This is a genomic window from Pseudarthrobacter raffinosi (assembly GCF_023913835.1).
GTDB lineage: Bacteria > Actinomycetota > Actinomycetes > Actinomycetales > Micrococcaceae > Arthrobacter > Arthrobacter raffinosi.
This window is the reverse complement of sequence record NZ_JAMXBG010000017.1, coordinates 1-106,676: the sequence shown is the minus strand read 5'-3', so window position 1 is coordinate 106,676 and position 106,676 is coordinate 1. Positions and strand designations below refer to the sequence as shown.

Annotated in this window: 96 protein-coding genes, 4 pseudogenes and 1 riboswitch; of the genes and pseudogenes, 44 read left to right on the top strand and 56 right to left on the bottom strand. The window is 63.4% G+C overall.

Going from position 1 to position 106,676, the window contains the following annotated elements; genetic code table 11:
• Positions 1-99 precede the first annotated feature (99 nt).
• Positions 100-1,272, bottom strand: coding sequence for an acyltransferase family protein (locus NG697_RS16030; RefSeq protein WP_252614653.1), 1,173 nt, complete (start codon positions 1,270-1,272; stop codon positions 100-102).
• 1,784 nt (positions 1,273-3,056) lie between these two features.
• Between NG697_RS16030 and NG697_RS16025 the strand changes: the two genes are divergently transcribed.
• Both NG697_RS16025 and NG697_RS16020 read left to right on the top strand, forming a co-directional pair.
• Positions 3,057-3,215, top strand: coding sequence for a hypothetical protein (locus NG697_RS16025; RefSeq protein ID WP_252614652.1), 159 nt, complete (start codon positions 3,057-3,059; stop codon positions 3,213-3,215).
• A gap of 795 nt (positions 3,216-4,010) precedes the next feature.
• Positions 4,011-5,528, top strand: coding sequence for a tyrosine-protein kinase domain-containing protein (locus NG697_RS16020; protein ID WP_252614651.1), 1,518 nt, complete (start codon positions 4,011-4,013; stop codon positions 5,526-5,528).
• A gap of 480 nt (positions 5,529-6,008) precedes the next feature.
• Here NG697_RS16020 and NG697_RS16015 read toward each other — a convergent pair whose 3' ends face one another.
• The 8 genes and pseudogenes from NG697_RS16015 to NG697_RS21395 all read right to left on the bottom strand — a co-directional run bounded on the left by NG697_RS16015 (position 6,009) and on the right by NG697_RS21395 (position 13,793).
• Positions 6,009-7,196, bottom strand: a complete 1,188-nt coding sequence (locus NG697_RS16015; RefSeq protein WP_252614650.1) for a glycosyltransferase family 4 protein — start codon at positions 7,194-7,196, stop codon at positions 6,009-6,011.
• Between the two features lie 10 nt (positions 7,197-7,206).
• On the bottom strand, positions 7,207-8,460 hold the full coding sequence (locus tag NG697_RS16010; RefSeq protein WP_252614649.1) for a lipopolysaccharide biosynthesis protein: 1,254 nt from the start codon (positions 8,458-8,460) through the stop codon (positions 7,207-7,209).
• Positions 8,461-8,485: 25 nt separating this feature from the next.
• Entirely contained in the window at positions 8,486-9,943 is a 1,458-nt protein-coding gene (locus NG697_RS16005) for an O-antigen ligase family protein (protein WP_252614648.1), read from the bottom strand.
• Positions 9,944-9,945: 2 nt separating this feature from the next.
• Positions 9,946-10,737, bottom strand: a complete 792-nt coding sequence (locus NG697_RS21405) for a glycosyltransferase (RefSeq protein ID WP_374209943.1) — start codon at positions 10,735-10,737, stop codon at positions 9,946-9,948.
• 23 nt (positions 10,738-10,760) lie between these two features.
• Complete coding sequence (locus tag NG697_RS16000; RefSeq protein WP_252614647.1) at positions 10,761-11,207, bottom strand: acyltransferase; 447 nt, start codon at positions 11,205-11,207, stop codon at positions 10,761-10,763.
• A 240-nt stretch (positions 11,208-11,447) separates the two neighbouring features.
• A pseudogene (locus NG697_RS21400) lies at positions 11,448-11,597 on the bottom strand (DapH/DapD/GlmU-related protein); the annotation flags it as partial.
• 313 nt (positions 11,598-11,910) lie between these two features.
• On the bottom strand, positions 11,911-13,035 hold the full coding sequence (locus NG697_RS15990; RefSeq protein WP_252614646.1) for a glycosyltransferase family 4 protein: 1,125 nt from the start codon (positions 13,033-13,035) through the stop codon (positions 11,911-11,913).
• A gap of 14 nt (positions 13,036-13,049) precedes the next feature.
• On the bottom strand, positions 13,050-13,793 hold the full coding sequence (locus tag NG697_RS21395; protein WP_509908558.1) for a WecB/TagA/CpsF family glycosyltransferase: 744 nt from the start codon (positions 13,791-13,793) through the stop codon (positions 13,050-13,052).
• Between the two features lie 350 nt (positions 13,794-14,143).
• Between NG697_RS21395 and gmd the strand changes: the two genes are divergently transcribed.
• The 7 genes from gmd to NG697_RS15955 all read left to right on the top strand — a co-directional run bounded on the left by gmd (position 14,144) and on the right by NG697_RS15955 (position 22,388).
• The gene (gene gmd, locus NG697_RS15985; RefSeq protein ID WP_252614645.1) at positions 14,144-15,172 is read left to right on the top strand and encodes a GDP-mannose 4,6-dehydratase; all 1,029 of its coding nucleotides are present in this window, start codon (positions 14,144-14,146) and stop codon (positions 15,170-15,172) included.
• Positions 15,172-16,146 (top strand): GDP-L-fucose synthase family protein, encoded by a 975-nt coding sequence (locus NG697_RS15980; RefSeq protein WP_252614655.1) that lies wholly within the window; start codon positions 15,172-15,174, stop codon positions 16,144-16,146. Before gmd ends, NG697_RS15980 begins: the two co-directional genes overlap by 1 nt.
• A gap of 54 nt (positions 16,147-16,200) precedes the next feature.
• Complete coding sequence (locus NG697_RS15975; RefSeq protein ID WP_252614644.1) at positions 16,201-17,637, top strand: sugar transferase; 1,437 nt, start codon at positions 16,201-16,203, stop codon at positions 17,635-17,637.
• Positions 17,638-17,687: 50 nt separating this feature from the next.
• A complete protein-coding gene (locus NG697_RS15970) occupies positions 17,688-19,001 on the top strand; it encodes a UDP-glucose dehydrogenase family protein (protein ID WP_252614643.1) in 1,314 nt (437 codons plus the stop codon).
• Between the two features lie 635 nt (positions 19,002-19,636).
• Positions 19,637-20,872, top strand: coding sequence for a DUF4012 domain-containing protein (locus NG697_RS15965; protein ID WP_252614642.1), 1,236 nt, complete (start codon positions 19,637-19,639; stop codon positions 20,870-20,872).
• A 179-nt stretch (positions 20,873-21,051) separates the two neighbouring features.
• Positions 21,052-21,645, top strand: coding sequence for an LPXTG cell wall anchor domain-containing protein (locus tag NG697_RS15960; protein WP_252614641.1), 594 nt, complete (start codon positions 21,052-21,054; stop codon positions 21,643-21,645).
• A 344-nt stretch (positions 21,646-21,989) separates the two neighbouring features.
• Complete coding sequence (locus NG697_RS15955; RefSeq protein WP_252614640.1) at positions 21,990-22,388, top strand: VanZ family protein; 399 nt, start codon at positions 21,990-21,992, stop codon at positions 22,386-22,388.
• Between the two features lie 22 nt (positions 22,389-22,410).
• Here the strand turns inward: NG697_RS15955 and galU are convergent, their stop codons facing one another.
• From galU to paaA, 7 genes are all read right to left on the bottom strand, one after another.
• Positions 22,411-23,301: a UTP--glucose-1-phosphate uridylyltransferase GalU gene (gene galU, locus NG697_RS15950; RefSeq protein WP_252614639.1), complete on the bottom strand. Its 891-nt coding sequence runs from the start codon at positions 23,299-23,301 to the stop codon at positions 22,411-22,413.
• An 86-nt stretch (positions 23,302-23,387) separates the two neighbouring features.
• Positions 23,388-24,170, bottom strand: a complete 783-nt coding sequence (locus NG697_RS15945) for an enoyl-CoA hydratase/isomerase family protein (protein WP_252614638.1) — start codon at positions 24,168-24,170, stop codon at positions 23,388-23,390.
• Positions 24,171-24,177: 7 nt separating this feature from the next.
• Entirely contained in the window at positions 24,178-25,419 is a 1,242-nt protein-coding gene (paaE, locus tag NG697_RS15940; protein WP_252614637.1) for a 1,2-phenylacetyl-CoA epoxidase subunit PaaE, read from the bottom strand.
• 9 nt (positions 25,420-25,428) lie between these two features.
• Positions 25,429-25,965, bottom strand: coding sequence for a 1,2-phenylacetyl-CoA epoxidase subunit PaaD (gene paaD, locus NG697_RS15935; protein WP_252614636.1), 537 nt, complete (start codon positions 25,963-25,965; stop codon positions 25,429-25,431).
• A complete protein-coding gene (paaC, locus tag NG697_RS15930) occupies positions 25,962-26,798 on the bottom strand; it encodes a 1,2-phenylacetyl-CoA epoxidase subunit PaaC (protein ID WP_252614635.1) in 837 nt (278 codons plus the stop codon). The genes paaD and paaC overlap by 4 nt, the downstream gene beginning before the upstream one ends.
• Entirely contained in the window at positions 26,795-27,160 is a 366-nt protein-coding gene (gene paaB, locus NG697_RS15925) for a 1,2-phenylacetyl-CoA epoxidase subunit PaaB (RefSeq protein WP_252614634.1), read from the bottom strand. Before paaB ends, paaC begins: the two co-directional genes overlap by 4 nt.
• Positions 27,157-28,149: a 1,2-phenylacetyl-CoA epoxidase subunit PaaA gene (gene paaA / locus NG697_RS15920; protein WP_252614633.1), complete on the bottom strand. Its 993-nt coding sequence runs from the start codon at positions 28,147-28,149 to the stop codon at positions 27,157-27,159. The genes paaB and paaA overlap by 4 nt, the downstream gene beginning before the upstream one ends.
• 324 nt (positions 28,150-28,473) lie before the next feature.
• On the opposite strand from paaA, the gene NG697_RS15915 reads away from it, so the two are divergent.
• Positions 28,474-29,448 (top strand): type IV toxin-antitoxin system AbiEi family antitoxin domain-containing protein, encoded by a 975-nt coding sequence (locus NG697_RS15915; protein WP_252614632.1) that lies wholly within the window; start codon positions 28,474-28,476, stop codon positions 29,446-29,448.
• Positions 29,449-29,629: 181 nt separating this feature from the next.
• On the opposite strand, the gene NG697_RS21205 is transcribed toward NG697_RS15915, so the two are convergent.
• The 5 genes from NG697_RS21205 to NG697_RS15890 form a co-directional block, all read right to left on the bottom strand.
• Positions 29,630-30,070 carry a HepT-like ribonuclease domain-containing protein gene (locus NG697_RS21205; RefSeq protein WP_252614631.1) on the bottom strand — a complete coding sequence of 147 codons (441 nt, stop codon included), beginning with the start codon at positions 30,068-30,070 and terminating at the stop codon, positions 29,630-29,632.
• Positions 30,067-30,513 carry a helix-turn-helix domain-containing protein gene (locus NG697_RS15905; protein WP_252614630.1) on the bottom strand — a complete coding sequence of 149 codons (447 nt, stop codon included), beginning with the start codon at positions 30,511-30,513 and terminating at the stop codon, positions 30,067-30,069. Before NG697_RS15905 ends, NG697_RS21205 begins: the two co-directional genes overlap by 4 nt.
• Positions 30,514-30,578: 65 nt before the next feature.
• The gene (locus tag NG697_RS15900) at positions 30,579-33,101 is read right to left on the bottom strand and encodes an AMP-binding protein (protein WP_252614629.1); all 2,523 of its coding nucleotides are present in this window, start codon (positions 33,099-33,101) and stop codon (positions 30,579-30,581) included.
• A 442-nt stretch (positions 33,102-33,543) separates the two neighbouring features.
• On the bottom strand, positions 33,544-34,734 hold the full coding sequence (locus NG697_RS15895; protein WP_252614628.1) for a type II toxin-antitoxin system HipA family toxin: 1,191 nt from the start codon (positions 34,732-34,734) through the stop codon (positions 33,544-33,546).
• A complete protein-coding gene (locus NG697_RS15890) occupies positions 34,727-34,930 on the bottom strand; it encodes a helix-turn-helix transcriptional regulator (protein ID WP_252614627.1) in 204 nt (67 codons plus the stop codon). The genes NG697_RS15895 and NG697_RS15890 overlap by 8 nt, the downstream gene beginning before the upstream one ends.
• 259 nt (positions 34,931-35,189) lie before the next feature.
• Between NG697_RS15890 and NG697_RS15885 the strand changes: the two genes are divergently transcribed.
• Both NG697_RS15885 and NG697_RS15880 read left to right on the top strand, forming a co-directional pair.
• On the top strand, positions 35,190-35,615 hold the full coding sequence (locus tag NG697_RS15885; protein ID WP_252598616.1) for a helix-turn-helix transcriptional regulator: 426 nt from the start codon (positions 35,190-35,192) through the stop codon (positions 35,613-35,615).
• Between the two features lie 22 nt (positions 35,616-35,637).
• Positions 35,638-36,039 (top strand): VOC family protein, encoded by a 402-nt coding sequence (locus tag NG697_RS15880; protein WP_252598617.1) that lies wholly within the window; start codon positions 35,638-35,640, stop codon positions 36,037-36,039.
• A 611-nt stretch (positions 36,040-36,650) separates the two neighbouring features.
• Here the strand turns inward: NG697_RS15880 and NG697_RS15875 are convergent.
• From NG697_RS15875 to NG697_RS15855, 5 genes are all read right to left on the bottom strand, one after another.
• Positions 36,651-37,079: a pyridoxamine 5'-phosphate oxidase family protein gene (locus NG697_RS15875; RefSeq protein ID WP_252598618.1), complete on the bottom strand. Its 429-nt coding sequence runs from the start codon at positions 37,077-37,079 to the stop codon at positions 36,651-36,653.
• Positions 37,080-37,327: 248 nt separating this feature from the next.
• On the bottom strand, positions 37,328-38,548 hold the full coding sequence (locus NG697_RS15870; protein ID WP_252611541.1) for an NADP-dependent isocitrate dehydrogenase: 1,221 nt from the start codon (positions 38,546-38,548) through the stop codon (positions 37,328-37,330).
• 123 nt (positions 38,549-38,671) lie between these two features.
• A complete protein-coding gene (locus tag NG697_RS15865; protein WP_252614626.1) occupies positions 38,672-40,531 on the bottom strand; it encodes a phosphoenolpyruvate carboxykinase (GTP) in 1,860 nt (619 codons plus the stop codon).
• Between the two features lie 330 nt (positions 40,532-40,861).
• Positions 40,862-41,293 (bottom strand): DUF6278 family protein, encoded by a 432-nt coding sequence (locus NG697_RS15860; protein WP_252614625.1) that lies wholly within the window; start codon positions 41,291-41,293, stop codon positions 40,862-40,864.
• Positions 41,290-41,748, bottom strand: a complete 459-nt coding sequence (locus tag NG697_RS15855; RefSeq protein WP_252598622.1) for a hypothetical protein — start codon at positions 41,746-41,748, stop codon at positions 41,290-41,292. Before NG697_RS15855 ends, NG697_RS15860 begins: the two co-directional genes overlap by 4 nt.
• 254 nt (positions 41,749-42,002) lie before the next feature.
• Between NG697_RS15855 and NG697_RS15850 the strand changes: the two genes are divergently transcribed.
• The 8 genes from NG697_RS15850 (at position 42,003) to NG697_RS15815 (ending at position 48,943) form a co-directional block, all read left to right on the top strand.
• The gene (locus tag NG697_RS15850; protein ID WP_252598623.1) at positions 42,003-42,380 is read left to right on the top strand and encodes an ArsR/SmtB family transcription factor; all 378 of its coding nucleotides are present in this window, start codon (positions 42,003-42,005) and stop codon (positions 42,378-42,380) included.
• On the top strand, positions 42,380-44,119 hold the full coding sequence (locus tag NG697_RS15845; protein ID WP_252598624.1) for a SulP family inorganic anion transporter: 1,740 nt from the start codon (positions 42,380-42,382) through the stop codon (positions 44,117-44,119). The genes NG697_RS15850 and NG697_RS15845 overlap by 1 nt, the downstream gene beginning before the upstream one ends.
• Before the next feature lie 17 nt (positions 44,120-44,136).
• Positions 44,137-44,403 (top strand): hypothetical protein, encoded by a 267-nt coding sequence (locus NG697_RS15840; protein ID WP_252598625.1) that lies wholly within the window; start codon positions 44,137-44,139, stop codon positions 44,401-44,403.
• Entirely contained in the window at positions 44,400-45,137 is a 738-nt protein-coding gene (locus tag NG697_RS15835; RefSeq protein ID WP_252614624.1) for a class I SAM-dependent methyltransferase, read from the top strand. The genes NG697_RS15840 and NG697_RS15835 overlap by 4 nt, the downstream gene beginning before the upstream one ends.
• Positions 45,134-46,873: an aa3-type cytochrome oxidase subunit I gene (gene ctaD, locus NG697_RS15830; RefSeq protein WP_252614623.1), complete on the top strand. Its 1,740-nt coding sequence runs from the start codon at positions 45,134-45,136 to the stop codon at positions 46,871-46,873. Before NG697_RS15835 ends, ctaD begins: the two co-directional genes overlap by 4 nt.
• Before the next feature lie 48 nt (positions 46,874-46,921).
• A complete protein-coding gene (locus tag NG697_RS15825) occupies positions 46,922-47,161 on the top strand; it encodes a hypothetical protein (protein ID WP_252598628.1) in 240 nt (79 codons plus the stop codon).
• Positions 47,162-47,400: 239 nt separating this feature from the next.
• Positions 47,401-48,420 (top strand): beta-ketoacyl-ACP synthase III, encoded by a 1,020-nt coding sequence (locus tag NG697_RS15820; RefSeq protein WP_252611527.1) that lies wholly within the window; start codon positions 47,401-47,403, stop codon positions 48,418-48,420.
• Positions 48,421-48,526: 106 nt separating this feature from the next.
• The gene (locus NG697_RS15815; protein WP_252611525.1) at positions 48,527-48,943 is read left to right on the top strand and encodes a hypothetical protein; all 417 of its coding nucleotides are present in this window, start codon (positions 48,527-48,529) and stop codon (positions 48,941-48,943) included.
• 29 nt (positions 48,944-48,972) lie between these two features.
• Here NG697_RS15815 and NG697_RS21200 read toward each other — a convergent pair whose 3' ends face one another.
• From NG697_RS21200 to NG697_RS15800, 3 genes are all read right to left on the bottom strand, one after another.
• Positions 48,973-49,131 carry a hypothetical protein gene (locus NG697_RS21200; protein ID WP_252611523.1) on the bottom strand — a complete coding sequence of 53 codons (159 nt, stop codon included), beginning with the start codon at positions 49,129-49,131 and terminating at the stop codon, positions 48,973-48,975.
• Between the two features lie 432 nt (positions 49,132-49,563).
• Positions 49,564-51,963 (bottom strand): phosphoenolpyruvate synthase, encoded by a 2,400-nt coding sequence (gene ppsA / locus NG697_RS15805; RefSeq protein WP_252611521.1) that lies wholly within the window; start codon positions 51,961-51,963, stop codon positions 49,564-49,566.
• Between the two features lie 153 nt (positions 51,964-52,116).
• Positions 52,117-52,935 (bottom strand): pyruvate, water dikinase regulatory protein, encoded by an 819-nt coding sequence (locus NG697_RS15800; RefSeq protein ID WP_252611519.1) that lies wholly within the window; start codon positions 52,933-52,935, stop codon positions 52,117-52,119.
• Positions 52,936-53,057: 122 nt separating this feature from the next.
• Between NG697_RS15800 and NG697_RS15795 the strand changes: the two genes are divergently transcribed.
• Positions 53,058-53,270 (top strand): hypothetical protein, encoded by a 213-nt coding sequence (locus NG697_RS15795; RefSeq protein ID WP_252614622.1) that lies wholly within the window; start codon positions 53,058-53,060, stop codon positions 53,268-53,270.
• Between the two features lie 28 nt (positions 53,271-53,298).
• Here NG697_RS15795 and NG697_RS15790 read toward each other — a convergent pair whose 3' ends face one another.
• Positions 53,299-54,489, bottom strand: a complete 1,191-nt coding sequence (locus NG697_RS15790) for a DUF8462 domain-containing protein (protein ID WP_308293054.1) — start codon at positions 54,487-54,489, stop codon at positions 53,299-53,301.
• Positions 54,490-54,624: 135 nt separating this feature from the next.
• On the opposite strand from NG697_RS15790, the gene NG697_RS15785 reads away from it, so the two are divergent.
• Both NG697_RS15785 and NG697_RS15780 read left to right on the top strand, forming a co-directional pair.
• The gene (locus tag NG697_RS15785; RefSeq protein ID WP_252614621.1) at positions 54,625-55,359 is read left to right on the top strand and encodes a GAF and ANTAR domain-containing protein; all 735 of its coding nucleotides are present in this window, start codon (positions 54,625-54,627) and stop codon (positions 55,357-55,359) included.
• A gap of 129 nt (positions 55,360-55,488) precedes the next feature.
• A complete protein-coding gene (locus NG697_RS15780) occupies positions 55,489-56,229 on the top strand; it encodes a GAF and ANTAR domain-containing protein (protein WP_252614620.1) in 741 nt (246 codons plus the stop codon).
• A gap of 146 nt (positions 56,230-56,375) precedes the next feature.
• On the opposite strand, the gene purU is transcribed toward NG697_RS15780, so the two are convergent.
• From purU to gcvP, 9 genes are all read right to left on the bottom strand, one after another.
• On the bottom strand, positions 56,376-57,230 hold the full coding sequence (gene purU, locus NG697_RS15775; RefSeq protein WP_252598636.1) for a formyltetrahydrofolate deformylase: 855 nt from the start codon (positions 57,228-57,230) through the stop codon (positions 56,376-56,378).
• Positions 57,231-58,724 carry a D-serine/D-alanine/glycine transporter gene (cycA, locus tag NG697_RS15770; protein WP_252598637.1) on the bottom strand — a complete coding sequence of 498 codons (1,494 nt, stop codon included), beginning with the start codon at positions 58,722-58,724 and terminating at the stop codon, positions 57,231-57,233. It lies immediately after the preceding gene.
• A complete protein-coding gene (locus NG697_RS15765) occupies positions 58,714-59,541 on the bottom strand; it encodes a methylenetetrahydrofolate reductase (protein ID WP_252614619.1) in 828 nt (275 codons plus the stop codon). Before NG697_RS15765 ends, cycA begins: the two co-directional genes overlap by 11 nt.
• Before the next feature lie 41 nt (positions 59,542-59,582).
• Positions 59,583-60,593: a lipoyl synthase gene (lipA, locus tag NG697_RS15760; protein WP_252614618.1), complete on the bottom strand. Its 1,011-nt coding sequence runs from the start codon at positions 60,591-60,593 to the stop codon at positions 59,583-59,585.
• Positions 60,594-60,606: 13 nt separating this feature from the next.
• The gene (locus NG697_RS15755) at positions 60,607-62,004 is read right to left on the bottom strand and encodes an L-serine ammonia-lyase (RefSeq protein ID WP_252614617.1); all 1,398 of its coding nucleotides are present in this window, start codon (positions 62,002-62,004) and stop codon (positions 60,607-60,609) included.
• 225 nt (positions 62,005-62,229) lie between these two features.
• On the bottom strand, positions 62,230-63,555 hold the full coding sequence (gene glyA / locus NG697_RS15750) for a serine hydroxymethyltransferase (RefSeq protein ID WP_308293098.1): 1,326 nt from the start codon (positions 63,553-63,555) through the stop codon (positions 62,230-62,232).
• Positions 63,552-63,935: a glycine cleavage system protein GcvH gene (gene gcvH / locus NG697_RS15745; protein WP_252598640.1), complete on the bottom strand. Its 384-nt coding sequence runs from the start codon at positions 63,933-63,935 to the stop codon at positions 63,552-63,554. The genes glyA and gcvH overlap by 4 nt, the downstream gene beginning before the upstream one ends.
• 214 nt (positions 63,936-64,149) lie before the next feature.
• Positions 64,150-65,262, bottom strand: a complete 1,113-nt coding sequence (gene gcvT / locus NG697_RS15740; RefSeq protein WP_252614616.1) for a glycine cleavage system aminomethyltransferase GcvT — start codon at positions 65,260-65,262, stop codon at positions 64,150-64,152.
• A gap of 22 nt (positions 65,263-65,284) precedes the next feature.
• On the bottom strand, positions 65,285-68,137 hold the full coding sequence (gene gcvP / locus NG697_RS15735; protein ID WP_252614615.1) for an aminomethyl-transferring glycine dehydrogenase: 2,853 nt from the start codon (positions 68,135-68,137) through the stop codon (positions 65,285-65,287).
• Positions 68,138-68,296: 159 nt separating this feature from the next.
• Positions 68,297-68,394, bottom strand: a riboswitch (glycine riboswitch).
• Positions 68,395-68,554: 160 nt separating this feature from the next.
• Here gcvP and NG697_RS15730 point away from each other — a divergent pair.
• Positions 68,555-69,500 (top strand): annotated as a pseudogene (locus NG697_RS15730) (helicase domain-containing protein); the annotation flags it as partial.
• A 92-nt stretch (positions 69,501-69,592) separates the two neighbouring features.
• Entirely contained in the window at positions 69,593-70,678 is a 1,086-nt protein-coding gene (locus tag NG697_RS15725; RefSeq protein ID WP_252599942.1) for a DUF8462 domain-containing protein, read from the top strand.
• A 99-nt stretch (positions 70,679-70,777) separates the two neighbouring features.
• On the opposite strand, the gene NG697_RS15720 is transcribed toward NG697_RS15725, so the two are convergent.
• Positions 70,778-72,568 carry an NAD(P)/FAD-dependent oxidoreductase gene (locus NG697_RS15720; RefSeq protein WP_252614614.1) on the bottom strand — a complete coding sequence of 597 codons (1,791 nt, stop codon included), beginning with the start codon at positions 72,566-72,568 and terminating at the stop codon, positions 70,778-70,780.
• 177 nt (positions 72,569-72,745) lie between these two features.
• Here NG697_RS15720 and NG697_RS15715 point away from each other — a divergent pair, with 177 nt between their 5' ends.
• On the top strand, positions 72,746-74,053 hold the full coding sequence (locus NG697_RS15715; RefSeq protein ID WP_252599940.1) for a helix-turn-helix domain-containing protein: 1,308 nt from the start codon (positions 72,746-72,748) through the stop codon (positions 74,051-74,053).
• A 43-nt stretch (positions 74,054-74,096) separates the two neighbouring features.
• On the opposite strand, the gene NG697_RS15710 is transcribed toward NG697_RS15715, so the two are convergent.
• The 7 genes and pseudogenes from NG697_RS15710 to NG697_RS15680 all read right to left on the bottom strand — a co-directional run bounded on the left by NG697_RS15710 (position 74,097) and on the right by NG697_RS15680 (position 80,352).
• Positions 74,097-74,765, bottom strand: coding sequence for a DsbA family protein (locus tag NG697_RS15710; RefSeq protein ID WP_252599939.1), 669 nt, complete (start codon positions 74,763-74,765; stop codon positions 74,097-74,099).
• Between the two features lie 82 nt (positions 74,766-74,847).
• Positions 74,848-75,279 carry a hypothetical protein gene (locus NG697_RS15705; protein WP_252599938.1) on the bottom strand — a complete coding sequence of 144 codons (432 nt, stop codon included), beginning with the start codon at positions 75,277-75,279 and terminating at the stop codon, positions 74,848-74,850.
• Positions 75,280-75,403: 124 nt separating this feature from the next.
• On the bottom strand, positions 75,404-76,171 hold the full coding sequence (locus NG697_RS15700; RefSeq protein ID WP_252599950.1) for an amino acid ABC transporter ATP-binding protein: 768 nt from the start codon (positions 76,169-76,171) through the stop codon (positions 75,404-75,406).
• A gap of 17 nt (positions 76,172-76,188) precedes the next feature.
• Positions 76,189-77,154: an amino acid ABC transporter permease gene (locus NG697_RS15695; RefSeq protein ID WP_374209942.1), complete on the bottom strand. Its 966-nt coding sequence runs from the start codon at positions 77,152-77,154 to the stop codon at positions 76,189-76,191.
• A complete protein-coding gene (locus NG697_RS15690) occupies positions 77,151-77,942 on the bottom strand; it encodes an ABC transporter substrate-binding protein (protein WP_252599937.1) in 792 nt (263 codons plus the stop codon). The genes NG697_RS15695 and NG697_RS15690 overlap by 4 nt, the downstream gene beginning before the upstream one ends.
• Before the next feature lie 276 nt (positions 77,943-78,218).
• Positions 78,219-78,950 (bottom strand): SDR family NAD(P)-dependent oxidoreductase, encoded by a 732-nt coding sequence (locus tag NG697_RS15685; protein WP_308216174.1) that lies wholly within the window; start codon positions 78,948-78,950, stop codon positions 78,219-78,221.
• A pseudogene (locus NG697_RS15680) lies at positions 78,947-80,352 on the bottom strand (DUF6421 family protein). Before NG697_RS15680 ends, NG697_RS15685 begins: the two are co-directional and overlap by 4 nt.
• 227 nt (positions 80,353-80,579) lie before the next feature.
• On the opposite strand from NG697_RS15680, the gene NG697_RS15675 reads away from it, so the two are divergent.
• From NG697_RS15675 to NG697_RS15645, 7 genes are all read left to right on the top strand, one after another.
• Positions 80,580-81,809, top strand: a complete 1,230-nt coding sequence (locus NG697_RS15675; protein ID WP_252599935.1) for an MFS transporter — start codon at positions 80,580-80,582, stop codon at positions 81,807-81,809.
• A 4-nt stretch (positions 81,810-81,813) separates the two neighbouring features.
• Positions 81,814-82,173, top strand: coding sequence for an ArsR/SmtB family transcription factor (locus NG697_RS15670; RefSeq protein WP_252599934.1), 360 nt, complete (start codon positions 81,814-81,816; stop codon positions 82,171-82,173).
• A 201-nt stretch (positions 82,174-82,374) separates the two neighbouring features.
• Positions 82,375-82,689 carry a heavy-metal-associated domain-containing protein gene (locus NG697_RS15665; protein ID WP_252614613.1) on the top strand — a complete coding sequence of 105 codons (315 nt, stop codon included), beginning with the start codon at positions 82,375-82,377 and terminating at the stop codon, positions 82,687-82,689.
• 70 nt (positions 82,690-82,759) lie between these two features.
• On the top strand, positions 82,760-84,913 hold the full coding sequence (locus NG697_RS15660) for a heavy metal translocating P-type ATPase (RefSeq protein WP_252614612.1): 2,154 nt from the start codon (positions 82,760-82,762) through the stop codon (positions 84,911-84,913).
• A 77-nt stretch (positions 84,914-84,990) separates the two neighbouring features.
• The gene (locus NG697_RS15655) at positions 84,991-85,476 is read left to right on the top strand and encodes a hypothetical protein (RefSeq protein WP_252599931.1); all 486 of its coding nucleotides are present in this window, start codon (positions 84,991-84,993) and stop codon (positions 85,474-85,476) included.
• Between the two features lie 156 nt (positions 85,477-85,632).
• The gene (locus tag NG697_RS15650) at positions 85,633-86,253 is read left to right on the top strand and encodes a DUF305 domain-containing protein (protein ID WP_252610557.1); all 621 of its coding nucleotides are present in this window, start codon (positions 85,633-85,635) and stop codon (positions 86,251-86,253) included.
• Positions 86,254-86,333: 80 nt separating this feature from the next.
• On the top strand, positions 86,334-87,218 hold the full coding sequence (locus NG697_RS15645; RefSeq protein ID WP_252599929.1) for a F510_1955 family glycosylhydrolase: 885 nt from the start codon (positions 86,334-86,336) through the stop codon (positions 87,216-87,218).
• Between the two features lie 141 nt (positions 87,219-87,359).
• Here NG697_RS15645 and NG697_RS15640 read toward each other — a convergent pair whose 3' ends face one another.
• Entirely contained in the window at positions 87,360-88,058 is a 699-nt protein-coding gene (locus NG697_RS15640; RefSeq protein ID WP_252614611.1) for a hypothetical protein, read from the bottom strand.
• A 202-nt stretch (positions 88,059-88,260) separates the two neighbouring features.
• Between NG697_RS15640 and NG697_RS15635 the strand changes: the two genes are divergently transcribed.
• Together NG697_RS15635 and NG697_RS15630 are read left to right on the top strand one after the other, a co-directional pair.
• Positions 88,261-88,902, top strand: a complete 642-nt coding sequence (locus tag NG697_RS15635; protein ID WP_252614610.1) for an arsenate reductase/protein-tyrosine-phosphatase family protein — start codon at positions 88,261-88,263, stop codon at positions 88,900-88,902.
• A gap of 389 nt (positions 88,903-89,291) precedes the next feature.
• Complete coding sequence (locus NG697_RS15630; RefSeq protein ID WP_252599926.1) at positions 89,292-90,401, top strand: LCP family protein; 1,110 nt, start codon at positions 89,292-89,294, stop codon at positions 90,399-90,401.
• A 420-nt stretch (positions 90,402-90,821) separates the two neighbouring features.
• On the opposite strand, the gene NG697_RS15625 is transcribed toward NG697_RS15630, so the two are convergent.
• Entirely contained in the window at positions 90,822-91,241 is a 420-nt protein-coding gene (locus NG697_RS15625; protein ID WP_252599925.1) for a hypothetical protein, read from the bottom strand.
• 400 nt (positions 91,242-91,641) lie between these two features.
• Here NG697_RS15625 and NG697_RS15620 point away from each other — a divergent pair, with 400 nt between their 5' ends.
• On the top strand, positions 91,642-93,882 hold the full coding sequence (locus NG697_RS15620; RefSeq protein ID WP_252599924.1) for a S9 family peptidase: 2,241 nt from the start codon (positions 91,642-91,644) through the stop codon (positions 93,880-93,882).
• A gap of 82 nt (positions 93,883-93,964) precedes the next feature.
• Here the strand turns inward: NG697_RS15620 and NG697_RS15615 are convergent, their stop codons facing one another.
• Entirely contained in the window at positions 93,965-94,432 is a 468-nt protein-coding gene (locus tag NG697_RS15615) for an SRPBCC family protein (protein ID WP_252599923.1), read from the bottom strand.
• Positions 94,433-94,633: 201 nt separating this feature from the next.
• Entirely contained in the window at positions 94,634-95,191 is a 558-nt protein-coding gene (locus NG697_RS15610) for a GNAT family N-acetyltransferase (RefSeq protein ID WP_252614609.1), read from the bottom strand.
• Between the two features lie 565 nt (positions 95,192-95,756).
• On the opposite strand from NG697_RS15610, the pseudogene NG697_RS15600 reads away from it, so the two are divergent.
• Positions 95,757-96,496, top strand: a pseudogene (locus NG697_RS15600) (NAD-dependent epimerase/dehydratase family protein).
• A 15-nt stretch (positions 96,497-96,511) separates the two neighbouring features.
• Positions 96,512-97,543, top strand: coding sequence for an aldo/keto reductase (locus NG697_RS15595; protein WP_252614608.1), 1,032 nt, complete (start codon positions 96,512-96,514; stop codon positions 97,541-97,543).
• Positions 97,544-97,624: 81 nt separating this feature from the next.
• On the opposite strand, the gene NG697_RS15590 is transcribed toward NG697_RS15595, so the two are convergent.
• From NG697_RS15590 to NG697_RS15580, 3 genes are all read right to left on the bottom strand, one after another.
• The gene (locus NG697_RS15590; RefSeq protein WP_252610567.1) at positions 97,625-98,791 is read right to left on the bottom strand and encodes an acetate kinase; all 1,167 of its coding nucleotides are present in this window, start codon (positions 98,789-98,791) and stop codon (positions 97,625-97,627) included.
• Between the two features lie 101 nt (positions 98,792-98,892).
• Positions 98,893-99,198, bottom strand: coding sequence for a winged helix-turn-helix domain-containing protein (locus NG697_RS15585; protein WP_252614607.1), 306 nt, complete (start codon positions 99,196-99,198; stop codon positions 98,893-98,895).
• The gene (locus tag NG697_RS15580) at positions 99,195-99,392 is read right to left on the bottom strand and encodes a hypothetical protein (protein ID WP_252610571.1); all 198 of its coding nucleotides are present in this window, start codon (positions 99,390-99,392) and stop codon (positions 99,195-99,197) included. The genes NG697_RS15585 and NG697_RS15580 overlap by 4 nt, the downstream gene beginning before the upstream one ends.
• A 62-nt stretch (positions 99,393-99,454) precedes the next feature.
• On the opposite strand from NG697_RS15580, the gene NG697_RS15575 reads away from it, so the two are divergent.
• The 3 genes from NG697_RS15575 to NG697_RS15565 all read left to right on the top strand — a co-directional run bounded on the left by NG697_RS15575 (position 99,455) and on the right by NG697_RS15565 (position 101,118).
• Positions 99,455-100,570 (top strand): GTP-binding protein, encoded by a 1,116-nt coding sequence (locus NG697_RS15575; RefSeq protein ID WP_252614606.1) that lies wholly within the window; start codon positions 99,455-99,457, stop codon positions 100,568-100,570.
• A 71-nt stretch (positions 100,571-100,641) separates the two neighbouring features.
• Positions 100,642-100,764, top strand: coding sequence for a type B 50S ribosomal protein L36 (ykgO, locus tag NG697_RS15570; RefSeq protein ID WP_058931424.1), 123 nt, complete (start codon positions 100,642-100,644; stop codon positions 100,762-100,764).
• Between the two features lie 96 nt (positions 100,765-100,860).
• Positions 100,861-101,118 carry a hypothetical protein gene (locus tag NG697_RS15565; protein WP_252614605.1) on the top strand — a complete coding sequence of 86 codons (258 nt, stop codon included), beginning with the start codon at positions 100,861-100,863 and terminating at the stop codon, positions 101,116-101,118.
• A 103-nt stretch (positions 101,119-101,221) separates the two neighbouring features.
• On the opposite strand, the gene pta is transcribed toward NG697_RS15565, so the two are convergent.
• Positions 101,222-103,300 carry a phosphate acetyltransferase gene (gene pta, locus NG697_RS15560; protein ID WP_252614604.1) on the bottom strand — a complete coding sequence of 693 codons (2,079 nt, stop codon included), beginning with the start codon at positions 103,298-103,300 and terminating at the stop codon, positions 101,222-101,224.
• Between the two features lie 165 nt (positions 103,301-103,465).
• On the opposite strand from pta, the gene NG697_RS15555 reads away from it, so the two are divergent.
• The 3 genes from NG697_RS15555 (at position 103,466) to NG697_RS15545 (ending at position 106,000) form a co-directional block, all read left to right on the top strand.
• Complete coding sequence (locus tag NG697_RS15555) at positions 103,466-103,951, top strand: hotdog fold thioesterase (protein WP_252610576.1); 486 nt, start codon at positions 103,466-103,468, stop codon at positions 103,949-103,951.
• A gap of 6 nt (positions 103,952-103,957) precedes the next feature.
• The gene (gene paaK, locus NG697_RS15550; RefSeq protein ID WP_252614603.1) at positions 103,958-105,322 is read left to right on the top strand and encodes a phenylacetate--CoA ligase PaaK; all 1,365 of its coding nucleotides are present in this window, start codon (positions 103,958-103,960) and stop codon (positions 105,320-105,322) included.
• 72 nt (positions 105,323-105,394) lie between these two features.
• Positions 105,395-106,000 (top strand): TetR/AcrR family transcriptional regulator, encoded by a 606-nt coding sequence (locus NG697_RS15545; protein WP_248758956.1) that lies wholly within the window; start codon positions 105,395-105,397, stop codon positions 105,998-106,000.
• Positions 106,001-106,039: 39 nt separating this feature from the next.
• Here the strand turns inward: NG697_RS15545 and NG697_RS15540 are convergent, their stop codons facing one another.
• Entirely contained in the window at positions 106,040-106,447 is a 408-nt protein-coding gene (locus NG697_RS15540) for a VOC family protein (protein ID WP_248758955.1), read from the bottom strand.
• Between the last annotated feature and the right edge of the window lie 229 nt (positions 106,448-106,676).

Genomic DNA, 106,676 nt, shown 5'->3' with positions numbered 1-106,676 from the left:
CCCTCGGTCCCCGTCGCGCAATTCCAATGCCCTTGCCAGATAAACCATGAATCAAGTCTGACAAACAATCAGACCCAAAGTAATCAACGACACGCTACACTAGGTCCGTGCGGCGAGCTCCAGTTCCCGGACGGGCTCCGGGGCGGGACGGACGACGGCGGGATCCAACCTTCTGGAGGCCCAGCGGCGGATGGGTGTTTCCACAAATCGAAATGACAGGTACGCCATCAGCACGGTCAGGATTGCCGTCAGCGGTACGCTCACGGCCAGTGAAGGAACAAGGGGAATCAGCAGGATAAAGACCGGCAGGTGCCAGAGGTAGATTCCGTAGGACAGGTCCCGGCCCGGGCGGGACAGCCAGCGGTGGCTCAGGACCTTGGAGATGAGGCCATCCGGCAGAAGAACAAGCCAGCCGATGACTAGCCCGGCCAGTATTGCCAAGGCAGTCGGGCCGACGGTCCAGAAGATATCGAACCAGGCTCCGGGCGCGGTCGGCTCTTTGAGCGTGAACAGGGCGATCACCAGGGCGAGGCCCGCGAGCGGACCACCCCGGCGTACACCGGCCTGCAGCGAGACATGGAGCCGGGAGCCCGGGTTGATGGACGTCAACACCAGAGCCGCGGCGCACCCCAGCAGCAACTCGTCAGCCCTGGTATCCGGCCCGTTGTACAGCCGGGCCAGCGATGCCCCGCCGGAAACCAGGAAGAACCGTGAAACCAGGAACCCCGTCGCCAGGACGGTCGTGATCCAGGCGACGGTGCGGACCTTCCAGAACCGCAGCATCAACAGCAGGAGCACCGGCCAGACCAGGTAGAACTGCTCCTCGACCGCGAGGGTCCAGGTTGGGCTCAGCGCGCCGCCGCCGGTCGAGGAACCGAAGGCTCCGAAGTTGGACAGGTTCATCACGTAGCCGGCCGCCGGTATGGCATCGGCTTCCTGACCGCCCCACCCCGACGACGGAAAGATCAGGCCGACCATAACCACAACAGCACAAAGAACCAGCAGCGCCGGCCAGAGCCGGGCGAGCCGTTTGGCGTAGAAAACTCCAAAGCGCAGCCGGCCCGTGGAGCGGTACTCCTTCATGACCAGGAGCGTGATGACAAAGCCGCTGAGCGTGAAGAAAACGTCCACGCCAATGGATCCGCCGGGGGCGAACCCGGTTAAGGTGTGGAAGAGAAAAACGCCGGCCACCGCGATGGTGCGCAGCCCATCGAGTGCGTGCTGCCGCCCGGACATCAGTCCGGTTTCGGGCGCGAGCGGGCGTTCCGTCATGGTCGGGGGTCCCGTACTTGGCTGAAAAATCACCCCTCGAGCATAGGTAAGGTTCCATATGCTCAGCTGACTGCCGGCTGGGCGCCAGCTGGACGTGGTGGAATCACGGCCAGCCAACGCGGCCCGTCGAAGAGACGACCGACCACGTGACGAGCCACCAAAGGGGACGAGGCGGATGGCCGCTGACTGCAGCCGTCCCGTGTTACGTCAGCGCCATTGGCACGCCCGCCCGACGCGCACCGCGTTACCTGCACGAAACTCGTTCCTCACTACAATCTCGGTATGGGGACAAAACAACACAGAACCTTCTGCCCGTCGTGCGGAAACCACCAACCACGTGACCCACTACCAGAACGACGACGGCGGCCCGATGACCGCGACCGTCAAGTGCGCGGAGCACTCCGAGAGCGCCGCCCTAAGCAGTTCCGCGGTTAACTAACGGATCTTTCCAGGGCCGTCAATCTCCTATCTGACTTGCGGGTCGGCTTGCCAGCGAAATGACAGTGCCTCGTCATCGGTTTCCCGACCGGCCCACCCCGACGACGGAAAGCTCAGCCCGACCATAACAACGACAGCACAAAGAACCAGCAGCGCCGGCCAGAGCCGGACCAGCCGTTTGGCGTAGAAACTCGAACGCGGAGCCGGTCCGTCGTGCGGTATTCCTTCACGATCCGGAACTTGATGATAAACCTGCTGAGCGTAACGACAGCGTCCGCACCAATGGATCCAAAGGGGGCGAACCTGTTTGGGTATGGAAAAAGCAAGACGCCGGCCACAGCGATGCTGCGCGGGCCATCGACTTGGTGCTGCCGCCCGGAAATCAGCCAGGTTCGGGCGCGGCCGGGAGTTTTCGTTCTGGTCGGTTGCCGCGTACTAGGCCTAAAACTGAGTCAGTCAGCGTAGTCATGAGTCCACAAGTCCAGCTGTCTGCCGGCTGGACGCCAACTGGATGCGGCCAACAACTGACGCGCTTTCCAGGGGACGACAGCGGCGGGCTGCTGACTGTGCCGGTCCCGTTTTGACCACGCGGCGATGCCCGCCCGGGAATAATGGGAGTTCCCTGCTCCGCCTCCCTCAGCGACTCAGGGCACGCACGCCTTTGAAGGTTCTGGTGAGGCCTTGCCGTTGAGACTGCGGATCGCCACCTCCGCACAGGTAGCGGTCACCCGCTCCACGATTGCCTCGTCCGGCTTCTGCGCCACCCCAGAACTCGGCAGCGTCAGCTGTTGCGCCCAGGTTAACACAAACGCCCAACCTGCTGAGCCGGCGCTCGTCGTGGAAGCACGCGCGGGTCGAAGCCACCACGCCGCAGATCCGAGTTGCCTCCTCCGGGGTATCGTCCGGAGGGTCAGCGTCCGGCACTTCAATGCTTGTGACGGGACGGGCCAAGTTCCACTTGGATCCGTTTCAGTCCCGTCCCAATGCAAGGGCGGACTAAATGTCGTCGCCGGCGTTCCGGGACGTCAGAGGCAGCCGGTTTGTGAAAGAAACGCTCAGGAGCTGTGCGTGATGAATTTGTGCATAGTCCCATGTCTCCCAGCATGCTCGGGAGCAGAACTCGGGCGGCCGATCAAGTCGGACCCGCTTACGACAGAACCGGCATTTGGGGCCGATTCCCGCCAACCAGAGAAACTGTTTTAGCATGACTGCAGGCTAGACATCGCGTTGACTCATCAAAGATGCCCGCGTAGCTGCTATCGAAGAATCTTTGGTTATGCCCGCGTAGCGGCGCGTCTGCTGGGGTGGTATCCGCTGGCCCGGCACTGTGAGCCATGGAGCTTTCGATGAGCGAACGCAAGGCCGTCACGAAGACCACTGCCCTCCGATATGCCCGGTCGGACCTTGCGGCCAAGAAGACCATCTTGGACGAGCTGTGCGCCCTGACGCTTTGGCACTGGGAGCCATCAGGAGCGGACTCAGGGTACTTCTTCAGGCCAAGCTGACAAAGCGGGCAATGAATGACAGCGAGCCTGGAGCATGAGCGCCGTCCTTCTTGAACACGGCGCGAAGCTCCACTAGACAGCGCGGCATCAACATCCAACCACTGTGACGTCCGGGATCTCAGACCTGCGGCGAGCCATGTTGGCAGCTACAGCTGTTCGCAGTCCCCCCCACAGCGGTGCACGAAACGACGCCCGGCCCGGGCCGCGCGTCATCCGGCTGATCGAATCTTGGCCAGCCACCCCGCAAACTCGCTTTCCTGGCGGTAGCAGGTAGGTGTGCCTCCGCGCAGAGCGGCGCGGAACACTTTCATGCGAGCTCAATGCCGGTCAAGCACAGCGAGGAGCGCCACAACGTCGTTGCAGTCCACCCGTTCGCGGGCCATGCCTTATCCCACAGCCTTAATAGTGACGAGGCTGCATACAGGATTTCCCTCGTATGGCAATCCTCTTGAGTTAGCCGTACTACGTCATGTGGCCGTGTTGCTCGCGTGTACTGTGCTGAGACGGCTCGGCTATTGCCAGACTCGGCCGTTGACTGTGACTACAGCGGTGAATTCATCAGGCTCCAAAAGCATTGGTATCTACCGCAAGATACCCTTGGTTACTACAGGCAATTCGTCACGTTCGAACCGCAATGCTACTGGCGATAGGCCGGATCAGTGTTGAGCGTGTGCGAACGTCGGACACAGTCACTACGGCGCAGCCCGGGTACAATAACGATGACCGCTTGAATACGGCCGTTCTGGTGGAGCGCCATCCGGCTGCCTCCAGCCATCGACACAGGGGGACCCCGGTTTGGACTTACGCGACTATCTGCGCATCTTACGCCGCAACTGGCTACTTATCGTCGCGACGGCTTTGGTTGGGCTCTTAGTGGGCGGGGCTGCTTCCGTGCTGACAAAGCCGACGTATACGGCTGAAACTCAACTCTTTGTGGCAATTCAGAGTTCAGGAACGGTTCAAGAGTTGCAACAAGGCAATACGTTCAGTCAGGCCCGAGTTCAGTCGTACGTCAAAACTGTTGTGTCCCCGGTTGTTCTCCAACCTGTCATCGATACTTTGGGATTGGACTTCACGGCCGAGGAACTCGCCGAAAATGTCAAAGCTAACACTGACCTCAACACAGTCTTAATCAATATCTCTGTCTCGGATCACTCGCCAGTGCAGGCTGCTGCTATTGCTGAGGCCGTGGCATCCAGCCTGATCAAGGCGGTGGATACTTTGGAGAAACCAAAGACAGGCGGAACATCACCAGTCAGCCTTTCAGTCATTAAGCCCGCAATTGCTCCGTCCGCCCCAGCGGCTCCAAGCACTCGGATAAATCTCCTGCTCGGCCTTGTTATCGGACTCACGTTGGGAATCGCGGCGGCCGTGCTTCGCATGACGTTAGACAACAGAATCCGAGGAGAATCCGACGTCCGCCGCGTTACTGATGCCCCGCTTCTCGGAGGCATCGCGTTTGACCAGGATGCCACGAGAAAGCCTCTCCTGACTCAAGCTCCGTTCCAAAGCCCGCGGGCTGAGTCCTTTCGCCAGCTCAGGACAAACCTGCAGTTCGCGAATGTATCTGGTCACGCCAAGTCGGTTCTCATCACGTCTTCGCTGCCCGGCGAGGGAAAGAGCACAACAGCCACAAATCTTGCTATTGCCTTAGCTCAGGCTGGTCAAACCGTATGCCTAATAGATGCGGATCTAAGACGGCCGATGGTGAGCGAGTACCTTGGCCTTGACCGTAACGTAGGCCTGACAACAGCCCTAGTCGGCGTGGCTAAGGCTGAGGATCTTTTGCAGCCATGGGGCGACGACAAGTTGTACGTACTTACGTCAGGCCAAATACCGCCAAATCCAAGTGAACTGCTTGGATCTCATGAAATGAAGCAACTCATAGGTCAGCTGGAAAAAACCTTTGATACTGTCGTGATCGATGCACCGCCTCTTTTGCCCGTGACCGACGCTGCTGTGCTGTCTCAGCATGTGGCCGGCGTGGTTGTTGTTGTCGGCTCCCAAAAACTCCGCTACCAAGACCTCGAAAAGTCGCTTGGCGCACTGGAAATGGTGGGTTCAAACGTACTCGGTGTTGTGCTCAACCGGGTACCCACTAAAGGCCCGGACGCGTATGCGTACAGCTACTATAGCCACGACGACGTTGATGCCTCCAAGGACTTCCATGGCGCCAGCTCTCGGCGCCAGTCAGTCGATGTTTCGAGGAGCCAGCCGTCAAGTGCTTCGACACCCGACATAGACGACACGCTGTTTGATTCCGGCCCTCGACAGGCGAGTAATTTCCCGTTTGAGCGTCTCGACCGCACATAAAGCACAGAGATGGAAGACTGACGCGTCCGATAAGGGGCCTCAAGAACCCAACCGTTCGTCTGACAGTTCAATCGTTAAGTCCTTAGGTCGCACGGGAGGTTGTTGCCTCGCCTATCGTGTGAAATTGGGTAGTGCGCCCGTCCGGGCGGCCGTGACGGGACCGCGAGTACCGGTGACACGGTAATCAGGCAGGTTGAAGATCAAGCTGGCAGCATCTTCGGCCGCCACAGTAGGCTCTAACAAGGCTCGTGGTTCCTGTTCAGGTTGAATGCGTAGATAACACTCATCCCAGCAGGACCGCGAGTCTTCTGCTAGCTACAACACGAACCTATTTCCCCGGGAACCTTGAAGAGCCGCTAACCCGGCATCAACGCAATAAGGGGACAGGAAAATCTCAAAAGGAGCCTTCAGAAGTTGACCGACTGCACCCGACATGGCCAACAAGATCGTCCGGAAGACTTTTAGACGGAGTCGAGATTCTCAGTTCCAAATAGACTCCAGTTGAAGGCTTAGCCGGGCAGCGGTTGTGGAAGCCGTAAAGTCGTCCACCCTTCGCCTGCCGTCTTCCAACAAGCGTGCCCGCAGAGTAGCATCGCTGACCACACGAATAATGGCCGCCGCGAGTGCCTCTGGGTTGCCTGGCTCAACGAGAAGACTGTCAACCATGTCGTCGCAGGACTCAGAGAAGCCGCTACCCGTTGTCGCTATCAGCACGCCACCGCTCGCACGCACCTCCAACGCTATGTTCCCAAATGCCTCCCAACGCGAAGGACACACAACTACTGTCGCTTCACGCATGCACGCATAGAGTGACTCCTCATCAATTTGCCCCAAGAACACTGTTCGATCCCGCAATGACGGATCCAATTCGGACTGCAGCTGTTCCAGAGAAGGATCGATAGTCGTATCCCCCTCCCCTCCAGCAATAACGAAGCGGGCGTCTTCAAATTGCGCCGCAACATCCCGGAAAGCAGACATGGCAACATCAATGCCCTTAATTAGCTGCACTCGCCCGGCAAACACAACAACCGGCCCAGGGCCAGTGGGCCACAAGTGCGGAACCTGCGCCGTCCGCGCAATACCACTGGCACGTTCGACATTGATGCAATTAGCAACCACACGCCCGTCGGGCAATTTTCCTGCGAACCGCTTGGAGTTCCAATCGAGTATTGCACTAGAGCATGCTATTACGGCCATCGATCGACGGATCTGACGATCCTCACACCATATTTGAAATCGATCAAGCCATGACTTGAGTGCCGACCGCCGCGCAACGGCGTCCGGCCCGGCAATCTCGGTTATTAGACCGAGACTCGCAACCAAGTTCGTCACAAGATTGACGTTCCGAGGGGCAAATGAGCAGCTCCCAAGCCATTCAGGAACATACACATTCTCCGCCTCGATCCTCGAAAGAATCCGACGAAACAGTAGTACTCGGGGCAATGAACGAAGCCGCCAGGGGAGCCTTACCAAATCGGTGTTTACAACAACCGTAACCCCATCTATTTCAGCCGGCGCTGAGACGATTGCACTGTCAGCGACGAGGACAACCGTGACATCGTGCCCTTGGCGTGCAAGTTCGGGGATAGTCGCAGCGTACCGCCTCCCCACACCCCCGGTATAAGAAGTAAATCCCGCCAACTCAGTTAGGCAAATCACAAACTTCATAGCACTCCAATCAAGAAACCGAGCCAGCAAAAAACCCAATCTGCGAACCTATTCCGAGAAGAATCGCTGCGGCAAGAAAGGCGACAACGGCGACGATGGACTTCCTGTCCAACGAATCCTTCACAATATATAATCGCAGAATCAACCCAATTACATCTCTAAATATGCACATTAGGGCGCCAGCCATCAACGAAACATTCAATAAGTAGCCACACAAGAGAGATAGTGCTATTCCGACCACCTGTGCGGTAATCAGCCGATTGGACTGTCCATCAGAGATTATGTAAGCACTAGTTACCCATATAACTGCGGCAAAAACTCCTGTGACAGCGAAAATTGGAGCAACATCTAACGCCTCTGACCAAGAAGAATCGAGAATTAGAGGCAAGACAAACAAGCAAGCAACCGTTATCCCAAATTGCATCAGGAGGGAAACTCGAACCCCAATACGAATTCCTCGTCGAAGTTGAAATTGTCTCAACTCAACAGACCGTTCAGTCGCAATTTGAGAACGTATAGCATTCACGAGACCACTCGTGATCGCATCACTTGCTGTTCGAGCCACCGCTATGGCCAGGCTATATATTCCTACGGTGCTAGGTGAGGAAAGTAGAACGAGAATCAACCGCTCCAACTGCGACTGGCTCCAGCCAAGCACACTACTGAGCGCAGTCGGTAAGTAATAATTTCTCCAGAGCGGGGCCGGGTTTTCAAGATCACCACCTAGTGAGGAGTGCTTACTGATCAAGAAGAGAAACAGCGTCTCGGCAATCAACAACTGCAACGATGCTGCACCTATGTCAATAACAGGTAGAAGCGGCACCGCCACAGCGAGTGAAACCACGGAGGCTATCCCTTGGGCCTTGGCGATAGCCTTCCAGCCGGTTGGGGTTCTCTGAGCCTTCGTTAGGATGGAAAGATAGTTCGCAGTGACGACGGGCACGAGTACGAGTGGAAGCACCTTCAGTAAGATCTCCCATGAAAAATCGGACGCGGCTACAAGCCCAGTCGCGGAGGCCACGATAACGACGCCAGAAATACCGCTGATGACAGCGCTTCTGCGCACGAATGCTGGACCATTACTATAGTTCCAAGCTTCAACCCCTACCTGCCTAATAACACTGTCAGTCAACGCCTGGTGAATCGTCATAGCCAAAATAACAGTCGCATATTTGCCGACGGTTTCAGGCCCCGTGAAGACAGCGAGTAAAAGCGTCAAAATTGCCGTGGCTCCGCGCGAAATTATCCGCTCAAATATTGACATTACAACTGGCATCCAGGCTTTGGGTCTAGGCGCGGGCTCCAAAGATAGCCTTTCCCTTATGACTTCGATCCAATTTTTGTTCGGTGTGGACGCACGCCTCGGCTACACAAGCGGAAAGAAGAACTCCAGAAAGGGCAACCAGTGTTGGGAAAGCCTCAAAGAGATTAAACCCTGAGGCTGCCACAAGATATGCCGCCAGCATTGCAGGTGCAATAAAAGCTCCCCGTCGGACGGACAGCACTAACACGCCCAAGATCGCTGCGACTAGGAAGACACTCCCCAATATCCCCATGCTCACAAGTATCTGCACGGCACTGCTCTCGATGGGAAAGCCCGCCGCGTAACCGCCGGCCTTTTGCAATGCAGAGTCTGAAAGACCCGGGCCTGTACCCCACATTGATGATGCCTGCATCAAATCAGGGAGATTGTCTAGGTATGCGAAACGGAGCTCGGACGATCCTTGGCCTTCTACACTCGAATTTCTTTGGGCAAGAGGGCTGTCGACCTGCATAAACACAACAACAGCCAAAGCCAAAAGGGAGAATGAAGCAAGAAAACGACCTTGGCTCCGTCCCCTCATGCTTCCAAGGAGAGCGAACCCAACACCAACAACGAGCGCGGCTATTCCCGTTCGCGACTGCGTGAGAATAGTAGCACTGGCGGTCAGTCCAAGAACTAAAAGAGCCGATCGATAATTCCACTTTAGATATACTGCCAACCCTGCGGTACCAGCAACTGCCAAAAGCGTGGCATTGACAAGTGGATGTCCGGCGATAGTCAATATTCGATAATCTCCCCACTTTTGAGTAAGAGCACTGGGCGCGGCGGCATAAAATTCAGATAAAACATTCGCCTTAAAAACATACTCAGTGATACCGAAAACCGACAACGTAGCGCCACAGACCAGTACCATAAGGGCTAATGGCCAAATCATCCTGGGATCCGATGAAACAATTGAAGGTAGAAGAACCACAAAAAATAGAAGCAGTATCCAGATCAGTTTTCGTGAGTTATTATCGCTTCCACCAAACGGTATCTGAAAGGCACAATATACAGCCAGCAACCCCATTAGAATTGCAACTCCGTGCCCCATCCATTCAGGTCGCTGACCGAGGTTCCCGAGCACATACAGGAACATGATCACGGTGCTTGGTACTAAATAGGAGAAAATCACTCCCCCTGATGCATATGCAAACGGGACGAGGAATAGCAGAGTCGCCGCGGCTGACGGCCACCAGTAACGCGGATAGAATGCGCAGACCAACAACGACGGGCCCAGTACGGCTAACACAACGCCGTTCGCCCCGCCAAAAACACATGCCAGCAGAGAGACCCCCGCAATAGCGAGCAAACCCGCTATGCGAGCGACTTTCGTCGCTTTGCTCTCCTTTTCTTCCTCATCTACGGTAGGCGAATCCACACGAAGCGAGGCAGCAGGTACTGCCACCAGGATTTTGCGAGTCGCAGTTTTTGGCAGCATCATTCTCAGGTGTTTCGGCCTGTGGACTCAGCGAAGTCGGATCTTAGCTTGAACTCGTCAATGGTCCGCGGGATACCCGAGACGAGTTCGTCATGAAACGCCAATCCATATTCCTTGTCTGCCAGTCGAGCCCAAGACTTTACGAGCAGTTCTTCGGCAAACCATTTTGAGCGAAGTTCGCTCCTGGCTTGTTTCGTCGCAGTGACTTGGTTCGCGTGCTGCCTGTACATAAGCACAGGCGTAGTGACCACAGAAAAAGGCACATTTACTGTCGCCAAACGGAGCCACAAGTCGTAATCTTCAGCCCCTACACCCTGGTAGCCACCGACGGACTCAATCACGCTCCGCTGAGCGATCATAGTTGGATGCACAAAGGGATTCCGATCAAGCAACTCGCGGTTCGGCGAGTAGGCGCGCTGCGGACGTCGGAATGTAGGGCGGAGTGGGACGCCTTTGCCCGTGCAGTAGATCACATTTCCGAAGGCGATTCCTCCGTGATCCTCCAAGACTCTGCTTTGGAGTGAAAAACGCCAGGGAAGACACACGTCGTCTGCGTCCATACGGGCAACGGAATCTGAGGAAGACTCCTCTAGCAGGCTATTCAACGCTGTCGCGACACCACGGCTGGTGTTCCGGAAAAACAGCCTTAACCGAGGGTCATTAATGGACGCCAAGGTTGCCCGCGTCGTGTCGGTACTACCGTCATCCATTACCAGCAATTCCGCGGAATCAGGCAGTGCCCGCAAAGTTGAAACGACAGCTCGCCTGACGAAGGTCCCGCCGTTCTTTACTGGCATGAGCACACTCACCGAGGCCATGGCTATTTTCGTCTCTGTTGAGGCTTGTATTTGTCTTGTGCACGAGGAACCCAATCCTCAACTGACGAAATGATTCGGGCAGGATTCCCTCCCACAATCACGCCGGGAGGAACATCTTTTGTCACCACGCTACCCGCTGCAACGATGCTTCCTGTGCCGATGGTTAGGCCGGGCAGAACTGTGGACCCTAATCCGATGAAGGCATAGTCCTGAATAGTAATTCCACTCTGTCGGACCATTTCGAAGTTCGGTGGTTGAAGTCCATTGGACACGAAGTAGCGATCGATGCTGAAGTCATGCGTGAGAAGGCTCACTCGTTGGCTAATGACAGTCTGTGACCCAATACTAATCGAACCCGGATAACTAACATCAAATAGAACGGAAGGCGCAATCCAACATGGATCTCCTTGGAAAGACACACCGCCTGCCTGCAGCAGTTTCTTAACCATCCGCATATAGGATTTTTGGTTGAATCTATTTATAGGTGATACCAACATAAGAGCTATTCCAATTGGAATCCTCATCGGAGCCTACTTCCATAAATAATCGGTTCAACAGAGCCAGCGAAGATAACTCGCACAACCGACCTACTGAGATGCGATGTTGATTTCCGGTTTGAATTCCTCAGTCACAAGCCTCGTAAGAGGCCAGTTGTCGCGCACGTTTTCTTCAAACGCAATATATTCGCCAATTACTCTTGCTGGATTGCCACCCACGACTGTGCCGGGAGGAATTGATTTCGTAACGACACTGCCAGCTGCAACTATGCATCGATCACCTATCCTGATACCTGGTAGAATCGTCGAACGGGCGCCAATGAAGACATTGTTCCCAATTTCGATACGCGCTAGTCGATACCGACGCATATTGCCGTCGTTTATTAGCCAACCAGTGCCGTCATGCGTGATAAAGAGCACCTCGGTACTTATCGTGACATGATCCCCTATGCTTAGAAGATCATATTCCGAACTCACGGAGCACGAGTATATTCGGCAGTCATTCCCTACCTTGACTCCCAGTGATCGCGCAGCCACACTTCCGCCGCGGAATAGCGCAAGTACTCGAAAATGCCACCTCGCAGGCAATTTAGCTAAAAGAGCCATAGCTTCTCCTCAAAACAGGCAGACAGATTAATTCAACAAATCACGAAAGTCACAAAGAATGCGTAATGAATTCCGAGTATAGTTTTTCAATTCGAGACGTCCAAATGGGTTCTGTAAAGTTTTCGTGATATCGATCGATAGCAGCACGCCGGATTTCTATGTGGCTGAGTCGAATAGAATCAATGAGCCCAGGAACCTCGTTCCACTCGTTGAAAACTAGACCTGCCCTCGAGATTAGGACATCATCAGCGGCGCTGTTTCCAGATTTGGCTAGGACAGGCACACCCGCGGCTAGCGCTTCTATGTAGATGGTGGGCATGCCTTCCGCCCAGCGGCTCGGAATGACGACTCCTTGAGCTGCTGACACAGCTTTCAGGACCGTGTCCCTGAACACTGCTCCATGCAAAACCACCGAAGGTCCAGCAAGTTCTTGGAGGCGGCGCATTTCGGGACCATCACCGTAGACATCAAGCCTGACATCACTGGGCCAGGCTTGGACCAAGGAGAGAATGCCCTTGTCGGACGTCAGCCGTCCTGCATAGAGCCAGGCCGTTGATGCCGAGTCCTCTCCCGCTTTTATTTCTGTAGGCCTAACGAAATTGGGGATAATAGTTGCCTTCGACGGGTCCAAACCATAGTCCGCATACGTCTTCAGCGCCCGGTCCGATAAGAAAATGATCCTGTCTGCCCTTTGCAGCAGGGAGTCTCCGTGGAGTCCTCGACGATTTCGAATCGCCAACGGAACGGTCGCTACGGTGGATCCTTTGTAGCATTTATGAATTACACCGTGGATCTGACCGCTCGTCGGACACAAAGTGCAAGATGCGCCGTCCCGAAATAGGTTTCCAGACGCACAAAGAGGTCGAAAATTGTGAACTGTAGTTGTAACCGGACCTGTCCACCCTGAAAGCCATCGAGTGGAAAAATTTGGAAATAGGTTATGAATATGAACTACATCGGGCTGAAAGGCTTTGAGCTCATCCGACGGATCGTATCCGTCACCTGTAGCAACGTTAATGGCGGTCCTCAGCTTATAGGTGACACCAAGGCTGAAGTCGTCGGTGTAAACCGCAAACAATCGAACTTCGTGCCCGGCCGACTCCAAGGCTTCCAACTGCATTTGTACAACAGCGTTCTCTCCGCTCGGTGTTTCGGAAGAGTAGAAGCCATGCACGATAGCAATTCTCACTAGCGGGCGACATTAACAACTAGAGCCCACATGAACCTCAGATTGCCAAACAAGTACCGACGCCACAGCCGTCGTGGTTCGGAGGCGAGTCTAAACACCCATTCAACTCCTACTTTTGTCATCCAGGCAGGGGCTTCGGGCTTCGTTCCAGCTGAAAAATCGAACGCCGCGCCAACAGCAACGGCCAGAAATCCGCTCTTAGCCAACCGCGCAACTTCGTAGTCTTGTTTAGGAGTTCCCAACCCTACCCAGACTATGTGCGGGTTCAGCCCCCGTATCCTGCTGTCTTGGTCAGTCAGCTCCTCTTCCGAAAGCGTCCTAAAGGGGGGACTTTCAGAACCAACTATTTGCACGCCGGCGTAACGGCTCTCAAGGGAGCTCTGGAGGGCCTCGAGAGTTTCGGGTGTCGAGCCGAGTAGAAAATGCCGAACACCGCGCGCCCGTCCCTGGCTCATGGCATCTTCAAATATCTTCGGACCACGAACTTGAGACAAAGGCGTTCTTGAAAGTGCCGTCGCCCAACTCAATGGTTTCCCATCTGGAAAGTTGCAGAAAGCGCCAGACAGGCTCTGCCGGTATTCGCTGTCCGAATCGGCTAGAGCAACGCTGTAAGCGTTGATTAGGTGAACGTCCCCGGGCTGACCCGCGATCGCCCAGTCACAGAGTCTTTCAGTCGCGTGACTCAGAGTTGCCACAGCAATGGGCAGCCCCGCGAGCTGCCGTCGTTCAATTCCTATCGCCAAGGTTGCCCCATTCCTTAGTTCTTACTCAGTAGCTAGCGAATATTTAGTTAGGGTTGTTCACCCAATTAACAGGTGATCGGCGGCACGAGAGACACTACGCCGTTGGCCCGCCACAGAGAGATAGTTCCGCATGAAGGCCAAGACTTGAGACCCGTCCTCAACTGCTGCGAAGCCATACGTCCGGAACCTAGATTTTCTCATGAAAGCACTGTTGTCGCGAATCTGTAACTAGACCGTGCAACAATGACGGCGACATCTCGTGGGACAGCTATGATGAGGTCCTACTCAGCCTGGCATCGTTGCGCCGCCGCTAGGCTTGCGCTGATGGTCACATACTCCTTGGGGGCATCTTGGTAAAGCGCGCATTGATCACCGGTATTACTGGACAGGACGGCTCATATTTGGCCGAACTCCTCCTGCAAAAAGGCTACGAAGTTCACGGCCTGATTCGGAGGGCGTCAACTTTCAACACCGCTCGGGTTGATCATCTTTACGTCGATTCTCACGACCCAGCGGCCAAGCTTTTCCTCCACTATGGTGATCTCTCGGACGGCGCCCGGCTTGTAACCCTCCTCGCTGAAATTAGCCCTGACGAGGTTTATAACCTTGCGGCCCAATCGCATGTTCGAGTCTCCTTCGACGAACCCGAGCACACCGCCGATACCACTGGTGTTGGAACCACAAGACTCCTTGAAGCCGTCCGGATGTCTGGTATCAAGACCAAGTTCTATCAGGCCTCGTCGTCGGAGATGTTCGGCGCTACTCCTCCGCCGCAAAATGAGGATACGCCGTTCTATCCTCGATCTCCTTACGGCGCTGCCAAGGTTTATAGCTATTGGATTACCAAGAACTATCGCGAGGCGTATGGGATGTTCGCGGTTAACGGCATCCTCTTCAACCACGAGTCACCCCGGCGCGGTGAGACGTTCGTGACACGCAAGATCACACGGGCAGTCGCTGCCATCAAGGCCGGCAAGCAGGACTTGCTCTATATGGGAAATCTCGACGCTGTTCGTGACTGGGGCTACGCCGCCGAGTACGTAGAAGGAATGTGGCGCATGCTGCAGGCCGACGAGCCCGACGATTTTGTCTTGGCAACAGGCGGGAACTACACCGTCCGCGACTTCCTTCAAATCTCTTTCGAGCATGCCGGCTTGAACTGGGAAGATCACGTTCGCTTTGACGAGCGCTATCTAAGGCCGACCGAGGTTGATGCTCTTGTCGGCGACGCCTCCAAGGCGCAGGAGAAACTTGGTTGGAAGGCTACCGTTCACACACCGGAGCTTGCACGAATCATGGTGGATGCTGACATTGAAGCTCTCAAGCATGCAGGAAACAACTGGATTGACAACGTAGATCTCGCGAGTTGGAAGAACTGATGTCAGAGTTCGTGGATTTCAGCCCCTCACGGCTGGATCGTTCCGCTGCGTTCTATATCGCCGGCCATCGAGGACTCGTGGGCTCTGCCATCTGGCGGAACCTGGAATCCGAAGGGTTCACGAATCTCGTAGGCCGCACGTCGTCAGATTTGGATCTGAAGGACCGAGACGCAGTGTTCGCATTCTTCGGGGATCTTAGGCCCCGATATTTGGTTCTTGCGGCTGCGAAGGTTGGCGGAATTCTCGCCAACAACACCTACCCAGTCGACTTCCTAAGCGACAATCTTAGAATCCAAGTGAACGTTCTGGACGCGGCCAGAGAATTCGGCGTTGAGCGACTCCTCTTTCTTGGATCTTCGTGCATATACCCCAAGTTTGCAGCCCAGCCAATCCGCGAAGATTCGCTGCTTACTGGACATCTGGAACCGACCAATGATGCATATGCGATTGCGAAAATCGCTGGGATCATGCATGTACAGGCAGTTCGCAGGCAGTATGGACTGCCATGGATTTCCGCGATGCCCACGAATCTGTACGGCCCGGGTGACAACTTCTCACCGGAGGGTTCGCACGTAATGCCAGCCTTGATCAGGCGCTACGATGAGGCGGCGAGGACAGGCACCTCATCGGTGACGAACTGGGGCACTGGATCACCGCGCAGGGAGTTCCTCCATGTTGACGACATGGCTGCAGCCTGTCTTCATTTATTGGAAAATTATGATGGGCCCTCGCAGGTTAATGTGGGCTCTGGAACCGACGTTACGATTCGGGAACTGGCCTCCTTGGTCGCCAACGCCGTTGGTTACACAGGCGGCATTGACTGGGACACAACCAAACCAGACGGCACACCGAGGAAACTTCTCGATGTCACCAAACTTTCCCAGGCAGGATGGTCCTCCTCCATCCCGCTGGACGAAGGAATTCGCAGCACAGTCGAGTGGTACCGCAATAACTTGCTATCCCTCCGAGGCTAGCGGGACCTTCATTTAGCTTGGAATTCATAATTGGCTTGGGAATGGGGGTATCCCGTGAGTGACGACGCGGACTGGCGGAGGCGTTCATCGCGCCTGTTGGGAATTGTTGATGCATTTGTCGTCGTTTGGGCAGTAATTGGGGCCTTCATAATACGGTTTGGCATCGAACCTGACTTTGTAGTGGCCGGACAAGAACTGACCTATGCCTGGTTGTCCGTCGTGTTGGCCATAATTTGGTGGTTCATGCTAGGTGCTTGGAATAGCAGGCAAAGCCACATTCTAGGATTGGGACCGGACGAATATAAAAGGGTAGCAGCTGCTTCTCTCTGGCTTTTTGGAATCATTGCAATCGTCTCTTATGTACTACGGATTGAGACAGCTAGAGGCTACGTAGGACTGGCGTTGCCCGTAGGGTTGCTCGGACTTCTGCTCGGGCGTTGGCTTATTCGGCAGCATCTCAGCATTAAACGTGGACAGGGACGCAGCATGTCCCGCCTACTGCTATTGGGGGGGCCTGGCGCCGTTTCACATTTAGCGTCGTCGTTGCACCGAGCAAAGCATGCAGGTTATCTCCCGGTGGCAGCCTATATGCCCGGCCTAGAGAGTGAAACGAAGGTGGAACCCGATTCCGGTCTTCAGATCGTGGGCACCAAACCAGACGCCCAATCCATCGTTGCAGCCATTGAGGCCTGCGGCGCCGATGCTGTCGCGGTTTCAGCCGGCGTGCAACTCCACCCTCAAACGCTGAGGCATCTGGGTTGGGAACTGGCCGCCCGGAATATTGGATTGATAATGGCTCCAGCGCTGACAGACATAGCTGGCCCTCGGATACACACTCAGCAAGTGGCCGGGTTGCCCCTGATCCACGTGACGACGCCAACACTTGAAGGTGGCCAGCGTGTCGCCAAGCGTCTGTTTGACGTTGTAGTGGCGGGTCTTCTGTTATTGCTGGCTTCACCTGCAATGGTTTTAGTTGCCGTCCTAATAAAGCTGGATAGCTCGGGACCAGTCTTCTTCCGCCAGGAACGAGTGGGAATAGAAGGGCACCATTTCAATATGCTGAAGTTCCGTTCAATGGTTATAGACGCTGAAGCCCGCCTTGCAGAATTGGCCCGGAAGAACGAGGGCAGTGGCCCTCTTTTCAAAATGAAGAATGACCCGCGCGTGACGCGCATTGGAGGATTCCTGCGACGGTTTAGCGTGGATGAATTGCCTCAGCTACTTAACGTTCTTAGTGGGTCCATGAGCCTTGTTGGCCCGCGCCCGCCTCTGCCCAGGGAGGTAGAGGCGTACGAAAGTGACGTCCGCCGTCGTCTGTTGGTCAAGCCCGGGCTTACGGGACTCTGGCAGGTCAGTGGACGCTCGAATTTGTCTTGGCAGGACTCCGTCCGCCTGGACTTGTACTACGTGGAGAACTGGTCGCTCGCCGGCGACTTCGTAATTATCCTCCGAACCGTCCGTGCTGTCTTTGGCAGCACGGGCGCCTACTGATCTCTCGCTTAGACGCGGACTACTGACCCCTTGGGGAAGGAATCATCACAATGCGCATTTCTGTAATCGGCTGCGGCTATTTGGGCGCTGTTCACGCGGCATGCATGGCGAAGTTGGGCCACGAGGTGGTTGGCATAGATGTGGACTCACGAAAGATTGAAGAGTTATCAGCAGCCCGTGCGCCGTTTTACGAGCCGGGACTAGAAGATCTCCTTCGGGAAGTTCAGCAGACGGGACGGTTGTCCTTCACCACTGACTCATCTGCTGCCGCTGGAAGCGCGGTGCACTTCATCTGTGTCGGCACTCCCCAAAAAATGGGAGAGAACGGGGCTGATCTGACATACGTAGATGCTGCAACAACAGACCTCCTCCCATATTTGGCTCCGGGAGACTTGGTCGTTGGCAAGTCGACAGTGCCGGTGGGGACTGCGGCGCGGCTTGCAGTGCTCGTTCAGGCGCAACAGGCAGACGCTCACTTAGTTTGGAATCCAGAGTTTCTCCGTGAGGGCCATGCGCTGGCGGACACGCTCCACCCTGATCGTTTCGTATACGGAGTCAATGACGGTTCTGAGGACCATCCAGCAGTGGCTATCCTCGATGAGATCTATTCTGCTCCGCTTTCGTCTGGCACTCCCCGTCTTGTGACCGATCATGCGACGGCAGAGCTTGTTAAGACGGCCGCAAACTCATTTCTCGCGACCAAAATTTCCTTCATCAATGCAATGGCCGAGTTGTGCGAAGCGGCTGGGGCGGACGTAACCCAACTGGCTGATGCTATAGGCATGGACGATCGCATCGGTCGAAAGTTCCTCAATGCCGGGATTGGATTCGGTGGTGGCTGTCTACCCAAGGACATCCGTGCCTTTATGGCAAGAGCTGGAGAACTAGGCGCCGACCAAGCACTGACATTCCTGCGTGAGGTGGACGCGATCAACATGCGTCGGAGGACGCGAGTCGTTGAGCTCACTAGGGAGTTGTGTGAAGGCTCATTGCTCGGAAAGCGAATTACCGTTCTGGGCGCAGCGTTCAAGCCGGAAAGCGACGACGTTCGAGATTCGCCGGCGCTAAGCATCGCTGCACAACTTCAGCTCCAGGGAGCAGTCGTGACGGTGACAGATCCCAAGGCTCTAGCCAATGCTGCGCGCCGTTTCCCTGAACTTCAGTATGAACCAGACACTGGCAAGGCAGTTCGTGGATCGGATGCCCTGCTGCTGCTCACTGAATGGCAGGAGTACCGCGAACTAGACCCGTACGAACTTGCCGCGACTCTTAGGAATCCTCACATTCTCGATGGTAGGAATGTCCTAGACGCCGCCAAATGGCGGGCGGCTGGGTGGAACTACCGTGGACTTGGTCGTCCATAACGATGGCATACGACTCCAAGACCTCAGCTATCGCGTCGCGCACAAATACCATTGCCAGCAAACGGCGCAAACAACGCCGCGGGCGTCGTTTGTTGTTCGGTAGCTTGTGGACAATCGCGGCCATTTGTAGTGCGGTAGCCGTTGCCTCATGGCTGGGGGCTAAGGCGTCAACTATCAGCAACGAACTGAATGCCGCAATGCAATTAGTACCGTCGCTTCGAGAGGAACTCACCAACAATAGGTCTAGCGAAGCTGCAGTTACGGCTGACCAACTTCGGTCACACACAGCTACGGCGAAGGAGGCCGCCTCGGACCCGCTTTGGTCCTTAGCTTCGTCTGTGCCTGGGCTCGGCCCCAACTTTAGTGCGGTGACAGAGGTAGCCCGGTCGGCAGACGACGTAGCTGGGCTCGGGCTTGTTCCTCTCGTGAGTGTCTTCGGTTCGTTGGAGTGGGACAGCCTAGTTCCTAGCAGTTCAGGCACGAATTTGGGACCCCTCCAGGCGGCCTCGCCACGGGTCTCGTCCGCCGCGCACGCCGTTCGCCTCTCTGCCGAGCGACTCAACCAAATCGATGCGAGCCGATTGGTTCCGGAAGTCGCTGGCCCCCTGGAAGAGGCTCGTCACCAGCTACAGGGCGTGACAACTGCGCTGGATGCCGCTGCCGATACTTCACAAATTGCGCCAGCAATGCTTGGACTCGAAGCCCCACGGAACTATCTGCTAATTATTCAAAACAACGCGGAAGTCCGCGCTTCTGGAGGAATCCCGGGGGCTCTCGCTGTACTAAATGTCGACAAAGGGAAACTGACCCTAGGCGCGCAAAGCAGCGCCACCGACATAGGTATCACCTCGCCGACCTTAGCGGTGGATCCTGAGCAGCAGCAGATCTTCTCAAGCCGCATTGGTAGGTTCATGCAGGACGTAAACCTCACTCCGGACTTTCCCACGGCCGCCAACACTGCTCAGGCCATGTGGGAAACCAAGACAGGCCAGCCTGTTGACGGTGTGATCTCTATCGATCCCGTTGCTCTCGGCTACATTTTGGACTCTACAGGTCCCATCAAGCTCACCAGCCCGGAGCTTGTGGCACTGGCCAGCAGCGGCCTGCCAACCGAACTCAATGGCACTAACGTCGTCTCAACTTTGCTTTCAGATGTCTATGCCAAGATCGAACGGCCCGAGAACCAGGACATTTACTTTGCCGGTGTTGCACAGGAGATTTTTTCATCCTTGTCAGATGGCAATGGCGACGCGCAGGAACTTATCAAGGGCCTCACTCGCGCCGCACAAGAGGGCAGAGCGCTCGTCTGGTCTGATCTCACAGGTGAGCAGGCCCTTATCGCGAAATATGCGCTGAGCGGATCCATTGCTGGGCCCAGCATCGCCCCTGCCCAGTTCGGCATTTACTTCAACGACGGCACCGGCGCGAAGATGGACTATTACGTTCAGCGGTCTGTCCAGCTGGTGAAGGAATGTCCCAAGGACGGATACGAGCAAACCACTGTACGCATAACGAGCACGAACACCGCACCAGCGGATGCAGCGACGACTCTGCCGGCTTATGTGACGGGTGGCGGCTCCTTCGGGGTGCCCCCGGGGTCCGTGCAAACAAACATTGTGGCCTACGGGCCCGTCCAAGCCAACGCAGAGACGGCCAGGTTGGACGGACAAAGAACCGATTTCGCTACCTACATCCACAGCAACAGACCCGTAGGCGTCATGGCGATCAAGCTCGCACCAGGTGAAAGCCGCACCGTGGAGTTTACTTTCGGGAAGATCGTGCAACACACGGAACCTAACGTAGTCGTCACGCCTACTGTCCAAGCTGTCAAAGATGTGATCCTGCCCACAGAAATTCCCTCGTGTGGGTAGTAGTTATAGACAGTGTGTTAACACTATGTAAACCGACTGGATAGAGATTGCTAGCTGCTCTACGCGGATGGTAATGTCGTTGTGGGATATATATCCGGGATTTCTGCACAGGTCTCGTGCGGAGAGGAACCTCCTCAATTCGGGTACACAAAAACTTAAACGTCTCCGGGGGGACACTAATGAAAAAAACGCTCGCAGCACTCGCACTTGCAGGATCTCTCGCACTGGTCGGCACCGCGCCGGCCATCGCCGCCAACTACCCGCCCATCCCGCCGCAGGCCGCCGTGTCTGACGGCACCGTTGGTCCGGGCGAGCAATTTGTCTTCCGCGGCCGTGGCCCCTTTGCTGGTGAATCCCTCACCATCACTGTGACGCCGGGTAACCCGCCCGCATCCCAGGGCAGGTCAGTTGCCGTAAAAATCCCCGTTTTCCAGGCGCAGACCTTCGGCGCTCAGGCGGACGCTCAAGGCAACTACTCAGTTCCGATCACGATCACCGAAGCCGGCACCTACTTCATCACCGCTACGGGCAACACCTCCGGTAACACGGTTGGCCCCGTAACAGTTGTTGTGGACCCGAGCTTCGCCAGCAACGGCGCACCGCTGTCCAACACCGGCGGCGCTCCGCTCGCAAACACCGGAGCCGGCCTTGCCAACACCGGTGCTGACTCGGGCCTCATCCTCTGGACCCTGGTTGGCGCTGGCGCGCTGGCAGCCGGTGCAGCCTCTGTAGTTGTAGTTCGCCGCCGCGCCAAGACCGAGGCAGCAGCGTAACCGCAGCACACCCAAGCACCAAAGAGGGTGGGTGGTACTCCGGTAAACCGGAGGACCACCCACCCTCTGCGTTTAAGGTTTCGACAGGCTCAACCACCGGCGAGACAGGCTCAATCACCGAACTGTGGTATTTATTTGACCTATGGGGAGACATTGGCGCAGAACACCGTGGGAGTTCGATTTCTCTGTTCCCCTCCCTCGATTTCAGGCGCTCCTCTACATACTTCTCGTAGTGCTGGCCGTAGCCGCCCTGGGAATGGCCACTCTTGCCCTGCTGAGAACCACCTGAGGGTGTCTTGAGAGGCCCCGGTAACCCGAGGCTCTGGCGCGCGGTTCTGGGGGCCATGCTGGCGCCACTGGCAATGGTAGCTTTCTGGCCCAGCCCGGTAGATCAACCCCTGCAGGGTAATCTGGCCAACGTCCTGAGATTCCTTCATGCCCACGGAATTCCCGCTTGGTTCAATTACCAATTCGTCGAAGCATCTGCCAATGTAGCGCTCTTTATTCCGCTCGGCGCGGTGGCAGCCTTGGCCTATCCGAAAAAGCACTGGTGGCAGATCGGAATTTTCGGGTTGATGGTCTCGGGCTGCATCGAACTGGGCCAGCTGCTGTTTCTTCACAATCGGTTCGCGAGCCCGATGGATCTTGTCACAAACACAGGAGGGGCTGTCATTGGGGCGCTGTTGGCCGCTGCGGCCCTTAAACACCTACAAGCCCGCCGCTGGTCAGCGGCGGGCTTGTAGGGCGCCACAGAGGCATCAGGAGTTAGCCGACGAAGGCCTTCAGCCAGGTCTTCAGGTCCTCCCCGAACTCCACCCGTTCGGATGCCAATGTGATGACTGCCTTGAGGTAGCTCAGCTTGTCGCCGGTATCGTAGCGGCGGCCTTTGAAGACCACGCCATACACGCCCAATCCGTCGCCGTCGCCGGCGGCGAGGGTCTGCAGGGCATCCGTCAGCTGGATCTCCCCGCCGCGGCCCGGTTCCGTGTTCTCCAGGACGCCGAACACCGACGGGTGCAGCACGTACCGGCCGATGACGGCCAGGTTGGACGGCGCCTCGTCCGCGGCCGGCTTCTCCACCAGGCTGTTCACGCGGACGTAGTCCTCGCCCTCAATGACGGTGATGTCCGCGCAGCCGTACGCGCTGATCTCCGAGGGGTCCACCTCGATCAGAGCGATTACGGAACCACCCGTCTTCTGCTGGACGTCCATCATGGTGGTAAGCAGGGTCTCTGCCTCGTCGATGAGGTCATCGCCCAACAGCACAGCGAAGGGCTCGTTGCCCACATGCTGGCTGGCGCACAGCACCGCGTGGCCCAAGCCCTTGGCTTCGCCTTGGCGGACGTAGTGGATAGGACCAAGATCAGAAGCCTCGTGGACCAGGTCCAGGCGACCCTGATCGCCCTTCAGCTCCAGCGCGCGCTCCAAGCCGGGTTCACGGTCGAAGTGGTCCTCAAGGGCGCGCTTACTACGCCCCGTGATCATCAAAATGTCGTCGAGGCCAGCCTTGACGGCTTCCTCCACGACGTACTGGATAGCCGGGCGGTCAACGACCGGCAGCATCTCCTTCGGCATCGCCTTCGTGGCGGGCAGGAAGCGAGTCCCCAGACCGGCAGCAGGAATGACGGCTTTAGTAATAGATTTCCCCATTGTCATAGGTGAACCTTACAAATCGTTGGGGGAATCTCGCAATTGAGTGATTTGATTTCGACAAGCTCAATCACCGGCTTGGGCGGGCGCAATCACCGGCCGGTGAACTTTGGCTCGCGTTTCTCTTGGAACGCCCTGAAACCTTCGGCATAGTCCGCGGTCTTGCAAAGGCGGGCCTGCTCGGCGTTTTCCTCGGCCATGGCGTCCCACAGGCCCAGCCGCTGGTCGCGGATGTGCGCCACCAGCTCCTTGCTCGCCGTGAAGGCACCCGTGGCCCCGGCGGCCACCTTCGTCACAATTTCCCGGGTATTATCCAACAATTCATCGGCGGGCATGGCCCGGCTGAACATCCCCTGCGCCACTGCCTCGGTCCCGGATATGAGCTCGGCGGTGTAGATCAGGTCCAGCGTCCGGTGCATGCCCAGCCGCTCGGTGAAGTACCAGTGCCCGCCCGAATCCAGTGTGGCGCCCAGCTTGGCGAACGGCGAGCCGAACTTCGCGTTCTCGGCCACGTACACCACGTCCGTTGCCAGCAGGAGGCCCAGCCCCACGCCCAGGCATGCACCCTGCGCCGCGGCGAACGTCGGAGCCGGGAACGCGCTCATCTTCTTCAGCAGCGGCTGCACCAGCCCGCCCAGGTACGCCTCGGCGTCGTCCGTTTCCGGCGTCACGCCCGAGATGTCCCGGCCCGCGCAGAAGGCGCGGCCCTCTCCCCTGAGCAGCAGCGCCCGCACCTCACCGCGCGAGGCGGCGGCAGCGGCGTCGTCGTACGCCTGTGTTAAATCCGCGAGCGCCTGCTCGTCGAGCGAGTTCAGCTTGTAGGGCGCGTCCAGGACCACTTCGGCGACGTTGTTGGCGATGGAGAGGGAGATCATGGGTTCCTTACACGTCGAAGTCGACTGTTACTTCTTTGCTCGTGGGGTGGCTCTGGCAGGTCAGGACGTACCCCTTGTCCAGTTCATCCTGCTCCAGCGCGTAGTTTTCGTCCATGGTCACGGTGCCGGTGACCAGTTTGGCGCGGCACGTGCCGCACACTCCCCCGGCGCACGCGAACGGCACATCCGCGCGGACCCGCAGCGCGGCGTTCAGGATGGACTCGCGGGCGTGCGTGGGGCTGGCCACCTCGCCCTGCAGGCCGTCCAGCTTGAACGTGATCCGGTACGTCTCCTGGGACTCGTCCACCACCACGGGCCGGCCGGCGTGGCCCTCCGGGCGGTCCGGCTTCCCGCTCGTGAACAGTTCGAACCGTACGTGCTCCGGCTTCACCCCGCGCTCGGCCAGGGTGTCCCGGCACAGCTGCACCAGCTCGAACGGCCCGCACAGGAACCACTCGTCCACATCGTCCGCATGGATGGCGGTGCCCAGCAGCTGCTGCAGCTTCCCGGCGTCGATCCTGCCGCTGAGCAGCGGCGCGATCCGCTGCTCGCGGGACAGCACGTGGTGGATGGCCAGCCGCTGCGGGTACTTGTCCTTCAGGTCCGCCAGCTCCTCCAGGAACATCACGTCCATGGCGGCCTTGTTGGCGTAGATCAGGTCAAAGCGCGTCTCCGGGTTGGCCGCGAGCAGCGTGCGGGCGATCGCGATCACCGGGGTGATGCCGCTCCCCGCCGCGATGGCCACAAAAGTGCCCGCCCCCTGGGAAGCCGCCTCCCCCGCCAGCTCCTCCGGGTGGTTCATGGAGTTCATAACGTTCTGCTCCACGGCCCTGCCGTCCCGGCCGTGCTTGGACACAAACGCGCCCATGGGGCTCATGACGTCCAGGGTGTCCCCCGCCTTCAGCTCCGCGTTGGCCCACGTGGAGAACAGCCCGCCCAGGTCCTGCTTCACAGCCACCCGGATCTCGCTGCTGCCATCCGGGAACGTGCGCGGCTCCGCACAGATGGAGTAGCTGCGGCGCACCTCATGCGGCTCGCCGGTCTCATCCGGCAGCGTGGTGCGCAGGGCCACGTACTGGCCGGGCAGGTAGTCGAACTGGCCGGCGAGCTCTTGGGGGACGCCGAAGGTCACCTCGATGGCGTCCTCGGTCAGCCGGCGCACCTCATTGACGGTCAGGGTGTGGAAGGACGGACGACGGCGGCCGCTGGCTAGCGCCGATTCGGCGGCGGTCTGGCGCACAACAGGCATGGGGCTTCCTTACAGGACTTTGAAGTAGTCGAACGGTTCCAGGCAGTCCTTGCAGACGTAGAGCGCCTTGCAGGACGTGGAGCCGAACCGGGTGAGCTCCTTGGTGTTCAGGCTGGAGCACTGCGGGCACTTGATGGCCATTTTGAGCCTGATGGGGCCGCTGTGGCCGCCGGCCGCTGCCATGCCCGACGGCGGCGCGATGCCGTACTCCTGCAGCTTCGCCTTCCCGGCGTCCGTCATCCAGTCCGTGGTCCAGGCGGGGGCGAGCACCAGGTCCACCTCTGTCTGTTTGTAGCCTTCCTTGGCGAACGCTTTTTTCAGGTCGTCGCGGATGGCGTCCATGGCCGGGCAGCCCGAGTACGTGGGCGTGATGGTGACGCGGACTCCGTGTTCGTTTGTCACGTGCACGTCGCGGAGGATCCCGAGGTCCTCGATGGTGAGAACCGGGATTTCCGGATCGCAGACCGTGGCGGCGATGTCCCACGCCTGCTGCTGTATTGTCCGATCCTGCGTCTGCTCGTGCGCAGCGGTGGCCACGGCGGTCACCAGCTTGCTCCGGGGTACTCGCGCGCCAGCACCTGCATCTCCGCGAGGAGGTAACCTAGGTGCTCGGAGTGCCGGCCGTGCCGACCGCCGCCGGGGGCAGCCGGCCCGTCCGGAACCTCCAGCTCCGCTTCTTTGAGGACTTCGCCGGTGAGCCGGTCAAAGTCGGCTTTCAGCGTTGAAGGCTCGACGGCGGCGCCAGTTTCAGCCAGGCGCGCGGTCAGCTCGTCGTCCTCGAAGAGCTCGGCCACGTAGGGCCACATCTGCTTCAGGCCTTGGATCATCCGTGTGCGGGATTCCTCGGTGCCGCCCGCCAGGCGCAGGACCCACTGGGCACTGTGGTCCCGGTGGTAATCCACTTCCTTCACGGCCTTGGCGGCGATGGCGGCGAGTGTGGCGTCGCTCGACTGGGTGAGCCTGCGGTAGAGCTCGAACTGGTAGTAGCTCACCACGAACTGCCGGGCGATGGTGGCCGCGAAGTCGCCGTTGGGCTGCTCAAAGATGTGGGCGGAGCGGAACTCGTGCTCGCGCCGGAAATACGCCAGCTCGTCCTCCGTTTTGTCCCAGGCGCCGCCCGCGTACGTGAGGAAGCTCCGGGCGTGGCCCAGCTGGTCCAGGGCGATGTTGCCCAGGGCCACGTCCTCCTCCAGCTCGGGACCGCGGGAGATCCAGTGGCCCAGCCGCTGGGCGAGGATCAGGCCGTCGTCCCCCAGGCGCAGCGCGTACTCGGCCACGTCCTCGGTGGGCTTGGCCAGGCCGGTGCGGACCTCAAGGGCGATGTCCTCGGGGCGGAGGGCATTGCCGGGCGTGATGCGGGTGGCGGATTCGTTGCTCACAGGTGCTTCACCCCTTCGCTCTTCGTGTAGTAGGTGGCGTGGCGGTAGTCCTTGCCCTGCGGGGACTCGAAGAACGAGCCCTTGGAGTCGGGATCGCTGGCGGCGATGGCATCGGCCGGGACCACCCAGATGGACACGCCCTCGTTGCGGCGGGTGTAGAGGTCTCGGGCGTTGCGCAGGGCCATGGCGGCGTCCGGCGCGTGCAGGGACCCGGCATGAACGTGGGACAGGCCGCGGCTTGACCGGACAAAGACCTCCCACAGGCCCCAGGCGTTGCGGTCTGTGGCAGGGGTCGCGTCTGGGGCCACGCCGACAGGGGTCCCCGGCCGAGCTTGCGAGGTTGGGGAGTCGGTGGGGATCATGCTGCGTATTCCTTTGTCTTCAGTGACTGTTTTGCTGCATACGCCGCGGCTGCTTCGCGGACCCAGGCGCCGTCGTCGTGCGCTTCCCTCCGGCGCTCAAGGCGCTGGGCGTTGCAGGGGCCGCGGCCGGCGAGGACTTCGTGGAACTCGTTCCAGTCCAGCGGGCCGTGCTCCCACTTTTTGGTGTCCTCGTTGAAGCGGATCTCGCTGTCCGGGAGGGTGAGGCCCAGCACGCGGACCTGCTCCACCATCATGCCCACGAAGCGGCTGCGGAGTTCGTCGTTGCTGAAGCGCTTGATGTTCCAGGCCATGGACTGGCGGGAGTTGGGCGAATCGTCGTCCGGCGGGCCGAACATCATCAGCGCCGGGGCGTACCAGCGGTTCACGGCGTCCTGGGCCATCTGCTTCTGCTCCGGGGTACCGTGGGCGAGTTCCAGCAGGATCTCGAAGCCCTGGCGCTGGTGGAACGACTCCTCCTTGCAGACGCGCACCATGGCGCGGCCGTAGGGGCCGTAGGAGGCGCGGCACAGCGGCACCTGGTTGCAGATGGCGGCGCCGTCCACCAGCCAGCCGATGGCACCCATGTCCGCCCAGGTCAGTGCCGGGTAGTTGAAGATGCTGGAGTAGCGGGCCTTGCCGGCGATGAGATCGGCCATCATCTTGTCTCTTGTTTGACCGAGCGTCTCGGCGGCGGAGTACAGGTAGAGCCCGTGGCCGGCCTCGTCCTGGACCTTGGCCATCAGGATGGCCTTACGCTTCAGGCTCGGGGCCCGGGAAATCCAGTTGGCTTCCGGCTGCATCCCGATGATCTCCGAGTGGGCGTGCTGGGAAATCTGGCGCAGGAGGGTCTTGCGGTAGGCGTCCGGCATCCAGTCTTTTGGTTCAATGCGGGAGTCTTCGGCGATCACGCGGTCAAAGTTGGTCTGGCCGTCCGCGTCTTGGCGGTCCTTGGCCTGGCTGTCCGCGTCGCGCTGGGCGTTGGCTTCCATGGTTGCTCCTATGCACCTGCCTGGATTGGTCGCATTTATTTACCGACCGTTCGTTCAGGATATGCGCAGGGCGCGGAGGGCGTCAAGGAGGGGCCCGGTGGGTGAGCTTGCCGAAACCGGGTCTCGACAGGCTCGACCACCGGGCGGCGGCGACGCGCATATCCCTTGCCGACGCGCATATTCCCTGACGCGGCCCGTATTCCGTGCGCGCCAGATAGGATGCGGGTCGATTGCGAACATGCGCGTCGACGGTGGCGCAGGGGGTTTTCCACATGGCGGCAGCCTGATCTGTCGCACAGGGCGCGCAACTGGCATCTTCGGTACATGACCGACCTGCCACCGCTCCTTTTGGCCCGCGACCGCATCCAGCACGGACTGACCGCCAAGGACCTTGCCAAGGGTGTCAAGGCCGGTTCGCTTGTCCGGATCCGGCACGGCGTCTACACCGACGGCCCCGCGTGGAAGCGACTGAAGCCCTGGGAACAGTACAGGCTCCGCATCAGCGCGGCGGCGGAAACCTTCGAACGTCCTACTGTGTTTGCCCGACATTCCGCCGCGTCTGTCTGGAGCATTCCCACCATTGGCCTGCACCATCCTGTCCACGCCCTGACGATGAAGAACGACGGCGGCCGGTCCCGTGCCGGAGTTGTCCGACACTTCGCAGATCCGGCGGGTCTGACAGTGGTCCGGCGGGAGGGCCTGCTCGTCACCGGCCGCCTCCGCACGGTGCTGGATCTGGCCGCGTTTACGCCGTTTACGGAGGCGGCCGCCCCGTTGGACCACGTGCTGAAGCCGGACCGCGCCCTGGGACTGAGGGCCCTGACCAAGGATGGGTTGGTGACGGGCATCGGTGCGAACTACTCGGCGGCGGCCGGGCGAAGGATACTGGCCGCCTTGGCTTTCGCGGATCCAATGTCCGGTTCGGCGGGAGAGTCCTACAGCCGCGCGCTGATCCAGGTTGCCGGTTTCGAATCGCCGGTCCTGCAGCAAGCCATCCACGACAAGGACGGGCTTGTGGGCTATGCCGACTTCTACTGGAAGCTGGCAAGGGTGGTGGGCGAATTCGATGGCGAGGAGAAGTACGTCAAACCGGAGTTCCTCAAGGGCAGGACGGCATCGCAGGCGGTGGTGGAGGAAAAGAAGCGCGAGAACAGAATCCGGGCCACCGGATTCAACGTGGTGAGGTGGGACTGGGCCGATCTGAAGGATCCGGGGAAGCTGGAACGCATGCTGGCAGCGGCCGGTGTGCCCCGCCGTCGGGCGCGTTCTGCGGAACTTGACGCGCGAAAGACCCTATGACGCGCATATGCCCTGTCGCTACCGGTATTCCGGTAGCGACAGGGCATATGAGCAGCGCCACGCAACCTCCACGCTGTCGCACATATGCAACGTGAATCACGATATTGCGTATAAGCGAGATCGGTTCGGCGGTTTTTGGAGAGCAACCGGGCAGGAGCGTCCCGGATTGAAGGGTGACAGCCTAGGGCCAGCGTTCGACGTCGGCACGCATGTGGGCAAGCTGGGCCCTAAGCTCCGGCAGACTGCGGGCCGCCGTTTGCCACACGGTGTCGTTGCGGATGGCCGCGTAATCGTGTGAGAGCACATTCCGGAGGCCGCCCATCTGACGCCACGGTATCGCGGGGTACTGCTCGCGTACCGGTTCGGGGATCCGATCCGCGGCAGTGTTCAGGTCAATGAGGATGGACTTCATTGCCTCGCGCGACCGCCAATTTCCCGGATCGTTGAAGGCAGGCTCACCTTCATCCACGATCTGCTGCGCCCAGCCCAGCCGCACCTCCATGTCTCCGATCAGCTGGAGGACCCTGCCCTTCGGTGCCGTTGCGAGCGAGAAGGTCGGATCCGTCTGCTCACGGGGCGCGAACTGGCCGCCCACGGAGACATCTTCGGGGTGCCCGCTCACAGGGGGACTGCTTCGCTGAGGATGCGCTCCATGATAGGGCCCCCTGAACCCGATGGGACGATGTCCACTTCCACGCCGAGCAGATCAATCATGTCCAGGCGGAAGCCGGACAGGTCGAAAAGCGTGGCGCCCGGTTCGAGGTCAACCAGAAGATCGACATCGGATTCCGGCGTGTCCTCGCCCCTTGCCAACGACCCGAAAACGCGGACATTATGTGCTTTGTATCTGTGGGCGATCGCCAGTGTCTCGCCGCGGTGTTCAGCGAGGATCTCCGATGGCCGGCGCCTCAATACTTTCATGATCCTGTCAAGGGTTTCGGGCCGGGGGATGCGCTTCCCGGATTCATATGCCGAGAGATTTGGCTGGCTCACATGCGAGAGCTCTGCTAGCCGTTTCTGGCTCAGCCCGGCACGAACCCTCTTCGCGGCGATCTCGCTGGTCATAGGTCAAGTATATCGGGGCGATATAAGTCTGGCGGGGAGCACCTGGGCAGGAGGGCCAACCCGGCTCACCGGTCGGACAGGATCCGGCTCTTGGCACGGCCGATAACCGTTGGCGCATAGCTGCAGAGTGCCCAGTACGCCGAGCCTGCGGCCAGTGAGGCCACGACGGCGAGGGCGGGGCTGAGCTCAACTACCAGCGGGTAGACCAGCCAATGCACCAGATAGATGTGCAGGGATGCGCTGGCCAGCAGAACGGTGAGGCGCCGGAGCCCGGCCGGGACGGGAATGCTGGGCAGCCACAGGAGCAGGAGTATCCCGGCCAGGACAGTCAGTTCACGGGCGGGGTTGTCGAAGAACCCCGGGATGGTCAAAGCGGCCACCAGGCTCACGGTGCAGCGCTGAAGGATGTGACGGGCCCGGGCAACCGCCCATCCCAGCGCGAAAAGCCAGAATATGGGCGGTGTGTGCGGAATTCCCGGCTCAAAAAGCTCATAGCGTGTAAGGAGTCCGGCGGCGAGGAGTACCAGCGGAAAAAGGAACGGGAAGCGCTTTTCGGCCCGGCTGACCCAGGGCAGGGCGAGCAACGCCGTCATGCTGACCAGCAGGTAGACGAGCACCTCGATGAACCAGAAATGCGACCGGGTGGTCACCTCTTCGGGTCCGATGATGGCGTTGAGGAGGAAGATATTCGCCAGGCTGTATCTGTCGGTGATCAGGTAGGCGAAGCCGATGAAGGCCATGCTGGGGATGATGACCCTGGCCAGGCTGGCGGCTTGTTTCCGCAGCCGCGGCACACGTTCCCCGGAGAGCTGGAACCGGGCGAAGTTGAACCCCGCCACTGCCATGAGCACGTGGGCGGCACCCTGCCAGTGCAGGAATCCGATGTGGGTGCTGACGATCAGGAAAATGGAGACCGCCCGCAGCACGATGCTGGTTTCAAGCCGGGCGAACAGGCGGCGTTTCCGCGGCCGCGGCTGTTCACGGCGGGCCCCCAGCACTCCCACCGGGGTGATGTGCCAGTCCGGGGGCAGATGCCCCAATGCCTGCTCAAGCCGCACGGACGCTGCCACATACGAAAGAGAGTCCCCGCCGAGCGAAACGAACGTGTCGTCGTCGGAAATGTCCGTCAGCTCCAGCGTGTCCTCAAAAATCCGCACCACACTGTCCTGCGGCTTAGCTCCGGAGTTCGCGCTGGATGGCGCGCCTTGACCTGTGGGTTTGGCGAGCGTCAGGACGGCCGGGTAGTCCAGCTTGCCGGACGCCAGACGCGGGAGCTCCGGCACCGCGTGGACTTCCAGGGCAGCTCGGGGCAGGCCTATGCCCTGGGCGAGGAGCTTGCCCAGCAGCGCCGGGTCGTGTTCACCCTGGACGGCAACCACGAGCCCCTGGTCCGTGCCCGCACTTGCCGCCTGAATACCAAGATCTGCAAGGATCCGTTCCACTTGTCCAAGGTCGACGCGGAGGCCGACGATCTTGACGAACCGGCTGCGCCTTCCCACGACCTCGTACAGTCCGTCAGCGTTCTTGCGCGCCAGGTCGCCGGTGCGGAGTTCATCCACCGTCCGTCCGAGGCCGAGGTCCTCCGGCGTCTGGGCGTAACCCAGCATCACGTTGGGCCCGGAATAGACCAGCTCCCCATGCTCCAGTCCGGGGACCGGGTCTATCCGGAAGGCGCCGCCGGGGACAGGGATTCCGATGGCCCCTGGCGACGTACCTGCCAGCCGGGGCGGGAGGTATGCCATGCGTGCGGTGGCCTCCGTCTGGCCGTACATCACATAGAGATCCCAGCCGCTCCTTGCGCCCAGTCCGGCGTAGCGCCGGACCAGGTCAGGGCCGAGCCTGCCGCCAGCCTGGGTCACATACCTGAGCGTGGGCAGATTCATCGCGGCGAACCCCACCCGCTCGAGCAACTCGAAGGTGTAGGGAACGGCTGCGAACGATGTGGCACCCTCGCTGCGGAACAGATCCCAGAAGCAGGGGTCCACCACGGACAGATCCGTCAGGACCAGGCTGGCACCGCGCAGCAGGTGGCTGTTGATCACTGACAGTCCATAGCAGTAGGACATGGGCAGCGTGGTCATTGCCCGGTCATACTCCGTGATGCCGAGGTATTCCGCGATGGACTCTGCGTTCGCCTGGAGGTTTTCATAGGACAGCCGCACAAGCTTGGGTGAACCGGTGGAACCTGAGGTGCTCAACAGAAGGGCCAGGTCCGGGTGCAGAGAGTGTACGGTGCCAGGCCGCCGCTCCTCCAGCACTGTCCGGCCGTTCGCCGAACTCAGGATAACGTCCGGATCATAGGCCTCGACCAGGGACTCCAGGGCGGCAGGCTTGTCCGCGGGCAGGAGGATCAGCGGATGACCGGCCGCCATGGCCGCCAAGTACCCCACCAATGAGTCAACATCGTTACCGGCCGTCAGTGCCACCAGGCGTCGTTCGGTACCGAGGCGCCGGCCCAGCTCCTCAACACGGTCGGCCAGTTCCCGATACGTCAGGACCCCGTTGCTGGTGGCAATGGCAGTCCTGTCACCGTTGTCCGCGAGGTTCGCGGCAAACGACAGGCGTTGAAGGTCAAGTTGAGTGCTCATAGCGTGTGGTCCATAGGTGTCTTCGGCGAGATTAGGGGAGCCTAACTCCGAAACTTTACACCGAGCCCTGGTGAATTAAGAAACTAAAATATGCCGTATTTCTCCAGCCGCTGGCGTAATGCCGGGGTCTCGACAGGCTCGACCACCGGGGACGTACGACGTCGGCACCCTCGCCGAGTGCCGCCGTCGGACGTTCCTCCCCACTTCCTCCACGACGCGCACATTCCCTTAGGACGCGCACCCGCGCTGTCGACACCCGTATTCGGGGGTCCCCGGCGCGTTTGCGTAGCGCCAGACCGTTTGCGCGTCGCCACGACCGGCGCGCGGCAGGTACTAAATTATCGGCCTGGATAAGTTCAAGAGGGCCCGGTTCCGGCGGGATGGGAATTGCTCATCGAGGCGTCATGATTTCGACAGGCTCGATCACCGGGAGGACATCCGATCAGCCCTTTAGCTCGGCGCGGCGGAAGCGGAGTTCCCGCAGCGCCCCGTTCAAAGGTGACCCCGCGAAGGGAAGGACTTCCAGATCGATAGCGGTGGCTGCCGCCAACGCGATATTGTTGGCGGCAGTGGCCGCGCGTGGGGGCAACCCGATGCTGGCCGCAAACTCCTGCCAATGCCGGGCCTTGAGGTTCTTGACGCGGCCGGAGACGGTCAGGGCCATGGTGTCATCGCCATAGAGCAGCGTGCAGGGGATGTCGTAGACCGGCGCCACTACCCAGCCGCCGTACAGGCCCTCCAGGACCGACGCGTTCTTGGCATGCAGGTCACCGTTTCCGGTCAGCCACGCGAAGACGAACTGCAGGTAGAGGTTCCTGACGGCAACAGCTTTGGCTTTGCACAGCCCAGCCAACGCCTCCACTACTTCCTCGGAGCTCACGGCATATTTTGATGCCGGAGGAAGGTTCAGGACCTGTGCGGCATCCTCCAGGGCCAGGCGCAGCAGCCCGTGGTCCTGCGTGCGGTCGAACCGCTCCACGAGGAGTCCGGGCAGGCCATTCCGGTCCGAGACAACGCTGTGCTTGGCCACCGGGATTTTCAGCGCCTTAGCCCCCGTGAGGTGCGCTGCTTCATTTAGGACCAGATGAGGGTGCCGCGGCGGATCCAGTTTGAGCAGGTACCGCCGGTTGGCCAAGGCGACCGGGGTGGTCAGCATCGAAGCGCTGGCTTTGGCCTGGACTCCCGGTAGCCCGTGAGGGTCCACTGCGTCGGCGAGGACAGCGAAGTCCAGGTCCTCCGGACGCGACGTGTCCGCCAGCGGCAGTGGCTCCCCCGGCACTTTTCCGGCGGGTACGATCTGCACGTCACCGGGAACGTCGGCACCGACGGCAAGCAGAAGGCTGAGCTCATCACCGAGGCTGGTCTTCACGGCGTCCTTCAGGACCGTGAGGCGGTGGCCTTCGGGTAAGAGGCCTGAGTAAAAGGACGGCAGCGCGCCACTGGGTGCTTCCACCGGCTCCGCGACAACAGGCAGGGTGGTCGCGATAGGGCGGCCGGCGGTGCTGAGGTAGTCGGGCGTGTAGGAAAAGACGACACTGCCGCGGCTGGTCCGGTTCAAACGTCCCGCCAGGACACCTGCCTTGTACACATCCGCGCTGCGGACGAATCTCAGTCGCCCCAGGTCGTCAGGCATCGGTAGCCTTGAGGTGCAGCCCCACAGCGTTGGCCGCGGCGGCCACCGTGACCAGGGATGGATTGCCGGTCCCGGTTTCGATGGCGTGAACGGTCCGGGAGGACGTACCGATCAGGTCGGCCAGCGTGCCCTGGGTGATACCAACCTCCTTTCGGGCGCGCCGAATGCTCGCCCCGATGGCTGCGACGTCCTCCACTGCGGCTCCTTCTGAAATATATTGCTGATTCCTCTGGTTTCACCGCCCACTTTTCCCTATTGGATACAAATCTGCAACATATTTCTGAAAATACGTTGTGGCCCTTCATGATCACGGGCAAACGCTTGAATCAGAAGGATATTTCCGATCATCCACTGCCCGGGGCGGCTGCCGCCGTCGGACGTTCCTCCCCAGCCCCTCCGCCCAGGACACGCAAAAGCCCGGCGTGTCAGGGGCTCTGTGAAACTAGACTTGCCTCATGACACCGCAGGAGCTGGCCAACCTGGCACATTTGCGCCGGGCGCGTGACCTGATCGACCGCGAGTACGCCCGGCCGCTGGACGTGCCCACCATGGCCGCCGGGGCCCTCATGTCAGCGGCGCACTTCTCCCGCCAGTTCAAGGCCGCCTACGGTGAGACGCCGTACAACTACCTCATGACGCGGCGGATCGAACGCGCCATGGCCCTGCTGCGCGCCGGCGCCAGCGTGACCGATGCGTGCATGGAGGTGGGTTCCACGTCCCTGGGTTCCTTCAGCTCGCGGTTCACCGAGATCGTCGGCATGACGCCCAGCGCCTACCGGGCCCGCGAACACCACGCCGTGAAGGCGATGCCCACGTGCATCGCCCGGCAGCACACCCGGCCCGCCCGCAAACCGAGCAGGATTGAAGAAGCCTCTTCCTAGCCGCTCCCCTAGCGTGGGAGACATGAACATTTTATTGAAGTACGCACACGTCACCGTCAACGATCTCGATGAGTCCCTCGCCTTCTACCGCGACGCCCTTGGCCTGGAAGTCCGGAACGACGTCGGCTCGGACGGACAGCGCTGGGTCACCCTTGGCAGTGCCGCCCAGCCCGACCTTGAGATCGTCCTCTCCCCTCCCCACGCCGGCCGCTCCCAGGCCGACGGGGACTCCATCCAGGAGCTCCTCACCAAAGGCGTTATGCCCATGCTCGTGTTCAACACGGACGATCTCGACGCCACCTTCGAAACCCTCCGGGCGTCAGGCGCCGAGGTTCTCCAGGAACCCATCGTCCAGCCGTGGGGCCCGCGCGACTGCGCCTTCCGCGACCCGTCCGGCAACATGATCCGCATCAACCAGGGCTGACATTAACGTTCGACGTCGGCACCCAACCCGGGGGCCGACGTCGTGCGTTCCTCCCCGGTTCTGTGACGCGCAAATTCGTTTTCGACCCGGATATTCCACTACGCAGTCCATATTCCGGGTGCGCCCGTGGAGGTGCGGGTCGGAAACGCACAAGCGCGTCGCCAGGACTTCTCCACATAGCGGCACCTACCCCTCGCGCCGAGGGCGCGCAGCTGGCATCTTCGCTACATGACCGACCTTCCACCGCTTCTCTTGGCCCGCGACCGCGTCCTTCACGGGCTAAAGCTTTTGGACCGGGCCTGAATGTCGTAGCGCACGAGGCGAATGCGCTCCATTCCTTCGCTGTCGCGTTCGGAGGCAGCCGGAGCCCTAAGGGCCGCAAAGTACTCTGAGGGGACAGGCAAACCGCCTGCCTGCCCGGCTGCAGGATCTGAGCCCGTTCCGGCACTCCGCGGCGATGCCCGTCGAGCCGTTTGATCCGGCAGCTGCCTAGATCATGTCCGCTATTGCCCTCACCGGGGCAGGGATCGCCACCTACCTGTTCCGGTGGGTACTACATCCGCAACCCGGCAGGTGCAGGGGGAGCTCGGATGTTACCCGGCCCTCCTCTCTTACTCCTGTGCGTCCATCTGGGTGTCGACCGGCCGCCGCCGGCCGGTGATCCCGGTCGGGACAATCTCCACGTAGGACCCTTTCGCGGTCGGCGTCCAGGGGCGCTGGGCCTTCTGCTGAGCGGCGTCGATTTCCGACCAGTTCTGCAGTTCGCGGGCCGTCCCTTGAACGACAACGATCCAGGCGGACGCTTCCGACCGGCCGTTCGCTTCAAAGGCCACCGAAGGGTTGATGGTCAGTTCCACAAGCATTTCGCCCTGCGGCGTTCGCACAAGTATTTTTCCGTCCTGGGCGTGGAATTCCACGGGAAAAATATCAGGCTTGTTATGCACACTCACGGCCAGCCGGCCCTCTGTCGTACCGGCCAGCAGTTCCCAGCATTCATCCGGGGCCAGGTTCGCCGCGGGATACTGCGCGTCAGAGAGCATGATCGTCCTTCCATGGCCCCGGACATGCCGTTTGGCCTTGTTGTCTGCCTCATCCGGCGCTCTTGCGCCGAAGATATACCGCCCAGCCTAACGCCGGGTTTGGACCCCTTGGCCCTCCACGACCCGACCCGGGCTCGGCCCAGGAGGACACGGAAGCGGCCGATCCGACCAAGCTAGAACTGCGCTGAGCACGTTCGGCGTTTTCTGGAACTTGCGAGTGGATCGCCGGGACGGGTCGGGCGGGGGGACTAGCCCAGGCGTGCCTGAAGATTGTCGTCCAGTGCTGCGAGGAACTCCTCTGTGGTGAGCCATTCCTGGTCCGGCCCCACCAAAAGGGCCAGGTCCTTGGTCATCTGGCCGGATTCGACCGTCTTGATGACGACGTCTTCGAGAGTCACAGCAAAGTCAATGACGGCAGGGGTGTTGTCCAGTTTCCCGCGGTGCATGATGCCCCTGGTCCACGCGAAGATCGAGGCGATCGGGTTGGTCGAGGTCGGCTTGCCCAACTGGTGCTGGCGGTAGTGGCGCGTCACGGTGCCGTGTGCGGCTTCAGCCTCGACGGTCTTGCCGTCCGGGGTCATCAGCACGGAGGTCATGAGGCCGAGCGAGCCGTAGCCCTGGGCGATGGTGTCGGACTGGACGTCGCCGTCGTAGTTCTTGCAGGCCCAGACGTAGCCGCCGTCCCACTTCATCGCCGAAGCGACCATGTCATCGATCAGCCGGTGCTCGTAGCTGAGGCCTGCCGCTTCGAACTGGTCCTTGAACTCGGCGTCGAATACTTCCTGGAAGAGATCCTTGAACTGGCCGTCGTAGGCCTTCAGGATGGTGTTCTTGGTAGAGAGGTACACGGGGTAGTTTCGCTGCAGTCCGTAGGCGAAGGAGGCGCGGGCGAAGTCCCGGATGGAGTCGTTGAAGTTATACATGCCCATGGCAACCCCTCCCCCGTCGGGGTAGGTGACCACCGTCTGCTTGATCTCTTCGCCTCCGTCGGAGGGGGTGAAGGTCATGGTCAGCGTGCCAGGACCCGGGACCTTGAAGTTGGTCGCCATGTACTGGTCGCCGAAGGCGTGACGGCCGATGATGATCGGCTTGTTCCAGCCCGGAACCAGGCGCGGGATGTTGGAAATGATGATGGGCTCGCGGAAAACGACGCCGCCCAGGATGTTACGGACGGTTCCGTTCGGGGACGGCCACATCTTCTTCAAGCCGAACTCCTCAACGCGCGCCTCGTCAGGGGTAATCGTGGCGCACTTAACGCCGACGTTGTATTCCTTGATGGCGTTCGCGGCGTCGATCGTGACCTGGTCATCGGTTGCGTCACGGTTCTGGATGGACAAATCGAAGTATTTCAGGTCCACATCCAGATACGGGACGATCAGGCGGTCCTTGATGAACTGCCAGATGATGCGGGTCATCTCGTCGCCGTCAAGCTCCACAATGGATCCAACAACCTTGATCTTTTCGTTCATACCGTCTCCTTGATTCATGGGCACATTGACCCACACCGATGGTGGTCTCTGACATCTGAAGCCCTGGCGGTGGGTCTGACGTCGCGGGCCGGCGCGGATGACGCCGGGCACCACGTCTGGCACCTATCGGGAGCTGATGCGCGGCGTCCCCCGGCGGGCAGCGAAGCGGTTCTTGAGATGTTGCAGCTCGGCCGGCAACTGGGCGGGCAGCGAGTCACCGAACCGGGCGTACCACTGATCGATGCTGTCGATTTCCTGGGCCCATTCGTGTGAATCGACCGCCAATGCGGCACTGAGGTGTCCGGGGGTGACGTCAAGGCCTTCGATGTCGAGGGACTCCGGTGCGGGGACGAAGCCGATGGGGGTTTCGATGGCAGCCGCTGTCCCTTCGAGCCGTTCGATGGCCCATTTCAGGACGCGGGAGTTATCGCCAAACCCGGGCCAGAGGAAACTTCCGTCGCTGCCGCGGCGGAACCAGTTGACCAGGAAGATCCGGGGCAGTTTTGCGGGATTGGCCGTCCGGCCGGTCTCCAACCAGTGGTTGAGGTAGTCCCCGGCGTTGTAGCCGATGAAGGGCAGCATGGCCATCGGATCGCGGCGGACGACCCCGACCTGACCGGCGGCTGCCGCTGTCGTCTCGGAAGACAGCGTCGACCCCATGAAGACACCGCCCGCCCAATCTCTGGACTCGGTGACCAGCGGGATGGTTGTCTTCCGGCGGCCACCGAAGAAGATGGCGGAGAGCGGCACACCCTCGGGTTGGTAGTATTCCTCGGCCAGGATACTGACCTGGCTGAGGGGGGTGCAGAACCGTGAGTTGGGGTGCGCTGCGGGCCGGCCGGAGGCGGGGGTCCAGTCCTGTCCGGTCCAGTCGGTCAGGTGCTCCGGGGTCTCCCGGGTCATGCCTTCCCACCAGACGCCGCCGTCATCGGTGAGGGCGACGTTGGTGAAGATAGTGTTGCCCTTGGCGATGGCGTCCATCGCGTTGGGGTTGGTGTGCCAGCCGGTGCCCGGTGCGACGCCGAAGAGGCCCGCCTCCGGGTTGGTGGCGCGCAGTTCCCCGTCCTTGCCCGGACGTATCCAGGCGATGTCATCCCCGAGGGTTTCCACTTTCCAGCCCTCCACGGTGGGGTTGAGCAAGGCGAGGTTGGTTTTACCGCAGGCCGAGGGGAAGGCGGCGGAGATGTAGTAGACCTTCTGTGCCGGGCTGGTGAGTTTGAGGATGAGCATGTGTTCCGCGAGCCAGCCCTCCTGCCGGGACATCGCGGAGGCGATGCGCAGTGAGTAACACTTCTTACCCAACAGCGCGTTGCCTCCGTAGCCGGAGCCGTAGGACCAGATGGACTTCTCCTCGGGGAAGTGAACGATCCATTTCTCTTCGTTACAGGGCCAGCTGACATCCTGCTGGCCTGGCTCCAGCGGTGCGCCGACCGAGTGCAGCGCCGGGACGAAATCCGCGTCCAGCTCGACCATTCTGGCCAGCACGCCCGCACCGGTGTGCGCCATGATCCGCATTGACGCCACGACGTAGGCGCTGTCAGTGATCTCAACCCCGAATTTGGGGTCCTCCGCGTCGAGGTGGCCCATCACGAACGGAATCACGTACATGGTGCGCCCGCGCATTGCACCGGCAAAGAGCTCATGCAGTTTTTCCTTCATCTGCGCGGGTTCCATCCAGTTATTGGTGAAACCTGCGTCCCGTTCGTCTTCGGAGCAGATGAACGTCCGCTCTTCGACCCGGGCGACGTCCTTGGGGTCGGAGAAGGCGGCAAAGGAGTTGGGGAACTTGTCCTCGGCCAGGCGCGTCAGCGTACCGGCGGCGACGAGCCCGTCGGTGAGCGCACGGTATTCGGCCTCTGATCCGTCGACCCAGTGAATGCGGTCCGGTCCGGTCAGGGCGGCTACTTCGCCGACCCAGTCCAGAAGACGGGGGGAGGCAATGGGGGCGGTGTCCAGGAGGCTGGAGTATGTGGTGTTGTGCACGATTCTCTTCCTTCCCCCGCACTGACGGCGGGCGGGGCGGTCTTAGAAAGCTCATGGGGAATGGTTCGTGAAGCCGCGGCCAAGCGGCCCGGGACAGGCAGGGCCCGCCGGCCTCGCGGTAAAGAAAACTGGCCGCAGGTTTACTGTTTGATGGATACATCATCTAATATAACAGGTAGTCGCGGACCTGCGCTGCCCTGCCCCTGAGATCGTGATGCTCGGACGCCCCCGTGAGGCGGCCCTTCGGCCGGGCAACGGCAGGGATTGGGCGGTGCGCCGGCAGGTGCTAAGGTCCCGGCGTCAGGCTTTCGGCGTAGGGCAGGACGGTCCTCAGGTCCGGGGCCCCGATTTCCAGGCGGGCGCGGGCGAGGGCGATGACGTCCAGGTCTTTGTTTTCCGCAAGGTGGACGACGGGGTGGCCGTTGGGCAGCAGGAGCCACCGCACCGCGGGGAGTTCCGGACCAGGACGGTTCCGATGAAGAGTCCGGCTTCTACCTTCAGGCGCCACGGCGCCAGCTCGATCCTCTCCGGCCCGGTGAGGAGTCCTCCGAGTACTTCGATCCCCTGCGCGGCGTCAGCGAGCGTTGCGCCGCGGGCCGCTGCCCATTGACGGAGGCTGCTGCACTGCCCCAGATGGGCATCGAGTTGTTTTTCGACGGCAGCAACGCCGCCGGCCAGTTCCCGGGTGAAGAAGATTGCGTAGTCCCGGGCGGTGCCGGCACCTGGGCCGTGCCGGGAAAAATCCGCGGGCTGTCCGCTCATAGCCTGAGGCCTCCGGTCGCCATCCGGGTGAGGGGAATCCCTGCTTGGAGTTCCTGTCCGTTGAGGGAGCTGTACGCGGTGATATCGCGATCTTCCCCCAGCCCGGTCAGGGATGCCCGCGGGAAGAGCGCCGTGACGGACGCACCCGCGCAGGTCGCGCCGCCTCGAGGGTGCACCGTGCGGGTGACGGTCCCGAAATCGTAGGTGGACTGGCCTGTGACGCGGCCGTCCCGGAGGCTGACTGTGAGGTGCCTGATCGTGCTCCGGTCCGCGTCGCCGGCACGGAGCCCTACCAGGTAGCTTCCCCCGGCTGGGGGCCTGTTCAGTTCAAATTCCACGCGCACGTCCGGTCCGGAGGTGTCCACCGAGACCCCGGTGATGATCGGAGCCGGAGGCGTGGGAGCAGGAACGGGCGCTGGCCGCTCGACCCCCGATGTCGTCAGCGGGTCCCTCATGCCGCACCCGCCCCGGCCCGGCGATGGGGCTTTGACGCGCGGCGGGCCGTGGGGGCCGGCTGGGGCTTTACTGCCATGGGCATGGTGACCTCTTTCCGGCCGGCCAACGTCCGTGACGGTGCCCACCGATATGGGCTGTGTCCGAGCCCGCGCCAGCGGGCCCGGCGGGGGCAACTGCTTTACCCCCTGTTATATTGGATGATAGAAGGATAAAATAGTCAAGCAAGGTTTTGCTGTGAGGCCGGGAGGCAGGCATGGACGATTTTTCGGATTTCCGGGCGCCCTTATATGAGGTAAAGGCCAACCTGTTCAAAGGTCTGGCGCATCCGGTGCGGATCAGGGTGCTGGAGATGTTGTCCGCGGCACCGGAAGTGTCGGTGACCGACATGCTCGCCGCGACCGGGCTGGAGGCCTCGCATCTGTCCCAGCACTTGTCCGTGCTGCGCCGCTACCACCTGGTGACGGCTGAACGCCGGGCCCTGCAGATGTTCTATTCCCTGGCGTACCCCCAGGTCGCGGACCTCCTCGCGGTGGCCAAGCTGCTGCTGAACGACATGCTGCGCAACACCCGTGACCAGCTCGAATATTCGGCGGCAAGCTCTCCTGCGGCTGCCCCTGCAGGCAGCGTCTGATGAGCGCTCTGGACACGGCCCGTGCGCTGTTGCCGACCTGGCGGGATTATGGTGAACTGCCCCGCAGTTGGAAAGGGGACCTGGTCGCGGGCATCACGGTCGGTATCGTCGCGCTGCCGCTGGCGCTGGCCTTTGGTGTCAGCTCCGGCGCCGGTGCGGCCAGCGGACTGATCACTGCGGTGATCGCGGGGGTGATCGCGGCTGTTTTTGGCGGCTCGAACATCCAGGTTTCCGGGCCGACCGGGGCGATGGTCGTCGTCCTGGGCCCGGTCATTGCCACCCAGGGCATCGGTGCGCTGGCCGCGGTCTCGGTCCTGGCCGGGGTGATCGTCATCGTTGCCGGGGTACTCAAACTCGGCCGGGTCGTTACCCTCCTGCCGTGGCCGGTGATCGAAGGATTCACCCTGGGGATCGCGATGATCATCTTCCTCCAACAGGTCCCGGCGGCCTTCGGCGTTAAAGCCGGACCGAGCAGCAACGCCGCCGTTTCTGCCGTCCAGGGGCTCACCACAGCGTCCCCCGCCGCTCTCCTGGCCCCCGTGGCCCTGGTGGCCGTGGTCGCGCTGATCATGATCGCGGCCCCCCGGATCCACCCGCAGATCCCCGGGTCGCTCATTGCCATCATCGTCGCCAGCATCGCCGCCCAGGTCCTGGACCTTCCTGTGGCCCGGATAGGTGCCCTGCCGGACACCCTGCCCGCCCCGGTGATCCCCGCCCTGGACTGGGGCGCAGTGGCTGCGCTGGCCGCCCCTGCGGCCACGATCGCGGCGCTGGCCGCGATCGAGTCGCTGCTCTCAGCACGGGTCGCCGCCTCGATCTCTGACACCGGCCCTTATGACGCGGACCGCGAACTCCTCGGCCAGGGACTGGCTTCGGTCTGCTCCGGGTTCTTCGGCGGCATGCCTGCCACCGGCGCCATCGCCCGCACCGCGGTAAACATCCGCTCCGGCGGCAGGACCAGGCTTGCCGCGATCATCCACGCCCTGGTCCTGCTGGCCGTGGTCTACTTGGCCACCGGCCCGGTCTCCCGGATCCCGCTCGCGGCCCTCGCCGGTGTCCTGATAGTCACCGCTACGCGCATGGTGTCCCTCGCCACGCTGCGCAGCGTGATCGGCTCCACCAGGGCAGACACGGTCGTTTTCTTCATCACCGCCCTGATCACTGTGTCCTTCGACCTGATCCAGGCCGTTGCGATCGGCATCGCCGTCGCGTCCTTCTTCGCCCTGCGCACCCTGGTCAACTCCAGCGGCGTGCACCGCGAAGAAATCCCGGGACCGGTCCAGGACGGGGACGAACACATTGCCGTGTTCCGGCTCGACGGGGCCCTGTTCTTCGCCGCCGCCGAACGCGTCCTGGACCGGGTCAGCGCGATCCGCAACGTCGACGTGGTCATTATCCGCATGTCCCAGCTCCAGGTCCTGGACGCGACCGGGGCAAGGGTCATCACCGACATCGTCAACGCCCTCGAACGCCGCGGAATTACCGTGCTGATCAAAGGCATCCAGGAACGCCACCTGGCCCTGGTCACCCGGGTAGGTGTGCTGGAGTCCCTGCGCCACCACAAACACCTGTTCGAAGATCTGCCCCCGGCTGTGGAACACGCCCGCAGCCACGTCGCCCGGGCCAGGGCCACCCGTGCCACCGAACATCCCCCACAGGACAAGGCACCCGACGCAGGCCAGGACCCCGTCCGTGGCCGGGCTGCGGGAACTACTCCCGGAAACACCACGGTCCGATGAATGTTCAGGAGCATCCATTGCCACCGACAGCCACCGCGGAATCCAGGCCGCAACGGGATCACGTGCCGCACTACCTCCTGGGTTTCGGACTCGCGGCCCTTCTGCTGTTCGACCTCCCGGCACTTCTCGCAGGGCCCACGAACCCGGCCTGGCTGGCCGCGGTGGTACTGACCGGCCCGACCGTCGGCATCCCCGCCGGGATCGCCGCGTTCCGACGCCGCAATGCCTCATCCGGCGGTCCTGCGGGAGCTGGCGCGCCGTACCCTGGCAGGAGCCGGCGATGAGCGTGGACGGCATGCCGCTGCCGGCGTGGAAGCACTCCAGACCCGGCGGAACCGGGTACCCCGCGGACGCGCAAGCCTGGGACCGGTGGTACGCCAGCGCCGCCTATGGCTGGTCCCCCGCCAGCTCGACTGTGCGCTCAGCACTGAACGGGCTCACGCCCGGGCGGGCACTGGACCTCGGGTCCGGGGACGGCCGGCACGCGGTCTGGCTGGCCGGGCGCGGCTGGCACGTCCAGGCCCTGGACTTTTCCGCAGAAGCCCTGGCCCTCGGGCGGGAGCGTGCCTTCGCCGAAGGAGTCACCGGCCTGGTCACCTGGACAGTCGCCGAAGTAACGGTGCACACTCCGGACCCGGCGAGCCTGGACCTGGTCCTGGCCGCCTTCCTGGACCTGCCCGGACCGGACCTCGAACGGGTCATCGCCCGTGCCGCCCTGGCCCTCGCCCCCGGGGGAATCTTCCTCTTCATCGGCCATGATCCGGAAGACCCGCGCGAAGGCGCCACAGGCCCGCGGGACCAATCCATGCTGCATGGCAGCACCGAAGTCGCCGCGTGGGCTCGGCGGTCCGGCCTGGAAGTCGAATCAGCCGAGACCCTCTCCCGGCCCGTTCCCGGGGACCGGCGCCCCGCCTTGGACTGCGTCCTCCTGGCCCGCAAACCTGCCCGGGCCCCGGATGTACCGGCCTTCAACACACCCTTGTCCACCAGGAACACCGATCATAAGGTCCCGTCATGACCGCTAGCACAACCCTCGCCGCTGCCCCCGCCGCCGTGGTCCCCCGGTCCAAGGGACGCATCGTGGTCAGCTGGATTACCACCACCGACCACAAAATTATCGGGTACATGTACCTGATCGCATCGTTCACGTTCTTCTGCCTCGGCGGGGTCATGGCGCTGCTCATCCGGGCCGAGCTGTTCGAGCCAGGCATGCAGATCCTGCAAACCAAGGAACAGTACAACCAGCTGTTCACCATGCACGGAACCATCATGCTGCTGATGTTCGCCACCCCGCTCTTCGCCGGGTTCGCGAACGTCATGATGCCCCTGCAGATCGGCGCCCCGGACGTTGCTTTCCCTCGGCTTAATGCCCTGGCGTTCTGGTTCTTCCTCTTCGGCTCCCTCATCGCTGTCTCCGGGTTCATCACCCCCCAGGGAGCCGCGTCGTTCGGTTGGTTCGCGTACGCGCCGCTCTCCAACACCACCTTCACCCCGGGGGTCGGCGGGGACCTGTGGGTCTTCGGCCTGGCCCTGTCCGGTTTCGGCACCATCCTGGGCGCGGTGAACTTCATCACCACCATCATCTGCATGCGCGCCCCGGGCCTGACCATGTGGCGGATGTCGATCTTCACGTGGAACACCCTGGTCACGGCCATCCTGATCCTTATGGCGTTCCCGCCGCTCGCCGCGGCCCTCTTCGCCCTCGGCGCTGACCGGAAATTCGGCGCCCACATCTTCGACCCCGAAAACGGTGGCCCGGTCCTGTGGCAGCACCTGTTCTGGTTCTTCGGCCACCCCGAGGTGTACATCATTGCCCTGCCGTTCTTCGGCATCGTCTCGGAGATCTTCCCGGTCTTCAGCCGCAAACCGATCTTCGGCTACAAGGGCATTGTCTACGCAACCATCTCCATCGCCGCATTATCCGTGACCGTGTGGGCACACCACATGTACGTCACCGGCTCCGTGCTGCTGCCGTTCTTCGCGTTCATGACGATGCTCATCGCCGTGCCCACCGGCGTGAAGTTCTTCAACTGGATCGGCACCATGTGGGGCGGGTCCCTGACCTTCGAAACTCCCATGCTCTGGAGCCTGGGTTTCATCGTCACGTTCCTCTTCGGCGGCCTGACTGGGATCATCCTTTCCTCCCCGCCGCTGAACTTCCACGTCTCCGACACCTACTTCGTGGTCGCCCACTTCCACTACACCGTCTTCGGCACCGTGGTGTTCGCGATGTTCGCCGGGTTCTACTTCTGGTGGCCGAAATGGACCGGCAAGATGCTCAACGAACGCCTGGGCAAAATCCACTTCTGGCTCCTGTTCCTGGGCTTCCACGGCACCTTCCTCATCCAGCACTGGCTCGGCGTCGAAGGCATGCCCCGCCGCTACGCCGACTACCTGCCCGAGGACAACTTCGCCTGGATGAACCAGTTCTCCACCGTCTCCTCCTTCCTCCTCGGCGCTTCCCTGGTTCCGTTCTTCTGGAACATCTTCATCACCGCCCGCAATGCGCAGAAGGTCGAAGTGGATGATCCGTGGGGGTTCGGGGCCTCGCTCGAATGGGCCACGTCCTGCCCGCCGCCGCGCCACAACTTCACGTCCCTGCCCCGGATCCGTTCAGAGCGTCCCGCCCTGGACCTCCACCACCCTGAATTGGCACAACGGAGCCATGACACCACGCACGGCCCGGCGGCCGCTGCCCTCGGAGCCGCCGAGATCGGAGAACGTGATGTCCGCTCCCCGGATCCCAATGACTGACCTCGCCGCGCTCCTTACAGTCCGCCCCTCACGGAAAGCAGGACCATCATGGACCGGTACCTGACCAGCATCTGGGCCGCGTCCGCCGAACTGGAAATGCTCCAGGTGCAGATCGACCAGGCCCATGAAGCCCTCGTGCATGCCCTGTGCACGGCCATGGCGGCCCAGATACCCCCGGAAGAGGTCGCGGCGGCTGCCAACATGGACTTGCCTGAACTCTTCGACACGCTCCGCCGGCCCAGGATCGCCCCAACCCCGGGAAACCGCGATGCGGTACGCGACCTGTAAGCCCCGTCCCGTCGCAGGGACCGACAACGAAGCCCGGTCCGGTCCACCGGCCCGGGACGCCACCCGTGCGCGGGGGCGGCCTGGCCACCAATACACCAAGAACTCATCCGGCTCACGGCCCGCATCGATCACCTCAATTCCCCCCTCCCCGGGGGGCATGCCGGCGCCGAACACGTCCCCACCCACCCCGCGCTGACGGGCCCCGTCATGCCATACCGCACCCAGACCAGGAGCCCCCCATGAACCCGTCCCCGCCCCGCAGCCTGCCGGATGCTCTCGTCCGCGGATCCCGTGTCGTCGGCGTCGGATCCTACCAACCGGCCAGGATCCTCACCAACAGTGAGCTGAGCCTGATGGTGGACACCAGTGACGAATGGATCCGCAGCAGAGTCGGCATCGAATCGCGCCACATTGCCGACACCGAATCCGTAGCCGACATGGCCATCCGAGCCGGACAGGACGCCCTTCAGAACGCCGGGATGGACGCCCGGGACCTGGACCTGATCATCGTTGCCACCGTCACGGCCAAGGACCGCTCCCCCAGCACCGCAGGCCGGGTCTCGGCCAGCATCGGCGCCGCCTCGCCAGCCGTTTTCGACGTCAACGCCGCCTGTTCCGGCTTCACCCATGCGATGGCCATCGCCGATCAGGCAATCAGGGCCGGGTCCGCGACCACAGCCCTAGTCATCGGAGCGGAAAAACTCAGCGACTTCACCGACTGGGCCGACCGGAGCACCTGCGTCCTGGTCGGAGACGGTGCCGGCGCGGCACTCCTGACTGCCACCGACGAACCCGGGGTCGGGCCCGTCCACTGGGGCTCAGTACCGGCCCTCGCACAGGCAGTCAGAATCGAAGAGCCTTCCCTGCACCTGGAACAGGAGGGCCTCACCGTCTACCGCTGGGCAATCACACAGGCAGCGCAACTGGCACGCCGGACCTGCGAACTGGCGGGAATCCGCCCCGAGGACCTCGCCGCGTTCATTCCGCACCAGGCGAATCTGCGCATCATCGAACCCCTCGCCGACCAGCTGGGTATCCCCCGGGCAATCACCGCCCGCGACGTGATCCACTCCGGAAACACCTCATCAGCCAGCATCCCGATCGCACTGGCCAAACTCGTCCGCACCGGGGAAGTCCCCCCGGACAGCCCCGCCCTGCTCTTCGGATTCGGCGGCGGTTTTGCCTTCGCCGGCCAGGTCATCCGCACCCCCCGGAACACCGCAGCTATTCTCCCGGCAGGTGACCCGGCCCTCTCCTGACCGCCTCGCGCGGTGCCGGGGCACGACCATCGGCACTTACGGGGCCGCGAACGAAGTACCGAAACCTAAATACGCTCTGTCACCGAAAAGAAGCAGGAGCACCGAAATGAAAAATAAGCTCGTATTCGTATCAGGTATAGCAGTCGGCTATGTCCTTGGCACCCGGGCAGGCAGGGACAGCTACGAGAAACTCAAACTAAAAGTCCGCGGTTTCCGGGAGGGCCCGACACACAGGGACAAAGTCTCCGACACCGCCAGGAACACACCTGAAGTTCAGGAACAGGCAAGCCAGGCGGGGAAGAAAACGAAGGAAGAAATCACCGGCGCACCCGCGCACGACACCACACGGCCCAAGGACGGGGCGGCATCCGGCACCCCTAAACGCGACCACCCGAAGGCCTACGCGCCACCAGAAAGCGACTTCTACGGCATAGGCGGACCGGCCTCGCATGAGTCCCTGGACGCGGACACCCCACAGCAGGCGCACCGCGATGAAACCGGCGGCCACAACCGCTCGGACTAAGATTCACGTCCGGCGGAACTACGGACAAATCAGAGCCAAGACAGCTTCCCCGCACCCAGGACGCGACCGGAACCCATGTCATGCTTGAGCTCGAGGCGCTGGGACTCGGCCGCGCACACACCGAACTGTCCGTGCAGTACGTCAACCACAACGTTTTGCAGGCCGACCGCAGGAACGCGGAGGACCATGATTTTCTCCCCTCCCCCTCCCGCCGCTTCAGTCTGTGGTTCTCGAAGGCCGGGATACATCAAACCGGAGTTCCTCCAGGGCCGGACGGCGTCGCAGTCAGTGGCGGAGGAAACGAAGCGCGAGAACCGGATCCGGGCCGCTGGGTTCAACGTGGTGAGGTGGGACTCGGCCGATCTGATGGAACCCGGGAAGCTGGAACGCAAACTGGCAGCGGCCGGCGCGCCCCGCCGTCGTACGCGTTCTGCGGTTGTCGACGCGCAAACCCGACCGTGACCCGCATATTTCCTGGCGCCGGTGATATTCAGATAGCGCCACGGAATATGCGCAGCGACAAGCCGCTGCCGTGTCGAGGAGTACATCCTCGACCACCGGGAACGGACGACGTCGGCACCCAACCCGGGTGCGGACGTCGTCCGTTCAGTTCGCGCTAGTTACCGGATTTCGACAGGCTCAATCACCGGGGTGCCGGCGAGCCGGAGCCAGGTGTCCACCACGGTGTCGGGGTTCAGGGAGACGGAATCGATGCCCTCCCCGACCAGCCACTCGGCGAAGTCGGCGTGGTCGCTGGGACCCTGGCCGCAGATGCCGACATACTTGCCGCGCGCCTTGCAGGCCTTGATGGCCATGCTCAGGAGCTTCTTGACGGCAGGATCGCGTTCGTCGAAGCCGCCCGAGACAATCGCGGAATCCCGGTCCAGGCCCAGGGCCAGCTGGGTCATGTCGTTGGAGCCGATGGAGAAGCCGTCGAAGTAGTCCAGGAATTCGTCGGCGAGCAGCGCGTTGGAGGGGATCTCACACATCATGATCACCTCGAGGCCGTTCTCGCCACGGACCAGGCCGTTCTCCGCCAGCAGCTCGATCACGCCGCGGGCCTCGTCCAGGGTCCGCACGAACGGGATCATCAGCTTGACGTTGGTCAGCCCCATCTCGTTGCGGACGAAGGACAGGGCCTCGCACTCGAGGTCGAAGCAGTCCCGGAAGGACGGCTCCAGGTACCGGGAGGCGCCGCGGAAGCCGAGCATCGGGTTCTCTTCGTGCGGCTCGTAGGCCGGTCCGCCGATGAGGTTGGCGTACTCGTTGGACTTGAAGTCGGACATGCGCACAATCACCGGCTCCGGCGCGAAAGCCGCCGCGATGGTGGACACCCCTTCGGCCAGGCGCTTGATGTAGTAGTCGCGCGGGCTGCTGTACGCGGCAATCCGTTCCCGGATTTCCGCGGCCACGTCCGCCGGCTGGCTGTCCAGGTTCAGGAGCGCCTTGGGGTGGATGCCGATCTGGCGGTTGATGATGAATTCCAGCCGGGCCAGGCCCACACCGTGGTTGGGCAGCTGGGCGAAGGTGAACGCCTGCTCCGGGGTTCCGACGTTCATCATGACCTTGACCGGGGCCTCCGGCAGCTCGGTGATGGCGGTTTCCTCGACGCTGAAGTCCAGGAGGCCTTCGTAGATGGTGCCGGTCTCGCCGTCGGCGCAGGAGACGGTCACCTCGAGGCCGTCGGTAAGGGAATCCGTCGCACTTCCGGTGCCGACGACGGCGGGGATCCCCAGTTCGCGGGCGATGATGGCCGCGTGGCAGGTGCGTCCGCCGCGGTTGGTGACGATGGCCGAGGCGCGCTTCATGATCGGTTCCCAGTCCGGGTCGGTCATGTCCGCGACGAGGACATCGCCGGTCTTGAAGGCGGCCATCTGGTCGATCGATGTGAGGATGCGGACGCTGCCGGCACCGATGCGCTGGCCGATCGCGCGGCCCTCGGCCAGGACCCGGCCGGTCGCGTTGAGGCGGAAACGGCTGAGGCTGCCGGCGGCCCGGCGGGACTGCACCGTCTCCGGGCGTGCCTGCAGGATGTACAGGCCGCCGTCGGTCCCGTCCTTGCCCCATTCGATGTCCATGGGACGGCCGTAGTGGTTCTCGATGGCGACGGCGTGCCGGGCGAGCTGCTCGACGTCGGCGTCGCTGAGGCTGAAGCGGCTCCGCAAGGAGGCCTCGACCGGCACGAAGTCGATGGTCCGGCCGATCTCCTGGCTGTTGGTGTAGGTCATCTGGAGGGCCTTCTCGCCCAGTCCGCGCTTGAGGATGGCGGGCCGCCCGGCCTGCAGCGCGGGCTTGTAGACGTAGAACTCATCAGGGTTCACGGCGCCCTGGACCACGGCCTCGCCCAGGCCGTAGGAGGACGTGACGAACACGGCGTCCTGGAACCCGGACTCGGTGTCCATGGTGAACATCACGCCGGAGGCCCCGACGTCGGAGCGCACCATCCGCTGGATGCCCGCCGAGAGTGCCACCTCGGCGTGTTCAAACTTGTGGTGCACGCGGTAGGCGATGGCCCGGTCGTTGTAGAGGGACGCGAACACGTCCTTGATGGCGATCAGGATGTTCTCGATGCCGCGGACGTTCAGGAAGGTTTCCTGCTGCCCGGCGAAGGAGGCATCCGGGAGGTCTTCCGCCGTGGCGCTGGAACGGACGGCCCAGGAGAGGTCCTCGGAGCCCGCGTGCTTGTCCACCAGCTGCTGGTAGGCGTTCCGGATCTGCGCCTCGAAGTCCTGCAGGAAGGGCGTCTCGCGCATCAGCGCCCGGATCTCCTTGCCCGCAGCTGCCAGGGCCGTCACGTCATCGGTGTCCAGTCCCACAAGCCGGTCCGCGATCTTCTGGTCCAGGCCCGAATCAGCCAGGAAGCTGCGGTAGGCGTCCGCCGTCGTGGCAAAGCCGTCAGGGACCTGGACGCCGGCGGAGGTGAGGTTCTGCACCATCTCACCGAGGGAGGCGTTCTTGCCCCCTACCCGGTCCAGGTCCTTGAGTCCGAGTTCTGAGAACCACAGGATGTCTGTTGTCATAATTGCTGCTCCTTTGCAGGGATGATGGCATGCCGGGGCGCCGCCCGCTCGCGGCTGTGGCCGGTTGGTGGGCGCGGATCCTGTCTACAGTGACAGGTCCGGAGCGTTCTTTCCAACATGATGTGCGCCACACGGGGCTTGTGAAATTTTTCCCTAATGTTTGAGGTTCATCCGCTGCAGGATGGTGGCCGCCATTTCCTCCACGGACACCGTCGCCGAATTCAAGTACGGGATCCGGTGGGAGACGTACAACTGCTCGGCACTGCGCAGCTCGAAGCCGCACTGCCGTAGCGACGCGTAGGGTGAGCCGCGGCGCCGCTCAGTGCGGATCTGGCTCAGCCGCAGGGGGTTGGAGGACAGTCCGAAACACTTCTCAACAAAAGGCCGCAGCGGCTTGGGCAGCCCTTCCCGTTGAAAATCCTCGTCCACCAGCGGGAAGTTCGCGGCGAAGATGCCGTGCTGCAGCGCCAGGTACATGGTGGTGGGCGTTTTTCCGCAGCGGGACGGTGCCACCAGGATGACCTGCGCCTTTTCCAGCGCCCGCAGGCTCTGGCCGTCGTCGTGTTCCATGGCGTACTCGACGGCGGCCATCCGGGATTGATACCGCTCCGCGTTGCCGAGGCCGTGGGCCCTGCCGGGTTCAGCGCTGGCCGGGGAGCCGAGGGCTTCCTCCAGCTGTCCCACATGCGTCCCGATGAGATCCACTATTATCCCTTGGCACGTTGCAATGGCCTGTCTGATGTCGCTGCTGACGGCTGTGGAAAAGACGATGGGCCGCGGGCCGGTGGCGACCAGTTTGTCGATGGTGCCCACCACGGTTCTGGCCTGTTCGGCGGTGGTAATGAACGGGATCGTAATGCGGTCAAAGTTGTTCGCGGGGAACTGCGTCAACAAGGTGTTGCCGAGCGTTTCCGCGGTGATGCCGGTGCTGTCCGAAAGGAAGTAGACAGGCCGAATCTCGTCATTGGTCATGAAGGCATTCCACCATCCAGTGGTTGAGCTTGTCGAAACCCGGGCTTTTACCCGGCAGAAACACTGCGGCAACCTGGCCGGGGCATGCTGGGCTTACGGGGACAACCAGCAGGGGGCACAGCATGATCACTGACAAGGTGCAGACGGAACGAATCCAACTCGGCGACCACATCGAGGCGTGGCACAACGGCAAGCTCTTCCACAAAGGCCGGGTGACCGACGTCGTACATTCCCTGGAACTGATCTGGATCCGGGACGCGCGGACCGGCACGCGGAAGCTGCTGGATCCTGACGCCCTGGAGATCATCAAAGTGGCCCCGCAGGCGGCCGGGTAGGTTAAGAGGCGCACTGTGCGGAGTGTTGTTATGTCCAGATCGAACGGGACTTGCGCCGAATCAGGTACTCGTGAAACTTGGGGGCCGTGTATTCGTAGAGGCCCTTTTGCAGCCGATAGACCACTCCCTGGTCCGCCAGCCTGCCCATCAGGACGTTGACGTTGCCTTGTTTGCGGGAAGTGACGTTGTGTATGTCAGCCGTCCGCAGCGGCGGATAGTCGCAGTCGCCGGTGAGCAGGAGGAGGTCCTGCTCGGCAGGGGTTAAGGAGTCGAGCCGGGGAGAGTAGAAATCGTGGTCCAGGCGTTTGAAGATCGCCTCGCGGAGACCTTTCAGCAGGTCAAGGGTCAGGACGTTCGATGATGTGTCGACCGCATCATCCCAGAGCTCCGCACCCCACAGCTGCACGAAGTACGGATACCCTTCCACGTCGTCCATCACGGCACTCAGAAGGTCTTCGCTGGCCTCTTTGCCGGTGCCATCCAGCGGACGAAGGAACGCTTCACGCGTCTGGTCCCGCGTCAGGCGCCCTACCTCTTCCCCGCGGAACATCCGCTCGCTATACGTTCGAGCCTTGAGCAGGTTCGCGATCAAAGTCGGCAGTCCACAAAGCACGAGGGCAACAGGCACCTGCTGCTCCTGGAGTGTGTTGACCGCGGCGATGAGCAGCGACAGCGGATGCTGCCCGTCCCGATCCTTGTCGTCCACGAGTACCTGCGCCTCGTCGAGCATCAGGACAAGGCCGGCCCTCCCGGACTTCACCGCGATGCGAGCCGTTTCCAGAAGGTCTGATGCAAGGTTGGATTCCTTGGAGTTGGCTGAGCCGCCCAAAGAGACGGTGACATCTTCAAATGTCATGGTCGCCAGCGATCGCGCACCACTAATGACGGCCTCCGTCTTCTGGCGAAGACTTTCAGTCCGTGATACTTGGGCCTGAACGTCCAAGAGAAGGTCATGGAGCACCCCGACGATGGCGTCTTCACGATTGTGTCGAGGCTCTAACTGGAGCCTGCCGACGGCCCAGTTAAGCTCCCCCTTCGTCACTTCTTCGAAATGCTTGAGCAACACTGTCTTCCCCACGCCCCGGAGCCCGGTAATGCGATAGTTGGCCGGGATCTCGGGGGCTCCCCTGAGTATTGCCCGCAGGATTCGTTCCTGACTTTCACGTCCCGCAAGAAAAAGGGGCGTGTTGGCCGCTCCGGGACGATATGGGTTTTTGATGGGAACTCCCCGGCTACTCAGTACTTACAAAATATTGTTATTATTCATGATTCTAACAGAAATCTTTTAGAACCGAACCGCCGGGGCTTCGGCCGCTTAGCTTGTGAGCACTCTGGGTTCGGCCTAGATTTGGACATGACCAATTCGCCCGAACATGAGCTGCTCATTGAGCTGCAGGACCTGATTATCGGCACGGGATCGGTGGCGGACTTCCTAGGCGGGCTCTCCATCATCGCCGCGGCCGCTCTGAGCCGCTCGGCCGGCGCCACGGTGGAGTGCGGGGTCACCCTTAAGCACGCCAGGAAAACCACCACCGTAGGCGGCAGCACCGAGCGCGCAGTCCACCTGGACCGCATCGAACAGGCCGTGGGCGACGGGCCGTGCATCGCAGCGTTGAAGGCAGCGACCCCTGTACTGCTGGCCGATGTCCGCACCGACCCGCGCTGGCCGACCTACCAGGAACGACTGATCGAGGAGGGCATCCACAGCGTCCTGGGCGTCCCGCTTGAACTCGGCGAAAACGCGGCCGCAGTCCTGAACTTCTTCGCGCCGGCCACCGGCGTGTTCACCGAGGCGACCATCAGCGAGGCGGCCAGTTTCGCCGACGTCGCCGGCAGTGCCGTCCGCCTTGCCGTCAGGGTGGGAACCGCCGAGAGCGCCGCGGATGACCTGAGCGCGGCGATGATGAGCCGCACGGCCATCAACATTGCCTGCGGGATCATCATGGCCCAGAACCGCTGCAGCCAGACCGAGGCGATGTCCATCCTGATGAAGGTCTCCAGCCACCGGAACCAGAAGCTCCGGGACGTGGCCGACGAGATCGTCCGGAAGGTCTCGGGCGAGGAAGCCAGCACCTACTTCGACATGTAGGGACACCAACGAAACCCGGGCCCTGGTGGCTACCTGCCCGCCCTGGAAAAAAGCGAGTACTCACTACTCGTGTGCCACCCCGGCAGGGCCTTTTACGATGAGGGCGTACCGACACATGGGGGCTGGGGCATGATGATCGATCAACTGGTGGACTGGCGCGTCTCGGGGGTCCTGCTGGATATCCGTGGACACTCGGAAGCGGCATCGGCGTGCGCACTGGCCCGGATTGCGGCGTCCGCCGTGAGCGAGATTGCCGGCTACCCCGTGGAGAGCACGGTGACGCTCGTGCGGCCGGACGGGACGCCCTTCACAGCGGCAACCACCGACGCCGCCGGCGGCCTTTCCCGGTGGGACCAGCTCGCCGGACGGGGTCCCACCTCGCGGGCACTGGGCGGCCGCCTGACCATCATTCTCAATGATCACTGCCTGGACAAGCGCTGGGACGAGTACCCGGCAAGTCTCAGGTCAGCCGGCTTCCGCTCCGCCGTCGCCGTGCCATTGCCGCTGGAACGCGGCTACCGGGCCGCACTTACGTTGTATTCAGCGGAAACGAACGTGTTCACCCCGGTTGTCGCCAGCCAGGCGCTGGCGTTCTCCGACGTGGCGGCCAAGAGCCTGGTCCTGGCACTGCAGGTCCGGGCTGGCCTGGCCCAATCCGCGGATCTCCGCGCAGCCATGGCCAGCCGCACCGCGGTCAACGTGGCCTGCGGCGTGATCATGGGCCAGAACGGGTGCTCCTACGAGTCGGCGTTGCAGATTCTCACGCTCGCATCGAACCATCGGAACCTGACCATCCGCGACGCCGCCGAAGCGATGCTGCGCCCGCTCCCGGGCGGGGTTCCGCCCACACACTTCCAGCAGCGCGCCTGACGCAGCGCCCGCCGTCGAGCGTTAAGGGCGCCACGACTGTTGCGCACCCCGCCCCACTCCCCCGAATGTAAGTAGCGCTAAGTGTCGTTATGAGGGCTCATAACGACACTTAGCGCTACTCAGTTGGGCGGGGACGCGCAGAACCGTCAGCGCAGAACCACTGTGCGCCCGCCGTCGAGCATTACCCGGCCTTCACAGTGCCACCGGACCGCGTTGCTCAGCGCCTTGCACTCAGCGTCGCGGCCCACGCGCACCAGGTCATCGGCCGTGTACGTGTGGTCCACGTCGATGACCTGCTGGGCGATGATCGGTCCCTCATCCAGCTCGGCGTTGACGTAATGCGCCGTGGCGCCCACGGTTTTCACGCCGCGGTCGTACGCCTGGTGGTACGGCTTGGCGCCCTTGAAGCTGGGCAGGAACGAGTGGTGGATGTTGATGGTCCGGCCCGTCAGCTGCGCCGACAGCTCGTCGCTGAGGACCTGCATGTAGCGGGCCAGGACCACCAGCTCCACATCGTATTCATCCACGAGCTCCAGCAGGCGGGCTTCCTGCGCCGGCTTGGTCTCCTGGGTGACCGGGAGGTGGAAGAACGGGATGCCGTGCCACTTGACCAGTTCCTGGTGGTCCGTGTGGTTGGAGACCACGGCCACGATTTCCACCGGAAGATCACCCGTGCGGGCCCGGAACAGCAGGTCGTTGAGGCAGTGCCCGAACTTGGACACCATCACCAGCACACGGCGCTTGCGGCCGTGCGGCTCCAGCTGCCAGTTCATGGCCCACTCAGCAGCCAGCGGCCCGAAGTCCCGGCGCAGGTCCTCCGTGGTCAGCGGCTGCTTGCCGGATTCGAAATGCACCCGCATGAAGAACTGCTGGGCCTGGCGGTCACCGAAGTGCTTGGTGTCGATGATGTCGCAGTCGTGATCCAGCAGGTACCCGGTGATCGCGTGGACGATCCCCGGCGACTCGGCGCAGTTGACGGTCAGAACATGTTCGGTTGCCACTTAGCTCTCCCGCGATGCCTTCGCGTCGGCCAGCTCCGCGTCGGCCAGGGCCTTCTCCTCGGCCACTTCCTTCTCGCCGGCGAGGTCCTTCTGGAACTCCGCGTAGCGGGCCAGGTGAGCCGGACGCTTCCGCAGGATGACCCAGGCGACGCCCAGGATGACGAACCAGATGGGCGTAATCAGCAGCGCCAGAAGGGTATCCGGCTGCGTGGTCAGTGCCCACAGGACGAAGGCGAAGAACGCGAAGACCACCCAGACCATGGGGATGCCGCCCGGCATCTTGAACTTGGACGCCGCGTGCAGGTGCGGACGGCGTGAACGGAACTTCAGGTAGCTGGCCAGGATGATGGACCAGACAAAGACGAAGCAGACGGCGGCCACGGTGGTGACCATGTCGAAGGCCTTGCCGATGTCCTTGCCGGCGTACATCAGGACGATGCCGGAGAGCAGCAGGATGCAGGAGAGGAACAGGGCGTTCTGCGGGACCTTGCGGGCGGACAGGCGGCTGAAGACGGTGGGGGCGTCGCCCTCCTGGGCCAGGCCGTACACCATGCGGGAGGTGGAGTAGATGCCGGAGTTGGCAGAGGACATGGCCGAGCTGAGCACCACCAGGTTCACGATGGTGGCCGCGGCGCCGAGGCCGGCCAGGGAGAACATGGCGATGAATGGGCTGTGGCCGGCCTGGAACTGGGTCCACGGCGTGACGGACATCAGGATGATGAGGGCGCCTACGTAGAAGAGCAGCACGCGGATGGGGATGGAGTTGATGGCCTTGGGCAGGTTCTTCTCCGGGTCCTTGGCCTCGGCGGCGGTGGTGCCTACGAGTTCAATACCCACAAAGGCGAAGACGGCGATCTGGAAGCCGGCCACAAAGCCCATGAATTCGTTCGGGAACAACCCGCCGTGGCTCCACAGGTTGGTGAAGGTGGCCGGGCCGGCGTCGGACTGGAAACCGCTGAAGATCATAAACAGGCCAACAATGATCAGCGCCGCAATGGCGATGATCTTGATCAGCGCGAACCAGAACTCGGTCTCACCGAATGCCCGCACCGTTGCGAGGTTCAGGACCAGAAGGATGATCACGGTGGCGATGCCCGGAATCCACAATGGCACCCCCGGCCAGAGTTCCTCCGAGTAGGCAGCAATGGCGATGACGTCCGCGATGCCCGTGATCACCCAGCAGAACCAGTAGGTCCAGCCGGTGAAGAAGCCGGCCCACGGGCCCAGCAGGTCAGCGGCGAAGTCGCTGAAGGACTTGTAGTTCAGGTTGGACAGCAGCAGTTCGCCCATGGCCCGCATCACGAAGAACAGCATGAAGCCGATGATCATGTAGACGAAAATTACGGACGGGCCGGCGGCCGAGATGGTCTTGCCTGAGCCCATAAAAAGGCCCGTGCCGATGGCGCCGCCAATGGCGATCAGCTGGATGTGCCTGTTGCTGAGCTGGCGTTCAAGATGGGGCGTTTCCGGGGTGGTGACGGTTTTAGTACTCACGTGCTGCTCCTCGAATCAATGCTGGCTGGAGTGCTGTTGTGGAAGACGCGGCCGCTTCGTTGGGGACCGCATCGAGGTTGTTGAAGCTGTAAAGATGGATCCCTGCGATGCCGGGCTGGCTTTCGAGCCCGGCCACCAGGGTGTTGGGTGAGTAGCGGTCACCGCTGAGCAGCTTGCGCGCCAGCGGGCCTTTGCGGCTAAGGAACTTCAGGGAACTTCCGACGCCGATCTGCGTGGCGAGTGCCACCAGCTTGGTCCGCGGGACGGACCCCGCCACGCCCGCCCAGACGGGCAGGTCCACGCCTTCGCGGCGCAGGAGCGCCGCGAAGTCGAGGATTTTGGGGGCGTCGAAGCACATCTGGGTGACCACGTGGGTGGCCAGGTCCTGCTTGTCCTGCAGGGCGTCCAGCAGGTCCAGGGCCGCCACGGTCGGGTGGCCTTCCGGGTAGCCTGCCACGCCGGCGCGCATCCGGCCGCCGGTGTAGTGGGCGATGTCCTCGAGCAGCGGGAGCGCTGACTCGTACGGCCCGGCGGGCTGCTTCCGGTCGCCGCCGATCACAAACACCTCGCGGATGCCGGCACCGTCGCACTCCCGCATGATCCGGGTCAGCTCGGCCCGGTCGTGGATGCTGCGTGCGGCCAGGTGCGGGATGACGGTGTAGCCGAGCGTGCTCAGCTCCACCGACGTGCGCATGGTCCGCTCGATGCCGTGGTGCGGCAGGCACGTCATGGTCAGCGTGGTGGTCAGCGGAACCAGCGCCTGGACCTGGTCAACAATCCCGGTTGAGGGGATGATTTCGATTCTTGTAGGGAGCATCTTCGGTCCTTTCTGGATCTCGGCTCTGAATACCGGAACGGTCAGCTGGCGTGGGCGGCCAGCAGTGAGCTGGCTTCCTGGCGGGTGCTGCCGGAGGACTCGATGTGCGCGAGTTCGGCGGGGATTTCCCAGCCCTTCTTGCGCATCGCGGTGGCCCAGAGCCGGCCGGCCCGGTAGGAGGAACGGACCAGCGGCCCGGACATGACCCCGAGGAAGCCGATCTTATTGGCCTCGTCCTGGAGGTCCACGAACTCCTGCGGCTTGACCCACCGGTCCACCGGCAGATGCCGTTCGGAGGGGCGCAGGTATTGGGTGATGGTGATCAGGTCACAGCCGGCCTCGTGCAGGTCTTTGAGGGCTTCGGAGATTTCCTCGCGGGTCTCGCCCATGCCCAGGATCAGGTTGGACTTGGTCACCATGCCCAGCTTCCGGCCCTGGGTGATGACATCCAGGGACCGGTCGTACCGGAACGCGGGCCGGATGCGCTTGAAGATCCGGGGCACGGTCTCGACGTTGTGCGCGAAGACCTCCGGCTTCGAATCGCAGATCGCCGCGATGTGCTCGGGCTTGCCGGAGAAGTCCGGGATCAGCAGTTCGACGCCGGTGCCCGGGTTCAGCTCGTGGATCTTCCGGACCGTCTCGGCATACAGCCACACGCCCTCATCGGCCAGGTCATCACGGGCCACCCCGGTGACCGTGGCGTAGCGCAGCTGCATGGCCAGGACCGAGCGGGCCACCTTCGTGGGCTCGAACATGTCCACCGGGGACGGCTTGCCCGTGTCGATCTGGCAGAAATCACAGCGCCGGGTGCATTCGGACCCGCCGATCAGGAACGTGGCTTCCTTGTCTTCCCAGCACTCAAAAATGTTCGGGCAGCCGGCCTCCTCACACACCGTGTGCAGGCCTTCCTTCTTGACCAGGTTCTTGAGCTGGACATACTCCGGACCCATCTGGACCTTGGCCTTGATCCACTCCGGCTTCCGCTCCACAGGTACTGCAGAGTTGCGCTGCTCAACGCGCAGCAGCTTCCGGCCTTCTGGTGCCAGTGTCATCTGTTCTCTTCCCTTAGCATTCCACTACGTTGACGGCGAGGCCGCCCATGGCTGTTTCCTTGTATTTGGAGCTCATGTCCCTGCCGGTCTCGCGCATGGTCACGATCACCTCGTCCAGGGACACCCGGTGTGTACCGTCCCCCCACAGGGCCATCTTTGCTGCGTTGATGGCCTTCGCCGCCGCAATCGCGTTCCGTTCGATGCACGGCACCTGGACCAGCCCGCCGATCGGATCGCACGTCAGGCCCAGGTTGTGTTCCATCGCGATCTCCGCCGCGTTCTCCACCTGCTGGGGTGTCCCGCCCATCACCTCAGCGAGTGCACCAGCCGCCATGGACGACGCCGATCCCACCTCGCCCTGGCAGCCCACCTCGGCACCCGAAATGGACGCCTGCTCCTTGTACAGCACGCCGATGGCACCGGCCGTGAGCAGGAACTTGACCACAACGTCGTCGCGGTCTTCCTGCGTGGCCTTGTCCATGCCGGGCGCGAAATGCAGCGCGTAGTACAGGACTGCCGGGATGATCCCCGCAGCACCGTTGGTGGGCGCCGTGACAACCCGGCCGCCGGACGCGTTCTCCTCGTTCACTGCCAGGGCGATGAGGTTCACCCATTCCTGCCAGTACTTCGCGTCCCGGTCCTTGTCCTCCTTTTCGAGCCGCTCATGCCAGTCCGGAGCACGACGGCGGACCTTCAGTCCCCCGGGCAGCAGCCCCTCACGCTTGAGGCTGGTTGCCACACACTCCTCCATCACGGAGTAGATGTGCAGCAGGCCTTCGCGGATTTCCGCCTCGGACCGGGACGCACGTTCGTTGACGAACATGATGTCGCCGATGGACAGGCCCTTGGACTGGCACCGGCCCAGCAACTCCGCGGCGGTGCGGAACGGCAGCGGCAGTTCCTTCTTGGACTCGTCCAGTTCCTTCAGGGCCGCGTCCTCTTCGCCTTCGCGGACAATGAAGCCGCCGCCGACGGAGAAGAACGTTGCCTTGTGGAGGACTTCGCCTGCCTCGTCAGTGACCGTGAAGGTCATGCCGTTGGTGTGCCGCGGCAAGACAGTGAGCGGTCGCAGGACCATGTCCTTGACCCCGTACGGCAGGGGCACGGAACCGGCGAGCTGGAGCGTGCCGGTTTCGGCGATGGCGGCGAGCCGCTCCTCCACCTCGGCCGGCAGGATCTTTTCCGGGTGGAAGCCCTCCAGGCCCAGCAGGATGGCCGTCATGGTGCCGTGGCCATGGCCGGTTGCCGCCAGCGACCCGTACAGGTCCACCCGCAGCCCGGCCACCTTGTCCAGGCTGCCTGAGCCCTTGAGCTCCTCGGCAAACACGGCGGCAGCGCGCATCGGCCCCACCGTGTGAGAGCTCGACGGCCCGATCCCGACGGAGAACAAATCAAAGACTCCAACGGCCATGATGACTTCCTAACTAAAAAATTACTAATGACGAGCCGGGCATCCTGCGTAAGCCGCAGGAAGACCGAACTCCCTGTAGGGGCCGGCGGGCGGGGGTTTTCGAAAGCGTGCGTCAAAGCGAGGAAGTGGGCCCACACCGGCAGGGTTCCCTGGCCGAGCTTGCGAGGCTAGGGTGCCGGTGGGGCGCAGCACGCGTGAAAACTCCGGTCCGCCGGCCCCGGCACCTCAGCTGAGGTTTGCGACAGACGGGTACAGCGGGTGGGCGGCGGCGAGTGCCTCTACCCGGTGACGCAGGCCGGAAAGTTCCGCGTCGGCGTCGGCAATCAATGCCTCGGCGATGATGTCCGCAACTTCACGGAAAGCTGCCTCGCCGAAACCACGGGTGGCCAGCGCGGGGGTGCCGATCCGGAGGCCGGAGGTGACCATCGGAGGGCGCGGGTCGAACGGTACGGCGTTGCGGTTGACGGTGATGTCAATCGCGGCGAGGCGGTCCTCGGCCTGCTGGCCATCCAACTCGCAGTTGCGCAGGTCAACCAGGACCAGGTGGACGTCGGTGCCGCCGGAGATCACGTTGATGCCCTTGGCGGTGACGTCCGGCTGGACCAGGCGGTCGGCCAGGATGCTGGCGCCGGCGAGGACGCGCTCCTGGCGTTCCTTGAACTCCGGCGTTGCTGCGATCTTGAAGGCCACGGCCTTGCCGGCGATGACGTGCTCCAGCGGGCCGCCCTGCTGTCCGGGGAAGACAGCCGAGTTGATCTTCTTGGCGATCGCGGCGTCGTTGGAGAGGATGATGCCGCCGCGCGGACCGGCGAGGGTCTTGTGCGTGGTGGACGTGGTGACGTGGGCGTGCGGCACGGGGCTCGGGTGCAGGCCAGCTGCCACCAGACCGGCGAAGTGCGCCATGTCCACCATCAGGAAGGCACCCACCAGATCGGCGATCCGGCGGAACTCGGCGAAGTCCAGCTGGCGGGCGTAGGCCGACCAGCCGGCGACAATCAGCTGCGGCTTGTGCTCCAGCGCCAGGCGCTCCACCTCGGCCATGTCAATGGTGTGGGTGTCTTCGCGGACCTGGTACGGGACCACGTTGTATAGCTTGCCGGAGAAGTTGATCTTCATGCCGTGGGTCAGGTGGCCGCCGTGGGCCAGGTTCAGGCCCATGATGGTATCGCCCGGCTTGATCAGCGCGTGCATGACCGAGGCGTTGGCCTGGGCGCCGGAGTGCGGCTGCACGTTGGCGAACTCGGCACCGAACAGGGCCTTGACGCGGTCGATGGCCAGCTGCTCGATGACGTCCACGTGCTCGCAGCCACCGTAGTAGCGCTTGCCCGGGTAGCCCTCGGCGTACTTGTTGGTCAGGACCGAGCCCTGCGCCTGCATCACGGCAACGGCCGTGTGGTTCTCGGAGGCGATCATTTCCAGGCCATTGCGCTGGCGGCGCAGTTCGTCGTCGATCTTGACGGCGATCTCGGGGTCCAGCACCGACAGGTCGGTGTCCAGGCTCGCGGAAACTACCTGCTCAAAAACTGCGGTGCCTGCTGCAGCGGGGCTCACAGTTCGCCACCGTTTACTTCGGCGTATTCCTGGGCGGACAGCAGCGGGCCCTCGGACTCGACGGTCACCTTGAACAGCCAGCCGGCACCGTACGGATCGGAGTTGATCAGTGCAGGATCGCCGATGGCGTCTTCGTTGATTTCCGTGACCTCGCCCGTCACCGGGGAGTACAGGTCAGAGACGGACTTGGTGGACTCGATCTCGCCGCAGGTCTCCCCCGCGGTCACTGTGGAGCCAACCTCGGGCAGGTCCACGTAGACGATGTCGCCCAGCGCCTCAGCGGCAACAGCGGACACGCCAACAACGGACGGACCAGAGCCATCAAAGGCGATCCACTCGTGCTCAGCGGAGTACTTCAGTTCAGCGGCAACCTTAGCCATGTGTGTTCCTTACGTTCGAAATCTGTGGGTGGTCGAGTTGGGCCGGGCGTTCCCCGATATCCTCTGCATGCTGCTCGTTCCTCGCTTTGACGCATGCTGCCGGATACCGCGGACCCCCCGAGGGGCCGGCGGGACGGGGTTTTCGAAAGCGTGCGTCAGAGCGACGAAGGAGCAGCACGCGTGAAAACTCCGGCCTGCCGGTTCCGGACTTGGCTTACTTTTGGCGCTTGTAGAACGGCAGGGCGACAACCTCGAAAGGCTCTGCCTTGCCGCGCAGGTCGATGTCCAGGGCGGTGCCAACCTCGGCGTGCTCGACGTCGACATAGGCCATCGCGACCAGGTAGCCGAGGGTGGGGCTGGGCTGGCCGGAGGTGACTTCGCCAACCACTGCGCCGCCCTTGAGCACCGGGTAGTGCCCGCGGCCGGCGCGACGGCCGAGACCTTTCAAGCCCACCAGCTTACGCTTTGACCCGGCTTCCTTGGCGGCTTCCAGGGCGGCGCGGCCCACGAAGTCGCCTTCCTTGCTCTTGAGCGCCACAACGCCACCCAGGCCGGCGTCGAACGGTGACCCTTCGAGGGAAAGCTCGTTGCCGTACAGCGGCATGCCCGCTTCGAGGCGGAGCGAATCGCGGGAGGCGAGGCCGCACGGGACGATGCCGAACTCGGCCCCCGCTTCGGCGACGGATGCCCACAGGGAGGCGGCGCCGTCGTTCGCTACAAAGAGCTCGAAGCCGTCCTCGCCGGTGTAACCGGTGCGGGCCAGGATGACGTTGTGGCCGGCCACGGTGAGTTCGTTGAACGCGTAGTACTTCAGGTCTGTGACGAGCGGGTGCTGGGCCTCAGCGGTCAGCTTGAGCAGGATGGCCTCTGCCTTGGGACCCTGGACCGCGATCAGCGACGTGATGGCGGAGGCGTCCTCCACCTTCACGTTGAACGCCGTGGCGCGTTCGGCCAGGGCGACGGCGACGGTGGGGGCGTTGCCCGCGTTGGGGACCACGAGGTATTTCTCGTCGCCGAAACGGTAGACGATGAGGTCATCGATGATGCCGCCGTCGGCGTTGCAGATGAGCGAGTACTTGGCCTTCCCGTCCGCGATGGCGGAGAGTTTGCCCACCAGTGCGTAGTCCAGGAACGCGCCGGCTTCCAGGCCGGAGACCCAGACTTCGCCCATGTGGGAGAGGTCGAACAGGCCGGCAGCCTTGCGCACAGCGTGGTGCTCGGCCAGCTCGGAGCTGTACTTCAGGGGCATCTGCCAGCCACCGAAATCGGTGAAGGAAGCGCCGAGTTTCTTGTGCTCTTCGTAGAGAGCGGTGTAGTTCTCAGTCATTGTGAAAGCCTTTCATACGAGACTAGTTCGCGAATTCTTCGATGGGCGGGCAGGAGCAGATCAGGTTGCGGTCCCCGGCTGCGCCGTCGATGCGGCCGACGGGCGGGAAGTACTTGTCCTGCTTGAGGTGGTGGACCGGGAAGGCGGCCTGCTCACGCGGGTACTCGCGGGCCCAGTCGGAAGATACGACGGCGGACGCGGTGTGGGGTGCGTGGCGCAGCGGGCTGTTCTCGACAGTGAAGTCGCCGTTGGCCACCTGGTCGATTTCCTTGCGGATGGTGATCATCGCGTCGATGAACCGGTCGATCTCCACAAGGTCCTCGGACTCGGTGGGCTCCACCATCAGCGTGCCCGCCACCGGGAACGCGAGGGTGGGGGCGTGGAAGCCATAATCGATCAGGCGCTTGGCCACGTCCTCCGCGGTGACGCCGGTCCTGGCCGTCAGGTCGCGCAGGTCCAGGATGCACTCGTGCGCCACCAGCCCACCCTCGCCGGTGTAGAGAACCGGGAAGTACTCATTCAGGCGGGCCGCAACATAGTTCGCCGCCAGCAGCGCCGACTTCGTGGCCTCGGTCAGGCCCTCGGCACCCATCAGCTTCACGTAGGCCCAGGAGATGGGCAGGACGCCGGCGGAGCCGTAGTTGGATGCGCTGATGGCCACGCCGTGGCCGGCTTCGTGCGCTGCCTTGTTGGCGTCACCGGGCATAAACGGTGCCAGGTGCGCCTTGGCTGCGACCGGGCCAACGCCGGGGCCGCCGCCGCCGTGCGGGATGCAGAAGGTCTTGTGCAGGTTCAGGTGCGAGACGTCGCCGCCGAACTTGCCCGGCTGTGCCAGGCCGACAAGGGCGTTGAGGTTGGCGCCGTCGACGTAGACCTGGCCGCCGGCAGCGTGCACGGCGTCGCAGATTTCGGTGACGTCGGCGTCGTAGACGCCGTGGGTGGAGGGGTAGGTGATCATGATCGCCGAGAGGACGTCCTTGTTGGCCTCGATCTTGGCATTCAGGTCAGCGTGGTCGATGCTGCCGTCAGGCGCCGTTGCCACAACGACAACCTTCATGCCGGCCAGGACAGCGGAGGCGGCGTTGGTGCCGTGGGCCGAGGCCGGGATCAGGCAGACCGTGCGCTGGTCATCGCCGCGGGATAGGTGGTAGCCGCGGATGGCCAGCAGGCCGGCGAGCTCGCCCTGGGACCCGGCATTCGGCTGCAGGGACACCTGGTCGTACCCGGTGATTTCCGCGAGGTCAGCTTCCAGCCCGCCGATGAGTTCGCGCCAGCCCACGGTCTGGGAATCCGGGGCGAACGGGTGGATCGAGGCGAACTCCGGCCAGGAAATGGCCTCCATCTCTGCCGTGGCGTTCAGCTTCATCGTGCAGGAACCCAGCGGGATCATGGTGCGGTCCAGGGCCAGGTCGCGGTCACTCAGCCGGCGGATGTAGCGCAGCAGCTGGGTCTCGGAACGGTGCGTGTTAAACACGGGGTGCTGCAGGTACTCGGAAGTGCGGAGCACCGATTCGGGCAGTTCAAAGCCCTTCGCGTCCACAACCGGACCGGCACCGAAGGCGACGGCGATCGCGGAGAGGACATCCGTCGTCGTAGTTTCATCAGCGGAGACGCCGATGGTGTCCTCGTCGATGTGGCGCAGGTTGATGCCACGTGCTTCGGCGGCGGCGATGACCTTGCCGGCCTTGCCCGGGACGCGGACCGTGACTGTGTCGAAAAAGGTCTCGGTGACCAGTTCGCGGCCGGCGACCTTCAGCGTGGTCGCCAGGGTGCGGGCGTTGTGGTGGACCTGCTCGGCGATTGCCTTGAGACCGTCGGGGCCGTGGTAGACGGCGTAGAACGAGGAAACGATGGCCAGCAGTGCCTGCGCGGTGCAGATGTTGGACGTGGCCTTCTCACGGCGGATGTGCTGCTCCCGGGTCTGCAGCGCCAGACGGTAGGCGGGGGTCCCGGCGTCGTCCTTGGAGACTCCGACGAGGCGGCCCGGCATGGACCGCTCCAGGCCCTTCGCCACCGCCATGTAGGCCGCGTGCGGTCCGCCGAAGAACAACGGCACACCAAAACGCTGGGTCGAGCCGACGGCGATGTCCGCGCCCTGCTCCCCCGGAGGCGTGATCAGCGTCAGCGCCAACAGGTCGGCAGCGACCGTGACGAGGGCGCCGCGCTCCTTGGCTGCAGCGATCACGTCGGCGTGGTTGAAGACCCGGCCCGAGACGCCCGGCTGCTGCAGCACAATCCCGTTGATAACGCCGTCGGGCAGGCCCTTGGACAGGTCAGCGACCTCCACCTCAAAGCCCAGGGCTTCGGCGCGGCCCTTCACGATCGCGATGGTCTGCGGCAGGCAATCGGCATCCAGGACCGTCTTGCCGTCCCGGGCCTCCTTGTTCTTGTTCGCCCGGCGCATCATCAGGACGGCCTCGGCCACGGCGGTGGCTTCATCCAGCAGCGACGCGTTGGCGATGGGCAGGCCAACGAGGTCCTGGACCATGGTCTGGAAGTTCAGCAGCGCCTCCAGGCGGCCCTGCGAAATCTCCGGCTGGTACGGCGTGTACGCGGTGTACCAGGCCGGGGCCTCCAGGATGTTCCGCCGGATCACCGCAGGCGTGACCGTGTCGTAGTAACCCTGGCCGATCATCTGGACAGCCGTCTTGTTCTTCGCCGCGAGCTTCCGCAGCTCCGCAAGGACCTCAACCTCACTGAGGGCGTCCTTAAGGGCCAGCGGCTTGGCCTGGCGGATGGAGTCGGGGACGGCAACGTCCACGAGGCCGTCAACGCTGTCATAGCCAACGGCCTTGAGCATGGCGTCAATATCGGCCTGGCGGCGCGCACCAATATGACGATCGGCAAAGGTGGAAGGGGACGACTGGATGGTCATGAAGGAACTCCATAATTCAGGTGGCGCGCTGGGTACGCCACATTGATTCGGGTTCCTCCCCGCTCTGTATTGGACCTGAGAGTTTCCGCGCCACCTGCTTTTACAGGGTGACGCTTGCACCGTCGGTGAGCCCGTTGCCGGACTACTTTCCAGAGTTGCCTAACCGCGGCGGTACGTGGGCCTGAGAGATTCCCGGAGAGGATTTGCTCCTACGGCGCCTGCTGAACGTACCGGCAGGACTCTCCCGCCGCAGATCAAAAGCATGTGCCACTTCGTCAGTGACACGTCTCACAGGTTAGCCCGATTTCGGGCGGCGTGCAAGATTTCCGCCGGCGACGGCGTCACATCACCATCGGTTGCTCCGTAAAGGCCCTTTTGGGAGCCCTTAAGGGCCCCTACGGAGCAATCGATGGGAAATCGGGTCATCCCGGCACTCCGCACAATGAGGCGCGCGACGAGGTCTGGGAGGAGCTGCTCACCATCATGGAGGACAAGCACGACGGCGGCGACCTCCCCGAAGGCGTGCTGCGCAGGGCGCTGGCGCGGAACGCGGAATTGGTCGAAGCGTTCAGCAGGGCATGGCCGCCGCTCAACTACAGCGCGCTTGTGGGGGACCTCTGGCGGGTGCCCGCCTACCTGCGCCTGTGCGCCCCCTGGCTCAGTCCCGACGAGGTGCAGAAGCTGCAGCGCCAGGACCCGCACGCCTGGACCACGTCCGACCTGCCGCTCCTGGACGCGGCCCGGCAACGGCTCGGCGACCCCGAGGCGTCACGCCGCAAGCGCCGGCAGGACGCCGCCCTGGCCGCTGAGTGTGAGCTGATGGACCGGGTGGTTGATGCTCCGCTGCCCGTCCCGGAGCTTCACCGTCGTGGGGGACCGCGCCCAGGCCAGGCACGGGTTTGCCGAGTCGTGGCTGGAACGGCTCGAACGGGTCGGATTGACGAACGTGAACCTGGCGAGCCTCAGCATCAACTACCGGACGCCGGAAGAGGTCATGGCAGAAGCCGAGCCGGTCATCCGGGCCGTCGTCCCGGACGCCAACGTGCCCACCTCGATCCGGAGCAGCGGCCTTCCCGTCGTCCACGGATCCACACTGCAGCTGGGCTCGATCCTCGACACCTGGCTCGCCGAGCACGACGACGGGACCGCCTGCGTCATCAGCACCACTGACGCGGGACACGGCCCGTTCCTGGCGACGTCCCGCGCCAGGTGGCTGTCCCCGGAACTGGTGAAGGGGCTCGAGTTCGACCTGGTGGTCCTCGTGGACCCGGAGGGCTTCGGTCCGGGCATCGAAGGAGCGGTAGACCGCTATGTCGCGATGACCCGGGCGACCCGGCAGCTCGTCATCCTCACAAGCCCCTGATGTCGGCCCAGCAGGCGATTAGCCCGGACTGCTAGGCTGGTCGAAGTTTCACCACTTTCACCACTTTCACCTAGTTTCACCCGGAGGCGTCTGTGCAGAATCCTTTCAAACCCACTGCCGGAGCCACCCCTCCGGACCTAATCGGCAGAGCCGGGCTGCTGGACGAATTCGAATACGGCTTGCAACAGGGATCGGGTGCTCCGGGGCTGCTCACGATCATTACGGGATCCCGGGGCATTGGCAAGACCGTAATGCTCGGTGCCGCGGAGGCGATCGCCAGAGATCACGGATGGGCCGTGATCTCCCGAACGGCCAATCCGGGATTCCTGGCAAAGATCGGCGACGACATGCTCCGACTTGCAGACGAGTTCGGGGACGGTCCGCCGACGCGGAAGATCACGGCTTTCTCCGCCGCAGGGTTCGGGTTGACCACGCAACTCCCGCAGGAACGCTTTCCGGATTGGCGGCGGACCGGCGAGGAACTCCTGCGACTGCTGGACGCAAAGGGAACGGGCTTAGTCATCACTATTGACGAGATCCATGCCGTCGACCGGACAGAAATCTCGCAGTTGGCTGCCGACGTCCAACACTTCATTCGCGACGGCCTGCCGATCGGCCTGATCTTCGCCGGCCTCCCCTCGGCCGTGTCTGATCTTCTTAACGAAGGCGTAGCCACCTTCCTGCGGCGGGCCGACAGGATCAACCTGCACGAAGCGGCCGTCGCCGAAGTCACCGCCTCTTACCAGGAACTTTTCAGCGAAGGAGGCATCGGCGTCTCCCCGGAGCTGATCAGCGAGGCGGCGGCGGCCACAGAGGGCTACCCGTTCCTTATTCAGCTCGTCGGCTATTACCTCTGGATGGAGGCTGGTAAGTCGGGCTGGACGTTGGATCAGCGCGGCGTCCGCGCCGCCATCGCGGCCGCGCTGCGACGGAACACCCTGGTTGTTGTCGAGTCCGCACTTTCGGACATCTCTGACAAGGACCGCGAGTTCCTCGATGCGATGGCCCAGCAGGATGGCCCTTCGTCAGCTGCCCAGATCGGGAACATCATCAAGTCCAAACCCAATCTGGTCTCCAAGTACCGGAACAGGCTCATCGCAGCCGGGCTGATCGAGTCTGCCGGCTACGGGAAGGTCGACTTTGCCATCCCCGGACTGCGCCAACACCTTCGAGGGTAGAGCCGTCCACGGCCTATCACGTGATGAATCCTCCTGATCTCGATGCCGTAGAGACGGCTGCGCCATGTCGGCGCAGCCGCCCGCCCGGGTGGGTGGTGATCAGCGGGTGTGGTGCGATGCCTGGAGCTCAAACACCGGTGTGGGCAGCCCCTCCAGCCGGGCCTTGAGCTGCAGGGCCAGGTAGTTGGAATAGTGCCGGCTCTGGTGCAGGTTGCCGCCATGGATCCAGAGGTTCTCCACGTTGGTGGGCTTCCACATGTTCCGCAGCTCGCCCTCCCAGGGGCCAGGGTCCTTGGGCGTTTCGGAGCCGAAACCCCAGCACTTGCCCACCCTGTCAGCCACCTCGGGTGAGACAAGGTCAGCGAGCCAGCCGTTCATCGAACCGTAGCCGGTGGCGTAGATGATCACGTCGGCTTCCAGCTCGGTGCCGTTGTCCATGACCACGGCGTTGCCGGTGATCTTGCTGACCTGGCCGTTGGCGAGTTTCACGCGGCCGTCGATGATCAGCTGGGAGGCGCCGACGTCGATGTAGTAGCCGGAGCCACGCCGCAGGTACTTCAGGAACAGCCCCGAACCGTCCACTCCGAAGTCCAGCTCGAAACCCGCAGCCTCGAGCTGGGTGTAGAAACCGGCGTCCCGCTTTGCCATCTCCTGATAGACCGGGATCTGGGCCTCCGGGAGGATCCGGTACGGCAGCGAGGCGAACAGGAGGTCGGCCTTCTCCGTGGTGACGCCGTTGGCCAGCGCCTTCTCCGAGTAGAGGTCGCCGAGGGCCAGGTCCATGAGGGACTCACTGCGGGCAATGTGGGTGGACGAGCGCTGGATCATGGTGACGTCGGCGCCGTGCTCCCAGAGGTCGGCGCAGATGTCGTGGGCCGAGTTGTTTGACCCGATCACCACGGCCTTCTTGCCCGTCCAGTCGCCGCCACCGGGGTGCTTGGAGGAGTGGTACTGCTCCCCCAGGAAGCACTCGGCGCCGTCGAACGCTGGCACGTTGGGGTAACCGGAGACGCCCAAGGCGAAGACGAGCTGTTTGGGACGCAAGGTGACCGGTGCGCCGTCGCGGATGACCTGGACGACCCATTCTTGGGCGTCCTCGTCGTAGCGGGCGTTGGTGCATTCGGTGCTGGACCAGTAGTTCAGCTCCATGATGCGGGTGTAATGCTCCAGCCAGTCGCCGATCTTGTCCTTGGCCGCGAACACAGGCCAGTCTTCCGGGAACTTCAGGTACGGCAGGTGGTCGTACCAGACGGGGTCGTGCAGGTGCAGGGACTTGTAGCGGTTGCGCCAGGAGTCGCCGGGCTTTTCGTTCTTCTCAATGATGAGGGTGGGCACGCCGAGCCGGCGCAGCCGGGCGCCGAGGCCGATCCCGCCCTGCCCGCCGCCGATGATCACGGTGTAGGGCTGGTCCTCGTAGCCGAGCCTGGCTTCCTGCTCCTCCTTCAGTTCCAGCCAGGACTTGCGGCCCTTGCTGATGTGGTGGGCCACGCCCTTCTCACGATTGGCGCCCTTCTTTTCCTCGAAGCCCTTCAGCTCCTGCATGGTGGTAAGCAGGGTCCAGCACTTGCCGTTGCGCAGGCGCAGATGAGCGTAGCCGCGGGCCTGCGAGGTCTCGAAGTTGACCCAGGCCTCTGTACCGGCAGCGTCCCCGGTGGCGTCCTCGGCCAGGGTCCAGTTGGACGGCTGAATGTCCTCCAAGGTGGCGTCCAGCATGCTCCTGATCTGGTCCTTGCCCTCGAGCGTTTTGAGATTCCAGGTGAAGGATACGAAGTCGCGCCAATACGATTCGTCCTCGAACAATTCCAGTGCTGCCTCGGTGTTGTGGCTGCGCAGCGCGTCGTCGAACTGCGCCAGCCAAGCCTCGGCTATGCCATTTGCGGTCTCAGGCATGTCTCCTCTTTCCATTGCTGACGATGAGTCATTGCCCGGTTCCATAACAGCCGACCGGGTGGTGACTCGCATCACAAGTAAATGTCGCGGGGGGTTACAATCGGGTTACACGGGCCTCCCCCCTTTCCTGCGGGGTCTTCGGGCAGATCGATTCGACGGCAAGTTGGGAGTAGACGCATGCAGCACGCGTTGGCGCCTGATCCCGGGCTCCGTTTCTCCTCTCCCCTGGAGTACGCCAGGACGCTCCGCAGCGCGCAGGATGCCACGCTGGCCGGCTCGCCGGATCCTGCGTTTTCGCCGTCATTGCTTGAGTCGTGGCGCCGCTCCCTGGCTCTGGGAATCAACCCCGAGCAGCACAGTCCGGTGCATCTGCATGACGTTTCTGAAGCCCGTTCTTTGGGCGCCGGACACCGCCTGGCATCCGTGGTTCCGGCGTTGTCCCAGATGCTCGCCGATGAGTCCGCCGCGGGCCGCCACCTGCTGATCGTCACTGACCATCTGGGCGAGGTGCTGTGGCGGGTCGGCAGCGGGTCAGCGTTGCGGCAGGCCGACTCACTGGAGTTTGTGGAAGGTGCCGACTGGTCCGAGTCCGGCATCGGCACCAATGCCATCAGCGAGGCGCTTATTACCGGGGGCCCGGCCCAGTTGTTTTCGGCCGAGCACCTGGTGCGGACCCACCACGACTGGGCCTGCACCGCCGCCCCGATCCGCGACCCTTTCAGCGGGGAGATCGTCGGCGTGCTGGATGTTTCGGGGCCGATCGACACCGTGACGCCGGACAGCCTGCGGATGGTGCGTTGCGGCGTGCGGCTGGCCGAGGAGCTGTTGAGGTCCGCAGGCCCGACGGCGGAACTGAGTCCGCGTGCCGCCGTCGGACTTTCCCGTCCCGGCACCGCCTCTACGCTGTTCCTGCGGCTGCTCGGCGACAAGCCGACAGCAGAGCTCGACGGCGGCCGTGGCGTTCCGATCACGCTGCGCCGAGCCGAAATACTGGCGTTGCTGGCCTCGCGAACACAGGGCTGGAGCGCCGAAGAGCTGGCCTACCAGCTGCACGGCGAGGACGGAGCGGCCGCGACAATTCGGACGGAAATGCACCGGATCCGTGCGGTGTTGGGTGCCGTGGTGGAGCCCAATCCGTACCGTTTTGCCGCTGGCGTGACTGTGGTGTCCGACGCCGACGCTGTGGCCGGGTACTTGCGGGCCGGCCGCCTCGGCGAAGCGTTGGCGGCGTACCCGGCCCGCCTGCTCAACCGCTCGAATAACCTGGCCGTTGAGCTCATGCGTGACGAATTGAATGAGGCTGTTGCGGCCTCGGTCCGTTCCAGCGGAGATGCCGACCTGATCTCACGCTGGTGCGCCAGCGATATGGGCTCGTGCGACATCGCCGCCGCTTCCGCGTTGGCACGATTGACCGGTCCTGAGGACGCGCGTTTCCAGTTGGTGCGGGCCCGAATGGACCGGATTGATCGGGAGTTGCGGGCTTAAGTTTGGCGCCGCCCCCGATGTTGCACGGCACTAACCACAGCCGCTACCGGACGGCGTCGTCGAGCAACTGCCGGAACTGGGCTTCGGTGTTGAGGACGAGTTTTTCGCCGTTCAGGAAGAACGTCGGGGTGCCGGTAACACCGAGGGCTTTTCCGTCCGCGATGTCCCGGCGGATCCGTTCCTTGGTGTCCTCGGCGGCAACATCCTGATCGAACCGGGCCATGTCGAGGCCGAGGCCTTCCGCGTAGGTCCGGAAGAGGGCGGCCTGGGAGTCCTGCTTTTCGCCCCACTCGGGCTGGGTCGCGAAAAGCTTCGTGACCATCGGTTCGTAGTGGCCCTGACGCGCGGCGGCTTCGACAGCGAGCGCTGCCGTGCCGGAGTTCGGGTGTCCGGGCAGGGGGAAGTAGCGGAGGACGAACGTGATCCGGTCCCCGTAGTCCTCCTTCAGCTCCGTCACCAAAGGCTCGGCGGCGCGGCAGGCCTCGCACTCGAAGTCCAGAAACTCAACCAGCTGGGCTTTCTCGGCCGGTGGGCTGGTGAGCCGGTGGCTGTCTTCCCTCACCACCGGGGAATCAGCGGCCGCCGGGGGCACGGGCGTGGCGGGTTTGTTCGCGGTAAACACGGCGAACCAGATCAGACCCACAGCCACGAGGACCGCCAGAATGGTCCAGATAGCGACGCGGACGTTGCGCGCGACAGTGACGGCACTCATCGGCCAGTGTTCCCCCTCAGCTTAGAACCCAGTACCTCAATCATAGCCAGAGCGCCACCGCACCGACGGTTTTGACCTGCGGCTACTCCGGTTCGCGCGACGCATCGCTGAGGCGCTCCACCAGCCGGTGCGCAACCGCAAAGCCGCGCGTCCCAGGCTTCCCCGCGTCCGGGCTGACGGCACCCACGTCCGCGCCGTCGTCGGCCATCACACGCTCCCACCTGTACAACTCGTCAACGACGAACCGCCACGCCGGTGGCGGCAGCGCAACGGTAATCTCGTCATCGGTGGGCGGCCAGCCGCCCCAGCCGTCCTTATTCCGCGGGTGGGCGCGGGTTGCCGCCCAGCCCGCCGCGCGGATCGCGTGGCCCTGCCCGACGACGGTCTCGGCGCCGTCCACGGCAGCAATGGCGACGGTGTTGTCAATGGTCCCGTCGATGAACAGCCAGTCCTCCACGCTCATGGTCAACGCGAGCAGATCCTCCTCCTGGTTGTCCGCTCCGGGGTTCGTCACTGCGTCACTCCAACTGTTCCCATTCCACGAATCTAGACCAACATCATCCTTCACCGTAGGCACCAATGCCGGTCCGGGCATGATCCGCTTCGGACATCACGCCCGGACCGCCTGGGTTGAGCCGTCAGAGAACTTTGGAGAGGAACTCCTGGGTGCGGGCCTGCTGCGGATTGGCGATGACGTCGCGCGGCTTGCCGCTTTCGACGACGATGCCGCCGTCCATGAAGGTCAGGGTGTCTCCGACCTCGCGCGCGAAGCCGATCTCGTGGGTGACCACGATCATAGTCATGCCGGACTTGGCCAGGTCTTTCATCACGTTGAGCACTTCGCCCACGAGTTCCGGGTCCAGGGCCGAGGTCGGCTCGTCGAAGAGCATCAGTTCAGGCTCCATCGCCAATGCACGGGCGATGGCCACGCGCTGCTGCTGGCCACCGGAGAGCTGCGCGGGATAGTGGTTGGCGTGGTTTCCGAGACCGACACGGTCCAGAAGTTCCATCGCGCGTGATCTGGCCTTCACCTTGGATTGCCGCTTGACTTGGGTGGGCGCCTCGATAATGTTCTGTAGCGCCGTACGGTGCGGGAAGAGGTTGAAGCGCTGGAAGACCATGCCGATCTCCCGACGCTGGGCGGCGATCTCTTTGATGGTCAGGTCATGCAGGCGGCCGCGGTTCTCGCGGTAGCCGATCATTTCTTCGCGGACGTGGATCCGGCCGGCGCTGATGGTTTCCAGCATGTTGATGCAGCGCAGCAACGTGGACTTCCCGGACCCGGACGGGCCGATCAGGACGGAAACCTCGCCCTGCCGGACCGTCATGTCGATCCCGCGGAGCACATGGTGCTCTCCGAAGTACTTGTGGACCCCGTCAATCCGGACGAGGGCCTCCTTCGTCATGAGGTCGTTGGTGATGGTCACGGTAGCTCATCCTTTATTTTGGGTGCTTTGGCTGCGGCGGCCGCAGGGGTCGGCTTGACCGGGGCAGGGACGATGTTGTCCACGCCCTTTCCGAAGTGGCGCTCAACGTAGTACTGGCCCACCATCAGGATGCTGGTGATCACCAGGTACCAGAGGGCGGCCACGATCAGCAACGGAATGGGCAGGTAGCTGCGGTTGGCGATGCCGTTGGTTGCGAATGTCAGGTCCAGGGTGAACGGCACCGCGAGCACCAGCGAGGTGGTCTTGAGCATCCCGATGGTCTCATTGCCGGTGGGTGGCACGATGACGCGCATGGCCTGGGGCAGAATGATCCGCCACATGATTTTGGACTTGCGCATCCCCAGGGCCTCGGCGGCTTCCATCTGGCCGGAGTCGACGGACTTCAGGCCGGCGCGGAAAATTTCGGCCAGATAGGCTGACTCGTTCAACCCCAGTCCCAGGATTGCTGCCATGAAGGCGGTGATTACGTCCTGGGTGCTGAAGCTGAACAGTTCCGGTCCGAACGGAATCCCCAGGGCGATCTTGGGATAAAGAACGGAGATGAGGCCCCAGAACACCAGCTGGGTGTAGACCGGTGTGCCGCGGAAGAACCAGACCCAGGTCCAGCTCACGCCGCGGAACAGGGGATTGTCCGACTGGCGCATGAAGGCCAGGAGAATGGCCAGCAAGATGGCGATCGCCATCGAGAGGACTGTCAGCAGCAACGTCCAGCCGATGCCCTGGATGACGAGCACGTCCATGAAATAGGTGCCGACGATGTCCCAGCGGAAATTGGTATTGGTGACCAGGCTCTGGCCCAGCAGCGCGGCGAACAGCAGGATGAGGACGGCGCCGGCCCAGCGGCCGGGATGGCGGACCGGAACGGCGTCGATCAGTTCCGGTTTCCGGTGCGCGGCAATGGTCCTGCGGTCGCTGGTATCGGTGGGTGCGAGGCTGCTCAATTCCCTACCGCCGGGTTCACTTCAGACTTCGTGACGGCGCCCGTGGTGTTGCTCCAGGTGTCCAGGATTTTCCCGTAGGTCCCGTCGCTGATGAGTTTGTTCATGACGTTTTTCATGAGCTCGGACAGGGCGGTGTCGCTCTTGGCGACCGCGATACCTTGCGGTGCCGCAGCGTAAACATCGCCCAGGGGCTCCAGCTTGCCGCCGGTCTGCGAGAGGGCATAGCCGATGATGGGGGAATCGGCGGCCATGGCGTCGATGCTGCCGTTCACCAGACGGGTGGTCACATCTGTCTGCGTTTTCAAAGTGACGACGTTGACGCCCGGTTTTCCGGCATCCGTGCATGCCTTGGACCGGCCGGAGACGTCGGGGTCCTCCTGGGTGGTGCCGGTCTGCACCCCTACGGTTTTGCCGCAGATGTCATCGACGCTGAAATTCTTCGGGTTGCCCTTCTGGACGGCCCACAACGTGCCGGCATTGAAGTAGCTGACCATGTTGACGGCCTTCAGACGCTCCGCGTTGATTGTGAAGGAGGAGATTCCCAGATCGTACTTGGCACCGAGAGCGGGCAGGATTCCCGTGAATTCCGACGTCTGGACCTTGACCTTCAGGCCGAGGGTCGCACCGATGGCCTTGGCGAAATCCACGTTGTAGCCCACCGGGGTCTGGCCATCGGCGCCGCCCAGGGATTCGGCAGGTGCGTACGTTGTGTCGGCACCCACCGTGAGGGTGCCCTTGCTCCTGATGGCCTCAGGTACGCTCGCGGCGAGGGCATCGTCCCTGGCCACAGAGGCGGGATCAAAGCCAGTGGAACCCGGGGCAGCTCCCCCCGAGGTCTGTGATGCATTGGTGCAACCGGTCAGAGCAAGAAGGCCGATGGCGAGACTCGCCAGTGCCTTTGTCCTCTTGGACGGAGAAAACGACATTGTTTACCTCTTGGTTGGTGTGGCCCATGAATGGGATTGTTTTCTGACTGCCTGCACGCAGGTCGGCGTGCGGGCGCGCCGGTACTGGCGCTTGGTCGATCTCCCTACCTGCTTGCCGGTCGGGACATAGGTGAAAGATCAGACCAGGGGTAGGCGGGAACCGTTGAGTTCGGCGGCGGACCTGCTGAACAGGGCGGCCGAAGCGGCTCCGAGATCCTTCACATGGGTGAATCCCGGGAATTTCCGGTCGGGCTGGGAAGCCTTCATCTTGTCGTCGACGAGGGCCTTGACCACGAACACGACGGCAGCTGACCGCTGCGGTTGCCGGTGGTTCGTGCTGCCGGATTGTGAGCTGCGGAAGCCGTCGGCCACCGCCAGCGTCCAGGCCTCGGAAGCGGCCTTGATCGCTGCGTAGGCGGCACCACCTGCTGAGGGATTGGCAGCTGCCTGGGCAGACACGATGGCCAGCCGGCCCGCCGGGGACTTTTCAAGGTCGTCGTAGAAGGCGCGGCTGGTGTTTCGCAGTGTCGTCAGGACGCTGGTGTGCAGAAAGTCCCAGTCGGAGTCCTCCTGCCCAGGTATGCCGTCGCCGCCGCGCCAGCCGCCCACCAAGTGGATCAGGCCATCGAGGGGTCCAAGGTCCCGGCGGACCGAGGACGCCAGTTCCCGGACGGCCGCGGGTTCTGCGAGGTTGCAGGTGTAGCCGGTGACGTTGGGCCAGGACTGTGCGAGGTTTTGCACGCGCTCAGTGTCCAGGTCCACGGCGGCGACGCGGAATCCGGCGCCGCTGAGGGCCGATACGACGGCGGTCCCGGCCTCGCTGGTGGAGCCGGCCACCATGACCGTCCTGGGTCCGTCGGGAGCCATCATGCCGCGTCCTTGCGGCTGTTGCCGCCGTTGGGCTCGCCGGTGATTCCGGCCGTGGATTCGATGACGTTTCTCATCTTTTTCTCCAGTGCTTCGTAGAACATTGAAAGTGGGAACTCGTCATCAAGCACCTGGTCGGTCAGGCCCCGAGGAGGGCCGTCAAGGGCCAGCGCCTGGGGCCCCTTGGCCCAGTGGGATGCGGGGTTCGGGGTGACTGTGGCGCTGATGAATTCATAGGCCGCAAGCCAGTGAGCGGTTTTCGGGCGGTCAATTGAACGCCAGTACAGCTCCTCGATCCGCTTCCCGAGTTCGATAACTACTTCTGGCGCTTCCGACCAGTCGATGGACAGTTTCGAGTCCGTCCAATGAAGCACGTTGTGCTGGTGCATCCAGGCGAAAAGGAGCTGACCGCCAAGGCCGTGTAATTGCGGACCCGGTTTCCTGTCATCGCGAACCGGAAAATCCGGTCGAAGATTACGGCATACTGGACGAGTTTCGCGTGGTTTCGCGCCTCCGGCGGCGCGTTCTCATCCCTCTCGATACGGACGGATTCACGGAATGCCGTCAGATCGCACCGCAGCTCTTCCAGGGTGTAGAGAAAGTACGGCATCCTCTGCTTGATCATGAACGGATCAAACGGCAGATCCCCGCGCATGTGCGTCCTGTCATGGATCAGATCCCACATCACGAAGGTTTCCATGGCCAGCTGAGGGTCTTCAAGCAGCCGCCGCGCTCCGTCGGGGAGAGTGAGGGACGTGATGTCGCTGGCTGCGGCCACCACCCTCCGGAACCGCTCAGCCTCGCGATCCGCGAAAATACCACCCCAGGTGAACTGCGGCGTTTCACGGACGGCTACGCTCTCAGGAAACAACACCGCCGAGTTCGTGTCATAGCCTGGTGTGAAGTCGATGAAGCGAATGGGTACGAAAAGCTGGTTCGAATACTCTGCACCTTCGAGTTCAGCGATGAACTCCGGCCACACTACTTCGAACAGCACGGCCTCCACGAAGCGGTTCGGGCTGCCGTTCTGCGTATACATAGGGAAGACCACCAGATGCGGCAGTCCGTCGATTCGGTGCTGCTGTGGCTGGAATGCGAGCAGAGAATCCAGGAAGTCCGGGACCCCGAACGAGGAGGCAGCCCACCGCTCGAAGTCAACTTCGAGCCGGGCCAGATACTCCGCATCGTGCGGGAACGAAGGGGCCAAATCCCTGATTGAAGCGGTGATCGTGGCGACCTCGTACAGGGCGCGGTCATGGTCCCCCGGATCAGGTATCGAGCCGTCCTTCACCTGGATCTGCTGCAGTTCTCCGGCGGCCCGTTTCAGCTCGGTCCAGGACGAGTTTGAGGCAAGCAGGGTCCCTGTTGAGGAGCGGGATACGTTTTGTGCTTGTGTTGCAGTCATTGCTACGGCGTCCTTCCTTCTCTGTGACCCGCGTAACACTAGTGAACAGAAAGACATCTTTATCTAAAAACAGGGGCACAGTAAGCAAGTCTTAGTCTAGATTCGGGAAATAGAGCTGGTGACCAAGAGTTTCCCGTGCACCCGTTCAAGGTTGGCCCTGTACGGCACTGGGGTTTAGCCGTCTACAATAGGTGCATAGGTACGCACATATTGATTGAGGGATCCTTATGATCGAAGTTCTGGCCGTCCGCGCCTACCGGAAGCTCTTCTCAGCCCAGATTGTTGCGTTGCTGGGGACCGGTTTGCTGACTGTGGCCCTCGGACTGCTGGCGTTCGACCTTGCAGGAGCGCAGGCCGGGGCCGTGCTCGGGACAGCGCTGACCATAAAGATGCTGGCCTACGTCTTCGTCGCGCCAGTCATGGCGGCACTGGTGGAAAAGCTGCCAAAAAAGCCGGTCCTGGTTGCAGCGGACCTGATCCGTGGCGGAATCGCCCTGATGCTGCCCGCGGTGGATCAGGCCTGGCAAATCTATGTGCTGATATTTGTCCTTCAGAGTGCCTCGGCTACGTTCACGCCGGCCTTCCAGTCCCTGATCCCCGTGGTGCTGCCCGATGAACGGCAGTACACGCGGGCCTTGTCACTCTCCCGTCTCGCGTATGACCTGGAATCCCTGGTCAGCCCGGCCCTGGCCGCAGGACTCCTGTCCGTACTTTCCTTCCACGAACTTTTTCTCGGCACCGTGGCGGGCTTTGTGTTCTCTGCGGCATTGGTGGTGACCACCAGACTGCCTGCAGCACCGGCGGCCCGTCAGGAAGGATCACTCTGGCACCGCACCACCCTCGGCGCGAGGATCTTCGCGAGAACGCCGGAACTGCGCGGCCTCCTGGCTTTGAACCTGGCCGTGGCGGCCGCTACATCCCTCGTGCTGGTCAACACGGTGGTCTATACCCGGGACCTGTTCGCAGGATCCAACGCCGACGTCGCCATTGCCCTGGCCTGTTACGGCGCCGGTTCGATGGCCGTCGCGCTCAGCGCACCCTGGGCGCTGGACCGGTTGGCCGACCGTTCGTTGATGATGTCCGGAGCTGCGCTTCTTGGCCTTGGCCTCGCCGGCACGTTTGTCCTGCTGGCGACGGCCGGTCCGTGGCTGATGCTGCTGGGGCTCTGGGCGGCACTCGGCGCCGGGAACTCGATGATCAGCACCCCTTCGGCCCGGTTACTGCGCCGCTCCGCAACGGAAAGCACGCGGGCCTACATCTTCACCGCCCAGTTCTCCCTCTCCCACGCGTGCTTCATCATCACCTACCCGGTAGCCGGCTGGATCGGCGCGTCCGCCGGCCAGCCCGCAGCCGCCGCCGTCCTGGCAGTGGTGGCTATGATCAGTACAGCAGCGGCCGTGAAATTCTGGCCGGCTGCCTCCAGGACCGGCCCAGAACCGGCCATCATGAAAGGGTGATCCGGTGGAAGAGGCCCAAGTCGTCACCACACCGAGCCTTCACCATCCCCGGCTCCCTGATGCCCGCCGACTGGATGCCGCCACGGCCACGTTCCGGATGCTCTCCGATCCCACCCGCCTGCACATTCTCTGGCTCCTGACCCAGGAACCGGCCGACGTCACCACCCTGGTGGAACGCACCGGAGCCTCCCGGACCTCAGTCAGCCAGCATCTGGCCAAGCTCCGCTTCAGCGGCCTCGTCAGCACGCAGAAGGTCAGTCGCAGGGTGGTCTACAGCATCGCGGACGGCCATCTGGCCCGACTTGTCCTGGAAGGCCTGAACCACGCCGACCACACCGTCACCGGGGAACCCAGCCACGGCTGACTGTCCTGGCGGTAAGGCGAGCGCTCGGCCGCCCGCTCCCCCGGTGCTGTGGGCGTCGGCACATTGCAAGATATACCCCATGGGGGTATTCTTTGGGTGTTGCCAGTGAAGTGGTTTGTCCAGGCCCTTGCAATTCCGGCCCTTACAGCCGTTCAACCCCAGCACCTCATCACACCTCTCTTGCAAAAGGACAGAACTGATATGAGTGCATCCCCGGTCCGGACCGAACTGCCCATCGTTGCAGCTGAAACTGCAGGGTGCAGTTGCTGCTCCACCCCTTCAGCGAAGCAGCTGTCACACCAGGCAGAAGGTACGGAGTACTCCGTCACCGGCCTGACGTGCGGTCACTGTGTCCAGACCGTTGAAAAGGCAGTCACCGCGCTCGACGGCGTGACATCAGCCGCCGTCGAACTCGTCGCCGGCGGGACCTCGCGCCTAAGCGTCTCCGGGCCCCACACGGAAACCTCCGTCCGGGACGCCGTCACCGCCGCCGGGTACAGCCTCAGCAGCAGGTAGTCCACCTCCCGCCCTGATGACAGTCCTGCTGACGCCGTCAGGGAACACTCCCCCCAACAGGAGGGCACCAATGGAAAACCACCACGATCACCACGGCGGGAAAGACCACGCCGGCCACCAGCCCCCGAGCCCCGTACCGGGCCAGGCAACGGCGGTGGCAAGCCCGCCCGTAGATCACGCCGGCCACGCCCACGAGCAGCATGGTGCTCACGACGACGACCACGCGGTCCACAGCCACGGGCAGCACGCCGGGCACAGTACCGCCATGTTCAAGAACAGGTTCTGGCTCACCCTGGTCCTGTCCGTGCCCGTGGTGTACTTCAGCCCGATGGTCGGCCACCTCCTGGGCTATGAGCCCCTGAAATTCCCCGGCTCAACGTGGATCCCGGCCGTGCTGGGAACGGTGATTTTCCTCTACGGAGGCCAGCCGTTCCTCAAAGGCGGACTGCAGGAACTGAAGACCCGGAGCCCGGGGATGATGCTGCTGATCGCCATGGCCATCACCGTCGCGTTTGCCGCGTCCTGGGTCACTAGCCTGGGCATCGGCGGGTTCGACCTGGACTTCTGGTGGGAACTGGCGCTGCTGGTCGCGATCATGCTGCTGGGCCACTGGATCGAAATGCGGGCCCTCGGTTCCGCGCAGGGCGCCCTGGACGCCCTCGCGGCCTTACTTCCGGATGAGGCCGACCGCATCACCGGCTCCGGCACGGAGACCGTGCCCGTGTCCGAACTCCGCGAAGGCGACATTGTCCTGGTCCGCTCCGGTGCCCGCATGCCGGCCGACGGAACCGTCGTCGAAGGCCAGGCCGAGTTCGACGAGTCCATGATCACCGGCGAATCCAAAACCGTGCCCCGCGCTCCAGGAGACAAAGTGGTGGCCGGGACCGTCGCCACGGATAACACCGTCCGGGTCCGCGTGACCGCCGTCGGCGAGAACACCGCGCTGGCCGGCATCCAGCGGCTGGTCGCCGAGGCGCAGGCTTCCTCGTCCAAGGCGCAGGCGCTGGCCGACCGGGCCGCGGGGTTCCTGTTTTACTTCGCCGCCGGCGCGGGCATCATTACCTTCATCGTCTGGACCCTGCTGGGCAGCGTCCCGGAGGCAGTCACCCGCACCGTGACCGTCCTGGTGATCGCCTGCCCCCATGCTCTGGGCCTTGCCATCCCGCTGGTCATCGCCATCTCCACGGAACAGGCCGCCCGCGCCGGGGTGCTGATCAAGAACCGGATGGCCCTGGAACGGATGCGGACCATCGACGTTGTCCTCTTCGATAAGACCGGTACCCTCACCACCGGCGAACCGGACCTGAAGGACATCGCCGCCGTTGCGGGCGGGGATACAGACCGCCTGCTGGCCCTGGCCGCTGCGGTGGAATCCGACAGTGAACACCCCGTAGCACGGGCCATCGTCCGTGCCGCCCGCCATCGGAACCTGACCATCCCGGATGCCACCGGTTTCTCGTCTCTCATCGGCCGGGGCGTCCGTGCCACCGTGGACGGGCGGACAGTTCACGTCGGCGGACCCGCGCTCCTGCGCGAGCTCGGCGCCGTCGAGCCTGAACCGCTGGCCCGCTCCACCCGGACGTGGATGGACCGCGGCGCCGCCGTGCTGCACGTGATCGACGGGAACAGTGTCCTGGGAGCCGTCAGCCTCGAAGACGCCGTCCGCCCGGAATCCCGGCAGGCAGTGGCGGCTCTGCAGAACCGGGGCATCAAGGTTGCCATGATCACCGGTGACGCCCGGCAGGTGGCCCTGGCCGTCGCCGAAGAGCTGCACATTGACGAAGTCTTCGCCGAAGTCCTCCCGGCGGACAAGGACAAAAAGGTCGCCGAGCTCCAGGGCCGTGGGCTGAAAGTGGCGATGGTGGGCGACGGCGTCAACGACTCCCCGGCCCTGGCCAGGGCTGAAGTCGGCATCGCGATCGGCGCCGGCACGGACGTGGCGATGGAATCGGCCGGCGTGGTGCTGGCCGGCAATGACCCCCGCGCGGTGCTGTCCATGGTGGACCTGTCGCGGGCCAGCTACCGGAAGATGTGGCAGAACCTGATCTGGGCCACCGGCTACAACGTCTTGTCCGTCCCGTTGGCCGCGGGCGTGCTGGCCTTCGCCGGGGTGGTGCTGTCCCCCGCGGCCGGCGCTGTGCTGATGTCAGTGTCCACCATCGTGGTGGCGTTGAACGCCCAGCTGCTGCGCCGCGTGAAACTGAATCCCGCGCAGGTACGTTGAACCAGCGAACCACCCGGCAAAGGTCAACCCGGTACGGTTAAACCAAAAGGCCCGCCCACACGAGCAGGAGGAACGCCATGGCAGCAACAGCACCCGGCCCCTTCATGGCGCTCCTCCGGCGTGCAGGGCTGCTGACCGGGCTGCTCGCTGTCATCGCCGGGATTTTCGGGATGCACATTATGTCCGGCGCCCACACCATGCCCACGGCGGCCTCTGCCGGCACGGACATGACCCTGACGCAGATCCAAGGCTCCCATGCTGTACATGGGGGCCACCCGGCAGCCCAGTCCTCCACTGCCGACGCTCTGGTGGCACCGCTGGATCCGGCGGCACCGGTGTCCGGGACGGCGTCGCCCTGCACGTCTCCCGGCAGCTGCCCGGCGATGGCCGCCGGGGACGCTGCCTGCGTCCTGTCCCCGGCGAACACTTCCCTGTCGGCACCGCTGCCCGGCAGCACGCCGTTCCCGGCCTTCAACGTCACCGGTGCCGCCGTGGCCACTACCACCTATGCCTATCTACCGGGCAGTCCTTCCCCCGGCGACCTCTGCATCAGCCGGACGTAAAACTGCCCTGCGCCGCGTCCTGTCCGGCGCACCCTGCGCAGCCACTGACGCTGCCCAGCCACCCCGCATACGCCGGGGCCGGCCAACCCGGCCCCACCACCGCACGCATCCGCAACGGCGCCTGACGCCGGCTGACTTCGAAGGACCCTGATTTTGATGAAAAAGACCCTGACCATTTCCGCCCTCACCATCGCTACGGCGATTGCCCTGGCCGGCTGCTCCACCGGTTCCGCCGGTTCCGACGGAGGCAGCGTGCCGGGCATGAACCACGGCAGCTCCGGAATGTCCTCCAGCTCTGTCCCGGCAGCTGCCGACTTCAACGCAGCCGACGCCGTGTTCGCCCAGACGATGATCCCGCACCACGCCCAGGCCGTGGAAATGTCGGACCTGATGCTGAAGAAGGAAGGCATCCCGGCGACGGTGAGCGCCCTGGCCACCAGAATCAAAGCCGCCCAGGGGCCCGAAATCGAGAAAATGACGAGCTGGCTTAAGAGCTGGAACCAGTCCACGGAAGTGCCGTCTGCGATGGCTGGCGGGCACAGCATGTCCGGCATGATGGGCGAGGAGGACATGACCGCCCTCGGTGCGGCCCAGGGCACCGAGGCGTCCAGGCTGTTCCTGACCCAGATGATCGCCCACCACGAAGGCGCTGTCATGATGGCCAAGACCGAAAGCGCCGAAGGAAAGAACCCCGAAGCGGTCCAGCTGGCCAAAGACATCGTGACGGCCCAGGAAACCGAAATCCAGGAAATGAAGGACCTGCTGGCCACCCTGTAGCCAGCACCCCCAGGCACCGGCCCGGCCACGGGCCGGTGCCTGACCACCCATACTTTTCGTTCCGCCACCTGGAGAATCCCATGCCCGCGCGCACATTCAACCGTTACCGTCCCGCTTCGGCCGCCGCCGCGGCGACCGCATTTCTGCTCACTGTTGCCGCCTGCACACCCGCTTCGTCGCCGGCCGCGAGCACCGCTGCCCCGACCAACTCCGCGTCCGGCCTGCCCAGCAGCCACATACACGGCCTCACCGTGAACCGCGAAACGGACCAGGTTCTCCTGGCCACCCACGATGGTCTCTACGACGTCACCGCACATCCCGCCACCAAAATCGGCAGCACCAACGACCTGATGGGCTTCACCGCAGGCCCTGGCCAAGGCCTGTTTTACGCCTCGGGCCACCCTGGGCCGGGCTCAGACCTGCCTAACCCACTGGGCCTGATCCAATCCACCGACGGCGGCAAGACCTGGGAGCAGCTCTCCCGCCAAGGCGAATCGGACTTCCACGCACTCACCTCGGCCAAGTCCGGCATCGTGGCCTTTGACGGGACCCTGCGCACGAGCCCTGACGGGAAGACCTGGTCCGTTCAGGCCGCCGGCTTCAGCCCGGCGGCCCTGGCCGCGGACCCATTCAGTGACACGGTCCTGGCGACCACCCGCGACGGGGTGCAGCGCTCCACCGACGGCGGCAAGACCTGGGCCCTCACCCCGGCCGCCCCGGTGATCCAGTTCGTGACCTTCGCCAGCCCCACCGAAGCCATAGGCGTGGAACCGGACGGTTCCGTACATTATTCGGCTGACGGCGGGGCCACCTGGTCCCGGACGGGGCGGATCGAAGGGGAGGTCCAGGCGATAGCGGCGGTGGAGGGTTCAGGCGCGAACCCTTGGGTCTGGGCCGCCACCTCTGCCGGACTGGTCGTATCCACGGACGGCGGGGCCACCTTCCGCGCCTCGGACGCCGTCTGACCCGGTCACGGGAAGGCAGCAGGAAGGGCCTGTCCGCGGAGTGCGGGCAGGCCCTGCCTCTTGCCGTTCATTGCCATCTTCAAGCCCAGCACGGCACTGGGGTAAGCCTTGCTGGGGCCCGAAGAGCGGGGAAATGCGCGCTTAGCGCAGGACGCCGCAGGCGGCGGGGTCAGTGGCCTCTGCCGGGAGGTTCGGGTCAAGCTCACTGGCACCTTCAGGATCGCTGAAGTTGTAGGTTCCGTTGGCGTCGTAGTCCTGCCCGTGAATCACCAGGACGCCCTCGCCTTCGCGGACGGAGTCAGCGATCTGCTTGGCGGTACCGAGCCCGCCGGCACCGGGGTAGCCGGTCCCGGCTACATCAGTAAATTCGATGTTGTCCCGGCTGTAGTCATAGCTGCCGTCCTGGGAGACGGGGAACCGGGAAACGTCCAGGAAACTGGCGGGGGTGGTGTCACCGGTGGTGTTGAGCGAGACCACAACCGGGCCGTAGGCCGGAACACCCTCGACAGTATTCAGCCGTCCGTCACCGTTGCTGTCCAGCGCCAGCGTGGGGCACTCGTTCAGGGCCTGGTTGCCGTAATGGATGTGCTGGGCGTGCGGGGCATCGGGCGTCAACCCGGTGGCGTGGACCTCGATGTGCTGGATCTTCTGGTTGCGGACAACAGCAGTGGCTGTGCCCGCAGCCCCGGAGCCGTTAAGCTCCGTGAGGGTGGCTCTCAGCGTGACTGTTTTCTCCGCGGACTTTGGGCTCTGGGCCATTACCGGCATGGCACCCAGCGACGCAGCCGCCAGCAGTGCCACACCGGCACCACCAAAAACCAACTTTGTATTCCGTTTCACGATTCACTCCTTGGTCAGCGCCAACAGGGGAATCCCTGTAGTCAAGTGTGATTCGTACCACCATGCCTACAAGGATGGGTCTTCGCTCGAAATATCACGACGGCGGCATCCGGGTGCTGGGGGCGTCGGCACCCGCACGTGTTAAGTTGAAAGGTACGACGGGCCGCACCGGTCCGGCGCATCGGCTGGAAAGAGAAGTTCCGTGGAATCCCCCTCATCTGCCCCCGCACCCGTGAGGATCCTGACGGTCTGCACCGGCAACATCTGCCGTTCTCCCGTGGCCGAACGGCTGTTGCAGGCCGGGCTGGACCAGGTGATGCCGGGCGGATTTGAGGTCACCAGCGCCGGAACCCGGGCCATGGTGGGCGATCCGATGCAGCCGCTGTCCGGCGACATCGTGCGCACCTTCGGCGGGAACCCGGACGGTTTCGTCTCGCGGCAGCTGACCAGCAAGATCCTGCGCGGTGTGGACCTGGTCCTCACCATGACCTCGGGCCACCGCGGCGAAGTGCTCCAGCTGGACGCCTCCCTGCTCAAGCGCACCTTCACCATCCGCGAGTTTGCCCGCATGCTCGACGTCCTGGACGAGCGTGCGGACAGTGCCGCAAACGTTCCGGTAGCGGACGACGGCGGTAGTCCCCTCAGTGCCAACACCGCCTTCTGGCGGGGGCTGCCCGCGCGCGCTGCGTCCGTCCGGCACCTGTCACTGCCCGCGGATTCTTCCGAAAACGACATCATCGACCCCTACCGGCGCAGCCCCGAGATCTACCACCAGATGGAGGACGAACTGGCTCCGGCCATTGTTTCCATTCTGCGGCACGCGCGCCTGAACACTCTCGCCTAAACGCTCCCGGGCAAGCCGGCGTTAGCGAGGGGCAGGCGCCGCCTCAGGAGTAACCCCTGCAACCAAGGGGAAGAGCACACCTGCCAGAAACAGCAGGCTGGCCAGGAATGGGATGAAAGAGCAGCCCCTGGACCGTATTCAGCCGCTTGCCCATTCGCTTGTAACGCTCGTACTGCTTCTCCCAGGCCGCCCGGCTGGTGACAAGCAGAACCGGCTTCGTATTTTCCATCAGATCCCCCACAGATATCCCGTTCCTGACCAAGAGCCTAGTCCGCCCCGCACTGCGGGGCTTTCCACTGAACCCGGCGAGCCGCCGTCGTACGTTACAGCATGGAAACGACACGCTCCGCGTTGTAGCCGTAACCGGGTCCGAGGGCGGACACTAAGTCATGGCGAGCACCCCAAGCGGTCCTGATCCGATCGGCCCCGGCAATTCCGGCCCCGAGCCTGCTGCGCCTGCCGCACTGAAACGGCGCCGAATGATCGCGGCGGCGCTGTCGCTGCTACTGGTTGCGGTCGTCGCCGTGTCCGCCCTGCTGTTCACCAAGCCTGCCGCGGAAGTTGCGGCCCCGGTGCCCACCATCACTGACACCGCCACCCCCACTCCTTCGGAGACGACACCGCCACCGCCCCCAGCACCGGCCCCTCCCCCGCCGCCCGAACCCATCGCGGAACTCCCCGCCACGCCCATGAACATCCTGGTGATCGGCAGCGACAGCCGCGCGAACGCCCGGGAGCAGGCAGCCCACACCGCAGCCACGGGCGAATCGCAGGACCACCGCGCCGACACGCTCATGCTGGTTCATGTCCCGGCCGACCGCCGCAGTGTGCACGTGGTCTCCCTCATGCGCGACCTGTACGTAAGCATCCCCGACTACGGGTTCTCCAAGATCAACGACAGCCTGCAAGTGGGCGGCATACCGCTCGCGACCCGCACGGTGGAGTCCCTGATGGGGACCCACATCGACCACACCCTCATGCTGGACTTCCACGGTTTCAAGACGCTCACCGACGGGCTGGGCGGAATTGACGTGAACGTCACCGTGCCGTTCCAGTCCACTCACGAAACGCAGCACGTTTTCACACCGGGGGTGAACCACCTCGACGGCCAGGCGGCACTGGAATTCGTCCGCGAGCGCTACGCCTTCGTCGACGGCGACTTCCAGCGGGTCAGGAACCAGCAGACGTTCCTCCGCGCCATCCTCGCCCGGCTCACCAGCGACGGCGCCCTGCACGACGTGACCGCGGTGCGGGCCCTGGTGAATTTCGCATCCGGCTACCTCACAGTGGACCAGGGCTTTGATCCTGTGGGCGTCGCGATCCTGGCCTACGGCATGCGCGGCATCGACCCCAACGCCGTGGTGAGCCTGACCCTGCCGACTGCCGGGGTGGGCACAGCACCAGGAGGGGCGTCGGTCGTATTCCCGGACTACGGCGGGATCGCCCAGGTGGCGGCTGCCATGCGCGAAGGCCGGCTGCCCGAGTACGCGGGCGGGTAGTACGCCGGGCAACACGGTCCGGGTACTGGCGGGCACCAAGTGAAACGGCCCTTGGCTGTGCCAGGGGCCGTTTCATCGGTGACTTAACTCCGGGTGGGATCCGGGCGCAGCGGTGCGGGCCCCGGATCCGGGACGGGCAGCGGTCCGGGAGGTTCCGGCGTCGGGCTGGGCCTGTCCGGTCCCGGGTGGCCGGGATGGGTGGGCCCCGGATTGAAGGGGTCCGGGCCTGGTTCCGGCGGGAACGGCTCTGGTTCGTGCACTGGCGGGATGGTCATGGAACTTCCCCTCTCACGCTGGGCGGGTACGCCTTTGCGTGATCAGGATACGCCTGCCCCGCCATCAACGCTCTCTCACATCCTGCAGAAATTTCCCGAACCCTCTCTCACTCCGGCTGTGAGTGCGTTCTAGTCCGACCTGCTTCTAGGCCGGACGGCGCAGTCGGACCGGGCGGGAAACCGGCGCCTTGGCTGCTTGGTCGGCTTCCTGCATCCGCGGGACGGCAAACGTCACCACCAGGCGCGCGTCGGCGTCGTTGTCGGTGGACCTGATGGTCAGGCTCCTAGTGCCGGGCGGCACGGACGGGGTGAAGACCTGCAGGTTCCGGGAGCCCACGCTGGCGGAGTCCCGGAATGTGTATTGCGTGCCCCAATGGTCTTCGATGGCAATTTCCGGGATGGCTCTCCCGGCAGCGGACTCCACGTGGATGTTGACCACAAGGCAACTGCTCCAGACTTCGACGGAGAGCACCGTGAACTCGGCGCCCCGTGCCAGGTGCAAGCCGTACGTGGGCGGCAGGAGCATCTTCCGGAGGGTGCCTTTCGGTATTAGGTTTCGCATCATCGCCCCCAATATTACTAAGAGTGCTTACAATTAGCCCGCGATTATTACGCCCTGTCAAGGTCCCTGCTCCGCGTTCTGCGGCAACCCGCACCAGCATGGCCAGGGACGCATAAAAGTGGCCCCCGGCCAGGCCGGGGACCACCGTATCGGAAGGGTCGCCCGCAGACTGCCGATGCGCTATCTGGCGCTGTGGCGTGCCGAAACGGCTAACCGCCCTAAGAGGCAGATGAAAAAGAACGCGTCCGGATCCTCCCGGTAATGCCGTTCTAGCACCCGGCGAAGGGCGATTCAAGGGGTTCCGGCCGGTAACTTAGCGGCCCGTCCGGCCCGGCTGCAGGAGGGCGCTACCCCGGTAGCGAACGGCGGCCATTTTGTCCGCCCGGCTCTATATATTGAAGGCATGACCCAGACTCCGCTGCAGGATTCCGCCACTTCGTCCGCCGCCTCCTCCCCCGCGCCCCCAGTGGCCAAGAAGGTCCCGCACGAGCGGACGCACCACGGCGACACTTTCGTGGACAACTACGAGTGGCTGCGCGAGAAGGAATCTGCCGAAGTGGTTGAGCACCTGAAGGCCGAGAACGCCTACCAGGAGGCCATCACCGCCCACCAGGAGCCGTTGCGCGAGGCCATCTTCCAGGAAATCAAGGGCCGCACGCAGGAGACAGACCTGTCTGTCCCAAACCGCAAGGATGGCTGGTGGTACTTCAGCCGCTCGGTTGAGGGCAAGGAGTACGGCATCCAGTGCCGCGTCCGCGCCCAGGACACCGGCAACCCCGTTGCCGACTGGACTCCCCCCGCAGTGGAGGCCGGCGTCGAAATCCCCGGCGAGGAAGTGCTGCTGGACGGCAACATCGAGGCCGAAGGCAAGCCGTTCTTCTCGGTGGGCGGATCGGCCGTCACGGTGGACGGGAACCTCTACGCCTACGCCGTGGACAACGCCGGCGACGAACGTTTCACCCTCCACATCAAGGACCTCCGCACCGGGGAACTCCTCCCGGACGTCATCGAGAACATCTTCTACGGCGTCAGCTTCTCTCCCGACGGCACGCGCATTTTCTACACCGTGGTGGACGATTCGTGGCGCCCGTACCAGGTCAAGTCCCACGTCCTGGGCACGCCGGTCTCCGACGATGAGGTGATTTATCAGGAGGACGACGTCGCCATGTGGTTGGGCTTTGAGCTCTCCTCTGACAGGCGCCACCTCGTGCTGGGCATCGGCTGCTCCGAGTACAGCGAGACCCGCCTGCTGCGTTTCGATGACCCGACGGCGGCCCTCACCACCGTGATTTCGCGGGACGAGCGCGTCCTCTACGAGGCTGAGCCGTTCCTGCTCACCGGTCCTGACGGCGAAAAATCAGAACGCATTCTGCTCACCCACAACCGCGGTGCCATCAACTCCATGGTCTCCCTGGTGGACCCCGCCGAGCTCGCCAAGCCGTTGGCCGAGCAGCACTGGAGTACCGTCGTCGAGCATTCCGACGACGTCCGCGTCAACGGTGCCGGCGTCACCTCCACGCATCTGATTGTGTCAGTCCGCAAAGACACCATCGAACGCGTCCAGGTGATGGGACTGGCCGGCCTCGGTACGCCCGCTCAGGAAGCTCCGGTGGAACCGGCGTTCGACGAGGAGCTGTACACGGCCGGCGTCGGCGGTTCGGACTACGAGGCACCGGTCATCCGGCTGGGCTACACGTCGTACTTCACGCCGTCGCGCGTCTACGATTTTGTGCTGCCCACCCCGGCGCAGCCCGCCGGCGAACTGCTGCTCCGCAAGGAAAGCCCGGTGCTGGGTGGCTACGACGGCAGCGACTACGTGGCCACCCGCGAATGGGCCGACGCCGCGGACGGCACGCGGGTCCCCCTTTCTGTTCTGCGGCACAGGAGCGTCAAACAGGATTCGACGGCGGCGGGCCTGGTCTACGGGTACGGCTCCTACGAGCTGAGCATGGACCCCGGTTTCGGCATCGCGCGGCTGTCGCTGTTGGACCGCGGCGTGGTGTTTGTGATCGCGCACATCCGTGGTGGCGGCGAGCTGGGCCGGCACTGGTATGAGGACGGCAAGAAGCTCGCCAAGAAGAACACCTTCACCGACTTTGTGGACGCCACCGACTGGCTGGCCAAGTCCGGGTGGGTGGATCCGTCCCGGGTTGCGGCGCTGGGCGGCTCGGCAGGCGGGCTGCTGATGGGCGCGGTGGCCAACCTGGCACCGGAAAAGTACGCCGCGGTGGTGGCGCAGGTGCCGTTCGTGGATGCCCTCACCACCATCCTGGACCCGGAGCTTCCGCTGTCCGCCCTGGAGTGGGAGGAATGGGGAAACCCCATCACGGACCCCGCGGTGTACGCCTACATGAAGTCTTATTCGCCGTACGAGAATGTGCATTCAGTTGCGTACCCCAAGGTGGCTGCGGTGACCTCGTTCAACGACACGCGGGTGCTCTACGTGGAGCCGGCCAAATGGGTCCAGGAGCTGCGGAACAAGACCACCGGCGCGGAGCCGGTGGTGATGAAGATCGAAATGGACGGCGGCCACGGCGGCGCGTCCGGGCGCTATGTCCAATGGCGCGAGCGTGCGTGGGACTACGCGTTCATCGCCGACTCCCTCGGCGCCAAGGACCTTCTGCCCGGGGCCGGCCTCAAATAACCCCCTCGGACCCCTGGATTTCAAGGCTCGATCACCGGGCCGAATCCGGTGGTTGAGCTTGTCGAAACCCGGATCTCGCGGCTCAGCCGTCATCCCTGCCGTATTCGGGGTGCTCGGCCAGCAGTTCGGCCAGTGTCTCGAGGTTGGCACGGACGGTCCGGGCCTGGGCTTGTTCCACGAACCGGTCGGCCAGTTTGCCGAACACCCCGCCCAGGCCAGATGCCGCATCGATCCGGAAGCTCAGGCGGGTCCCGTCACCTTCAGGTTCCAAGACATTGGTGACAGTGAATTCCAGCTTTCCTTCCACCGAGCGGGACACAAAGCGAGTTGGAGGCTGGAATTCGATGACCTCCGTTGTCCAGTCGAATTTCCTGCCCACCACCTTGCTTGCGCCCTTAACCCGGGTTCCGACTGCAACGGGCTCGGTCCCGACCGTTTCGGCATGGACGGCCGAGGAGTCCCAGACGGGGATGTTTTCGCCCTTTGACAGGAAATTGAAGACTTCCTGTGGAGGGCGGGCAATGTAGACAGTTTCTTCCACGGTGGGCATCGGATTCTCCTTGGACACGCCTGTTGCCAGCCCGGCTTGGCCGACAGCTAGGCACAGGAAAAGTCTGTCCCCGGCGCCTGAGGCCGTCAATGGCCTGAGATAACCCATCGATTGCTCCGTAACCGCCGTTTTCAGGGGTCAAAAGGGCCGTTACGGAGCAACCGGTCAGATCTCGACAGGCTCGATCACCGCGTGCGTCGATCACCGGCGCCGCGCGCGCCATTCGTCCTCGAGGATCGCGTACATCAGCTCAGTGGCCCACTGGCCCTTGTAATGCCACTTGTCCACCAGCCGGGCCTCCAACCGCATGCCCAGCCGTTCGCATAGAGCGGCGGAGGCGGTGTTCAGGGCGTCGAGCTTTGCCTCGATCCGGTGCATCCCCAGTTCCTCGAACCCCAGCTTCAGCACCGCATCCGCGGCCTCGGCCCCGTAGCCCTTGCCCCGCGCGGCCGGCGCCAGGCTCCATCCGACTTCGCCCTGCCCGCTGCCCGGCAGCCACTTCAGCACAACCTCGCCGAGGAGTCCCGGGCCGTCCACGGCCTCGAGGGCCAGGCATATCCAGTCACCCTCCTTCTCGAAGACGAAGTTGGCGTACTTGCCCACGGACTCCATACACTTGGTGTAGCTCTTGGCCTCCCCCGGCAGGAAGCGGGCCGTCTCGGGCAGCGAATGGTAGGCATGGAAGGCATCCAGGTCCGCACCTTCGAACCGGCGCAGGATCAAACGCTCGGTGCGGATGGGCAAAGTGATCTCAGGCATGGAATGAGGCTACGCCATGCCCCATCGGTTGCTCCGTAACCGCCGTTTTCAGCGCCCACAAGGGCCGCTAGGGAGCAATCGATGAAACGACGACGACTGTCACTCCGACGGGGATTCTGCACTCTTCGCGTCGCAGCGCGGGAACCTGCCGGGCGCCGCTGGTGGAAGCTATGCCCGCCTGATCTGGCGTCAGCCTTGACCGCATTGCCTTCAGGAAATTTCCAAACTCCCCGCTCTGACCCATGTCGTCCATTCTCCGTCGTCGCGCCGCTGCTTTCTATAACGAAGGTAGGTCTGGCAGTCCTAGGAAAAGCAGGGCGGGGCAACCCTGCTGACAGGTATCCACAAAGTGCGTAGCGTCGTGCCCATACCCCTCACGAAAGCCGTTTCCGGGCTGGGATCGTTCGGCTAGTTGCCATCTACACCAGGCCGCATGGGCCATCGAACCCCAGCCGCCGACCCTGACCGGGAGTCGAGCGGGGTTGTCCCGTTGTGCTGGGACTTAGCGCTTTGGCGGCGGGCCAGATCGGTCCCGCCGAGTAACACCATCTGAAGGAGCATACCCATGAGAATTGCAGTGACCGGCGGAAGCGGAAAACTCGGACGGCACGTGGTCCGCAGGCTGACCGACGACGGCCACCAGGTGCTGAACCTGGACCGGGCCGGGGAAAGGAGCCCCGGGCTGGCCATCGTGGACCTGCGCAACTATGGCCAGGTCCTTGACGTGTTCCTGGGTCTCGACGACCGGCATGACGGCTTCGACGCAATCGTCCATCTGGGAGCCATTCCCGCACCGGGCATGAGTNTCCCTACATCCCGGTGGATGAGGAATACCCGGCCCGGCCGGAGAGCACGTACTCACTCGTGAAGCACCTCGAGGAGCAGATGGCGATCCAGCTGACGCGCTGGGATCCGGAGCTGAGCATTGCGGGCCTGCGGTTCTCCAACGTCATGGATCCTGAGGACTACGAACGGTTCCCGTCGTTCGATTCGGACGCCTGTGCGCGGAAGTGGAACCTCTGGGGCTACATCGACGGGCGCGACGGCGCGCAGGCTGTGGCGCGTGCGCTGGAAAACGGCCAGCCCGGGTTCCAGGCTTTCATCATCGCGAACGCGGACACTGTCATGACGCGTTCCAGCGCCAGCCTCGCCGCGGAGGTGTTCCCCAACGTCACCGTGACCAAGGAACTGGGCGAACACGAGACCATGCTGTCGATCGACAAAGCCCGGCGCCTGTTGGGCTACGAGCCTGAACACACGTGGCGGACCTACCACTCCAACAAGACCACCCCCACCGAAAACTGACCCCCGAGGAGCACCATGCAATACCGAACCCTGGGCCACAGCGGCGCCGTGGTTTCCGCTTATGCGCTGGGAACCATGACCTTCGGTGCCGAAGCCACCGAAGACGCATCCCATGCCATCCTGGACAGCTACTTCGACGCCGGCGGCAACTTCATCGACACCGCGGACGTTTACAGCGCCGGAGCCTCGGAAGAGATCATCGGCCGCTGGCTGGCCCAGCGGCCGGAAGCCAAGGACCGCGTGGTGCTCGCCACCAAGGGCCGCTTTCCGATGGGAACGGCCCCAAACGACGTCGGCACCTCCCGCCGCCGCCTGACCCGAGCGTTGGACAGTTCCCTCCGCCGACTGGGCGTGGAACAGATCGACCTTTACCAGCTGCACGCGTGGGACCCCATCACTCCGCTGGAGGAGACGCTCCGGTTTCTGGACGACGCCGTCAGCAGCGGCAAGATCGCCTACTACGGTTTCTCCAATTTCCTCGGCTGGCAGCTGACCAAGGCGGTCCACGTTGCCCGGGAGAACGGCTGGAACCCTCCGGTGACCCTGCAGCCCCAGTACAGCCTGTTGGTACGCGAGATCGAAGCGGAGATCGTCCCGGCAGCCATGGACGCCGGGATCGGCCTGCTGCCGTGGTCCCCGTTGGGCGGCGGCTGGCTATCGGGCAAGTACAAACGGGACCAGCCTCCTTCAGGTGCCACGCGGCTTGGCGAGAACCCCGAACGCGGCATGGAGGCCTGGAAGGCTCGCAATGACAATCCCCGCACCTGGGCCGTTATCGCGGCCGTAGAAGACATCGCCGCTGCCCACGACGTGAGCCACTCCCAGGTGGCGCTGGCATGGCTGGCCGACCGGCCGGCGGTCACGTCCGTGATCCTGGGTGCCCGGACCACGGAGCAGCTCGTGGACAACCTTGCCGCGGCAGACCTGCAGCTCACCCCGGACGAAACCGACCAGCTAACGCAGGCCAGTCAGCCTCAAATCGGGGTCTATCCGTACGGTCCGATGGCCCAGGAGCAGCGCAGCCGCAAGATCGAAGGGGGACGGTAGCGCCGGGCATCCGGCAAGACCTCGAAGCCGTTTCACCGTCGATTGCTCCGTAACCGCCGTTTTCAGGGCCCAAAAGGGCCGCTACGGAGCAACCGATGAGAGGACGACGGCTGCAGTTGCCTCCGCGATGGCCAGTTCCTCGTCGGTGGGCACCACCAACACCGGGATGACGGACGCAGCCGTGGAAATCACCCGCGGTTCCTTGGACCGCTCACTGTTCAGGCCGGCGTCGAGCTCTATGCCCAGCGCATGCAGCCTGTCAGTCACCAGCGCGCGGAACTGGTGGGAGTTTTCGCCGATCCCCGCCGTGAACACGAGCGCCTTGGCGCCGCCGACGGCCACATGATATCCGCCGATGTACTTGGCCAGCCGGTAGGACGTGACCGCGAGCGCCATCGTAGCCTTGGCGTCGCCGGCCTCTGACGCCTCCACCACCGAGCGCATGTCGTTGTTCCCGGCGAGCCCCTTCAGCCCCGATTCGCGGTTGAGCATGGCGTCGATGTCCTCCGGCGTCCACCCGAACCGGCCGAGAAAGACCAGGATGGACGGATCGAGGTCGCCTGAGCGGGTGCCCATCACCAGGCCCTCCAGCGGGGTGAAGCCCATGGACGTGTCCACCGAATGACCGCGGCGGATGGCCGTGACGGAGGCGCCGTTCCCCAGGTGGGCGATCACGCCGTCGAACTCGTCCACGGGCACGTCCAGCAGCGCGGCGGCCCGGTGCGTGACGTACTCGTGCGACGTGCCGTGGAAGCCGTAGCGGCGGATGCCGTGGTTCGTGTAGAGCTCGTCCGGAACGGCGTAGCGCCAGGCGTGCTCGGGCAGGGTGCGGTGGAAAGCGGTGTCGAACACGGCCACCTGCGGCAGGTCCGGCCACTTCCTGCTGATGGCGCGGATGCCCAGGACGTTGGCGGGGTTGTGCAGCGGCGCCAGCGGATTGAGGCGCTCGATGGCACGGGTGATCTCGTTGTCGATCAGCACGGGCTCGGCGAACCGCTCGCCGCCGTGCACCACGCGGTGGCCCACCGCAGCAAGTTCAAGATCGCCAAGTTCCGCATGGATCGCGGCATCTACCTGTTCCAGCGCCTCCGCATGGTCCCGGGGGCCCTCGATTTCGCCGTCGCCATCACCGCCGTTGCCCATGCCGATCTTCTCGATCAGCCCTTCGGTCAGCACAATGCCGGCGGCCACGTCCCGGACCTGGTACTTGAGCGAGGACGAACCGGAATTGATAACGAGCACAAGCATAGGGCCTCCTGAAGCCTCGGTGCCGCGGGGTACAGCTGACGAGGGGTGTGCCGGAGCCTGGCGCAGCGCTCCATGCGAGACCCACTCTATAAGTTGCCGCGTCAGCCGCCGGCGATATCCCGCAGGGTCTGCAGGTGCCCGTCCCAGGCTTTCCGCCCTGCAGCGGTCACGCTCGCCGAAGTCCGCGGCATCTTTCCCGCGAAGCCCTTCCGGATCTTTGCGTACCCGGCCTTTTCCAGCACCGCCAGCTGCTTGCTGAGCACGGAATCGCTGACCTGGATGGCGTCCCGCAGGTCCTTGAAGTCCAGCGACTCCGCGCCTGCCAGCGCCGCCATGACGGAGAAACGGACCGGCTGGTGGATAAGGTCGTCGAGCCGGTAGCGGGGATGCTCCGCTGCGGTGCTCATGCGCGCAGTTCGCGGAAGGCTGCGGCCAGGCCAACGCCGGCAAGCACGACGGCGGCGCTCACGTAGAACCAGATGTTTCCGTCGCGGAAGAGGCTGACTCCGACCCCCAGCGCGACGCCGTAAAGAGTGAAGTAGGCGATCAGTGAGGTCAGGAACCGCCGGGTGTACCCGGCTTTTGTGGACGTCTGGAACATCGGCCAAATGCTCGCTGTTGGCGAACTTGTTTTTGCGAACCATTCTCATTAGAGTAATCGGCATGCATATCACTGTGATCAGCTCCCTGGACGCCCTGTGCCGCCAGCAAGCCTGCCAAGACGCGGCCGCGGCCAATCCCGGCGCCGTGGTGGTTCTGCACGACCTGTTGGAGAACGGCGTGGTCATCCGCAGGATCTCCAGCCAGTCCGGGCTTGTGGAGCGCGCCGAGACGCAGCTGGAACACGGCTGCCTGAGCTGCACCGTGCGGCTGGACCTCGTGCCCACCATCGAGCGGCTGCTGGAACGCGGGGAGACCCAGGCCATCATCGGGCTCCCTCCGGCCGTGTCCGCGGAGGCCGCGATCGGAGCCCTGCGGCGTGGCCTTTCCCTCCCGGTAACGATTGCTTCCGCTGTCCTTGCCTGCGCCCCTGACACGCTGGAGGACCACATTTGGGACCATCACACCCTGTTTGAGTCCGGGTTCACGCCGGTCCCGGAGGACCAGCGCACTGCTGGTGAATTCCTCATCGGCGAGCTGTCGTTCAATGACACCGTCCTGCTGGCGGAGGTGGACCTGTTTCCGGCCGACCCCGACTTGCGTGTTCGCGGCGTGCAACTGGTCAGGGAACTGGCCCCTCACGCTGACGTGGCGGAAAACGCCCGCCTCATCCGCCCAGGCCGCCACAACTACCACGACGCGCTGAGCCGGACGGTCCCCGGTTCGGTGCGGATCCCGGCGTCGTCCTCCATCTCACCGTTCACCACTGTCACGCACCGGGCCCAGCGTCCGCTGCACCCTGAGCGGTTCCGGCACGCCCTGGCGTCCCTCGCGGAGGGCTGCTGCTGGTTGCGGGGCCGCCTGTGGATCGCCGCCGCACCGCAGTGCCGGATCGCCATCCAGGGCATCGGGCCGCGTGTGTGGCTCGAAAATACCGGACCGTGGTTGGCAGACCAGGAGGCCGGTGCGGCGCCCGATCCCCTCAACCATGTGGACGCCCACCTGGACTGGCATCCGGAACACGGGGACCGCGGAAGCGTGCTGGCCGCGACCGGAGAGGACATGGACCCGGCGGAAATTGCGCAGCTGCTCTCCGCCTGCGAACTCACCGACGCGGAAATGGAGGCCGGGTTCGCCGGTCTGACCGACCCGTTCCAGCTCGACCCCGCTCCGTCCTGACGGCCCCGGCCGCACACTGCACCTACCCGCAACCGTCAAAACCGCTATTAATACATACAAGGAGCAAGCCCATGAAAGTCCGAAATTCCCTCCGCGCCCTGAAGAAGGTTCCCGGCGCCCAGATCGTCCGACGCCGGGGCCGCACCTTTGTGATCAACAAGAAGAATCCTCGGATGAAGGCCCGTCAGGGCTGAGGCTGCAGACCGGCTCACCCCGCGCCTGCCGTTGCGTCAGCCGCGGCAGGCGCCTAGAGTCGGCGGACACGTTGCACTACGCAGAGAGGGACTTTCATGCCGAACGACACCACTCAGCCCGACAACACCGAGCCCGGGACCGCAGAACCCGCCCCCGGCGCCAAGGACCCTACCGGCGTCGAGGGTTCCAACCCGGCCCTGGACGATACCGGAAGCCCCAAAGCCGAAGAGGTGGGCGAGGCCGCTGAGCCGCCCGAAGATCTGCAAAACCTGGACCTCACGCCCCTAGGACTCTCCGATGAGCCGGCCAAGGAGGAAGACCCGGACAGCATGGCCAAGCCGGAAAACAGCTAAGCCAGCGAGCCGGTATGGGCGACGGCGGCACCCAACCCGGTGCCGCCGTCGGACGTTTGAGCCTGTAAAGCTCCTAACCTCAACGCGGGGTCACTCGCCGTTACTACGAGGCCGGCACCTGCGCCTGGATGGCCGTGATGGCCACCGTGTTCACGATGTCCTCCACGGTGCAGCCGCGCGAGAGGTCGTTGACCGGCTTGCGCAGGCCCTGCAGGACGGGCCCGACGGCGACCGCGCCCGAGCTCTGCTGCACCGCCTTGTACGTGTTGTTGCCGGTGTTCAGGTCGGGGAAGATGAACACCGTCGCCTGCCCTGCCACCGACGAGCCCGGCATTTTGGAGGCCGCGATGGAGGCGTCCACGGCGGCGTCGTACTGGATGGGGCCTTCGACGGCGAGATCCGGGCGGCGTTCACGCACCAGTTCGGTGGCCTGCCGGACTTCGTCCACGGCCTCGCCGGAACCCGAGCCGCCGGTGGAGTAGGACAGCATGGCCACGCGCGGCTCCACCCCGAACTGCGCGGCGGTTTCGGCCGAGGCGAGGGCGATGTCCGCGAGCTGCTCCACGTTGGGATCGGGGTTCACGGCGCAGTCGCCATAGACCAGCACCCGGTCCGGCATAAGCATCAGGAACACCGAGGACACGATCTTCACGCCGTCGCGCGTTTTGACGAACTCGAGCGCCGGGCGGATGGTGTGCGCGGTGGTGTGCGCGGCGCCGGACACCATGCCGTCCACCACTCCGAGCTGGACCATCATGGTGCCGAAGTAGCTGCCGTCCTGCATGATTTCCAGGGCCTTGGGCAGGTCCACGCCCTTGTGGGCGCGAAGTTCGGCGTACTTCTCCGCGAACCCCTGCCGCAGTTCCGAGGTGGCCGGGTCCACGATGTTGATCCCGGCGAGGTCGACGCCGTTGGCCGCTGCCAGCTCCCGGACCTGCGAATCCGGTCCCAGCAGGGTGAGATCGCAAACGTCGCGGCGGTGCAGGATTTCGGCGGCCAGCAGGATCCGGACGTCCGTACCCTCCGGCAGCACCACGTGCCGGCGCTGCCCCCTGGCCCGTTCGATGAGGTCGTGCAGGAACCGCAGCGGGGTCATCCGTTCCAGGCGCGGCAGGTGGAGGCGTTCCACAAGTTCGGCCTCGTCCACCCGTTTGGACCACAGGCCCAGGGCGGAAGCCACCTTGCGGCGGTGCCCGGACCAGATCTCGCTGCGGACCTCGGAGACCCGCTTGGCGGTGGTGTAGGTGTCCTGGCTGGCGGCAAACACGGGGAACGGCGCCTGCGCCAGGAGCGGGTAGATGTTGGCGTCCGGGGCCAGCCCACCGGTCAGGATCAGCGCCGACGGCACGGGGAATTCCGGCGAGAACGACGACGCCAGGCAGGCCACCATCACGTCCGCGCGGTCGCCGGGAACGATCACCAGGGCACCCTCGTCCAGCACGTTCAGGAAGTTGCCCACATTCATGGCCGCCACCTTGATGTCACGGACGTCGCGTTCCATGTCCGCAAGGCCGGCGATCTGCCGCACACCCAGCGCCGCAGCAACCTCGCCGGTGGTGGGCCGGGCGATCTCCTCCAGCTCCGGCAGGACATACACCGGCCGGTTGGATGCGCCGGGCTTCACGGCGGCCGCGATCTCCTCCACTAAGTCCGGGTCCGCGCGGTTCACCATGATGGCCAGCAGCGTGCACTTTTCCGCCACCAGTTCCTTGCGGGCAACCTCGACGGCGGCCGCTGCCTCGGCAACGCTGAGCCCCTTTGCGCCCACCACGGCAACAACGGGCGCGGCCAGGTTGTTGGCCAGCCGGGCGTTGAGGTCAAACTCGACGGCGGCGTCCTGGCCGGTGAGGTCCGTCCCCTCCACGATCACCACGTCGCAATGCCTGGCAATCTCGGCGAAGATCTCCACGCAGCGCGCATCGATATCCGCTCGTTTTCCGTCTGCCAGGAGGGCACGCACTTCGGTGGACGTCAGGCCCCCACGGCAACGGTCGTCGTCGAGCGCGAAGCGTGATTTCATCAGCGCCACCATGGGGTCGTCGGCGGCGTCCGGGCCGTGGACCACCGGTTTAAAGAAGCCGATCCGGTCCGCGTGCCGGTGGAGCGTGTCCGCGAGGCCCAGGGCCACGAGCGATTTGCCCGACCCCGGGGTGGTCGCGCTGACGTAGATGCCTTTGGCCATGGTCCGCCCTTTGCTGTGCGTGGTGCCGGTCCCTCCATCCTTGCACTTCCGTGCCGGGGGTCCCACCGATCAGGGGTACCCACAGACCGATCTGCCCTTGACACCGGACCCGCATCTGGGATTACCTAATGAACATTCGGTAAATAAAGCTGGAGGCAATGACGCATGGCTGAAGCAGCACTCTCCGGGGCCACCCACCCCATCCTGGAAAACGACTACGCCTCCGAATGGATGGGCATCGAAGTCCTCGCCGTCAGCGACGGGCACGCCACCATCCGCATGACGCTCCGGCAGGAAATGCTCAACGGGTTCGGTATGGCCCACGGCGGAATGATCTTCGCCTTCGCCGATTCCGCGTTCGCCCTTGCCTGCAATCCGGTCAATCCCACCCCCGAAGAGGCCGACAGCATCACAGTTGCCGCCGGCGTCGACATCAATTTCCTGAAGCCCGCCTACCGCGGCCAGGTGATCACCGCCGTCGCGGACCGCCGATCCAGCTCAGGGCGCAGCGGGCTGTACGACATCCAGATTTTCGCGGCCGATGCCGATACGCAGCCCGGTGCGCAGGCCGATTCGTTACCCAGCTCCGGCAACCCTGGGGAACTCATCGCCGAGTTCCGCGGACGCAGCCGCACCATTCCCAAGAAGTAGGAAACCATGACCCTCCACGCCCCCGAAACCCCCATGCCGCAGTCCACGTCCCAGGGCACAGATCCCATTCTGGACCGCGAGGAAACCATCTCCCGCGACGAGCTCGAGGCCCTCCAGCTCACCCGCCTGCAGCACACCGTGGCCTACGCCTACGACCGCGTGCCGCTCTACAAACGCAAATTCGACGACGCCGGCATCCACCCCACCGACCTGCGCGAACTCAGCGACCTCGGCAACTTCCCCTTCACCACCAAGGAAGACCTGCGCGCCGAGTACCCATTCGGCATGTTCGCGGTGCCGCAGAGCGAAGTAGCCCGCGTGCACGCAAGTTCGGGCACCACAGGCCGGCCCACCGTCGTCGGGTACACCAAGCAGGACCTGGCCGACTGGGCCAAACTGGTGGCGCGCTGCCTCCGCGCGTCAGGCGTCCGGCCCGGCATGAAGGTCCACAACGCCTACGGTTACGGCCTGTTCACCGGCGGCCTGGGCGCGCACGCCGGCGCTGAAGCACTGGGCTGCACCGTCATCCCGATGTCCGGCGGGCAGACCGAACGCCAGATCCAGCTCATCCAGGACTTCCAGCCAGACGCCATCCTGGCCACGCCCACGTACCTGCTCACCATCGCCGACGCCATGGCCCACATGGGCATCGACCCGACGTCGACCTCGCTCAAGTACGCAGTCCTGGGCGCCGAACCGTGGACGCAGGAGATGCGGCACGAACTCGAAGTCACCATGAACATCAAGGCCTGCGACATCTACGGCCTGTCCGAAGTGATGGGCCCGGGCGTCGCCGGCGAGGCCGTGGAAACCCAGGACGGCAGCCACATCTGGGAGGACCACTTCCGCCCCGAAATCATCGACGCCTTCAACCCTGTCGTGGGCAAGGAAAACGTCCTGCGCGACGGCGAACACGGCGAGCTCGTTTTCACCTCGCTCACCAAGGAAGCGTTGCCGATCATCCGCTACCGCACCAAGGACCTCACCCGCCTCCTGCCCGGCACCGCCCGCCCCGCACACCGCCGGATGGGCCGCATCACCGGCCGCAGCGACGACATGATCATCCTCCGCGGCGTGAACCTGTTCCCGTCCCAGATCGAGGAAATTGCGCTGCGCATCCCCGAGCTCAGCCCGCACTTCCAGCTCGAACTCACCCGCCCCGAAGGCCAGCGGATGGACCAGCTGACGGTCAAGATCGAGCGCCGGGACGCGGTGACAGTTGAGCAGAGTACGACGGCGGCGCGCACCCTGCAGGAGCAGATCAAGATCCACGTCGGTTCTTCGTGCGCCGTTGACGTGGTGGAGCCGGGTTCACTGGAGCGGTCAAACGGCAAGCTGCGCCGGATCTACGACCTGCGCCCCAAGGCATAGCGCGAACGGACACTTGAGGCCCGGGCTGCGCCGCTACAGGGATTACCGAACGTTCGTGGGAAAATAGCCGGTATGCCCACTACAGCAGTCCCCAGCAAGCGCGGCCGTCCCGGTTACGACCAGCAGTCGGTGCTGCTCATCGCCGTCGACGTCTTCAACCGGCACGGCTATGACGCCACGTCCATGGGCATCCTGGCCGAGAACCTGGGCATCTCGAAATCGGCCATCTACCACCACGTGCCGTCCAAGGGAGACCTCCTGAGGCTCGCCCTGGACCATGCGCTCGGTGGCCTGGAATCAATCCTCGAACAGCCCGGGGCGCAAAGCGGCGCCGCGGACGCACGGCTGGAATTTGTCCTGCGTCAGACCGTGGCCGTCCTGGTGGAGCGGCTGCCGTTTGTCACGCTGCTCCTACGGTTGCGGGGCAACACTGACATTGAGCGCGACGCCCTGGAACGCCGTCGCGCGTTTGATCACGAGGTGGCCGCCCTGATTTCCGCAGCCCGCGACGAAGGCTCGCTGCGCCAGGACATCGATCCGCGCACCGTCACGCGCCTGCTGTTCGGCACCATCAACTCAATCGTGGAATGGTACAAACCGGGCGGCTCCCTCACGCCGGAAAAACTGGCCGACGACGTCATCACCATCGCGTTCGACGGGCTCCACGCGCAGCACTAGGGAATGCTGCGGCCTGCTGAGTGCGACCTGCTGAGGCGGTCAGAGCTGGTATTCGGCCTGCATGCCCAACGTCTCGTGAACGCAGAGGATGTTGTGCTCCGTGTCCATGAACCAGGCGCATTTCTCGGAGTCCGTGGTGCAGATGTGGTTCTCGGTCTTCAGGTTGGGCAGGTCGTAATCCTGGAAACGGACGCCCCTGGCCTCCATGTCCTGCACGATCCGCTCAATGTTTCGCACCTCAAAACTAAGGGCGGTGTGCTCGGAGTGCTTCCCGTCCGAGACCGGCAACAACTGCAGCATCGGGCCGCCGTCGCTACCGAGTAATTCGCTTCCATTGTCTGTCATTCCGCGGTGCGGGAGGCCCAGTTTTTCGGTGTAGAAACTGCGGGCGCGCGCTGCGTCATCGACGGGCAGGATGGTTGTGGCTGTGTTCAGGGCTAGGTTCATTTGGCCACCTCCTACGGTGCAAATTTTACGCCACGGCAACCCGGAAAGATCCAAACGCTCTCTCACATAATGCGGGAAAACCCCCGACGCTCTCTCACCAGTGCGAGAGCGTCGCCGGAAACCGTACATTAAGCCTGTATGCCCCTTGCGGGGCGCCCGTTCCGGGCTGAAAATGTGCCTGTGGTCGCCTGTTGTCGACGCCGTAGTCACTATGGTTCTTTCAGTCCGT

Excerpts from the sequence above, each read along its gene's own strand:
- NG697_RS16030 (WP_252614653.1), bottom strand. The coding sequence starts at position 1,272 with ATGACGGAACGCCCGCTCGCGCCCGAAACCGGACTGATGTCCGGGCGG.
- NG697_RS16025 (WP_252614652.1), top strand. The coding sequence starts at position 3,057 with ATGAGCGAACGCAAGGCCGTCACGAAGACCACTGCCCTCCGATATGCC.
- NG697_RS16015 (WP_252614650.1), bottom strand. The coding sequence starts at position 7,196 with ATGAAGTTTGTGATTTGCCTAACTGAGTTGGCGGGATTTACTTCTTAT.
- NG697_RS16010 (WP_252614649.1), bottom strand. The coding sequence starts at position 8,460 with ATGTCAATATTTGAGCGGATAATTTCGCGCGGAGCCACGGCAATTTTG.
- NG697_RS16005 (WP_252614648.1), bottom strand. The coding sequence starts at position 9,943 with ATGATGCTGCCAAAAACTGCGACTCGCAAAATCCTGGTGGCAGTACCT.
- NG697_RS21405 (WP_374209943.1), bottom strand. The coding sequence starts at position 10,737 with ATGCCAGTAAAGAACGGCGGGACCTTCGTCAGGCGAGCTGTCGTTTCA.
- NG697_RS16000 (WP_252614647.1), bottom strand. The coding sequence starts at position 11,207 with ATGGTTAAGAAACTGCTGCAGGCAGGCGGTGTGTCTTTCCAAGGAGAT.
- NG697_RS15980 (WP_252614655.1), top strand. The coding sequence starts at position 15,172 with ATGTCAGAGTTCGTGGATTTCAGCCCCTCACGGCTGGATCGTTCCGCT.
- NG697_RS15970 (WP_252614643.1), top strand. The coding sequence starts at position 17,688 with ATGCGCATTTCTGTAATCGGCTGCGGCTATTTGGGCGCTGTTCACGCG.
- NG697_RS15960 (WP_252614641.1), top strand. The coding sequence starts at position 21,052 with ATGAAAAAAACGCTCGCAGCACTCGCACTTGCAGGATCTCTCGCACTG.
- NG697_RS15955 (WP_252614640.1), top strand. The coding sequence starts at position 21,990 with ATGCTGGCGCCACTGGCAATGGTAGCTTTCTGGCCCAGCCCGGTAGAT.
- galU (WP_252614639.1), bottom strand. The coding sequence starts at position 23,301 with ATGACAATGGGGAAATCTATTACTAAAGCCGTCATTCCTGCTGCCGGT.
- NG697_RS15945 (WP_252614638.1), bottom strand. The coding sequence starts at position 24,170 with ATGATCTCCCTCTCCATCGCCAACAACGTCGCCGAAGTGGTCCTGGAC.
- paaE (WP_252614637.1), bottom strand. The coding sequence starts at position 25,419 with ATGCCTGTTGTGCGCCAGACCGCCGCCGAATCGGCGCTAGCCAGCGGC.
- paaB (WP_252614634.1), bottom strand. The coding sequence starts at position 27,160 with ATGATCCCCACCGACTCCCCAACCTCGCAAGCTCGGCCGGGGACCCCT.
- paaA (WP_252614633.1), bottom strand. The coding sequence starts at position 28,149 with ATGGAAGCCAACGCCCAGCGCGACGCGGACAGCCAGGCCAAGGACCGC.
- NG697_RS15915 (WP_252614632.1), top strand. The coding sequence starts at position 28,474 with ATGACCGACCTGCCACCGCTCCTTTTGGCCCGCGACCGCATCCAGCAC.
- NG697_RS15905 (WP_252614630.1), bottom strand. The coding sequence starts at position 30,513 with ATGACCAGCGAGATCGCCGCGAAGAGGGTTCGTGCCGGGCTGAGCCAG.
- NG697_RS15900 (WP_252614629.1), bottom strand. The coding sequence starts at position 33,101 with ATGAGCACTCAACTTGACCTTCAACGCCTGTCGTTTGCCGCGAACCTC.
- NG697_RS15895 (WP_252614628.1), bottom strand. The coding sequence starts at position 34,734 with ATGCCTGACGACCTGGGGCGACTGAGATTCGTCCGCAGCGCGGATGTG.
- NG697_RS15885 (WP_252598616.1), top strand. The coding sequence starts at position 35,190 with ATGACACCGCAGGAGCTGGCCAACCTGGCACATTTGCGCCGGGCGCGT.
- NG697_RS15880 (WP_252598617.1), top strand. The coding sequence starts at position 35,638 with ATGAACATTTTATTGAAGTACGCACACGTCACCGTCAACGATCTCGAT.
- NG697_RS15875 (WP_252598618.1), bottom strand. The coding sequence starts at position 37,079 with ATGCTCTCTGACGCGCAGTATCCCGCGGCGAACCTGGCCCCGGATGAA.
- NG697_RS15870 (WP_252611541.1), bottom strand. The coding sequence starts at position 38,548 with ATGAACGAAAAGATCAAGGTTGTTGGATCCATTGTGGAGCTTGACGGC.
- NG697_RS15860 (WP_252614625.1), bottom strand. The coding sequence starts at position 41,293 with ATGAGCGGACAGCCCGCGGATTTTTCCCGGCACGGCCCAGGTGCCGGC.
- NG697_RS15855 (WP_252598622.1), bottom strand. The coding sequence starts at position 41,748 with ATGAGGGACCCGCTGACGACATCGGGGGTCGAGCGGCCAGCGCCCGTT.
- NG697_RS15850 (WP_252598623.1), top strand. The coding sequence starts at position 42,003 with ATGGACGATTTTTCGGATTTCCGGGCGCCCTTATATGAGGTAAAGGCC.
- NG697_RS15845 (WP_252598624.1), top strand. The coding sequence starts at position 42,380 with ATGAGCGCTCTGGACACGGCCCGTGCGCTGTTGCCGACCTGGCGGGAT.
- NG697_RS15835 (WP_252614624.1), top strand. The coding sequence starts at position 44,400 with ATGAGCGTGGACGGCATGCCGCTGCCGGCGTGGAAGCACTCCAGACCC.
- ctaD (WP_252614623.1), top strand. The coding sequence starts at position 45,134 with ATGACCGCTAGCACAACCCTCGCCGCTGCCCCCGCCGCCGTGGTCCCC.
- NG697_RS15825 (WP_252598628.1), top strand. The coding sequence starts at position 46,922 with ATGGACCGGTACCTGACCAGCATCTGGGCCGCGTCCGCCGAACTGGAA.
- NG697_RS15820 (WP_252611527.1), top strand. The coding sequence starts at position 47,401 with ATGAACCCGTCCCCGCCCCGCAGCCTGCCGGATGCTCTCGTCCGCGGA.
- NG697_RS15815 (WP_252611525.1), top strand. The coding sequence starts at position 48,527 with ATGAAAAATAAGCTCGTATTCGTATCAGGTATAGCAGTCGGCTATGTC.
- NG697_RS21200 (WP_252611523.1), bottom strand. The coding sequence starts at position 49,131 with ATGGTCCTCCGCGTTCCTGCGGTCGGCCTGCAAAACGTTGTGGTTGAC.
- ppsA (WP_252611521.1), bottom strand. The coding sequence starts at position 51,963 with ATGACAACAGACATCCTGTGGTTCTCAGAACTCGGACTCAAGGACCTG.
- NG697_RS15800 (WP_252611519.1), bottom strand. The coding sequence starts at position 52,935 with ATGACCAATGACGAGATTCGGCCTGTCTACTTCCTTTCGGACAGCACC.
- NG697_RS15795 (WP_252614622.1), top strand. The coding sequence starts at position 53,058 with ATGATCACTGACAAGGTGCAGACGGAACGAATCCAACTCGGCGACCAC.
- NG697_RS15785 (WP_252614621.1), top strand. The coding sequence starts at position 54,625 with ATGACCAATTCGCCCGAACATGAGCTGCTCATTGAGCTGCAGGACCTG.
- NG697_RS15780 (WP_252614620.1), top strand. The coding sequence starts at position 55,489 with ATGATGATCGATCAACTGGTGGACTGGCGCGTCTCGGGGGTCCTGCTG.
- NG697_RS15765 (WP_252614619.1), bottom strand. The coding sequence starts at position 59,541 with ATGCTCCCTACAAGAATCGAAATCATCCCCTCAACCGGGATTGTTGAC.
- lipA (WP_252614618.1), bottom strand. The coding sequence starts at position 60,593 with ATGACACTGGCACCAGAAGGCCGGAAGCTGCTGCGCGTTGAGCAGCGC.
- NG697_RS15755 (WP_252614617.1), bottom strand. The coding sequence starts at position 62,004 with ATGGCCGTTGGAGTCTTTGATTTGTTCTCCGTCGGGATCGGGCCGTCG.
- gcvH (WP_252598640.1), bottom strand. The coding sequence starts at position 63,935 with ATGGCTAAGGTTGCCGCTGAACTGAAGTACTCCGCTGAGCACGAGTGG.
- gcvT (WP_252614616.1), bottom strand. The coding sequence starts at position 65,262 with ATGACTGAGAACTACACCGCTCTCTACGAAGAGCACAAGAAACTCGGC.
- gcvP (WP_252614615.1), bottom strand. The coding sequence starts at position 68,137 with ATGACCATCCAGTCGTCCCCTTCCACCTTTGCCGATCGTCATATTGGT.
- NG697_RS15720 (WP_252614614.1), bottom strand. The coding sequence starts at position 72,568 with ATGCCTGAGACCGCAAATGGCATAGCCGAGGCTTGGCTGGCGCAGTTC.
- NG697_RS15715 (WP_252599940.1), top strand. The coding sequence starts at position 72,746 with ATGCAGCACGCGTTGGCGCCTGATCCCGGGCTCCGTTTCTCCTCTCCC.
- NG697_RS15710 (WP_252599939.1), bottom strand. The coding sequence starts at position 74,765 with ATGAGTGCCGTCACTGTCGCGCGCAACGTCCGCGTCGCTATCTGGACC.
- NG697_RS15700 (WP_252599950.1), bottom strand. The coding sequence starts at position 76,171 with ATGACGAAGGAGGCCCTCGTCCGGATTGACGGGGTCCACAAGTACTTC.
- NG697_RS15685 (WP_308216174.1), bottom strand. The coding sequence starts at position 78,950 with ATGATGGCTCCCGACGGACCCAGGACGGTCATGGTGGCCGGCTCCACC.
- NG697_RS15675 (WP_252599935.1), top strand. The coding sequence starts at position 80,580 with ATGATCGAAGTTCTGGCCGTCCGCGCCTACCGGAAGCTCTTCTCAGCC.
- NG697_RS15665 (WP_252614613.1), top strand. The coding sequence starts at position 82,375 with ATGAGTGCATCCCCGGTCCGGACCGAACTGCCCATCGTTGCAGCTGAA.
- NG697_RS15660 (WP_252614612.1), top strand. The coding sequence starts at position 82,760 with ATGGAAAACCACCACGATCACCACGGCGGGAAAGACCACGCCGGCCAC.
- NG697_RS15655 (WP_252599931.1), top strand. The coding sequence starts at position 84,991 with ATGGCAGCAACAGCACCCGGCCCCTTCATGGCGCTCCTCCGGCGTGCA.
- NG697_RS15650 (WP_252610557.1), top strand. The coding sequence starts at position 85,633 with ATGAAAAAGACCCTGACCATTTCCGCCCTCACCATCGCTACGGCGATT.
- NG697_RS15645 (WP_252599929.1), top strand. The coding sequence starts at position 86,334 with ATGCCCGCGCGCACATTCAACCGTTACCGTCCCGCTTCGGCCGCCGCC.
- NG697_RS15630 (WP_252599926.1), top strand. The coding sequence starts at position 89,292 with ATGGCGAGCACCCCAAGCGGTCCTGATCCGATCGGCCCCGGCAATTCC.
- NG697_RS15625 (WP_252599925.1), bottom strand. The coding sequence starts at position 91,241 with ATGATGCGAAACCTAATACCGAAAGGCACCCTCCGGAAGATGCTCCTG.
- NG697_RS15620 (WP_252599924.1), top strand. The coding sequence starts at position 91,642 with ATGACCCAGACTCCGCTGCAGGATTCCGCCACTTCGTCCGCCGCCTCC.
- NG697_RS15615 (WP_252599923.1), bottom strand. The coding sequence starts at position 94,432 with ATGCCCACCGTGGAAGAAACTGTCTACATTGCCCGCCCTCCACAGGAA.
- NG697_RS15610 (WP_252614609.1), bottom strand. The coding sequence starts at position 95,191 with ATGCCTGAGATCACTTTGCCCATCCGCACCGAGCGTTTGATCCTGCGC.
- NG697_RS15595 (WP_252614608.1), top strand. The coding sequence starts at position 96,512 with ATGCAATACCGAACCCTGGGCCACAGCGGCGCCGTGGTTTCCGCTTAT.
- NG697_RS15590 (WP_252610567.1), bottom strand. The coding sequence starts at position 98,791 with ATGCTTGTGCTCGTTATCAATTCCGGTTCGTCCTCGCTCAAGTACCAG.
- NG697_RS15585 (WP_252614607.1), bottom strand. The coding sequence starts at position 99,198 with ATGAGCACCGCAGCGGAGCATCCCCGCTACCGGCTCGACGACCTTATC.
- NG697_RS15580 (WP_252610571.1), bottom strand. The coding sequence starts at position 99,392 with ATGTTCCAGACGTCCACAAAAGCCGGGTACACCCGGCGGTTCCTGACC.
- NG697_RS15575 (WP_252614606.1), top strand. The coding sequence starts at position 99,455 with ATGCATATCACTGTGATCAGCTCCCTGGACGCCCTGTGCCGCCAGCAA.
- ykgO (WP_058931424.1), top strand. The coding sequence starts at position 100,642 with ATGAAAGTCCGAAATTCCCTCCGCGCCCTGAAGAAGGTTCCCGGCGCC.
- NG697_RS15565 (WP_252614605.1), top strand. The coding sequence starts at position 100,861 with ATGCCGAACGACACCACTCAGCCCGACAACACCGAGCCCGGGACCGCA.
- pta (WP_252614604.1), bottom strand. The coding sequence starts at position 103,300 with ATGGCCAAAGGCATCTACGTCAGCGCGACCACCCCGGGGTCGGGCAAA.
- NG697_RS15555 (WP_252610576.1), top strand. The coding sequence starts at position 103,466 with ATGGCTGAAGCAGCACTCTCCGGGGCCACCCACCCCATCCTGGAAAAC.
- paaK (WP_252614603.1), top strand. The coding sequence starts at position 103,958 with ATGACCCTCCACGCCCCCGAAACCCCCATGCCGCAGTCCACGTCCCAG.
- NG697_RS15545 (WP_248758956.1), top strand. The coding sequence starts at position 105,395 with ATGCCCACTACAGCAGTCCCCAGCAAGCGCGGCCGTCCCGGTTACGAC.
- NG697_RS15540 (WP_248758955.1), bottom strand. The coding sequence starts at position 106,447 with ATGAACCTAGCCCTGAACACAGCCACAACCATCCTGCCCGTCGATGAC.